The following is a 102,296-nucleotide window of genomic DNA, read 5'->3' as shown; positions in this document are numbered from 1 at the left end:
GCCGCTGGTCGGCGCACTGTCCGACAAGGTCGGGCGACGGCCGATCCTGATCGCCTTCGGCGTGCTGGGCACGCTGTTCACCTACCCGATCCTCACCACCCTGCACACCGTGCAGAGCTGGTGGGGCGCGTTCTTCCTGATCATGGCGGCGCTGATCATCGTCAGCGGCTACACCTCGATCAACGCGGTGGTGAAGGCCGAGCTGTTCCCCACCGAGATTCGCGCCCTGGGCGTCGGTCTGCCCTACGCATTGACGGTGTCGATCTTCGGCGGCACCGCCGAGTACGTGGCGCTGTGGTTCAAGAGCGTGGGCATGGAAAGCGGCTTCTACTGGTACGTCACCGGCTGCATCGCCTGCTCGCTGCTGGTGTACATCACCATGAAGGACACCCGCACCCACTCGCGAATGAACGAAGACTGAGTGTTCGCACACTGCCGGAAACCGGCAGTGTCTTGACCGCTCCCGGGTACTTATAGGGATATGCCCCGTGGAGAGGTTTATCGAACGCACTCAGTACCGAGACGAGGCCACTCTTCGGCGCTGGCCTTAGTTCGGGAAACTGGTTGTTCGCAACAGGGCGGCGCACGATGAACAGTTGATCGACGGATAGTCCTTCATGGCAATCGCATCGACCGATGCAGTGTGAACTTCTCGATACCGCAAGTTGATTCGCAATGCCGGTGATTGCTGTCCGTTGCGAGGGCGTGTCCGCACCTTAGTTGGGTTGTTAGTTGCCCACGATAAAAGTAGCGATGATATCGCTCCATCCTATGTTTAATATCGTGTGTGTTGGCTGTTTTCCAATGGTCATTAACTAAATGACTAGTGCGGCGGGCCATTGACCAACAAGTTTTCGGCCGCGAGGCAGTCGCTTATGGAACCACTGCGTATATAAAAGTCAGTTACCCTCGTCGTCACGGTAATGCCGGGCCGTTATTATTGCGCTCTGTGGTGCCAGCAGGGTGCCGTTGTTTTCCAAAACCGTAGACAACGCTGGTGGCCGAAGACAGCGGATGACCCCACGCGCATTCTGTCGGACACCTGGAGCGCCGTAATAGCCGGTGTAGAGCGATGCGGGCGCTCCAGGGTGCGCGTTGGGCAGAGGCTTCGAATGCGTTTCCCTGCCGGTGTGCTGGATTGTTTCACGGTCGTTCCCTAATGCTGCGAACACCGCTGCCGGGTGTTCGCTGATGATTGATTGAGTCGTGTGGAAGTTGCCTTTGTGTGAACGGAGGCTTGCTCGTTAAAGATCATGCACATCTGTATTCTGGAAGTGTGACGCAGTTCACTTAATTGCGGGCTGGCAGGCGTGGCTTCTGTCGGTAGCGCTCCGCCGACATACAGCTGTAGAGCACTTTTCCTGCAATTGTTCTGTTCGGCGGGGTCGAAAATGACCAGCGGTATAGCACTTTGTCGGATTGTGGATTTTCATTCTATTTTTGAACTGATTGAGTGTTGGCCAGTCTGTACATGGGCAAGGAGTGAGTTGGCATTGCGCCATGCCACGCAGATGGCTGAGCCGAGGGAAGTGCAGTTTAATGTCTACCTCAACAACAATGATAATGCTGAAGGCGATTATTCGATTGGCGTTTGCGCATTGCAACGCCCGTGCTGCTTTAAGGGCCTGCTCACGCGCGTCCGTCGAGGGCAGCCCATCGCATGTAGGCAGAGACTGTGAGAGGCTTTAATGATAAGAACGATCTCTAAGTGCCAGGGGCAGTGCAATTGTTCCAGTGAGGCATTGGAATTAGGCGTTTCCCTGTCCGCGGCATGCCTGCACGTCGACATTCTGCTCCAAGGGGAAACCGGAACCGGCAAGGATACCCTGGCCAAACGCATTCACAAGCATTCCGCGCGTGCTGGCTCGTTTGTCGGCCTCAACTGCGCGGCCATTCCAGAGTCACTGGCAGAAAGCCAATTGTTCGGTACCACCAGTGGCGCTTATACCGGCGCATTGCGTGCGAGGCAGGGTTACATCGAGGCCGCCGATGGCGGCACGCTGTATCTCGACGAAATCGACAGCATGCCGCTGTCCTTGCAGGCAAAACTCTTGCGGGTATTGGAGGAGCGCGGTGTGGGGCGCCTGGGCAGCACGCATTTCATCCCGCTCGATCTCAGGGTCATCGCATCGGCTCAACGGCCCCTGGCAAGCCTGGTCAAACAGGGGCGTTTTCGAAGCGATCTGTTCTTTCGCCTCAACGCGGTGACCGTTCGCCTTCCTCCCCTGCGCGAGCGTCGCGAACAGATTCTGCCGCTGTTCGAAAGCTTCGTTCAGGCGGCAGCCACCAGCCTCAAGCGGGACTCGCAAGCCCTCGATCCCGACACCGCCATGCGCTTGCTCAGCCACCCCTGGCCCGGAAACGTTCGCGAATTGCAGTCCGCGGCGAAGCGTTTCGTGATGGGCATCTCTCCCTTGAACTCGGGCATCGTGACCCTGGGTAACAGCCAGCATAGTACAGCGCTCAGGGTGCAGATGAAGCGGGTCGAAAAGGCGCTGATCACCGATGCATTGCAACGCCATGGGGGGCGTCTGGAGGCGGTTGCCAAGGAACTCAGCGTGCCGAGACGAACCCTGCATCACCGCATGAAAGAGTTGGCATGCACAACCGGTCTTGCGAGCGAGCGATCTGCAGTTCATTGATCAACCGCCGATGGCATTCGATCTGTCGGGGATAAGGTATGGAGTCCGCTCTTGAGCTGATTGTGCTCGAAAATGGAATTTCGAGTTTGGACGTATTGGGGCAGAGCATTTCCGAGTTGGGTATCGACATCTTGCTGCTGGGTGAGACCGGGACCGGCAAAGATACGGTGGCCCGGCACCTGCACAAACTCTCCAGGCCACGTGGGCCTTTCATCGCGGTGAATTGTGCAGCGATTCCCGAGTCGTTGTTCGAGAGCGAACTGTTCGGCGTCTCGGCTGGCGCGTTCACTGGCGCGGAGCGTGATCGTGCCGGGTATTTCGAAGCCGCGCACAGGGGAACGTTGTACCTCGACGAGATCGACAGCATGCCCGTCAGCCTGCAGGTCAAGCTCCTGCGCATACTGGAGAGCCGGCAGGTCGAACGCCTGGGGTCGACGAAAGCCATATCGCTGGACATCGGCATCGTCGCCTCCGCGCAGAAATCCCTGGAAGACTTGATGGAGCGCAACCTGTTCCGGCGCGATCTTTATTTTCGGCTGAACGTGATGAGCCTCTGTCTACCGCCCTTGCGGCAGCGACCCGAGCGCATTGCCGAGGTATTCAGGCACCTGGTCGAAAATGCCGAGGTGGAACTCAACATGCCTGCGCCCGAAATCGATGACCGGGTGGAGGCGCTGCTGCTCAATCACGACTGGCCCGGCAATTATCGCGAGCTGAAGTCGGCTGCCCGCCGCCATGTGCTGGGCATGCCGCTGATCGACGATGACCCCGACGAGTTCTCGGACACCGGCCTCAAGCGTCAGCTGCGGCTGATCGAAAAGAGCCTGATCCAGCAGTCGCTCAAGCGCAATGATCACTGCATCGCAGCGGTTACCAGCGAGCTGGATATTCCTCGCCGCACGCTCTATCAGCGGATGAAGGATCTGGATGTGTGATGGGCTATCGCCCGGAAAAAGTTTGCCCCGCTGGCGGAACCGTTGGAGGCCCGACGCCACCCACTCTGCACAACGATAAGCGTTGTGACCACATACAGAGGATAGAAGCCATGTCTCTTACCGGTATCCAGAACTTCTTCAACAACGGCCTGCAGAATTTCAACGAGATCGGCTCGCGCCAGGATGGCGCGGACGCGCTCCGTAACGCCAGCACCAACAACAAGACGCTCGATGAAACGGTCAAGCAAGGCGAACTGGATGACAAGGCCGGCGCCCAGCGCAAGGCGGTCGTCAGCGAGGCCGCGCGCAAGAACGCCGATGTCGCCGCCGCCGACGGTATCAAGTCGATGGCGCAGGACACCGCCAACAAGAGCATCAGCTCCGCCATTACCGCCGGCAAGGGTATCCAGTACTGAGACCTCTGCCGAGGTGCGTGACTGCCTATTCATCCTAATGGGGGCGTAGAGCCGATATGAACATGATAAGCAACAACCTGGCCCTGGATACCAGTAACCGGGTGGGTTTCTCCGACAAATCCATGGGCCAGAACCAGGCGCAGGGCCTGGACGACGTCATCAAGCAACTGGTGCAACTGCTGATGAAGGCCGGCAGCGGCGATTCCGGCCTCGGGCAGATGGTCAACGACAAGCTCGGCGGCCAGGGTGGCCAGGGCGGCGGTCTGGGTGGACCGGGTGGTGGCCTGGGCGGTGCTGGCGCGCAAGGCGGTGACCTGCAGCAACTGCTGACCAAGCTGCTGGAGCAGCTGATCGGTGAGAAGCTCGGCAAGGATTTCGGCCAGTCGCCAGCTGGCGGCGGCGCGGGTAGTAATGCAGGTGGCGCGCCGGGCATGGGCCAGCAGGGTGGCTCGAACCTGATGGACCAGGTGCTCAGCGGCCTGGCCAAGTCGTCCCTGGATGGCATGCTCAAGCCCGAGGCCAACGGGCAGGGCTCGACGTTCGAACAGAAAGACGCCGGCATGATGATGGATGTCGCCAAGTTCATGGATGCCAACCCCAAGCAGTTTCCACCACCGCATTCCGGTTCATGGGGCAAGGAGCTGATCGAGAACAAGCACCTCGACAAAAGTGAGACCGATGCGTTCAAGTCGGCCATCGACATGATCGGTCAACAGCTCGATGCGCGGGCTTCCGGGCAGGTGCCTGGCGGGGGCATGGGCCCGGGGACGCAGTCGGGGCAGGATTCGCTGGGCGGTGCCGGCGGACTGGGCAGTCCGTCCGGTGCGCCGGCCCAGGCCGGTGGCGACATCCTCAAGCAACTGAGCGAGGCGATTGGCGGCGTGATGGACGAGCTGCAGAACCTCAGCAAGAAACTCGACACGCAGAGCCTTGGTCAAGGCGCGGCGGAAGCGGCCGACTCGATCGTCAATCAGATGTTGCCCGGAGGTGGCAGGCAGCAGCAGGTCTGATCGATACCTTCGCGGGCTCCATACAGGGATGCATGGAGCCGAACCCATGACGGCGTCGCGCTGTGCACGCCGAGCCAGCACTGGAGATTTGCCCAATGAGTATCTCGGGAATCGATGACCTCAAGAATGTCGCCAAGAAAGGTGTGGTCGAGCTCGAACAGGGGTTGGTCAACGAACCTTCCCGAGCGGACATCGAACTGTTCGCCTCGCTGATGCGTGATCGTGGTGCCGACGAACCGACCCGCAGCGGAACCTTCCTGGCCGAGGCGGTAGGCGGGCGCATGGGCTCGTTCGAGCAACTGACCCAGGACGCCAAGCGCGGTATGAAGGAGGTGATCAACGTCAATGATCCCTCGTCGATATCCGACGTGAGCAGAGCGCTGTCTCGCTATTCACTCGAGATGGCGGTGACCACCAAAGCCATCGGCAAGGGTGGTCAGGCCATCGAAAAACTCACTAACATGCAATAGGCCGGCCCGTGAAAAAGCGACTTGCCCTGTGGTTCTGCGTGTTGATGCTGGCCGCTTGCAGCGAGCAGACCGACCTGTTCAGCGGGCTGTCCGAACAGGATGCCAACGACGTGATCGCTTCCCTGGGCGATTACCGGATCGACACCGGCAAGCGCACGGAAAAGAGCGGCATCGTCGTGTCCGTGGACCGCGCCGACACCAACCGCGCCATTCGTATCTTGGAATCCGCCGGCCTGCCGCGGCGCGCACGCACCAGCATCGGTGAGATCTTCAAGAAAGAGGGGGTCATTTCCACGCCGCTGGAGGAGCGGGCGCGTTACATCTATGCCCTGTCCCAGGAACTCGAGTCGACGTTGTCGCAGATCGATGGCGTCATCGTCGCCCGGGTACATGTGGTGCTGCCGGAGCGGATCGCCCCGGGGGAGCCGGTGCAGCCGGCATCGGCAGCGGTGTTCATCAAGCATTCCGAGCGTCTGGAGCCGGACGCGGTGCGCCAGCGTATCCAGATGATGGTGGCCAGCAGTATCCCCGGCATGGCCGACACGGCCAGTGCCGATTCCGCAAAGTTTTCCATCGTCTTCGTACCGGCAGCGGCCTTCGACGACGCCGAGCCCTTGGTCAAGTTCGGCCCCTTCCTGCTCGAGGAGCACCAGCTGGGCTTCTGGCAGCGGGTCCTGTGGATCGCCCCGGGGCTGCTCATCCTGCTGTCGCTGGTGCTCGTTCTGGTCACCCGTGCCGACTGGCGGCAGGCGCTGTTTTCGCGGATTGCGCCGCGGCGTCCGCCCACCACCTTGCCGAGTCGTACCTGATGGACGGGCTGACAGCCGGCTGGATTCGCTGGTGGTACGCGGCTGGCGACCCCGCTTCAGCGGGGTGGAACGTCTGCAGCGGCGGCGAACTCGCGGCCCTGGCCTTCCGCGCGCCCATCAGCCGCCACGCGTGCATCGCCGACAGCCGGGCGGTGCAGCTGGCGCAGCCTCCCGAGCCTCACCAGGGCCTGTTGCGCTGGATAGGCCTGTCCCACGCCGAGCAGTTGTTCACCCTGCATCTGGTCGAGGGCATATGCGCCCCGTCGCGGCCTGGCGGCGCGTTGTCGAGCGCGGATGAGCACTGGTGCCGCAGCCTGGCGAAGGCGTTGCGCCCCGGGCTCTGGCTGCCCGCCGGGACGGTGGATGCGCGGCTTTTGCTGGGCGCCTGGGTCGGGCCGCAGCGCTGGGCGCGGGCGAGGCTGCAGTGGCCGTCCGTGGCGCTCGACGGTCTGCCGCAGGGTCTGCCGGGCAACCGGCTCGACGCGCTGTGGTCGGCGGTGCTCTGGCGTGTGTCCCAGGGAGGTGAGCATGCTGGTCAGGCGTAGGCTGGCGATGCCCGAGCAGGTGCTGCACGAGCCGCTCCTGCGTCGGGAGACCGTCCACGAGCTGCTGCGCGCCGACCAGGTGCTCGATCAGGCCAGGCAACAGGCGGATGAACTGCTGCAGGCCGCGCAGGATCAGTGCCGGCACTATCTGCAGAGCGCCCAGGCGGCTTTCTGGGAGCAGGCGAATCGCCAGTTGCAGGCGTTCGCCGACGACAATGCGGCGCTCCAGCACGAGGTGCTGGCCAGTCTCGATCGCCTGCTGGGCCAGGCCCTGGGCCGGCTGCTCGACGACACGGATCTCACCCAGCGTATCCGCGCCTTGCTGGGCAATCTTTCCGACAGCCCGGCTGCCCATGCCACGGCTACGCTCAGTTGTCATCCGCAGCAGGCACAAGCGGTGCGGGCCTGGCTGGACGACTCGTCGCTCGCCGGCCTCTGGAGCGTACGGGAGAGCCCGCAGGTCGCGTTGCAGGCACTGCGCCTCAGCCACGCCCAGGGGGCGCTGGAGATCGACTGGGACGCCTTGCGCCGCTCGCTCACCGGCCAGTCTGCGGCGGACGCGGCGGCGCATTCACAGCTGCATCCACATCAACAAGGAGATCAGGCATGACCAGTATCAACGCACTGCGCAACGGCTTGGACCGTGTCAACAAGGAGGCCAAGGAGGGGATGATGGATGCTCTGCACCAGGCCATGGACACGGCCTGCGTGGATGACATCAATGCCTACAACGATGCCGCCCGCCGCGCGCAGTTGACCGGCGCCATGGTCGGCGAGGAGCTGCGTGCCCAGCATGGCCTGACCAAAGCCATCATCGATGGCATACAGTGAATTCACCCAGGCATTCGAGGCATGGTGCGGCCAGGGCTGCCAGGCCAGCCTCGAGTGCTGGGTCGATGACGCCCAGTTCCAGATCAGCCTGCTCGGCGGCGGCCTGCGCTGCAGCCTGGAAATCTGCCAGGGCTGGGATCCCGCGCGTATCGGTGCCTTGCTGGGCGAGGCCGGCGCGGGCCTGGCCTGTGGCTGTCAGGGCGCCCTGGCCTTCGATCCCCAGGCCCATGCCCTGATGCTGGTCGAGTGTTTGCCTGCGCCCGCCGAGGCCTCGCAGATCCTGACATGCCTGGAAAACCTGGCCAACCAGCGTGCTGCGATGCTCAGCCTGGCCAGTGCCCACCCGTTCGATTCCACCCCGTCCAACCTGAAGGGCATCGAAGCCCGCTAGCAGGAGTGAGAGATGCACAAGGCCCTGAGATGGCTACCGTGGTTGTTTTTCGTTGTCGCGATGCCTGCACACGCGCTCCCGCCGGAAAGCTGGAAGCGCACGGCCTATGCCTATGACGCCCAGCAGGCGGAGCTGATGACCGCCCTGGGCGATTTCGCCCGGGAGTTCGGGCTGGCGCTCGACATGCCGCCCATGGATGGCGTGATCGACGGACGCATCCGTGCCGACAATCCCCAGGGGTTTCTTGATCGGCTGGGGCGCGAATACCACTTCCAGTGGTTCGTCTTCAACGACACCCTGTACGTCAGCCCGACCCAGGAGCAGACCTCGGCTCGCATCGAGGTGTCCTCGGAGGCGGTCGACGACCTCGAGGCCGCGTTGAGCAAGATCGGCCTGCTCGATCCACGCTTCGGCTGGGGGCTGTTGCCCGACGAGGGCGCGGTGCTGGTACGCGGCCCGGCCAAATACGTGCAGTTCATCCGGGACTACGGCGAAAAGACCGAAGAGCCGGAAGAGGCGGAGAAGCAGGACGTCATCGTCTTCCCGCTCAAGTACGCCAACGTCGCCGATCGCACCATCCGCTACCGGGATCAGGAGCTGCAGGTGGCCGGTGTCGCGCGGATTCTCCAGGAGCTGCTGGACGCCCGTTCGCAGACCGGCACGCGGGGCGTTGTCGATCCGGGGGCGAGCCTGAATGGGCTGCGGGTTGGTGCCGGCAGCCGCGACACGTCCTCTCTGGTCCAGGATGCGCTGACCAATTCGGGGTTCGAAGGCTCCGGCTATGGCGCCGATCTGGATTCCATGGTCGGCCTGGCGCCGATGCCATCCTCGAGTAGCAAGAACCGCGAGCGCAGAGGCAAGATCCGGGTCAGTGCCGACGTGCGCAACAATGCGGTGCTGATCTACGACCTGCCGGCGCGCAAGGCCATGTACCAGGGGCTCATCGCCCAGCTGGACGTTCCGCGCAACGTGATCGAGATCGACGCGGTGATTCTCGACATCGACCGCAACGAGCTGGCCGAGCTGTCCAGCCGCTGGTCGCTCACCTCGGGCGGCGTGAGTGGCGGCGCCAGTCTCCTCGAGCCGGGGGCGCCATCGACCCTGTTCATCCAGGATGCGGGGCGCTTCTCCGCCGACCTGAGAGCGCTGGAAGGCAACGGTGCGGCATCGATCATCGGCAACCCTTCGATCCTGACCCTGGAGAACCAGCCGGCGGTCATCGATTTCAGCCGCACCGAGTACCTCACCGCCCTGGCCGAGCGTGTCGCCAACATCGCGCCGATCACCGCGGGCACCAGCCTGCAGGTCATTCCGCGTTCGCTGAATCACAATGGGCGCTCCCAGGTCCAGCTGATCGTCGACATCGAGGACGGGCAGATCGTCGAGTCGCAGATCAAGGAGGAGCAACCGTCCGTGCGCCGGGGCAACGTCAGCACCCAGGCAGTGATCGCCGAACATGGCTCCCTGGTGATCGGCGGGTTCCACGGTGTCGAGGCCAACGACAGGCTGAGCAAGATCCCGCTGCTGGGCGACATCCCTGTCATCGGCAAGCTGTTGTTCCAGTCCCGCAGCCGTGAGTACACCCAGCGCGAGCGGCTGTTCATCCTCACCCCGCGCTTGATCGGCGACCAGGTCAACCCGGCCCGCTATGTACAGCACGCCAACCCCCATGACCTGGATCGCCAGGTCAAGGCGATCGAGGATCGTCGCGGTGGTGCCGAGCGACCGACCCGCAACGACATCCGCCAGGTGCTGGAACAACTGGTCAGCGGCGCCTTGCCGCCTGGTTTCACGGCCGCCAGGGCCTCGTTCCAGCACGACACCCTGTGCAGCTTCGACCCGGGGCTCTCGATCAATGGCGAGCAGTCCCAATGGTTCGTCCGCAAGGACTGGGGCGTGGCCGTGGTGGCGGTACGCAACGATTCGAACATGCCCCTGCGCATCGATGAAAGTCGCTGTGGCGGTCGCTGGGTGCTGGGTGTCAGCGCCTGGCCACGCGCCTGGCTGCAGCCTGGCGAGGAGAGCGAAGTGTTCATCGCCATGCGCCAGGCCAAGGCCCTGGATCCGTCGCTCGAGCTACGCCCTTCGCTGCTTCGCAAATAAGGAGGAATGATGATCTTTCGTGCATTGGCTGTTGTATCGATATTCGCCCTGCTGGCGGGCTGCGCCAGCCCCAGGGGCTGTTCCGGGCAGGCCTGCAAGCGGCCTGATTCCACCCCCCGCAGCCTGGTGATCTGGTGGCCCGAGGACATGCGCCAGGGGCTCAATGAGCAGGATCGCCAAGGCGATCTCGACCATACCGTCACACCGCTGGAGAACTGAGGATGTTACAGGCCACGGAGAAGCGCACCTTCCTCGAACACGCCGCTGCCGAGCGCAGTGCGGTTTGGCCGCTTGCCAGCGGTGTGGCCTTTGTCAGTCGCAACGAACATCGACGCTGGGGCATCGCCTTGCACGTGGAGGTGGATGCCCTGGCGCCCGACCAGTTGCGGGCGACCCTGACCCGGCGTTTCTGCGAGGCCGACCGCTACGACCAGTACTTTCTGTTCCTCAACCTGCAACGCGAACTGGTGGTCTGGCATGCGGTGCCTGACCAGTACGCGGACCTCCCGTCTCTGGATCGCATCTGCCAGGAGCAACTCAGTCTGGCCGGGCTGGAACACCTTCCAGCCTGAGCGAACGGCGCTCGTCGGTATCGGCGAGGCTTCCGTCCGCCCCTCAGCATTCGACCCGGGCCTCGCCCGTCGCGGGACGTTGTACGGCCCGGCAGGGAGCGCGCTGATGCCAGCCCATGACCGGCGTACAGCGAGCGCGTGCTCAGCCGGTTCGCTCCGCTACGGCATTGCATGGGTGATGCGGCACGGGAGGCTGTCGACGTTTCATGCACGGCCCTATGGGTTGCGCGAAAAATCTCGCCATGCGTTGTTGGAGGACTTGGCAAGGGAAAACGCGGACGGCTAGTCCATTCCCTGCGTCCTCCGCCTAGCGGATCGCCGCCCGGCCTGGCGAGATTTTGCGCAGCAACGCGGCTTGCGCGGTAGCGTTAACAGCCCCTAAAGGTGATCGGTGCGAATGATCTGGTCGTCGACCTCGTCAAGCTGTTTCACCAACTGGTAGATCTGCGCCACCATTTCCAGCGTGGGCCTGGGGATGTGGTGGCCGGTCCGTACCTTGTACAAGGTGCGTGCCAGCCACACGCTCTGCACCACCGGCACCCGGGCGCGCCTGGCCTCGGCGATCAGGGCGAGGGCGTGGTCGTCCTCGCCCTTGCAGTGGATCAGTGGCAGGGGCGTCTGGCCGGGTCGATAGAACAGGGCTACGGCATAGTGGGTGGGGTTGACCACCAGCATGTCGGCGTCCTGCACCGAACGTGGCGCGGCTTCGGGTTCCTGGTTGAGAATCTCGAAGGCGAACTGGCGGCGTTGGCCCTTGACGTGGGGATCGCCCTCGGACTGCTTGTATTCCTTCTTGATGTCGTCGTGGCTCATGCGCAGCTGCCTGGCATGGAAGAACTTCTGCAGCCCGAAGTCGATGGCCGCCATTACCAGCAGCAACCCGAGGGTTATCCGCAGGATGTGTTGGAACACCTGCAGCAGCGACTGCCAGTAGGTGTCGAGATCGGAGTTGGCCAGCAGGATCAGCGTGCGCAGTTCCGGTTCGAGCAGCAGGTAGAGGGTGTAGCCGATGGCCAGGGCCTTGAGCACGCTCATCAGCAGGTTGCTCAGGTTCTGCCCGGAGAACATCTGCTTGAGCTGGGCGAAGGGGTTGAGCTTGTTGAAGTCGACCTGCAGTGCCTTGGGCGCGAACAGGAAACCGAACTGCCCCCAGCCGGCGGCCAGGCGCATCAGCATCGCCAGGCCGACGCTCAGGGCCAGAAAGGGCAGCATCACCGCGATGGCTTCGCTGAGCAGTTGCTCGACGATCCGCTCGAAGGGCTGCTGGGTGGCGTTCACCGACAATTCGATCAACTGCTTGAGTCGCTCCACGCTCTCGTTCGCCAGGCCCAGTGTCACCTCGCTGACCAGCAGCAGGATGAGCAGCTTGCTGATGTCCTGGCTCTGCGCGATCTGGCCTTTCTCGCGGGCATCGCGCAGTTGCTTGGGCGTGGCCTTTTCGGTCTTTTCGCTCATGGCGCGGGCACCTGGACGATAGCGCCGAGCAGGCTGCCGATGACCTTCAGGTATTGCAGCTCGCCGCTGCCCAGCTCCAGCAGGGTGGGCAGGTAGATCAGCAGAAAGGCGATCCCGGCGATGCTCTTGGCGGGCATGGCGAGGATGAATACGTTCAGCTGTTGCGCGTAGAGGCTGATGATCGCCATCACCGCTTCGATCAGCAGCAACACCGCGATGAACGGCGCGGCATACAACAGCATGTGGTGCAGGGTCCGGCTCAACTGGTCGAGCACGACGCTCAGGCCGTCCTGGGTGAGAACCGGCAGCCAGGCCGTGGGGGGCCAGATCAGGTAGCTGTCCCAGATCACCTGGAGAATCAGCGGCAGCCCGCCGATCACCATCAGCAGCATGATCATGGCTTCCTGGAACAGCAAGCCCATGGGCGTGACATCCGGGCCCAGGGCGGGGTTGATCTGGCCGCCGCTGAGCGCGCCGCGCTGGCTGTCGAGCAGGGCGCCCACCGAGGCGAACATCCAGAAGGGCATGTACAGCAGCACGCCGAGCAGGGCGCCCAGGGCCACCTCCTTGAGCAGCAGGCCGACGATCCAGCCCAGGTTCGCCTCCTGGCCGGTGAGCGCGTCACTGATCGACGGCGCGGGCAGCAGGGCCACGGCGATCACCACCGCATAGCGCAGCGGCCCTTTCAGGTACTTGAAGCAGAAGGCCGGCACCAGCAGCATGCAGGGCAGCAGGCGCGCCGCCGCCAGGCCGATGCCCAGCAGCAGTTCGAAAGCGCTCTGCGCGTCCCATGGCATCTAGCGCGGCCCGCCGGTTCTGCCGATCAGGTCGAAGGCCATGTTGATGAACTGGATCAGCTCCAGGCCGATCCAGCGCCCGGTCATGGCCAGGGTGAGGCCCACGGCGGCCAGCTTGAGGCCGAACGGCAGGGTCTGGTCCTGCATCTGCATCAGGGCCTGCAGCAGCGAGGTGACCACCCCCACCAGGACGGCGACGGCCAGCGGCGGGGCGGTCAGGATGACCACCAGGAACATACCCTGCTTGAACAGCGCCAACGCTTCCATGGCGACCTCACATGTAGGAAAGGAACAGGCTGTCGATCAGCTTCGTCCAGCCGTCCACGAGCACGAAGAGCAGCAGCTTGAGGGGCAGCGAGATGGTCATCGGCGAGACCATCTGCATGCCCAGCGCCAGCAGCAGGTTGGAAACGATCAGGTCGATCACGATGAACGGGATGTAGATCAGGAAGCCGATCTTGAAGGCCGCCTGCAGCTCGGACAGCACGAACGCCGGGATCGCCAGCAGCAGGTCCGCCTTGCTGGCGCTCTCGGCCATTTCCCTGGGCCACATGCGGTGGGTGTTTTCCAGCAGGTGGGTCACCACGTCCGGGTCTGTGTTATGGGTCATGAACTGCCGCAGCGGATCGATGATGCCGCCCGCGCTTTCCTGCAGGTTTTGCGTCGTCGACATGTCCAGGGGGGCGTGTTCGAGACGCTTCTGGATTTCATGGGCCACCGGGGCCATGACGAACATCGTGGCTGCCAGGGCGATGCCGTAGATGGCCATGTTCGGCGGTACTTGCTGAACGCCGATGGCGTTGCGCGTGATCATCAGCGTCATGGCGATCTTCAGGAACGCGGTGCACACGATCAGCAGGAACGGCACCAGCGACAGGCCACCCAGGAACAGGGCGAGGAGAACCGGGTTCATCCCGTCGAGAATCATGTCAGCGATGCCATCCGGGTGATCTGCAGGCCGAGGCGGCCCCCGACGTCGACCAGTTCGCCTTCGGCGACCGGTTGTTCGCCGTTGTACAGCCAGGCCTGCCCCGGTGTGACGCCCTGCACCTCCAGCACGGCGCCGCTGTCGAGCCGCTGCAGTTGCTCGAGGCTCAGGCGCAGTGAACCGCAGCGCAGGGTCAGGGCCAGGGGCAGGCGCGACAACGGCTGCAGCGACGGGTGCCGGTCCTCGTCCGCCTCGGCCTGTGGCTGCGCCGGCGGGTCGAGTTCGTCCTCGGGGTCCGGCGCCTGTAGCGATTCGTCGACGCCGGGCTCGCTCGCTGGCGCGTCCTGGGGATGGGCAGGCGCCTCATCGGCATATGGCATCTCGAGGTCCGCAGCAGGGGTATCACTGGTCATGGCTATCGGCTTCCAGGTTGAGGAGGAGGCGCGCCCCGCACGCCTGTGTCTGCGCGATCCAGCGGCGCTCGGCGAGCGTCACCACGCCGTGGCCGTCGCAGTCGAAGCGCGCTTCGCTCGGTATCACCACGTCGCCGGGGCGCAGCGTCGCCAGTTGCTCGCCGCTCAGTTCGCAGAGGCCGACGATCAGGGGCTCATGCAGTTCCAGCGTGGCCGGGAAGGGGCGCCGCCGGGGTTGCCACAGTGGCGCCTGCAGCCAGTCGAGCAGGGTCTCGGCAGAGGTTGCCAACTGGGCATGGACGATCTCCTCGCCCAGCCTCACGCGCAGGGTGCACCGCAGCTGCGCCTCGGCCTGCGGGGCGCTCTCGCGCATCGACAGCGGGCTCAGGGACTCGGCGATGAGCGGGCTCAACTGCTGGCTGAGCGCCTGCCAGTACCAGGCCTGGGGCGCGCCGGCGACACTGACTGGCAATTCGCCCAGCAGGCTCAGCACGGCACCGGCATCGCTGAGGTGCAGCGGGCCGATGGCACTGTCGAACCAGGTGCCCGGCGCAGCCGCCGCCTGCGCCGACAGGGGCACGAGGCACAGCTCGCCCGCCAGGCCGCGGGCGTGGAAGGCTGCGCTGACGCCCGCGCCGAGGGCACGGGTGGCCTGGGCCTGCCGTGCTGTCACCTGGCGCAGCGCCAGCCTGTTCACGGCCGTGCCTCGTCGAGCAGGGCCAGTTGCACCGGGCTGCCCAGGGCGACGGCCAGGGCGGCCTCGCAGGCGCACCGTTGCCCATGCAGGCGTTCGAAGGTCTCGCGACGGGTGAAGCCCAGTTCCACGTCCCAATGGCCCTCACGTTTGCCGGCGCGCACCTGGACCTTGCCCAGGTTCGGCATCAGCAGGGTAGCGGTGAAAGCACCTGGTGGCGCGAGGGGCAGGCGTTGCGCGAGCTCTTCGATCAGTTGCGCACCCACGGCATCGGGCTTGGCCGCCATGGCAGCGCTGCCCCCACCCAGCCCGGAACCCTCGTCCGAAACCGGCCGTGCCGGCTGGATCAGTTGCGCGAATACCGTGCCGTCGGCCATGAGCGTCGAACTGGGCATCTCCAGCCCCTGGATCAGCGAGCGCAGGTCGATTTCGCCACGCCGCAGCAGGCTGGCGTTCTGCACGCCTGCGCCGGCTGGCCGCGGCTGGGCCGCTGCTGGCGCACCCGGCTGCGGCTGTGGGGCGGGCTGGGGGCGACGGGGCGGGGCGGGGGGGCTTTCAGCTTTCATCGTTCAGGGCCTCGGCAAGGCAGGCGAGTTTCTCGACGGCACGTTGTGCCTGGCTGGCGCTCGTGCAGGCGTGCTGCAACTGTGCCTGGCGTTCTTCGATCAGCGCCTGCTGCCGGTGCACGTCATGGCGCAGCATGGCCAACTGGTCGAGCATGCGGCGTTCGCGATCATGCCAGCGGCCGACCTCCTCGAAGCCCATGCTCTGCTGCAGGTGCTCGCTGGCCAGCCGCGCCCGGCGGACCCGTTGCGCGTCGCTCTGCTCGCTCAGCCGGGACTCGGCCTCGAGCAATTGCTCGCAGCTGTGCTGCAAGGCTTGCCGGGCCTGGCGCTGCTGGCGCTCGGCGCGCGCCTGGCGATGCTGGCGCAGCGGCTTGAGCAAGGCGATGGCCTGTTCCAGCGAAGCGCGTTGCGGGTCGATTTCCAGTTCGTCGTCCACGCTCACTCCGGTAACCGGTCGGTCAGCTGGTTCAGCGCCGCCAGGGTCTCGTCCAGGGAGCAGGGGCCACGCAGGTCCTGCTGAAGGAAGTGGTTGATGGCGCCGTTCAGCTCGACGGCGCAATCGGTGACCGGGTCCGCGCCCGGCTGGTATTCGCCCAGGCGCAGCAGCATCTCGACCTGACGGTAGGCGGCCATGAGCCGGCGCAGGCGGTTGTTCGCGCGCTGGTGTTCGGCGCCGGCCACGTTGCTCAGCACCCGGCTGATGCTGGCGGGGACGTCGATGGCCGGATAGTGGCCGCGCTCGGCCAGCTTGCGCGACAGCACGATGTGCCCGTCCAGCAGGGAGCGCACTTCGTCGGCGACCGGATCGTTCATCGAGTCCTGTTCGATCAGCACGGTATACAGCGCGGTGATCGAGCCGCGCTCGCTCATGCCCGCGCGCTCCACCAACTGCGGCAGCAGGGTGTACACCGAGGGCGGCAGGCCGCCGCGCCCCAGCGGCTCGCCGGCGGCGATGCCGATCTCGCGTTGCGCGCGAGCGAAGCGGGTCAGGGAGTCGATCAACAGCAGTACCTTCATGCCGCGGGCCCGGAATGCCTCGGCGATCGCCGTGGCCGTGAAGGCTGCGCGGGCCCGTTCCATGCTGGACCTGTCCGAGGTGGCACAGACCAGTACCGAGCGCTTGCGCAGCGTCTCATCCAGTTCGTGGTCGAGGAACTCACGCAGTTCCCTGCCGCGTTCGCCGATCAGGCCGAAGACGATCACGTCGCAGCCCATGTTGCGCGCCAGCTCGGCCATCAGGGTGGTTTTGCCGCAGCCGGCACCGGCGAACAGCCCGACCCGCTGTCCCTCGCCGAGCAACAGGGCGCTGTCGATGGCCCGGATGCCGGTGGGCAACGCCGTGCTGATGCGTGGCCGCTGCGTCGGTGGCAGGGCGTCGCTGATCACCGCGACGCTCGGGCGGGTATCGTCGGCGCCGGCGAAGGCGCCCCGGGTATCGCCCAGCAGTGGGCGGCCGAAGCCATCCAGCACGCAGCCGAGCAGGTCCTCGTCGACCCCGATGCGGTGGGCGATGCCCAGGGGCCTGATGGTGGCGCCCACCTGGATGCCGTCCGGCGTGCCCAGGGCGCTGAGCAGCGTGCAGTCGCGGGTGAAACCGACGATCTCGGCGAGGATGTGGCTGCCGTCTGCCTTGACCACCTCGCACAGGTCGCCCACCTTGGCGGCCGGTACCTGGCACTCGAGCAGGATCCCGCTGACCGCGGTGACCTTGCCGCTGACGCGTACCGCGCTGAACGCGCCCAGGCGGATGGCCTGGCGGCCTTCCCACTGCTGCAGCGCCGCGAGCGTGCTCACCAGCTCACCTCCAGCTGCTGTTCGCCATCGAACTGGATGCGGCCATTGTCGATCTGCACCAGGCGTACGCCGTCGATCCTGTCGCCGATGTACATGCGCCGACCATCGGCCATCACCAGGTGGCCGTTGCTGCCGCCAATGATCTGGGTGATGGCGAAGGGCAGGCCGCCGTTGCCGCTGAGCACCCGGTCGTCGAGCTTGAAATCGATCCGGTGCTGCGCGTTGAAACGCTGCAGCATGCGTTCGTAGACCCGCATGCTGTCGTTCTTCAGCGTGCCGCTCAGGGCCAGGCCCTGGGGGGTATGCTCCAGGCTGACCGCGGTGAGCATACGCTCGCTGAGCATGGTCTTGAGCAGCCGCGCGGCGCTCTGCGCATCGATGGCCTGCCGAGTATCGGGAACCTTGGCCGGGGCTGCCGTGCTGGCCGGTGCGCTTGCCGCGGGGGCCGGCTCGCTCGGCGCCAGGGTCGCGCTGCTCAGGCTCCAGGCGCTGCCCACCACGCCCAGCAGCACGCCCAGGGTGATGCAGGCAGCGCGCCCGAGCAGCGCGCCGCGTGGGGTGGCGGGGCCGACCAACGGCGTTTGCTCACCTGGCCGGTCATCCGCGCCATCCCCGCTGGTGGTGGCCGGCAGGTTCGGCCAGGGCGCTGCGGCGGGCGCCAGGCACAGCCAGACCGAGCCGAGGGCGAACGGGGCGTTGGGCTGCAGTTCGGCCAGCGAATGCCCTTCGACGTCAACGGGGCGGCCATCCGCCGCCTCCAGACTCCACCGTTCGCCGTCGCGCTGCAACTGGCAGTGCCGGTGCTGCACGCCCGCATCGTGCAGGGCGAGATCCAGGGTGTCGTCGGCGCCTATGGCCCACTGCTCGCCGATCAGCGGCAGTGCCGCGCCCTGATGGAGGCCGTTCAGCACGCGCAGTTCAAACAGGTCGTTAGCGGATTCGTTCATGCGTATTGCTCGCTTTCAAGGGCCGCTCTTTCCTCCAGTTCGAAGCGACCGAGGACCTTGACCTGTGCCGAGCTGCCGATCTCCGCGAAGGACAGCACGGGCACGTGATAGAACTCCTCTTGCAGGAGGATGCGCAGGGGGCTGCGCAGGTCCTGCGGCACCAGCAGCACCGCGCGTTCCCTGGCGCGCTGCGGGAAGGCCATGTGCAGGTGCTGGAGCAGCAACTGGCTGGTCGCGTCGCTCAGCGCGAAGAAGGTTTCGGTCTGGGTCTGGCGCAGGCCATCGCGCAGGATGCCTTCGCTCTCGGGGGTCAGCAGCCAGACCTCCAGGCCTTCGGCGCTGGCGTACTGGTGGTAGATCTGCGATTTCAGGGCGATGCGCACGTAGTTCACCAGCATGGCGATGTCCCGTTCGTGCTGGCCGTGCTCGACCAGGGTTTCGGCGATCACTCGGACCGAACGCAGCGGCACGCACTCGGCGGCCAGCCCCTGCAGTACCGCCGCGAAGCGTGCCAGCGGCAGGACGCGGAGCATTTCCTGGGCGAGTTCGGGTTGCTCGGACTCCAGCCAGCCGAGAATCGCCTTGGTTTCCTGCAGGCCGATGAACTGCGGGGCGCAGGCGTGCAGGGTACGCTCCATGCGTTCGATGATCAGGGTCATGGCGCTGACCTGTTCCAGCTCGGCGTTCTGCAGGACCGGCGAATCGGCGGGCATCCACACCCACTGGCCTTCCTGGCGCTCGACGCTGCCGGGGATCAGCTCGTCGAGCTCGAGTCGGTCGAGGGCCTGGGCATCCACCGCCACATGGCTGTGGCTCAGGGTGGCGCGCATCATCGGTACCTCGTAGACCGAGAAGCGGAATTCGTCCTCGGGGATCTGCTCCGTCTGTTCGATGATGAACGAGGGCAGGGTCAGGCCGTACTGCACGACGAGGCGGTTGCGGCGCTGGCGGATCTCGCTGACGATCGCGGCGATGCGCTCCGGGTCCTGACTGGGATGGAACTGCAGGACGAACTGGCGGCTGGGGTTGAAGGTGCGCAGGTCTTCGTCGCCGTTGAGCTCCGGCGCCACCCATTGCGCCTCCTCGCCTTCGGGTGGCGGCTTGTCCCGGTAGATCTGCAGCACGCCACCGCAGCCACAGACCAGGGCGATGGTGATGAACACCCCGGTGGGCATGCCGGGCAGGGCGGCGAAGCCGAGCATGGCCACCGCCGAGATGATCCACACCTTGGGCTGGCTGGTCAGCTGCTCGGCGATTTCCCGGCCGATGTTCGACTGCGGCGTCGGGTTGCCATCCGGCACCCGGGTGATCACGATGCCGGCGGTCACCGAGATCATCAGGGCGGGAATCTGCGAGATGAGACCGTCGCCGATGGTCAGGATGGTGTAGATGTGCAGGGCGTCGCCCGCGCTCATGTTCATCTGCATCACGCCGATGCTGATGCCGCCGATCATGTTGATGGCGATGATGATCAGCCCGGCGATGGCATCGCCCTTGACGAACTTCATGGCGCCGTCCATGGCACCGAACAGTTGGCTCTCCTTGGCCAGTTCCTCGCGCCGGGAGCGGGCGTCCTGGACGCTGATCAGGTTGGCGCGCAGGTCGCTGTCGATGGACATCTGCTTGCCGGGCATGGCGTCCAGGGTGAAGCGCGCGCCGACTTCGGCGACCCGTTCGGAACCTTTGGTGATGACCATGAAGTTGACCACGGTGATGATCAGGAAGATCACCGTGCCCACCGCCAGGTTGCCGCCGACCACGAACTCGCCGAAGGCTTCGACGATGTGCCCGGCATCCTGGTCCAGGAGGATCAGGCGAGTGGTGGAGATCGACAGGGCCAGGCGGAACATGGTGGTGATCAGCAGCACCGCCGGGAAGGTGGAGAACGCCAGGGGGCGCGGCAGGTTCATCGCCAGCATGATCAGCAGGCAGGAAATGCAGATGTTGATGGCGATCAGTATGTCGATCAGCCAGGTCGGCATGGGGGTGATCATCATGAAGATGATCGCCAGGACCACGAAGGCGCCGACGATTTCCGAACGGCGCATCGCGGCCAGGGCGAGCTGATTGGCGGCGTGGATGAGGTAGGCCATCAGCCGAGTGCCTCCTGCAGGCGCCGCTGTTCTTCGTTGACCAGCGCGGTGGACAGCAGCAGCAGGTTGTCCAGCGCCTTCTGCCGGCTCTTGTTGTCGTTCCAGTTCATGTACTTCAGCTCCTTGAGCAGGGCCAGCAGGCGATTGACCAGGGCCAGCTGATGTTCGAGCTGACGGCCGCCGATCTTCTGCACCAGTTGCAGGGTTTCCTTGGGCTGCATACCGTCGCTGATGAGTTGCTGCAGGGTCTTCACGAAGGCGGAGGTCTTCATCTCGAACCCCGGGTTCTTCGCCAGCATCTCGTTGCGCACGTGGGCGCAGCTGCCATAGAACTGTTTCAGGAAGCTGGTGCGCTCGATGTTTTTCATCGCGTCCTGCTGCTGCCTGGGCCGGGCGGTGGCCACCAGGTGATTGGTTTCCACCAGCAGGTCGCTGAGCTGGGCGTCGAAGTCCTGTTCGCCGTCGCCGTCGCCGTTCTCCCGCTCGCTGACCATCCGGGTCAGCTCCAGCAGGTTCACCTGGCCGTTGCCGGACAGGCTGCGGGCGCTCTCGCGGCGCCGGGGGTCGGCGAGGGTCGAGGAGAACTGCACCCGGGTGCGCAGCGAACGCGCTCGCTGTGCACGCTGCTCATCGAACTGCAGGCGCAGCGCCTGCAGCTTCCTGGCCTCCTCGAACGAGCGCTCCTGCAGCGCCTGGCGCTCGGCGATCCGCAGCAAGGCGAGCGCATGGCCGTTGTCGTGCCGCGAGCTGTCGAAAACCTGCCTGAAACCGCCCTCGGTACGGGCGCTCTGGCGCAGCAGGTCGGCCTTCGACTCGAGGGTCGTGAGCAACTGTTTGTACAGCTTGTACTGCAGCACTTTCTGCGACTGCAGTTGCAGGGCCTTGAAGCGCAGGTTGCGTTTGTGCAGGCTGATGCTGACCTGGCTCAGCTCGGCATTGAAGCTGGAGACCTGCTGCGTCGTGGTGCCAGCCACCTGCGCGCCGCCCTGTTGCAGGGGCGTGCCGGGCGCGCCACGGGTAGCCGCCGATCCCGGTGCGACCGGTGGCAGGCGCGATGGCGCAGTGGAGGACGTCGCACGGTTGATCATGGCGCAGCCTGCAAGAACGAATGCTGATTGAGTGGCGTGGCAGCCGATCCGGTTCCCGAAAAGGCGCTGTGCAGGAATTTGTCCGGGTAGCGGGGCGCAGCGGCAGGATCTTGCTCAAGGTGAGACGGTTGCATAGGTGTTTTTATTTTGTAATCAATGGCTTATTGCGTGATCCTGAGATGGCATGCATGTCGCTATGGCTCCTGTCCCACACAGGAGAAGCCCATGTCAGCAAATCTCGCCATCCGTCCTTGCGTCAGCCGCCCTGCCAACCGGACCGTCAGCGCCATTCGCCAGCTGGATCAGGCCCAGGTGCAGAAGCTTCGTGCCTTCGTGCACAAGCGGGTGATGAACCCCGACGACGCCGACGACATCCTGCAATGCACCTTCTTCGAAGCGTTGCGCAACGAGCACAAGTTCCAGCACGCCAGCAAGCCGGAAACCTGGCTGTGCGGCATCGCCCTGAACCTGATCCGCAATCACTTCCGGCGCTGCTACAACCAGCCTTATCAGGAAAGCCTCGACGACCAGCCGAACATCGCGCACGAGCGGCACGCCGATATCGGCCAGCAGGTAGACGGCAGCCGGCAGCTGCAGCGCACGGTCGAAGCCATACAGGCCCTGCCGGCGGCCATGCGCCAGGTGATCCATGTGAGCCTGGTGATGGACGGCAACTACCAGGAGACGGCGCAAAGCCTGGGCGTGCCGATCGGCACCGTGCGCTCACGGCTGTCCCGGGCCCGTGAGCAATTGCGCCGGGCGGTCGACCCCTTCGCCTGACGGCTCACGGCCGTGCCGCACTCGGCCCGTCGGCTGGTGCGGCTGTGGTCGGCCGCTTGCGCCCGGTTCATCCCGGCAAGCGCGCCCTGCCATCGTCGGGCCGGCACCGGGCGAGAGCAGCGCCACCAAGGCCCGCCCCTGCCGTCAGGCTATCGACACGCGCCGCGACCATCGGCCGCTCAGCCCTGGGCCCAGACCCTGGGCTGTTCGATATTGGGATTGCTCGCCACGCGTTCCTCGTCCCGGTTCCTGTAGCGGTCGATGCCTTCCTTGGCCAGGTCCTTGGCAGCCTCCTTGCCAAAGTCCTTGGCACCATCCTTGAGCCCTTCCTTGAAGCCGTCGCGGGCACCCTGCTTGGCGCTCTCGGTGAGGGCTTGCCGGGTGGTCTGCTTGCCCACCTGGGTGGCTGCCTCCTTGGTCGCTTCCTTGGCCGCCGTGGTCGCCACCGTGCGGCCCACCGCCGTCGCTGCGACGCGTCCGGCAGCCATCGCCGCGCCCGCCACGCCCGCGCCCGGGATGAGCATCATCAGACCGGAGGCGACATAGCTGAAGATATCCAGGAACTTGCTGAAACCGCCGCCCTTCTCTTTCTTCGCGTCAGGCTGGGTTTCCTGGCCGGCGGCCATGTCCTTCTGCGCCGATGCGACCGGGCGCGAGGAGGGCAGGGGCGCGTCGGCCACCTGATTGCTGCCTTTGCTGATGAAGGCATCCAGGTCGCCCTTGCCGATGTTGCGGTCGTTGGCCTTGTTGAAGAAGTTGCCCCCGGCGCCATGCTTGCCGTTGTCAAGCATCGAGAACAGCATCGAATTGGGTTGGGCGAGCAGGTTGGCGGTGTCCCGTACTTCCTGGCTGTTCTCCTTGTTGTTGGCGATCGACTCCAGCTTCTCCGGGGTGATGCCGCCGCCCTTGAAGAAGATGTCCTTGTTGTTCTTGAGCGTCTCCAGGGCGCTGTTCTCCTGCGGCGAGAGCTTGACGTTGAAGGCCGCCAGGTCGCTGAGGCGATCCCGGGATACCGAGCCGGACGGATCGCTCTTGCCGGAGAAGGCCTGCCACTGATCCGGGTTCTGCACGAAGAACTTCGCCGCGGCCGCCAGCTGTGGCGGGCACTTGCCCATCTTCTGGGAGCCGTCGGCGATGTTCTGCAGGGTGTCCAGGCTGATGTTCTTGGGCAGGCTCTCCGAATACAGGTACAGCTCGCGCATGGCGTCGTTGGCGGTCATGACACGGCCAGGCGCGTCCGGTGGGGCATCGGAAGGTACGTAGTTATCGGTGTACTGGCCCGCCTTGGCATCGGCGTAGGCGCGGATGTGCGGATGTTCCTGCAGTTTCTGCACATCCTTCGAACTGGTCTTGCCATCTGCCTTGCCTTCCTTGGCCTGGTCGAAGGCGGCGTAGTAGTCGGGATTGTCCAGCAGCGCGCCCAGGGCCTGCTTGGCGTCACTCGGCGTCTTCGGGTCGTCACGGAGCTTTTCCAGGCCCTCGCGGTCGAGCGGCTTCTTCAGCAGGTTCTCGTTGCGTCCCAGGATCGAGACCACTTCTTCGAAGGGCATCCGCTGCTGCTCCTGCGCGGGGCCCGCCGCTGGCGATTGGCACTGCGCGGCTGGCGGCTTGCCGCCGGCGTCGCTCGACCTGCCCAGAAACGCCAGGATCAGGTCCAGGGCGGGCAGGCCTGGTTGACCCTCGGCATTGTCCCGGCGCTGGGTGCCGGCGTCGGATGCCGCCGACGGGCGCTGGGGTTGCGTCGAGCCGGGGGCCTGCCAGGAGATGCTGAAACCGCCCTGCGGCGTCGGCTTGGCGCCCGCCTGGGGCTGCGGCCTGGGCGACTCGGGCGGCATGCCGAGGTTGGCGGGTTGATTTGGCGGTGAGAAGCTCGAAAGCCGCATGGTGGTTCCCCTTCCTGATGGCGTGGTTTAGGGGTGAGTGGTGGGCAATTGCCAGCGGTTCCCTGCTGCAGGCCGTGGCGTGATCGGCCGGACGCTACGCGGCGTCTTCGACGTGTACTGCGGCCATCGTTTCCTGCTCGTCTGCCACGGTAGCGGCGCGGACCCGGCGTTGCGCCGGGCCCGTCTCGAGGCCCCGGGAAGGTCGATCGCCTGCCTGGGGCGCCGGCATGCTTATCGGGCCATTCGGTCGTCCTGGCTGCCTTCGCTGGCGGTGTGGAAGCTTCCGGCGTCCGAGCCCGTGCCGTCGCTGGAGGCGCGGGCTCGGACGCTGTTGCGGCCACTCAACGAATGCTCTGGACTGCCGGTGACCGGTTGGCTGGAGCCGGGAGCGCGTGCGGTCGGGCTTTCGGCGACCCTGTGCTCCCGGTCGAGCAGACCACTGTTCCAGCCACCCAGGGAGGTCCTGGGGCTGGTGGTTTGCTGCCGGGCGTTGGCGTTGGCCTCCAGGTCGAGCTGCCTGACCACATGCAGCGACGGCTGGTCGGTGGTCACCGCCAGATTGGCGGGATCCCGAATGATGGCTTCGCCCCGGCGCAAGTCACCGTCCTCCAGGGCGCCGCGGGTGCGCAGTTTGTTGATCATGTCGTCGGCCCAGGCGGCTGCCTCCTTGGTGGCTGCCGCCGTGAGTGCCCATCCACCGAAATAGAGCGCCTCGAAGGGCATCGCCGAGAGATCCGCGAGCAGTTTGGCCTCGGGCCCGCCCAGCGAGGTGTTTTCGGTGAGATAACCGTGCATGAAGGCGCGGAAGGTCTCCGTGGCCGCGAGGCCGCCACCCAGGATGGCAATGTCGGAGACCAGGCCGGTCGGTGTGAACATGGACTGGATCTGCTTGCTCAGGTCCTGGGCGATGTCCAGGGGAATGTGCAAGGCACGCGAGCCGATGCTGACCGCCGTGTCCTTCCAGCTATGGGCCTTGAGTTCGTCGTACTCGGTTTCCCAATCGGTTCTGCCCATCATGAACTCCGGGCCGATACGCTGATGGCTCTTGTCGAACGCCTGCTGCAACAGGCTCATCGCGGCACCTGCCAACAGCGAGCCGAAAGACGACGAGGCGCTTTTGACATGGTCAGCGATACGCTTGGCCTGCTCGGGAGCGGTGAACGCATTGGCGATTTTGTCCACGGCATAGCGCTCCGCGGAGACGATACCGCTTTTGGCGGTGAAGCTCTGTACCGTGGCCGCGCTTTCCAGGCCCTTTCTCAGGGGCGTGGGGTCCTTGCTGCGCGCGTGGGCCTTCATGGCGTCGTCGAGGTCCTTGTCCTGGGCGGACATGAACAGGGTGTTCTGCGTGGATCTGGCGAAGGGCGTGATGCCCACGGAGTTGTAGGCAACGTAGAGTGCTGCCGTCAGCACGTTCTGCGCCACCGGGCTGATCGGGTGCCCGCCGGGCATCAACAGGTCGGGGCGTGCCTGCAGGGTGGCGCCGGCCGCCCCGAAGGGGATCGACTTGAGGAAGCCGGTCACGGCCTTGGCCCCGGTATTGAGTTTCTCGCCCTTGGCGAAGGTGTTCTCCACATCCCGGGCGGACTCTCCCTTTTCGTCCAGTCTGGCGGCACGCGTCTGCACCAGGCGGTTGAAGTCCTCCTGCGGCAGCGCACAGCGGGCGAAGATCCTTTCCAGGGCCGCGGCGATTTCTCGTTGGTTGCGCGAGGTCGCGCGTTCCACGGCCGTGCTGGCCTGAGTGCGCAGGTGTTGCAGTTCCAGGCTGGGTCGCGAAGCGTTATGGGCGGGTGAGATGTTCATGAAGTGTCCTCAAGCGAAAGATACGTTTGAGGCAGAAGCGAGAAGTCCGAATCCGGGCTCGCGAAAAGTGCTCGATAGGCCAGGTCGACCGGCTACCGTGGCATGCCTGGCCAGGGGCACAGGGCGTGGTCTTGTTGGTTGGTTTGCGGTGGCCTGCCGTCCCTGGCGGACCGCCTACGGGCCGTCGGCAGAGCCGACGTCAAAAGCGCTTCCCGGCGACTTTCGGTGCTCCACGTGTTGCTGTGCAACGACCCGTCTGCGTCGTCAGCCGAGGCGCTGTCGCTGCACGTCGTGGGTCAAGGCGATGGGTGGTCAGATGGCGGCATTCGGTTCCCGGTCATGCGGGCCGGTTCAGCAGGCGTCTCGAGCTACCGGGCACACGTGGTCGCGGTGTGATAAGGGTATGAGCATTCGTAAATGCATCGGTCTTGTCGAGGAGATGGGGCGTGAGGTTTATAAAAAATCCCTGGCACCAAAGTGCCAGGGATCCGATTTCATTAACGCGAAATTGCCAATTCAGACATTATCCGAGGGGTCGCCCGAGGGCTTTTCGCGCTTTAACGCCGACGCTGCCTTGCCGCCTGCCCATTCAACTGCACCGGAAATGGTGGTATGAGGGATCTGGCCGGCCGCTTGCAAAACGTCATAGGTGTTTTCGACTGCTCGGCCTACTGTGTTGGGGTCGAACCTATGCGGGTTTTCATCGCGATTAGGCTGCATGACCGTTTTCCAGGCGGATTTAAGGCCGCCAAAAGAAGAGGGTTGATAGTTCGGCTCCTCACCTGCTGCCTCAGCCCGAGCTGCCTCAGCTGCTTTTTCTCTCGCCTGGTCAGCTTTGACGATGCTTCCAAGTTGCGCGCCTCCCCAGAACAGGGCGAGAAGCAGAGGCGATCTTCCGCCCGTTGCCAAACCTTCAATGGGGATCTTGAGTGCGGGTTGACTGTTTGCCACGGCATCCCTCGCAGGCCCCATGACTTTGCCCAAGGCCAGTCCCGACGCCAGCGAGCCCGCCTTGTTTTCAATGGTTTGTCGAGGGCCAGGCTTGCGATAGTCCATCTCTTTCGCGCCTTTCTGAAGCCACTCTTTGGTTTGAACCCACCCTGTCTTTTCCTCGCTGGACGATGGGGCTGTAGTGGCCGCTGCTGAATTCTCTTTGGGTTTGGGGGCCGGCGCCATGGTGTAGGCTGGAATAGATCTATTCTGCCCATCCGTGACACTGGCTCGCATTCCCGCCATGCCTCCTTTGGCACCCATGCCGAAGCCCGCGACCATCGAACTCATGGTGGCGCCACCTGGGTGATCGGCGGCTGTGCTGTCGAGGGGCGTTCCGCCTGTTTCGGCCCCTGTGCTATTGAAGAGTGTGCCGCGGCCACCTTGTGCACCAAAGAACATGCCCCAGAACTGCGCCTCTGCCGACGCGACACCGAGTTTGTGGGCGTTCTGTGTTTGCTTGAGTTGCCTGACCATCTCGTCGTTTTCCGCCCGCTTCTGATTTATTTCATCGGGGCTTCGTTCACGCGGGACACCGTTTACGCTGACATATTTATTGGGCGCAGTGGTGACTTCGCCCGGTGTGACGGCCCGTGTGGCGCCTCCGACGATGTCGAGTACTCCGCGCGCCAGGAAATGGGTGCCGAAGTCATGGGCCAAGCCAGTGACCAGCCCTCCTACGATTGGCTGGGCCCCTGGCCATTTGGTTAGCGCCGCCTCGGTGAATGCGTTCGCGGCGCCTAGTGCAAACCCCGACAAAACCATTTGCCGCAGGCCCTGCCCCATAAACGCATGAAGTTGATTGCGCAGACTGCCACTGCTTTCATTCAATGCATTGATGTGCTGAACAAGTTTGTTCAGATCCATCGCTTTATTGAAGTCGGGCAACAGATCAGTCTTCATTTTTTGCAGCTGTTCGGCCGCTGTGGACCATTCTGTTATCTGGGCATCAAGAGCAGCAGTTTGGGTCGCTCCTGCCCCGAACAATTGTGCGTACTCGGCTTTTTTGGCTTGCAGACCCTCGACGACATTAGTGGCGTGACTCAGGGTTCTGTCGAGCGTTTCGGGAATCCTGCTGCCCACCTCGGTGGCATAGAACGAGAAGCTCAGCTGGCTCGCCAGCACATGTTCGCGTTCGGCCTTGGTCAAGTCCTCATTCAACACCTCTTCATAGACAGCGTCGCGCTTTGCAAACAAATCCGCCTGATTCTGTACGGCGGCGCGCATGCTGTTTGTGAGGTGGCTTGGGCCACTGTCCGGATTCTCACTTGATTCTTTTAAGACCCTGTCAATGTCACTGGTGAATTGCGTATGGATCCTGTCCACGTCATCGGCAAGAACGCTGGTAAGCCCCAGTCTCTGAGCCATTTCATTGAAGCCTTCGAATGCTTGATCGGGCTGACCCGTTTCAACCGCATGCTGGGCGCGTGCCTCGATCAGCTCTCCTTCGATAAGCATGCGCTCCTTTGCTTGCTGGCTGTTTGCCGGTCTTCTCGCCGCAGGATCTGCTTCCTGCATTTGCGCGCGCAACGCCTGCGCCCTGCGCATCAGGTTTTCTGGTGCAGCGAACGGCGTGGTGTCCCGTTCAGGCCTCGGGAAGCTACCCGGCATTTGGTTGAGTTCTATGGCCCCCTGATTCTGCCCAGTAACATCTTCAACGCGCGCACGCTGAATGCGCTGAGCTTCTTGAGTTCGAGGGTCAACCAGACCGCGGTGCAGGTTTTCGATGGATGGTCTTGTCGGAAACATTAGAAAGCCCTCGTGGCGCTGAAGGTTCGCGGCAGTTGAGCGGTGCTGGACGGCTGAGGTTTTGGCGCTGCTTTATCAAGGAAAAAGGTTTGTCGCCAAACCAGTGCGTAATCCGCGAGCGTTCCCATTTGATCGAGAATCGACTGGCCTGTAAGGCTCGAGAGCGGTTGTGCCATGCTCAACATCATGTGACCACTGTGCTCATTGCGGCAGAACGTTACGGGTTTTGCGGCGTTCACCAGTTGGAAGTTGGTATCGAGCAAACGAAGCATTGCCTCCTCTCTGGCTTTATCAGGCAGGGCGCCGAGGTCGCAATGGGTGACCACGTGCTCTTGACCCTGGTCGCCGACCGGGTACAGGGAAAAGTCCACGCCCCTCACGTTCAGGTGGGTCAGCTCAGGGGACAGCAGGGCTTCAGGCACGAGAGTCAGCTGCTGGATTTCGTCCAGCAACTGGCGGTACTGATGAGGTACGGCCATGATTATTGTTCTCCATTGACGCGGGGGTGGGGCGCGGCGGGTCGCGTCGCGCCGGTGAGGTTCGCAAGGTGAGTGGTGATTGCCCCGGGCCGGTTCCATGCCGCTGTCATCGCCCTGTGACCTGTTTCCCCACGCGTCGCCGGGAGAGCCAGGCGATGGAACCGGTCGGTGCCGGCCGGCCACCCAGTGGGCTCAGTCAGGGCGCTCGGCCCTCGCCACAGGAGGTATCGATCAGGTGATTCCCCGTCTGGACCCCGCCACCAAGGCAGGCGCAGCCGCTATGTCCGCCCCAGCACAGGAGCGCGCCACGGCACCCGAGCGGTTGACGGTCGCGGCGCATATCTGTGGACGCCACGAAACGACGTTTTCCATTCCCACCCTCGTCGAGCGCATGGCCTTGCTGCCGCAGCAGCACCGCGAGCTGCTCGAGCGGGCACAGCGCGCCTTGGCTGGTGATGCCACGGTTCCCGTGATCAAGGCCGAAACCAACGAGCAGGGTGGGCATCTCGAGTTTGCGCAGATTCTGCATGGCGCGCAGCATGTCGAATTCCGGCGTGATCGGGCAGGCCGTGGAACCGAACTGGCGGTGCTCGATGCGCAGCGAGAGCCGCTGGCCCGTGTCCAGGACCTGGAGCCGGATTCGCCGCCGCAGGCCGCCTTGTCGACACCCCAACGGCAGGCGGCACCCGAAGGCGCACGCCGCACCTCCCTGGTCCAGACCGGCATCGAGCACAGCGTAGCGACGGGGCTGGCTTGCGCCGGGGTAAAGCGAACCTTCTCGTCCGCCGGTCTCGAGGAGGGTGACCCTTCCAGGCGTGAAATCACCCGTATCGACCTCAAACGCGAGGCGATACAGCGTGCGCAGGGGTTGCCGGGCGGTGTGGGTGCGGTGGAGATCAAGCTGGCCGAGAAAACGCTGCAACTGCATGGCGCCAATGGGCGGCCGCTGCCCGGTGCCATCGTCGCCAGCCAGGCCAGGGACGGAAGCTGGGTTCGCAATGGCAATGCCGACGACAGGTTGGACGGCGCGTTCATCTTCGTGAGGCTGCTCGACGGCACCCTCCGCGTGGGCAACGCCGTCAATGGTCAGAATGCGCATTTCCAGCTGGCGGGAAGGGCGCTGCAGGTCATGTATGCAGGGCGCGTCGAGTTCGCCGCAGGCAAGGTCATCCGCTACGACAACCAGTCCGGCACCTACGTGCCCCCCGGTGAACTGTCGCATCAGGCCGGGTTCGCGGGGGGCATTTTCGACGATGAAGCGAGCAAGTCCTCCGCCTAGACGCCAATGCCGAGGCGGCAGCGATTCGCTGCACGGAGGGCGTCTGCGTCGAGTCAGCGGCCTCGCCAGGGTACCAGCGCGCAGCGCTGGTACCCTTCAGAACTGTCGGCGTGGGTGGTCTGCGCCGGCACGGGATATCCGTCATGACGACCGAACACGGCAACGGCCCGAAAGCCCCTGATCAGGGGCCTTCCACCGGCAGCCTGACACTGGCCAGAGCCCTGCTTCCGAGTTCGACGCAGCCGCCTCCGAAGCGAAACCGCGGGCAGATGGGGCCTATGCGAAAAAGCATCGCGCCGACTGGACGCCACCGCCAGGCAACCCTGGCGCAGACCAGGACGCGCTGACTGAACGGGAAGAAGGCCGCGCGAAGACCGACCGATCCTTGATCCTCGGCCATTCGCAAGCCCGCCATTCTTATTTCGCCTAGCGACTCCCTGCGCTGGTCGACGCTGCAGGAGAGGCCCCGGGCCCGCCGGCGGTCTGAACCCACTCACGGCCCAGACTGCAAAACCGTCGGGAAGTCATCGACTGCATCGGCGTGGGCGTCTGCCTGTGTCGACATGCGCCCTGGCAGGTACCGCAGGCTCAGCGGGGCGGGAGCAGGGAGGCTGCCATGGCATCCACGTCCAGGTCATGCAGCAGCGCCGCCATCGCGGCGGTCAGATGCTCTTCATTGCGCTGGTAGTAGGTCCATTTGCCTACCTTGCTGGCCGTCACGAAGCCCATGTCATGAAGCGCTTTGAGACACAGCGAGGTGGCCGGCTGGGAGAGGCCGGCCTTTTCCTGGATCAGGCTCGCGCAAACGCCATAGGTGCTGAAATCATAGAGTTGCGTGAACCCCTCGAATGACGTGTGAGGATCCTTCAGCCAAGTGAGCACCGCCCGCCGGGTGGGGCTCGAGAGGATCTTCAATACATCGTTCAACTCCATCATTTGCGTCCTTCTCGATCCAGTGGTTTCGCCGCGTGCGGCGCGCTTACTTTAGTGGGTGGCGAGGGGATAGTCGATGTAGCCCTTCGCCCCACCGCCGTAAAGCGTCGCCGCCTCCACGGGATTCAGAGGCAGGTCGTTGCGGATACGGTGAACCAGGTCGGGGTTGGCGATGAAAGTGCGGCCGAAGCCGAACAGGTCGCCATAGCCCTTTTCCAGAATGCGTTCGGCCTTTTCTGCCGTGTAGCAACCCGAGTACATGATCGGCCCGGAGAACCTCTCGCGTAGCGCTTGGCGAAAACGCTCAGGCAGATCCGGGCTGTTATCCCAGTCGGCTTCGGCGATCGATAGATAGCCCACTCCAAGGTCGTTCAACAGCGTTGCCGCCTGCACGTAAGTCTCGTGGGGATCGCTTTCGACCAGCCCGAGATAAACGCGATCCTCTTGCGTGGTCTCGAACAGTGGGGCGAATCGGACACCCACACGCTCGCTGCCGAACACCTCAGCCACCGCGACGACCACTTCACGCAGAAAGCGCAGACGGTTGCTCAGGGAGCCGCCATAGGCGTCGGTGCGCTGGTTGGTGTGTTCGGAGATGAACTGATTGATCAGGTAGCCGTTGGCCGCGTGCAGTTCCACGCCGTCGAAGCCCGCGCTTTTCGCGTTCACCGCCGCCTTGCGGTACAGCTCGACCAGCTCCTGCACCTCGTGCGTGGCCAGGGCCCTGGGAAGCGAAGGGGCTACCAGGGCACCTGTCTGGGGGCCCGTTTCGACAAACACCTTGACCGCTGTCGCCAGAACGGCGGAAGGCGCCACCGGGGGCTGCTGATCCGGTTGCAGGCTGGTATGGGAGATGCCTCCCACATGCCAGAGTTGGCAGAAGATCACCCCGCCTTCTTCATGCACCGCTGCGGTGATCTTTTTCCAGCCCTCTACCTGCTCAGGGCTGTAAATGCCGGGCGTCCATGCATAACCCTGGCCCCGTGGCTCGATCTGCGAGCCTTCGGTGACCATGAAGCCGGCTGCAGCGCGCTGGCGATAGTAGGCTGCCATCAGCGCGTTGGGGATATCGCCGGGCTGCGAACTGCGCGAGCGGGTCAGTGGAGGCAGTGCGATACGGTTATTGAGTACCAGGCCGCCAAGACGCAGCGGCTGAAACAAGCTGGGAAAATTCATGTGTGTCCAGTGGGTGGGGGAAATGCAAACACATTAACACATTCGAATGTATTAATGTGTTTGCGTTTCACCGTGCATCGCTGCGATCCATGCGACGTCGATGTGGGCATCGAGATCGCTGGAGCCGCCAGGCCGGCAGGTGCAGCCCCCCAATCACGGCAGTGCGAAGAACGCCTGCCACCGGGAGCGCGGTTCAACCCTCAGCGTGGCCGATCCAGGCCCAGTTGTGCGACGGTCATTTCGCGCATGCGGAATTTCTGTACCTTGCCTGTCACCGTCATGGGGAAGTCCGCGACGAACAGGAAATAGCGCGGTACCTTGAAATGGGCGATGCGCCCCTTGCAGTGATCGCGCAGCTGTTCATCGGTGATCTCGCAGCCTGGATGGAGCTTTATCCAGGCCGCCACCTCTTCGCCGTATTTGTCATCGGGAATGCCGACGACCTGGACGTCAGCCACTGCAGGGTGGGTGAAAAAGAACTCTTCGACCTCCCGCGGGTAAACATTCTCACCTCCACGAATGATCATGTCCTTGTTGCGCCCCACGATGCTCAGGTAGCCCTCATCGTCCATGATTGCCAGGTCACCGGTGTGCATCCAGCGCGCACTGTCCAGAGCCGCAGCGGTGGCCTGCGGATTGTTCCAATAGCCCAGCATCACGCTGTAACCCCGGGTACAGAGCTCGCCTATCTGCCCCCTCGGAACGATGCGGCCGTGTTCATCGACCACCTTGCTCTCCAGGTAGGGCTGAGTGCGGCCCACGCTGCTCACCCGTTTTTCGATATCGTCGTCTGCCGCCGTTTGCGTCGAGACCGGGCTGGTCTCTGTCATCCCGTAGGCAATCTGGACCTCGGCCATATGCAGGTCGGCAATCACCTGCCTCATCACCTCGATCGGGCAGGTGGCACCCGCCATGATGCCGGTACGCAGGCTCGACAGATCGAGGCTCGCCCGCTCCTCAAGACCCAGTTCGGCGATGAACATCGTCGGTACGCCATACAGAACCGTTGCGCGCTCTTCGGCGACGGCCTGCAGGGTGGTCAGGGGGTCGAACGCGGCGGCCGGGTAAATCATCGCACTGCCGTGAGTCAGGCAGCCCAGGTTGCCCATCACCATACCGAAGCAGTGGTAAAGCGGTACCGGAATGACAATACGGTCCTGTTCGTTGAGGCGCAGACTTTCCCCGACCATGTAGCCGTTATTGAGAATATTGTAATGGCTCAAGGTGGCACCCTTGGGGAACCCGGTGGTGCCCGAGGTGTACTGGATATTGATCGGATCATCGAACTGCAGCCCAGCCTGGCGTTCCTGCAGAGCAGCCGGCGAGATCCGATGACCCAAGGAGGGCAGGTGGCTCCATGGCAGCATTCCTGCCGGCGGATTCCCGGCCAGGCTGATGACGCCTCGCAATTCAGGCAGTTTGGCGCTGACCAACTGCCCCGGCGCCCAGCCGCTCAACTCAGGAAGCAGTTCCTCGAGCATGCCGTGGTAATCGCTGGTCTTGAATGCATCCGCGCAGATCAGCCAACTGCAAGCGGATTGGCGCAATACATACTCCAGCTCACTGAGGCGGTAGGCCGGGTTTATGTTCACCAGAATGGCGCCGACCTTGGCGCTGGCGAATTGGCTGATGCTCCACTGAGCACAGTTTGGCGCCCATATGCCCACCCGCTCACCGGCCTGTATACCCAACGCGATCATGGCTCGCGCGCAGAGTTCGACCTGCTCGGCGAGCTGAGCCCAGCTATAGCGAGTGTTCTGGTGACGCACGATCAACGCGTCGCGTCCGGCAAAGCGGGCCACCGTGTCATCGAACGCCGCGCCGATGGTCAGCGCCAATAGAGGCTTGCTTTGCAAGCCGCAGGAATAGCTGGGTGCAGTCATGGACGGATCCTCAATGTTCTGATTGTTCTGAGGTTCGACGCTCATCCGGCTGCTTCAGGAAAATGCCGATGGCGCCTTATCAGCTTTACGCTAACGTAAACGGAATCCTGATGGCAAGAGCGACGTCTCGCGCTCGGACACTTACTCAGCCGCTGCCGGGACCAGCGGCGTTTGCTGCGTAAGGCGCAGGCAACGGCTCTGCCCCAAGCGACCAGCGCACTGACCGTGTGCCACAGGAGGCTCCTCGACGGCAGGCGGGCACTGGATACCTACAGGCCAAGCGTCAGCCCGCGAGCCGGGTATTTCCTCTGTCTTCGGAGCTGCCGCAGATATACCTGTCTCGATGCGCCGTCAGCCATTGCCCCGGGATACCCGGGCGATTTCGTTCGCCTGCGATCAGCCATGCCGCCCGGCCCGGCGAGCGCTCCGGAAGTACTGATGCCGGTTGGCGCGTGCGATCGTACGGTCGGCAGGTGGCTGGCCGGCAATCCGCCAATCCTGTATAAATGTTATGTTATAACAACTTATACAGGGATAGCGTCATGTCTACTGCTGCACACAAGGGTTGGAGGCTTGCCAGCGTGGCATTTTCCATTGGCGTCGTGGCCTGCCCGTCGACGCCGACGGCACAGGCGCAGACGGCAGAGTTCACCGAACTCGGCGCAATCGAGGTGGTGGGCGATGGGGAGAGAGCGGCGCGCACCCCGTCGCTGACCCGCAGCAAGGTCAGCAATGCCCCGCAAAGCCTGCCGGCTGCCGTTTCCACCCTGTCGGCGGAAGACATCCAGACACTCAATGTCGACCGAGATATCTCCAACATCTATCGTCGCGTGCCGGGTGTGGTGGCCAACAACATCGACCAGGGCGATACCGGCAATGGCTTTCGCATGCGCGGTTTCGCCACCAACGGCACCCATGGGGCAGACGTGGCGGTATACGCCGACGGCGTGCCGCAGAATATTCCCTCGAGCCAGGGCGGCGCCGGTCACGGCCCGGTGTTCCTGGAATGGCTGACGCCGCAGATGATCAAGCGGGTCAGTGTGATCAAGGGCCCGGTGTCGGCGCTGTATGGTGACCAGAACCGCGCCGGCTCGGTGAGCATCGAGACGCTCGATGGCGGTGACGTGGCCTCGAGTATCGGCCTGGATATCGCCAGCTTCGATGGGCGCCGCGCCAACCTGGTGCTGAGTGGCGAGCATGAAGGCTTCGAGTCCCTGTTCGTCGCCGACATCTACAAGACCAATGGCTATCGCAAGGCTGCCGAGACCAACCGCGACAACTACTTCTGGAAGCTTTCCAGGGTCATTGGCGATGCCAGGTATTCGGCGCGCTTGAGCCACTACGCGTCGGACTTCAAGAACGATGGCTACCTGAACCTGCCCGCGCTTCGCGCCGGCACCCTCAGCCGCCGCGACACCGACAACCTCTACGGTTTCGGCAACGCCAAGCGCAATACCTATGTGCTCAACCGAGCCCCGGCGGAGGGCGAAGCAGGGCTGTACTACACCGCCTACTTCGAGGACTTCAAGCGCGTGCGCGCCATCGCCAACGGCGCCAACACCCACAACTACGGCAAGGACGATCGCGACATCTACGGCGGCCGCCTGGCCTACAACTTCGTCTACGGAGATTCGGCGTCACTGATGCTCGGCACCGAGGTTCGACGTGACAAGGGTGATGCGTACCGCCAGCAATACCGCAACTTCGAGCCGACGCAGAGTTACTACTATGACTTCGACATGGACCTGCTCACCTACGGCGTGTTCGCCCAGGCCCAGTACAAACCGGTCGACTCGTTGAAGGTGCTGGGCGGCATCCGCTATGACCGCTTCGACTACGACATCGGCAACCGCAAGTTCCGCAACGCCGATACCGGCTATCACAGCTCGGTCACCACGCCGAAACTCGGCCTGGTGTGGACGCCTGTCGAGCAGCTCGAAGTATTCAGCAACGCCGCCCAGGGTTTCCGCTCGCCGGCAGCGGAGTACATCAGCTCCGGTAGCGGCAGCGCGCTGGTGCCGAGCGATACGGGCGGTCGAGTCAACGGCAGTGTCCGCCCGAGCAAGGTGACATCCTATGACATCGGCTTCACCGTACGCCCCGCCGAGCGTTTCTCCAGCACCACCGAGTTCTATTACATCCAGAACGACAGCGAGACACTGCAAGTTTCGCCAGGTGTCTATGAGCAGGTCAGTGACACCACCCGCAAGGGCGTGGAGACCAGCTTCAATTACCAGGCCACGACCACGCTGAGCACCTACGCCAGCTACGGACGGATCCTCGATGCGCTGATCGAAAACCCGCCGCGCGGCACCGGTGACCGGCTGGTGGTGCCCGAGCACACCTACAAGGCCGGTGTGCAGCACCGCGATGCGTTCATGGCGGGGCAACTGACACTCAACGCTGACGTCTACCACCTGGCGGGCATTCCCTACTACGTGGGCACTGAAAAAAAACAGATGCCGCCCTATACCCGCTATGACCTGCGTGCCAGTTATGACTACAGCGACTACCAGTTCAGCCTGTATGGCACCTTCCAGCCGCACCGCTACGGCAGCGAAGTGGCCTACGGCACCACGGCCGGCCTGGTGATCGTGCCGCAGCCGTCCACCACGCTGGGGGCCTCGGTCAGGTACTTTTTCTGAGGCGTTCCCATCCGCCTGTCTTGACAGCGTCAGTGCTCAAAAAACGCGAATGTCCGCTTTTGCGGGCGTTCGCCAGCCAGCTCAGCCAGAACGCTGGTGAGCTGGGCGCCTGCCCTGCGGCAGGACGTTTCGCCCGCAGCGCTGCGATCAAATTGCAAACCCGAACCTGAGTACCAGCGCCACCAAGATGCCCACCACTATCGGGGCTATGTACAGCTGATGCACCTGGCCGAAAATGCTCTGCTTCGGAATGACCGCACGTTCTTCCATCTCCGCTCTGCTTCGCTGGGCGCTCTCTCCCCTCAGGGACTGGCGCAAAACCTCGTGCTCGATTTCTTCATTGATCGTCGCCAGACGGATTTGGCTTTTTCGACCGCTTGAAAGTATCGCCGCCCCGACGAACACCCCGAGGTAAATCGCCGCAAACTTGACGTTCTCCGGGGCGCCGAGGTAGAGCGGGTCAGGAGCGGGGGCGATTTTCCAAAGCCATTTGGGAAACCATGGCTGGTAATACAGGAACGAGATGAGATTCTGGAAGGGCCCCGTGAGGATTCCCGAGAGGGCCGAGCCGCTGTCCAGGCGGAAATAGATCATCTTCATCAGTGACACCATCGTGCCGGCCAGGGCCGCCAGCGAAATCAACAGCCCGATGGTCACTCGGCTCAATGCTTTTTGCCTGGCTTGTCTGTAGTTCATCAAACCTCCCTGATGAGCCTTTCCTGAGGACGTGTCGCGGTGTTGGAACATTACTCGGTGCACAAAGAAAAAGTCCTGACTTTCGTTTGCAGAGCCAGGGGCTTGTTCGGTGGGGCAGGGCGAGGATTGGTGCGTGTCAGGCGGGGTCGGTGGTGTACGGCAGGGTATCGGTTACAGCGCGCACGTTTTGGCCAGGGTCCGTTGAGGTTTCAATGCGAGAACTCTCGCCAGGCCGGGCGGCGATCCGTTAGGCGCAGAACGCAGGGAATGGATTAGCCGTCCGCGTTTTCCCTTGCCAAGTGCTGCAATGACGCATGGCGAGACTTCTCGCGCAACCCGCGTGGCCTCGGCGCGGCCGTGCGTGAAACGTCAACAGACCCTGGCTGATACGAATAAAAATGCCCGCTCCCCTGGGAGGCGGGCATTCTTTCGGGCCGGCGCTTGGATCAGATGCCGTGGCCACGGGCGCGTTCGCGCTCGTTGATTTCCATCTGCTCGCAGGTCAGGAAGCCTTTGCTGTCGACCCGGTCTGCGGAGTTGAAGGCAACGTAGTAGGGCTGCTCCTTGCCATCCCGGTTGAGGACGTAGTTGTTGCAGCTGCCCGGGTGGACCGTGCGGGTGATTTCCGACGAGGGTGGGCCGCCCAGTTCCAGAACCGTCGATTTGCTCATGTCCTTCTCGACCTGTTTGACCAGCGGTTCGTTGCGATAGGTGATGTGGTCGACCGGATTTTCCGGCTTGCCGGCACACCCGGTAAGGACGGCGAGAACGCATGCAGCACCCAGACTTTGCTTGAGCATGGTGTATTTCCCTTGTAATGAACCAGACCATTTTTTCGAGCCCGGGGGGGGTGGATAAGTTCGTCCTAAATCACCGGTGGCTCGGTTTGCTCGTGTCCACAGGCGCATTCATGCACCGTTGCAGCGTGCAGGGCCGCACTAACGCTCGATTGCCGGTCGTTGCAGGCTGCTGTCCACGGCCTCACCCAGAATGGGCGCCGGGGCGCGGCTGGGCAACGCGAACGCACTGGCGCTCAGCAGGCTCAGTGTCAGGACAATGCTCAGGGTTTTCATGCTGCACCTCTTTCTCGGCGTGTGCGGTGTTTCACGGAACCATGCTAAGGGCGAGGTAGTCAGGGATGAAGTCGAGTGTCTCGATAGTGGCCATCGACAATCATGATGTGCTTTCCTCGGCGCTCATCCGATGCCGCGTTGGCCGGGTAGCGTCCCTCCATGGAGACTGAAATGGGTCATCGTGCAGTTCCCCGGTATCCACTGGTGCTGGTCCCTGGCTTTCTGGGCTTCGTCAGCCTGTTCGGTTTCGAATACTGGCACGGCATTGTCACTGCCCTGCGCAATCAGGGGGTCGATGTCTACCCGGCGCGTCTGTCGCCGGTACATGCCACGGAGCTTCGTGGTGAGCAGTTGCTGCTGCAGATCGCCGACGCGCGGCGGCGCAGCGGCGCGGAAAAGGTGCATCTGATCGGCCACAGCCACGGGGCTCTGGTATGTCGGTATGCCGCTGCGCACCGGCCGGAGTGGATCGCCTCGGTGGCCTCCCTGGCGGGGCCGCATCAGGGCTCCGAACTGGCCGACCACATCGAGCGAAAAGCCGCGCCGGGAAGCCTGCGTGGCACGCTGCTGCAACTGGGCGTGCACGTGCTGGCGCGACTGGTGACACTGTTCGACAGCGGTGCCCGCGGCGCGAGCATGCCGATCGACGTCAAGGCCGCCCATCGCTCGTTGACCACCGAGGGCGTGGGTATCTTCAATCACCAGTATCCTCAGGGGCTGCCGCCGCTGCGGGGAGAAAACGGGCCGGAAGAGGTCAACGGCGTGCGCTATTACTCCTGGTCCGGCACCTTGCAGCCGGGAATCACCGATCAGGGGGGCAATCGTCGTGATCTGTCGAACTGGTTCTGTCGACGCTTCGCACGCACCTTCGTGCGCGAGGCAGGGCAGTGCGACGGCATGGTCGGCCGTGTCAGCTCTCACCTGGGCAAGGTCATTCGCGACGATTACCCCCTCGATCATCTGGATATCGTCAATCAGCACTTTGGCCGTGTCGGCGAGGGCGTCAATCCGGTCAGCCTGTATATCGAGCACCTGCGCAGGCTGCACGAGGCCGGGCTGTAACTGTGCCGGCCCATGGCCGGAGAGCCGCCTAGGTTGCGCGAAGCGATACCCAGGGATTTTCCCTGGCGTGACGCTCGGATCGGCCCGGGCTCACTGCCCGGTCTGCGCCGCCTTCAGCGTCTCGTAGGCCGGCGCTGCGTAGATGCCCACTTCCACCGCCAGCTCCAGCACCCGGGGCAGGTCGCTGGTGTACACCAGGACGGCCTGCAGTTCGTCGTCCAGCGGCTCGCTGAAGTCGACCAGCACATAGCCACCGGTTTCCTTGGACAGGCTGCTCAGCTGCACCTGGATACGGTTCAGGGCTTTCAGGGGCTCGACCTTGTGCAGTTGCTTGGCGGTCAGTACGAAGCTCACTTCGGGGCCGAACGATTCGGTGATCTGGTGGAACAGTTGGTCGTAGCGGTCGGCCTGGAACAGCACGGTGTCCGGCAGGTTGCCGATCACCATCCATTCGCCCAGCGGGATGGGAAAGCTGTCGTCGTAGTTGATGTCCGGGTTGGCTGCCAGGAATGCCTGGGGATCGGCGTAGGCCTGGGTGGCTTCGTCAGCGATACGGACAATCTCGTCCTGCGGCAGGCAGCCCGAGCTGATTTTGCCGATAAGTTCTTCGAGCTGGGCGCGCATGGCGGGTTCCTGATCGTGGGTCGTAGGGGCGCAAGGCTGCCCTGTGCCGGCGATCAGTGCAACTGACTTTCCGCCAGTGTGCGTGTCCGCGGGATGCGGGTGGCATCCCAGTGGCGTGCGCTCCACCGCAGCAACTCGTCGGCGCTGGCGTCCGCTAGCTCGCTCGGGGCCTGTTGGCCCAGCGCGCGCAGGGCGCGAATCAGCAGCGCGGTGGCCTGATCTTCGGGCAGCGGCGGCGAACGGTAGGATTTACCGAGCTTATGGCCATCGGGCTGGATGATCAGTGGTACGTGCAGGTAGCGCGGTTGAGAGAGCCCGAGCAGTTCCTGCAGATAGAGCTGCCTGGGGGTCGAGTCGAGCAGATCGGCGCCGCGTACCACGTTGTTGACTCCTTGCCAGGCGTCATCGAGTACCACGGCGAGCTGGTAGGCATACAAGCCATCACGACGGCAGATGACGAAGTCGCCAACCTGCTGGCCCAGGTGCTGGCTGTACTCGCCTTGTACCCGGTCGGCGAAGCGATAGGTCAGCTGTGGCACGCGCAGGCGGATGGCGGCGGCATGGCGAGCGTGGCCGGCATTGCCGCAGTAACCCGGGTAGATGCCGCCGCTGCCTTCCAGCTTCTTGCGTGAGCAGGTACAGGCATAGGCCAGGCCTTGATCAAACAGGCGCTGCACCAGCGCTTCGTACTCGGCATGGCGTTCGCTCTGGCGCAGCAGTTCGCCATCCCAGTGCAGGCCATAGCGTTCGAGGGTCTGCAGGATCGCGGTTTGTGCGCCAGGTGCTTCCCGGGGCGTATCAAGATCCTCCATGCGCAGCAGCCAGCGGCCACCCACGGAGCGGGCGTCGAGGTAGGAGGCGAGGGCGGCGACCAGCGAGCCGAAGTGCAGGTAGCCACTGGGCGTAGGGGCGAAGCGACCGATGTAGGGGGCGTTTTGCATGTGGGAGTGTGATGCGCAGGCAGAAACAGGACGGGGCGCCCTTGGCGCCCCGTCTGATCGACTCAGGAGCCGACCTGTTTTTCCTTGATTTCCGCCAGGGTCTTGCAATCGATGCACAGGGTGGCGGTAGGGCGGGCTTCCAGGCGGCGGATACCGATCTCCACGCCACAGGAATCGCACCAGCCATAGTCTTCGTCTTCGATCAACTGCAGGGTTTCGTCGATCTTCTTGATCAGCTTGCGTTCACGATCACGGGCGCGCAGTTCCAGGCTGAATTCTTCTTCCTGGCTGGCACGGTCGGCTGGGTCCGGGAAGTTGGCCGCTTCGTCCTGCATATGGTGCACGGTACGATCGACTTCCTGCATCAGCTCCAGCTTCCATTTGTTCAGGATGCCGGTGAAGTGGGCGCGCATCGCCTCGCTCATGTACTCCTCGCCCTTGGTTTCCTTGTAGGGTTCGAAGCCACGAATCAATTGGCCGTTTGTTGCTTTTGCTTTGATGGGCATGGGTGACCGCCTCTCACTCTCTCTAATCCACTGCGCAGGGAATGTGTCCGTTGCCGTTTACAATAACGGCCCTGCGACTGCAAGCCGGCGAACTTACCAGATCGACTCAAGCCGCGCCACTCCCGGATGTCGCGGCGATGGGGGTTGATCCGACGGAGGGTTACCGCTGGCTTCGCACGGGCCTCGCGGCCGGTCACCGGCTCTCCATTCATCCGCCAGGCGCAGGCTGCAGTCGCAGTGTAAACATGTGTTTCGGTGGTGTGTCGGCACGGTATGACAGGACCGTCCTGATAGAATTCCACCTCTAACCGCTTTCCCAAGGCATTTATCCATGGCCCAGCCTTATAGCGCACGCAGTCGCGCGATCGAACCCTTCCACGTGATGGCGCTGCTGGCGCGGGCCAATCAGTTGCAGGCCGAGGGTCATGATGTCATCCACCTGGAAATCGGCGAGCCGGATTTCACCACGGCCGCGCCCATCGTCGCCGCCGGTCAGGCTGCACTGGCGGCAGGCCATACCCGCTATACCGCCGCTCGCGGGCTGCCTGCCCTGCGTGAGGCGATCGCTGCCTTCTATGCGCAACGCTACCGGCTGAGCATAGACCCGCAGCGCATCCTCATCACGCCGGGCGGTTCCGGTGCGCTGTTGCTGGCGGCGAGCCTGCTGGCCTCGCCCGCCAACCCCACCGGGACGCTGCTGAGTGCTGCGGAGCTGGCGGCTGTCCCAGGCGCTCAAAGCCCGCGGGGGCCATATGGTGGTGGATGAGATTGGCCTATGGCGTGGACGCCAGCAGCGTCCTGGAGTTGGACGATGAGGCCTTCGTGCTCAACAGTTTCTCCAAGTATTTCGGCATGACCGACTGGCGGCTGGACTGGCTGGTGGCGCCCGAAGAAGCGGTCGCAGACTTGGAGAAACTGGCGCAGAACCTCTATATCAGCGTGCCGAGCATGGCCCAGCATGCCGTCCTGACCTGTTTCCAGCCGCAGACCCTGGCGATTCTCGAAGAGCGCCGTGCCGCTTTTGCCGAGCGCCGTGACTTCCTGCTGCCAGCGCTGCGCGAGCTGGGCTTCGGCATTGCCGTGGAACCTCAGGGCGCCTTTTATCTGTATGCCGATATCGGTGTCTTCGGTGGCGATGCCTATGGCTTCTGTCAGCACTTCCTGGAAACCGAACAGGTGGCTTTCACCCCAGGGCTGGATTTCGGTCGGTATCAGGCAGGACACCACGTGCGTTTCGCCTACACGCAAAGCCTGTCGCGCCTGCAGCAGGCGGTCGAGCGTATTGCCCGCGGCCTGAAGACGTGGAGCGCCAATGCGATTTGATCCGCCGCTCGAAGAAGGCCGCCTGCTGCGTCGCTACAAGCGATTTCTCGCCGACATCGAAACCGCCAGCGGCGAACTGCTGACCATCCACTGCCCGAACACTGGTTCGATGCTCAACTGCATGAGCGAGGGCTGCCGGGTCTGGTTCAGCCGCTCCAGTGACCCCAAGCGCAAGCTACCGGGTACCTGGGAGATCGGTGAAACGCCCCAGGGCCGCCTGGCCTGCATCAACACCGGGCGCGCCAATGGGCTGGTGGAGGAAGCGCTGCGCGCCGGGGTGATCTCCGAGCTGGCAGGTTTTACTGCACTGCGTCGCGAAGTGCCTTATGGCGTGGAGCGTAGCCGGGTGGACTTCTGCCTCGAATACGCCAACGGTGTGGCTTTCGTCGAGGTGAAGAGCGTGACGCTGGGCTTCGCCGACAGCGCCGTGGCGGCCTTCCCGGATGCACGTACCGAGCGCGGCACCAAGCACCTGCGCGAGCTGGCCGCCCTGGCGCGTACTGGCATTCGTGCCGTCCAGCTGTATTGCGTGAACCTGTCGGGTATCGAGGCGGTACGCCCGGCCGAGGAAATCGACCCAGCCTATGCCGCTGCGCTGCGCGAGGCGGTGCCGGCGGGCGTCGAGGTATTGGCCTATGGGGTGGATATATCTCCGCAGGGGGTCGAAGTGTTGCGGCGTATCGAGGTGCGATTGACCTGAGGATTCCTTACGGATGTCGCTGTGCTTGATCCGTCAGTGGACTATCTGCTCTCGGCACAACAGACATTCTCGGTCCACGCTCTGGGCATAGACGCCAGATTACGAATACCCAGCGGTTTTCCTAATCATTCGAGGCAGAAACCTGCTGTTAGGTCGTTGAGTATGGATATTCAGTCTGAAATAAACTCCGTGCATGGTGTCTCTAATATGGGTAAGGACTAACACTATACAGTCAGGCAGGCCAGAAAACCGCTAGAAGCTCAAAGTGAAACTCCTTCGCGATGAATCTAGATGTGGTCTCTTGAGGAGTCGCATGGCATCTAAAAGGCCACTCGGTAATTTGCTAGGAAGTCACGTGTAGTAGGGCTTTATAAGCGATTCGCCATCAATAAGTAGCCACCTTAGTATGCAATATGTTGAGAATGCTCTGGCTGACCTCTATCAGTTGCTATAAAGGCCCATTTCTGGCCGCGCCACATATAAGCGTCGCCTACTTCGGCTATTCGCGATTTCTAAGCGGTGTTTATGGTACGCAGCTTGTCATTGGAGACCTTTATGAGCGCTGCGGAAACACAGTGGTGCTTTTTGACTTAAGCCAGAAAAATCAAAGTGTTACGCGCCACAGGGCGTGCGCGTGATTACAGGTTGGCCATCACTCATCGTTCCAAGCCATCTCAGTGGAAGTTTGTCCTCGATACGCCTAATAACACTTGACTGAATGCCATTGCTGGCAGGGCAGGCCGGCTGTGCCTTGAGAATTCATAAAGCCGGCATTGACAGTACTTGCGCCTTGGCTATGCTGTAAGTCGTCTGTAAGGATGCTTTGAAGGCGATGCCAGTTTTCGAAACCTTAGGGTGCAGCTCAATATCCTAAGTTTCCTGGATCGCATAGAAAGCAGGATCACGCGCAATATGCATGGAGAAGCGATTTGTCGATAGTGATTTTTCATCGTGCCAAGAGTTTCGTATGTGAGTACGATAGCTGGTTGGATGACTGCAAGGAAAATGTATATCTCGTAATCTCTAAGGAGATGAATAGGTACGAGCATTGTAGTGTAGCGAGTGTTCCCAATGCTGAGTTCTACTCCGGTATTATATTCTTGGATCGCTATGATGACACTGCAAGTTTCCATTCGGCCCTGGACGAAGTTGGTAGTCGAGGGGAAATCACTAAGCTAATCGCACACTATGAGTTCGACTTGATACGGGTGGCGGAGGCGCGAGAGTCGCGCGGTATTGCTGGCCAGTCATTGTTAAGCGCATGTGCTTTTAGAGATAAGCTAGAAATGAAGAGGCTAGTCTCAGCGGCTGGCCTAATTGGTTATCGATTTGGTTCAATTTCAGACTGGTCCGATGTCGAGCGTTTTTATTCTGCAGTGGGGGGCAAGCGGCTCATTTTAAAGCCTCGCTCCGGCTCTACATCTCTTGGAGTAATCTGCATCGATGATCCATATCGGCAGCGTGAAGAAATTGAAAAGCTATTGAGAAACCCTCTTGCTCTAAGCCCAGACTATATGGCTGAGGAGTTTATTGAGGGGGAAATGTACCATGTTGATGGTCTTATTCTAAACGGCGAACAACGTCTGCTGTGGCCCTCCCAATACATTACAGGTTCTTTGGAATTTCAAGATGAGTTTGGTCAAACTGTCTCAAGTGCGATGCTAGGGCCAGATGATAAGTTCTGCAAGAGTATCATCACGTTTGTTGGTTCCGTTATTGCCGCTTTACCTGTTCCTACGAATTGCAATATACATTGCGAGGTTTTCGTAACGCCATCGGGTAATATTGAATTGTGCGAGATCGCAAGTCGTACTGGTGGAGTTAGGATCAAACATGGCCTTGCCCGTGCATTTCGGTTTGATATTGCCGAAGCATGGATACGCGCAGAAGCCAGTTTGCCACAGCGTACTGAAGCCATTCCAAGCAGGCCCGAGATTTTCACCGGATGGGCTACGATGGCTGGGCGCGATGGCAAAGTGGCGTGCATCCCAGATAGCTGCGAAATCGAAGGCGTCTGGGCCTATCAACGCAACGTTTCGACCGGGGACGTCGTACAGTCACCGCGATCGGCTGTGGATTACATTGCGAATTGCGACATTGAAGGCCCCGACCACGTAGCGATAGTTAGTCGTATACATAAGGCGCGACGTTGGTTTGCGTCTTATTTTGCAACTATCTAACCATATGGGGTGGGAGGTTCTTATGAGTGCGCTATATGCTTCTCGTTTCGAGAGGTCGGCAGGTCTATACCCTAATAAAACCGCCATAGTGGATGGTGAGAGGGTATACAGGTTTAGAGATGTCTACGGTTTATATCGGTCATTTTTGAGTTCATTCGTAGAGAGCTGTTGGGCCGGAAAAACGATAGCCGTGTATGCGCGAAGTAGTGCATTGAGCGTGGCTGCTGCTCTGGCGGGACTGCGCCTAGGGTGTACGATGGTTTTTATACACCATTCCTATACACCTGAGAACCTGAAGCGCCGATATCTACGCGTCAATGCGGAGTTGCTAGTATCAGATGTCCCTATAGCGGATCAGGATGCACTGCACGGCGTTTGTCAGCTTAATTTACCTGATATATTCACGTTTTATGGTTCGGGTAAGAATGCAGCAGACGCCAAGAAAAACGTCGCCTGTATTTTTTTCACATCTGGTAGTACCGGCGAGCCTAAAGGCGTCTGCGTGAGCGACCGGAATATGAACGCTGCTTACGAATCGGTATGCTCATATATGCAGTATACGCCGAATGACGTTATTCTTCATTACACGGCTATAGGGGTCGATCTCGGTTTTCATAATAGTATCTTTTCTCTATTGTTTGGCGGTACTAATGTAATTGGGGGGGCGTCGCCGGCAGATCCGAAATGCATTCTGCAAGCAATCGCTGATTGGAGAGTTACCGGGCTTCAAGCTCTACCGGGGCAGCTTTGCTGCTTGGCTCAGCCAGTGGATTCCGCTTCTTTCGATTTGAAATCACTAAGATTTGTATCGTCCACTGGGCAGGCATTGCAACCTGCCCATATTCGTAATCTGCGGGAAAAATTACCCGACGTTAAACTTTACTCGATGTATGGAATGACCGAGTGTAAGCGAATATTGTATCTGGCCCCCGAGGAGGTTGATCAGCGACCCACATCGGTCGGTAAGCCTATACCTGGAGTAACCGCGTACCTTGTACGCCGTGATCGTGACCAATTAGTGCAGGTTGCTGATAAGGAAGTCGGTGAGCTGGCAGTGGTAAGTGAACAAGTCATGCAGGGGTATTGGGCGGATGATGCAGCCAATCAGAAGGCTATTTTGCATGATGTGCTGGGTCATCATCGTGTCCTTTTAACCGGAGATTTGTTTCGCAAAGACGATGACGGGTTTTTCTATCATGTATCCCGGCTAGACGACCACTTCCCTCGCAATACATGGATGGTCAATCCCCGAGAGGTTGAGGCTGTTATAGGAAGTTTGCCAGACGTTTTAGAATGTCGTGTTGTTCCCCTTCCAAGCACGGAGGAGGGAAACATACCTATCGCGTACATTGTCCTACGCCATGGGGCCGACCATGCTTCTTTACCACAGTCGGTAATAGCTCATTGCGTTCGCCATCTACATCCACATATGGTTCCGGCAAAGGTTCTGCTTGTGGATACTTTGCCCCGGTCGATTTCCGGTAAGATCCAGGCGCCCGTCGGACACATAGAGACGGAGATCACTCGATGAAGGACTTCCAAAGCGAGTTTCGAACTTCATCAATGTTCAAGTTGGCTGAGCATTTTGACGGACTTGCAACTGGTCGCACTCAGACACCTTCGCGACGTGTATGCTCTAACTTTCGCTCCTCCGAAACTGATCCTTTATGGCGTCAGTCGCATGATTTAATAGTCGAAAGATCGGGGCCTCTTTTCCAGCATTTCCTTGCCAGTCTACCTTGCGTCCTTGAGGAAATGTGTAGAGTAAACGCAGCTCTAGAGCGCTTGCGGCGGTCTGAGGTGATATTGGGCGGGCGCTCTGGCCACAATTTCTTCGCTCTTGATGCATTTGATGGAACTCAAGCACGAGCACTATCGGAAATCAGTGGACACGCTTTTGCTTCTCACACATGCTCACCAAACCCTGGTAATGCACCATATTTTCATGAGCTCAACACGAGTTCAGCAGCGACCTTTGATCAAGCTCCGTTTTTCACAGCAGTGGATACCTTACTGAATACACCGGATCACAATGGGTTCGATGTGATTTATGAAACCGCTGCATTTCAGTTTTACGGCCCTGACCGGAAGAGGCAGATTGAGATAGCTCAAAAAGTCCTGAAGCAGGACGGTATCTTATTATTGCTTGGCAAGACGCTTCGTTCAGAGCCGGAACGCTTTGATAAAGATGAAGCGCGGAAAGATGAGTTGCATAAGGCAAAATATTTTACTCAAGAAGAGATATTGTGGAAGCAGCAGCAGATGCTGCAAAGTATGCACCATGGTCTAGTGCCGATTAACTCGCTAATCCATGAGGCGTTTATTGCACTTAGGAATGTATACGTGATGTGGAATGGAGGTAATTTTTTCGAGCTCGCTGCTTGTCGAGATGCTGGGAGACTCCGCAAATTTGTTGAACTGTTGGGCCCAATAAGGCTTTCTGAGGGTTTCGTGCTAGATCGACGAGTAGGGGAGTGGATTTCTGCATGAAGGGTGGCGTGCAAAGTGAACAGCAGAATGCGATAGCTAGTTTTTACGAAGTGATCGCGGAGCTTAGCCCAAAGTGGCAGGCTCGTTCTCTTCAGGCAGATGAGAATTCGCAACTTCCTTTGGAAACGTTTTTAGAGTTACGGGACGCTAAACTCTTCGGGCTATGCGCACCGAAGAGATTTGGTGGTCACTCGCTGCCTTGGAATGAGTTTGTTCAACTTACAACGACAATTGCAGCCTCATGCCCCGCCACGGCTTGGTTGGTAGGACTTGTGGGAAGCCATGCAGCAATAATCGCGCGTATGAGCGAAGAATGCCAAACTGAAGTTTTTAGGGATGGTACTCAACAGCTTTTCGCAACCGCTTCCTTGCAGCAGCAGTCGACTGTATTCAAGTGTGAGAGCAGTTTTGTTGTGTCTGGAAAGTGGTCTATCTCCTCTGGGATTGACTTCGCGAAATGGGTCGTTTTGTATGTTCGCCATGAAGTGTTTGGAAGTGTGCCTCACCTTGTAGTCCTGCCGACCTCGCAAGTGTCGATCATAGATGACTGGAACGTGTTTGGGCTTCGGGCAACTGGATCGAAGTCAGTCTTAGTGAGTGACGCAGTAATTCCTAGCTACCGCGTCATAAATCAGGACGCTTGCTTCAATCTGAATCCCCCTGGTGCAGTGAGTAATACAGATGCACCGTACTTCGGTCGCTCCTATATTCCGTATCTATCGAGTGTGATCTTGGGGCCATTACTTGGTACGGCAAAAGGGGGGATGGCAGCAGCCCTTGATGTGCTGATTCCTTCTTACGCGCGCATAGGCGATGATAGGGCGGGGGCAAAGCCACTTTTGGAGCTAGCTGTTGCCGAAAGCGCTGTAGAGTTGCGTATAGCAGAGATGCTTGTAGCTAATTGTAGTGCTTTACTGACCTCGTTTGTTTCGGCCGAGGAAGACAGGGCGTTCTTTGAGAATAAATGGAACGCAATACGTCAAGACAAAGCTTATGTTGTAAAACTTTGCAACAAGGCAATGGATCGCCTTGCTGATGAGCTTGGTACACGTGGTGTTTTTAGCACTGGTCGGTTTCAGCTCTTATGGCGTGATCTAAAAGTCATGTCAAAACATATGGATGTTCGGTGGGATCGTATGATGTTACCTGTCGGGCAAGAACTGCTTAAAGCTCAGGGTGTTTGTCCATCATAGAAATGCTTAAGTAGAAATTTGAAATTTTTCATAAATGGAGGCTGCATGTTTGTTCGTCGTTTAGATGATGTTTCAAATTCTGAGTTTTTCGTGGAGTGGGGAGCCGGGACCAGTCATCGCATGGTGCGAGAGTCGGATGGAGTAGGCTTTACTGTTTGCCATACTGTAGTTTTAGCCGGCCGGGAAGCGAGACTACAGTATAGAAACCATCTTGAGGCATGCTATTGCGTTTCAGGTGCAGGCCAGGTCGAGGATATGGGGGGAAAGGTTTACCATATATATCCGGGCGATGTTTATGTTTTGGACAATAATGATGAGCACATTTTGCGTGCCGGAGATGGTGCAGATCTAATTTTGGTTAGTGTTTTCAATCCCCCATTAAAAGGTACCGAAGTGCATAGACTTGATGATGAGAAGGCATCCAGCTATTGATGGGTACGCATCATAATCGGGGCCAAAATCCGAATCACTTAGGCGGTATCGTGCTCCGCGTTGCAGCTGCAGGCTTCATGACGGCTATGTCCGCTTGTGTAAAAGCTGCATCGGAGCAAGTTGAAGTTGGTCAAATTGTATTTTGGCGATCATTTATATCACTGTTGCCTATATTGATATTTCTAATCGCTAAAAACAATTTTCCACGCGGTCTGGTAACGCGCCATCCTAAATCACATCTTTTGCGCGGTATGCTTGGTTTTATTGCTATGGCATGCTCTTTTGTTTCCTTCAAATACCTTTCTTTGGCGAATGCGACGGCTATAAGTTTTTTGGTTCCGCTTGTCAGTCTACCTTTGGCAGCTTATATGCTGCGTGAAACTATGACGTCGCGTATTATATTCTGCGTTTTGTTGGGGTTCTCAGGTGTTTTAGTTCTTCTGGGGCAAGATCTTACAGCGCCGGACTGGAATCAGGACTTTATTTATGGTGTCGGCGGTGGTCTTGGCTTCGTTGCTTCAATGTCCTTTCTAAGGGTTTTTATAAAGTCGATGACTATCACGGAGTCGTCATCTGCTATTGCGTTCTACTTTGGGCTTATTGGAGCTGCGATAGCATTGTTGACGATTCCCTTTGGCTGGACTTCTCCGACACCTAGCACATGGTTGTTCCTACTTGGGGCAGGCATTTTTGGAGGGATTGGGCATATCCTAGCAACAGAGGCTATTGCGCGCGCTCCTGTTTCATTGCTGGGGCCCTATGAGTATACCGCACTCATATGGGCTATGCTTCTTGATGCAATGCTCTTTGGAGTCATACCTCAAACGATAGGTTTTGCTGGTGGTGGTTTAATTGTTGTTGCTGCATTGCTAGCAACAAGATCCGGGCGTATGCGCTGATGGAATTTAGCGATTAACTTAGAGGTCGCATTCAAGGATTCGGAGAGAAATCTCAATTTTTATTTTGATTAGAATGTTCCCTGATTCAAAAAATGGTTGCTCTAAGATCCCTCAAGTTACCCGGGCTTCTGTTGTTTAAAACCCAGTCTGGGGTTCTGGTATTTGAAGCTTAATATGTGGCGGTTATCGGCTCTATTTTGGGTTTCCTTCTCCTATATACTCGATGAGCATGGACATTAGTGAATAGGCTAGGCAGCCATTCACCCCTTTGGGATCGTGCAACTCAATCAACGCTACCAGTCTCTTCCAAAGCAGCACGTGATCTATCTCGGATACGAACAGCTCTTTACGGATTTGTTATCCTTGCATATTCGGCATTGGCGAAATCAATTTACCTCACGGGAAACTTCAGAAATGGATCGCGGCATTGCACCGATTCGGGAGCGTTATATTCAACGCTTCATTAGTGCAGCCCTACAGATCGACCCAGATCCCGTCGCCATCCTCGCGGCTGTCGATTGCCCGTAACGTCTCCCCCTCGCAAGGCCCGGCCACGCATTCGCCGGATTCGATCAGGAACAGCGCACCATGCCGGGCACACTGGATCAGGCTGGCGCTGGGGTCGAGAAACCGGTCGGGCTGCCACTCCAGCGGCACGCCACGGTGTGGGCAGCGGTTGCGGTACACGAACACGTCACCCTCCTTGCGAACGGCGAACAGTTGTGTCCCTGCAATGGAAAAGCCCCGGCTTTGCGCTTCTGGAAGCTCATGCGGGGCGCATAGGCGAATCATCGACGTCTCCAGACCTGAGCGAGGATTATCCCGCATCGGCCTGGCGATGGAAGAGGGGCGCGCGTCCTTGCGCGACAGGAAACTCAGATATCCCAGACCACGTTGATGGAGGCGTTGCGGCCGGGCTGGGACAGGCGGTCGATATTGGCCGGTGCCAGGAAGCCCGCTTCGCCGGTGCTGTCATAGCCGCGCACGTCGTCCCACAGCCAGTATTGCTTGTCGGCGAGGTTGTAGAGACCGGCGTTGACCGTGATGTCGCGGGTCACCTTGTAGTAGCCGCTGAGGTCGAGTACGCCGAAGCCCGGCGTGCGGAACTGGGTGCTGCCGTCGACAGCGTTGTAGCTGTCGTCGTCAACCCGCGTCTTGCGCTTGACCAGCGTCCAGTTCAGCAACGCGCCGTACTCTCCGTCTGCCTGGTCGTAGCCGATGCCGAAGACCCCGGTCAGCGGATTGACGCTGTTGAGTGGGCGACCACTGTCTTCGTTGCGGCCCCGGGCATAGGCGACCGAACCCTGGGTGTAGAGGCCCTTCGGCAGGCCGAGTGCAGCCAGCTCGAGGCGCCCCTTGGCCTCGGCCCCCTTGATGGTGGCCTTGTCGATGTTGCTCGACTGGAACTGCGCGAAAGTCCCGCCATTGCCCAGAGCATCCTCTTCGATGAAGTCGCGGTAGCGGTTATAGAACACCGCCAGGCTGAAGCTGGACTGATCGAAGTCGCCACGCAGGCCGAGTTCCACGCCCTTACTGGTTTCCGGGTCGAGGTCGGCGTTGCCGAGTACCTGATAACCGGCGCTTTCGTTGGTGAAGTTGCCGTAGAGTGCCTTGGCTGTCGGCGTGCGGAAGCCTTCGGCGTATTGGCCGTAGACGCTGTAGCGTTCGTTGAAGTCGTAGGTCACGCCCAGTTTCGGTGAGACCCGGTGCCAGGTCTTTTCGCTCAAGTCCACTTCATCCGCGTTGACTGTCGACAGGTAGGCCGCGGTGCGTTTCGGGTCCAATGTTTCATGGTCGTAGCGAACGCCCGGCAGAAACGTCCAGTTGCCGTAGCGAATCTGGTCCTGAGCGAACAGGCCCCAGCTTTCGACCGTAGGATCGGGAAAGTCGCTGGCTCGCAGGGTGGTATTGCTGCCGGTGCGCAGTCCGGAAACCTCGCTGTGCTTGTAGCTCAGGCCATAGCTCAGCAGATGATCCATGCCGGCCGCCGCAAAGGCTTTGTCGAACTGGTTGTCCAGGCCCCAGGTACGCTCCTGGTAGGTCGTCTTGCGATAGCGGCTGGAGTTGCTGTTGGGCTGGTAGGTGCGCTGATCGGTGCCGGCATTCTGGTAGCTCAGGCGGGCCGACCAGCTGTCGGCCATGGGGGTGTCGAGTGCCAAGCGGTTATCGACGCTGAAGCGTTCGCGTTCCACTACGTCCTTGACGTTACGGCCAAGGTAAGCCGACGTGGGAAAACCGAAAATGGCGGTCGGAGCGCTGCGGATATCGCCGTCGAGCGTGGAGTGGAAATGCTCGTAGCCGAGTTTCAGGCTGTTGTCTTCGCCATAGCGGTAACCGACTTTCGCCAGCACGGTGTAACTGTCGTTGTCTTCCGGGTTGGCCTTGCTGCGAGCGATACCGAGGCCGCCGACGTCGCCTTGCGTTTCGGTCTCATGGCCGCTGCGTTTGCTGTAGTGCAGCAGGGCATCGACGTCGCCCTCGCGGCCCGCCAGCGTGGTGGAAGTCAGCCAGCTGTCGTCGGCCGAGCTGTAGCCCGCTTTCAGGCGAGCGCCATAGGCCTTGCCGTCCTTGATGATGTCCGACGGGTCGAGGGTGAAGTAACTGACGGCACCGCCGATGGCGCTGCTGCCATAAAGGGCGGACGCGGGGCCGCGAAGGATCTCCACACGCTTGATGATGCTCGGGTCGACATAGTTGCGGCGCGTATTGGCATACGGGCCGAAGGCGTAGGCATCGGGGATTTCCACACCGTCGATCTGGGTCAGGATGCGGTTGCCGTCGATACCGCGGATGTTGTAGCCGCTGATACCCGACGAGTGGCCCGTCCCGCCGACGGAGACGCCAGGCTCGTTGCGCACCAGGTCCTTGATGGTGTTGACGTTATGCTTGTCCAGTTGATTCTGCTCGAGAACCGTGACGGTACTGGGGACGCGATCGATACTCTGCTCGGTGCGGGTGGCACTGACCGTGGTCTGGCCGAGCTGCAGCGTCTGTGCAGTGACCAGCGTGGGGCTGAGCAGCAACAGGGCCAGGCATGAGCGAAGGGGGAAGGGCGGGATAGACGACATGGGATTCTCCTCGATCATGTCGGACAGCGGACAGGCAATCGGTCTATTTAATGTGACTGATTCTCGTTTGTAAACGAGACGCTGTGACAATTAAGATGATTTAATATTTGTGCGGTTTCGTTCCTGGAACCAGCCGTTTACCCTTTCCGGCCTGCGGTCTCCCGCACCTGGCCAGCGGGATTTGCAAGGAGTCGACTTGATGAACGATCTACCGGTAGCTGGCGATGCTCTGTACGCCGCCTGGCAAGCTCTGCGTGCCGGGCAGCCGCACCTGCGGGCCCGCGACGCGGCGGCGCAGTTGGGCGTCAGCGAAGCCGAACTGACGGCCAGTCGACTGGGTGTCGATGCGCTACGCCTGCGCCCGGAGTGGGCGACCCTGTTGCCGGCGCTCGGTGAGCTCGGCGAGGTCATGGCGCTGACCCGCAACGCGTCCTGCGTGCACGAACGCAAGGGCGTCTATCGCGACGTGACGGTGACCGGTAATGGTCAGATGGGCCTGGTGGTATCCGCGGATATCGACCTGCGCCTGTTTCTTGGTGGCTGGGCCAGCGTGTTCGCCGTCGAGGAGCAAGGTGCACGTGGGGTGATGCGCAGCCTGCAGGTGTTCGATTACCAGGGCGTGGCGGTGCACAAGGTGTACCTCACCGAGCAGAGCGAGCTGGCCGCATGGGCGCCGCTGGTCGAGCGTTTCCGTGAGGCGCAGCAGAGTGCCGGGCTGGGACTGAAACCTCACCCCGAGCCGGCGGCGCAGCGTGCGGACCAACAGATCGATGTGGATGCCCTGCGCTTCGCCTGGTCGACGCTCAAGGACACTCATCATTTCTTCGCCCTGTTGAAGACCCACGGAGCCACCCGCACCCAGGCACTGCGCCTGGCAGGCCGGGAATGGGCCGAAAGGCTGGCGCCCGAAGCCTTGCCGGGATTGTTCGAGCGTGCGGCGACGGCCGAGGTACCGATCATGGTGTTCGTCGGCAACCGCTACTGCATCCAGATCCACACCGGCCCGGTGCACAACCTGCGCTGGATGGATACCTGGTTCAACGTGCTGGACCCGCAGTTCAACCTGCACCTCAAGGCCAACGACGTGCATGAGCTGTGGCGGGTGCGCAAGCCGAGCAGCGACGGTGTGATCACCAGTTGGGAAGCCTTCGATGCCCAGGGCGAACTGATCCTGCAACTGTTCGGCGCACGCAAGCCAGGCGTGCCCGAGCGCGAGGACTGGCGCCGCCTGGCGGAGCAAACCCCGGCCCTGCAACCCTGAAAGCAGAGGCAGCCGCCCTGTCTGCGGCTACACTGCCAGCCCTGGCCACTGACGTTTTGCAGTGGCTGGGATACGAATCGTGTTTTTCTGGAGCCTGATCCATGACCCGCCCTATCGCCGTATTCGCCCTGTTCGCCAGCCTGCTGTCGCCGCTGGTGGCGAGTGCCGAAAACCTGCCGCAGCGCTGGGTCAGCGCCGGTGGCTCGCTCAGCGAGTGGGTCGTCGAGTTGGGTGGTGAAGGCAAGCTGGTCGGTGTCGACACCACCAGCCTGCACCCGGCCTTCCTGAAGAAATTGCCGAGTGTGGGCTATCAGCGCCAGCTGGCTGCCGAGGGCATCCTCGCACTGCGCCCCGAGGTGCTGCTCGGCACCGATGAGATGGGCCCGCCGCCGGTGCTGGCCCAACTGGCAGCGGCCGGTGTGAAGGTGGAAACCCTGTCGGCTGAAGCCGATCTGCAGGCCCTGCATGGCAATCTGCAACGTATCGGCGCACTGCTGGGCGACGAGGCGCACGCCGAAAGCGTTTTCAGCGCCTACCAGGCGCGCTTGAACGAACAGGCCGACTGGGTCGCCAAGGCGCAGGCCGATAGCCAGGCACCGACCGTTTTGTTGCTGCTCGGCCATGCCGGCAGCAGCCCCATGGCAGGCGGGCAGGACACGGCTGCGGCCTGGGTGATCGAACACGCCGGCGGCAAGAACCTGACCACCCACGATGGCTACAAGGCGCTCTCCACCGAGGCGTTGCTGGCACTGGATCCCGAGGTGGTGATCTTCGCCGATCGCCGCCTGAACGGTGACGAGGCCAAGCAGGCGCTGCTCAAGCAGAACCCGGCACTGGCGTCGACCAAGGCCGGCAAGGAAGGGCGCCTGGTGGCGGTCGACCCGACCTTGCTGGTCGGTGGCCTCGGCCCGCGCATTCCCGCTGGCCTCGCCGAGCTTTCGGCGGCCTTCTACCCTGGCCGTACGCCGCTCAATCCCGCGACTCCATGAGGCCGCTGATCAGCCCTCGCTCGCTGTTTATCGCACTGGGCCTGCTGCTCGCGCTCGCGTTGTGGCTGTCGCTGGCATTGGGGCCCGTCAGCCTGCCGTTGGGTGATACCTTGCGGGCCGCGCTACGCCTGAGCGGGTTGCCATTGGAAGGTAACGGCCTGCAGCAAGCCGAGCTGATTCTCGGCCAGATCCGTATGCCGCGCACGTTACTGGGCCTTGCGGTCGGTGCGGTGCTGGCGCTCTGTGGTGTGGCCATGCAAGGGTTGTTTCGCAACCCGTTGGCCGACCCTGGCTTGATCGGCGTGTCCAGTGGTGCGGCGCTCGGTGCGGCTGTCGCCATCGTCGGTGGTGCGGCGCTGGGCGGCATTCCCGAGTTGTTCGCGCCTTATCTGTTGTCGCTCTGTGCGTTTCTGGGCGGGCTGGTGGTGACCGCGTTGGTCTACCGTCTGGGCCGCCGCAACGGCCAGACCAGCGTGACCACCATGCTGCTCGCCGGGATTGCCCTCAATGCCCTGGCATTCGCCTGCATCGGCCTGTTCACCTACCTGGCCGACGACGCCACCTTGCGCACCTTGACCTTCTGGAACCTCGGCAGCCTCAATGGCGCCAGCTACGCGCGCCTCTGGCCCCTGCTGCTGGTGACCCTCGCCGTGGCGCTGTGGCTGCCGCGCCGCGCCCAGGCGCTGAATGCCTTGCTACTCGGCGAATCGGAGGCCCGCCATCTGGGCGTTGCGGTCGAGCGGCTGAAGCGCGAGCTGGTGTTCTGCACCGCGTTGGGGGTCGGCGCGGCGGTGGCGGCGGCCGGAATGATCGGTTTCATCGGCCTGGTGGTGCCACACCTGGTGCGCCTGCTGGTCGGCCCGGATCATCGCGTTCTGCTGCCCGCTTCGGCGCTGGCCGGTGCCAGTTTGCTGTTGCTGGCCGATCTGTTCGCCCGGCTGATCCTGTCGCCTGCCGAACTGCCCATCGGCATCGTCACCGCATTGATCGGTGCGCCGTTCTTTCTTTATCTGCTGCTGCGGGGGCGTACCTGATGCTCAGTGCACGCAAGCTGTCGATCAAGCGCGGCGACAAACAGGTGCTGACCGATATCGACCTGCAGTTGCAGCCCGGTGAGGTACTGGGTGTGCTCGGCCCGAATGGTGCTGGCAAGAGCACGCTGCTTGGTGCCCTGTGCGGCGAACTGACGGGAGCGACGGGGGAAGTATCGCTAGGCGACCGCCCACTGAGCGCCTGGCAGGGTGTGGAACGGGCACGACGCCTGGCGGTGCTGCCGCAGAGCTCGTCACTGAGCTTCGGCTTTGCGGTCCGTGATGTAGTGATCATGGGGCGCATGCCCCATGACAGCGGGCGTGAACGTGATGCGCAGATCGTCCGCGAGGCATTGCAGGCGGCCGACGCCGAGCACCTGGTCGAGCGCAGCTATCTGCAGTTGTCCGGTGGCGAGCGTCAGCGCGTGCACCTGGCGCGGGTTCTGGCCCAGCTGTGGCCCGGCGGTGCCGAGCAGACGTTGCTGCTCGACGAACCCACCTCCATGCTCGACCCGCTGCATCAGCACACCACGTTGCAGGCCGTGCGCCGTTTTGCCGAGCGGGGCGTCGCGGTGCTGGTGATCCTCCATGACCTGAATCTGGCAGCGCGCTACTGCGACCGCCTGCTGTTACTCAACGACGGGCGAACCCATGCCATCGGCCTGCCCGCCGAGGTGCTGCGCGCCGAGCCGCTGGAGGCCGTGTTCGGCCTCGAGGTGCTGGTGCAACGGCATCCCGAGCGGGGGCATCCGCTGATCGTTGCCCGCTGAAGGACATCCCATGCGCAACTACCTGATGTTGGCCTTTCTGGTGCTCGCCGCCTGTCAAAGCCAACCTGCGCTGGCTCCACTGCCGGTGTGGCAGAGTCCACAGGGACGCGAGCATATCGAACTGGGGCAGATCGTCGATCTGCACCGTGGTGAGCCGCTGACGCCCGAGCAACTGGTGGCGCGGCTGGCCATGGCGCCTCGCGTGCTGGTCGGCGAGCAGCATGACAACCCGGATCATCACGCACTGCAGTTGTGGTTGTTGCGCGCACTGCAAGCGCATCGTGAGCAGGGCAGCCTGTTGCTGGAAATGCTCGCCTCGGGCCAGCAGCACCTGGCCGATGAGGTGGCGCGGCAGATGAAAGAGGGCAAGCGGGTCGATGACCTGCCCAAGGCGCTGGACTGGAGCAATGGCTGGCCCTGGACGCTGTACGGGCCGGTCGTCCGCCACGGGCTGGCGCAGGACTATGGCCTGAGAGCGGCGAATCTCGACCGCGCCGAGGTCATGGCCATCTACCGTGAACAGCCTGTTCTCCCAGGCCATGCCTCGACTGCCACAGCGGTCCGCGAGCAACTGCTGGCGCAGATTCGCGAATCCCACTGCGACAAGCTGCCGGTGAGCCAGTTGCCGGCGATGCTGGCGGTGCAGCAGCAACGCGACCGGCGCATGGCCGAGCGCTTGCTGGCCGCGCCGCCGCCGGCGATGCTGTTCGCAGGCGCCTTCCACGTACGCCGTGATCTCGGCGTGCCGCTGCACCTCAAGGACCTGGGCGCACCCGCTACCGAGCAGGTGCTGATCCTCTCAGAGGTGGGCAAGCCAGTGACGGCGAAACAGGCGGACTACGTGTGGTACACCGCAGCGCTACCGGCCGAGGATCATTGCGCACGATTTCAGTAGCGCAACATCCTCGTCGGGTGAGTTAGGCGCCGCGCTGCGATGGCTTTGCCTGACAAGGCTCTGTCCTGCGTCGCTAACCTGCGCGGCCCGACCCACCCTACGGGTTCGTCAGAACCCTTCCAGCACGATCTTGCCTTTTGCCTTGCCGCTTTCCAGCAGGGCATGGGCGCGGCGCAGGTTGTCGGCGTTGATGGTGCCGTAGTGTTCGCCCAGCGTGGTTTTCAAGGTCCCTGCGTCGACCAGATCGGCAACGCGCTCGAGCAGGCGATGCTGTTCGATCATGTCGGCGGTTTCGAACAGCGAGCGGGTGAACATCAGTTCCCAGTGCAGGGAAATGCTCTTGCGCTTGAGTTTCATCACGTCCAGCGGTTGCAGCGGATCGTCGATCAGTGCCAGACGGCCCTGGGGCGCCAACGCTTCGACCAGTGCATCGTAGTGCTGGTCGGTCTGGGTCAGGCTGGCCACGTGGGTGACCTGAGGAATGCCGATACGCGCCAGCTCCTCGTTCAGAGGTTTGCTGTGATCGATCACATGGTGAGCGCCCAGCTCCTGCACCCAGGCCTGGGTCTCCGGGCGCGAGGCGGTGCCGATCACGGTGAGCCCGGTGAGCTGCCGCGCCAGTTGCACCAGTATCGAACCGACGCCACCCGCCGCGCCGATGATCAGCAGGCTCTGGCCTTGGTCGACACTGCCGCTGGCGACCTGCAAGCGGTCGAACAGCAACTCCCAGGCGGTGATCGCCGTGAGCGGCATGGCGGCGGCTTCGGCGAAGGGCAGGCTGCGTGGTTTACGCCCGACGATACGTTCGTCGACCCGATGCAACTCGCTGTTGGCACCCGCGCGATTGATGGCGCCTGCGTAGGAAACCTCATCGCCGACCCTGAACAGGGTGACGTCGCTGCCGACCGCCTTGACCACGCCGGCGGCATCCCAGCCCAGTACCTTGGCCTGGCCTTGCTCGGGGGCCACGTTACGACGGATCTTGGTGTCCACCGGGTTCACCGAGATGGCCCGTACCTCGACGAGCAGATCCCGCGGGCCGGGTGTCGGCGCATCCAGTTGTACGTCCTGCAAGGCTTGCGGGTCATCGATGGGCAACGAGTGACGATAGGCGACGGCTTTCATGGTGGTGTCCTGAGGGGAAGGAAGTGAGTGGAGCTTGCGCCAATCCATTGCCAGGAAAAACCAGATGAAGGTAGAGTCTCTTTCAATATTTTTTTGAAGATCGATGCCACATGCTGCGTTTTGACGACCTGCAACTGTTGGTGCGCATCGCCGATGAGGGCAGCTTGTCGGCGGCAGCGCGTCTGTTGGCTATCTCGCCGGCGGTCGCCAGCGCCGGCCTCAAGCGTCTGGAGCAGCAATTGCAGGCGCGTCTGTTCGTGCGCTCTACGCGCAGCCTGCGGTTGACGGCCGAGGGCGAAGCCTTTCTGGTTCATGCCCGGCAGGCATTGCAGAGCCTGGAGGCCGGGCGGCAGCGGTTGGCCGGGAGCAAATCCACCATCAGCGGGCCGCTGCAACTCTCGGTGCCGTCGGATTTCGGGCGCAATACCTTGCTGCCGTGGCTCGAGACCTTCATGCAAGCGCATCCGCAGGTGCAGTTGCGGCTGCTGCTCGGCGACCGGGTCGCCGACCTGTTCCGCGAGCCCGTGGACATCGCCCTGCGCTACGGTGAACCGGACGACTCGAGCCTGGTGGCCTTGCCGGTGGCGCCGGGCAATCGCCGGGTGCTGTGCGCCGCGCCGGCCTATCTGCAGCGCCATGGCGAGCTGCGGCAGATCAGCGACCTGCGCGAGCACAACTGCCTGATCTACCTGCTCGGCGGCCGCGCCTACGAGCGTTGGCGGTTTCATGAGGGGGACGCCGAGCACAGCCTGCAGGTCGCCGGCGACCGGCTCAGCGATGACGCCGATGTGGTGCGCCGCTGGGCCGTGGCGGGGGCGGGCGTGGTGTACAAGTCCTGGCTGGACGTGGCAGGCGACGTGCACGCCGGGCGCCTCACGGTCTTGCTGCCGGATCTGCTGGGTGAGCCGACACCCCTCAATCTGCTCTGCACCCACCGCGAGCAACTGAGCAAGCCGGTGCATCTGTTGCGCGATTTCGTCCAGGCGCGCTGCGCCGAACTGCTGGCGCAGGCTCCATGGGGTGCGGCAATCCACCGCAGCACCTGACACGCCACAGGCCCTAAAATCGCCGCCCATGAACCTGTCCCGCTCTGACCGCTCGTTGCTTGCCTGGGTGCTGTATTTCAGCGTCCTGTTCAGCGCGTTCGCCTGTGCCATCGGCCACGGGCAGATGACCGGTCTGCAGCTCAGCGGCATGGACGGCGGTTACTGCGCCCTGGATGCCAGTGGCAGTGCTGGCATGGACATGGGCGGCGTCGATTCCGGCATGCCCATGCCCTCGACGGGCTCCGGTTGCCCGCTGTGCTCCACCTTCGTCGCCCTGGCGCTGGCCGCCTTCTTCGGCTTGCTGGGGCTGTTGCCACGTCAGCGCCCGACCAACCCTCGGCCCACTGCCGAGCCCGGCGGGGCCGTGCGTTATCTCTGGCCATCGGCCAATCCTCGCGCTTCTCCGCTCACCGCCTGACTTCGTTTGGTTGTCTTTGCCTGCCGCGCGCTTTGCGTTGCGGGCAATTCGCTTACGCACAAGATCGGGCTCCCCATGAGAAACGCGACACCCTCGTTCTACAACCTGGCCTGGCGCTGGCATTTCTATGCCGGCCTGTTGGTCATTCCCTTCATGATCATGCTGTCGGTGACCGGCATCATCTACCTGTTCAAGCCCCAGCTCGATCAGTTGATGTACGCCGACCTGCTGCAGGTGCAGGCCAGCGGCCCGTCACTGACAGCGGACGAGATGCTTGGCCGGGTGCAGGCGGTCTACCCCCAGGGCAGCGTCAGCCAATACCTGCCGCCGGTGGATGTCGACCGTAGCGCGCAGTTCGTCGTCGGGGTTGGCGAGCGCACCCGCAACGTCTTCGTCGACCCTTACAGTGGCGCCATCCTCGGCACTCAGGATGCCCACGACAATCTGCAGGCGCTGGCCCGTGCGGTACACGCCGACCTGCTGATCGGTACGCCGGGTGATCGTTTGATCGAACTGGCGGCCGGCTGGGGCGTGGTGCTGGTGGTCTCCGGCCTGTATCTCTGGTGGCCGCGAGGGAGCAACAAGGCCGGTGTGCTGTGGCCGCGGCTGTCGGCCCGTGGTCGGCTGTTCTGGCGCGACCTGCATGCCGTCACCGGCTTCTGGGGCGCCTTGTTGCTGCTGTTCATGCTGCTCACCGGGATGACCTGGACAGGCTTCTGGGGCAAGCAGTTCGCCGGCGCCTGGGACCACTTCCCGGCGGCCATGTGGGACGAGGTACCGACCTCGGACCGGCAGGCCGGTGAGCTCAACCAGAGTCATAAACAGACCGTGCCCTGGGCGCTGGAAAATACCCCGATGCCGGCGTCCGATCCCCATGCGGCGCACAATGGCGGTGCCATGCCGGCCTCCACGGCCAACCCGAGCGTCGGCCTGCAGCAGGTGGTCGATATCGCCAGCGAGCGTGGTGTTCATCCGGGTTACAGCATCACCTTTCCGGCCACCCCCACCGGCGTTTACACCATCGCGCTGTTCGCCGACGACCCACGCCACGACGCCACGCTGCATATCGACCCGTACAGTGCCGCCGTCCTGGCCGATGTACGCTGGCGCGATTACGGCCTGGCGGCCCGCACCGTGGAGAGCGGGGTGATGCTGCACATGGGCAAGCTCTATGGCTTGCCGCATCAGTTGTTCATGTTCGTCGTCTGCCTGCTGATTCTGCTCAGTTCGGTCAGCGGTCTGATCATGTGGTGGCGTCGGCGCCCCAGCGGCAGCCTTGGCGTGCCGCCGTTGCGCCATGACCTGCCGCGCTGGAAGGTCGGCGTGGCGATCATGATCGTGCTCGGGGCGCTGTTTCCCCTGGTCGGCGCCTCGCTGCTGCTGATCTGGGCGCTGGATTTTCTGCTGCTGTCGCGCCTTTCCGCGCGTCGGCTGGCCTGATTTCAAACCGCTACCCGCGGGTACGGTCGTTCATCACATCGTTTCATGGAGAGTTGTCATGTCACTGAAGAAAATCGTTCTAGCCACCGCGCTGCTGGCCACCAGCCTGCTCGCCAGCGCCCACGGGTATGACGCCGGCGAGTTGCATATCGATCATCCCTGGTCGCGGGAAATGCCGCCGGTGGCGCCGACCGCCGCCGCCTATTTCGTGGTGCACAACAAGGGCGCTCAGGATGATCGTCTGCTGGCGGTGGAGACGCCGGTAGCTGGCAAGGCGGAGATTCACGAGCATGCCCACGTGGGCGGCATGATGAAGATGCAGCAGGTTCAGAACGTGGTCATTCCCGCCGGCGGCGAAGTCAAATTCGCGCCCATGGGGTATCACGTGATGCTGTTCGACCTGAAGCAGCAGGCGAAGAGCGGGGAGCGTTTTCCGCTGACCCTGACCTTCGAGAAGGCCGGCCAGGTGCAGGTCGAGGTGGCGGTGCAGAAGGACGAGCCGGCCGCCGAAGGCGGGCATGACCACAAGGGCCATTAATTGGTTGTTGGCGGCTATCCGTAGCCTGCGGTTGAGCGTAGCGATACCCAGGTTGGGATCTTCCCGGGTATCGCTGCGCTCAACGCCGGGCTACCGGCGTTTCACACCAGCCTGGCATCCAGGCTGTTCTGCGCCAGGCGCTTGGCCTGCTCTTCGCTCATGCCCAGGCCCTCGTGCAGGGCGGCGAAGTTTTCGGTGACGTAGCCGCCGAAGTAGGCCGGGTCGTCGGAATTGACCGTGACCTTCACGCCACGCTCGAGCATGTCGAGGATGTTGTGCTGGCCCATGTGCTCGAACACGCAGAGTTTGGTGTTGGACAGCGGGCAGACGGTCAGCGGGATCTGCTCGTCGATGATGCGCTGCATCAGGCGCTCGTCTTCGCTGGCGCGCACGCCGTGGTCGATGCGTTCGATCTTGAGCAGGTCCAGCGCTTCCCAGATGTACTCGGGCGGGCCTTCCTCGCCGGCGTGGGCCACCGCGTGCAAGCCTTCACTGCGGGCCTTGGCGAACACCCGCTCGAACAGCCGCGGCGGGAAACCGTTCTCCGAACTGTCCAGGCCGACGCCGATGAAGGCATCGCGAAACGGCATGGCCTGCTCCAGGGTCTGGAAGGCCTGCTCTTCAGGCAAGTGGCGCAGGAAAGCGAGGATCAGACCATGGCTGATGCCCAGTTGCTTCTCGCCATCGACCAGCGCCTGCTTGATGCCGCGCAGCACCACTTCGAAGGGAATGCCGCGGTCGGTGTGCGTCTGCGGGTCGAAGAACGGCTCGGTGTGCACCACGTTCTGTGCCTTGCACTTGAGCAGGTAGGCCCAGGTCAGGTCGTAGAAATCCTGCTCGGTGCGCAGCACGTCGGCACCGCGGTAGTACAGATCCAGAAATTCCTGCAGGTTGTTGAAGGCGTAAGCCGCGCGTAGCGCCTCGACATCGTTCCAGGGCAGGGCGATGCGGTTGCGCTCGGCCAGGGCGAACAGCAGCTCGGGCTCCAGGGAGCCTTCCAGGTGCAGGTGCAGTTCGGCCTTGGGCAGGGCGTTGAGCCAGTCGTACATGGGGGAAAATCTCATTCATCAAACGTGGCCGCGAAGTTTAACTCCATGGGCCCGTCCTTGCGGTATCGAGACCTCCGAGCGGTACATGGGTTGAATCATTTACAGGATGTTGCAGTCGGAGCAGGATCGCTCTGCTCCTCACTGAAAGGAATCGCTCATGTTGAATGCCATCAAGCAGGAATACTGGCTGCTGCTGGCCGTGCTCGCGGCTCTGATCGCGTTGCCGCTGGAGCACGCCTTGCTCGGCCATGGCCAGGCCATTGCCCTGGCTGGCGCCGTGGCGCTGATCGCCGCCATTGTCTGCGCCTCATTGCGCGTCGCTCACCATGCCGAGCAACTGGCCGAGCGGGTCGGCGACCCCTACGGCACCATGATCCTCACCCTGTCGGCGGTGCTGGTCGAAGTGATCATCCTTGCGATCATGATGAGCAATCAGGCGTCGCCGACCCTGGTGCGCGACACCATCTATTCGGCAGTCATGCTCGATATCAACGGCATCCTTGGCCTGGCCGCGCTGATGGGCGGCATCAAGCACGGCGAGCAGCCCTACAACGACGACTCCGCACGCAGCTACAGCGTGATGATCCTCACCGCCATGGGCATTTCCATGGTGGTGCCCGAGTTCATTCCCGAGTCGGACTGGAAGGCGTACTCGATGTTCACCATCGGCGCCATGCTGGTGCTCTACGCGGTGTTCCTGCGCATGCAGGTAGGCCCGCACAGCTACTTCTTCAGCTACAGCTACCCGGAGAAGAAGCACCGCGGTGGCGATGGGCACGGCGCCGACGAGACCCAGGTCAACGTAGCCTGGTCGATCGGCGTGCTGGTGTTCGGGGTGATCGTCATCGGCGTGCTCGCCGAGGTGATGTCCCTGGCGCTGGATGTCGGCCTGGAGGGTACCGGTGCGCCACCGGTGCTGACCGCCATCGTGGTGGCGGGGATCTCCGCGGCACCGGAAATCCTCACCGCTCTGCGGGCGGCGTTGGCCAACCGCATGCAATCGGTGGTCAACATCGCCCTCGGCGCATCGCTGTCCACGGTGATTCTCACCGTGCCGGTGATGGAGGCCATGGCGTTGTACAGCGGCCAGCCGTTCCAGATGGCCATGAGCCCGGTGCAGACGGTGATGGTGTTCATCACCCTGATCGTTTGTGCGATCAACCTCAACGATGGTGAAACCAACGCCATCGAGGGCATGACTCATTTCGTGCTGTTCGCCACCTTCATCATGCTGGCGATGTTGGGGCTTTAGGGAGGCGCCAGGCTGGCGTCTATGCTGCGGTATTGATCGGCTGTCGCCCATCCTGCGGTCCGCAGTTACTCCCCGTCCTACGACTGCACATCGCAACATGCTGGAACGGGCGGGGACGCTCAACCCATGCCCGCTCCCACTGGATTGGCATCCAATTCATAGGATGGGTGCTAGTCCATCGAGCATCAGCCTGAATCTCAGGCGTCGGGCAGCCCCTTACCAGGCGATCTTCTGGCCCTGATAGTCGACGAAGTGATGACCACCGCGCCCGGCGTGACGCTCGACCTGTTCGATCAGGCCGCGGCAGCTGTCGGCCACTTCGACCATGGCGCCATCGCCGCCCATGTCCGTCTTCACCCAGCCCGGGTGCAGCGACAGCACCGTCGGGCGCGGCTCAGGCAATGCGCAGACGAAGCTGTTGGTCAGCGAGTTGAGGGCTGCCTTGCTGGCCTTGTACAGCGCCAGGTTGTTGCCTTCCGGGTTGGCCACGCTGCCCAGCCCCGAGCTCATGAAGGCCAGCACGCCGGTCTGTGGCCGCAACTGCCCCACCAGCTGCTCGGCCAGGCGAATCGGCGCCACCACGTTGGTCAGGAACAACTGGCCCAGCTCCTGCGCCGTGGCGGCAGCCACCGATTGGTGGCCGGGGCCGAGAACGCCGGCATTGACGAACAGCAGGTCGAACACCTGCCCGCTCAGCCGTTGCACCAGTTGTCGCAACGCTACCGCATCATCGATATCCAGTGACTCGATGTGCACGCCCGGCAGCGCCTGCAGGTCGTTGGCGCGGACGGGGTCGCGTACCGTGGCGGTCACCTGCCAGCCATCGGCGTGCAACTGGCGTACCAGGCCCAGGCCGATGCCGCGCGAGGCACCGATGATCAAGGCGGTCTTGGAGGACATGACGAAGCTCCGGAAAGTGTCAGGGCCCACAGCTTAGCAAGGGCGACCCGGCCTGCGCGTGCCTTTGCAGAGTTGCTCTTCGACGCACCTGCGCGTCGGCTGCCCCGTCTTCAGCGGCCGAGGCGCTGCAGTTCGTCCGACTCGACCACCCGTACGCCTTTATCTTCCTCGAGAGCCAGGCGCCACAACGCGCGCGCCAGGGCTGTGACCTCGATGGCGCGGTGCTTGCCCGGCAACCAGCGCATGAACGGGGCCGCCAGGCGTTCGCCGAGACGGAATTCGTTGCGCGGGCCGAGCAGCAGGGAGGGGCGGGCCAAGGTCAATTGCGGCCAGCCCTGGGCCTTGAGTGCCTCTTCGGTCTCGCCCTTGATGCGCTTGTAGAACACCGACGAGTGCGGATCTGCGCCAATCGCGCTGACCACCAGCAGATGCCGCGCCCCGAGTTCCTGAGCGCGCTTGCCGAAGGCCACCACCATCTGGTGATCGACCGCGCGGAAGGCGTCCTGCGAACCGGCCTGCTTGAGGGTACTGCCCAGGCAGCAGAACGCGGTGTTCACCGGGCCATCCAGAGTGGGCAGCAGATCGAGCAGTTCGCCGAGTGGATTTTCCAGGTGAGGGTGTTCGGCCAGCGGCTTGCGACTCGGCGCCAGCACGCGCTCGACGGTGGGCTCGTTAAGCAGGCGGTCGAGCAGGTGCTCGCCGGTCATGCCCGAAGCGCCTGCCAGAAGGATGTGCTGAGGTGTCAGGTACATGGTCGGTCCTCGACTGCTGTTCGGTGTTGGCTCTGTGCGGACAATGCCCGCCTGCGCTGCACGCACCCTGATTTAGAGGGGCGCCGCGGGTCTATCGTTCAAGGCCGCTGCGTGCTGCTGCCGCCGCAGGCTGTTCCAATGCTGCAGCACCGCAGGCGGAGCCCATATCTGCGGCTCGGACGGTTCGAAGCCATCGGCCTTTTCACGCTCTGCCACGGCCGTACTGGCCAGGTCGAACGCACGTCGCAGGTCGTCCGTATGCTGCAGCGCTTCGGCGAACAGCGCTCGGCCGAAATAGGTGAAATCGGCCTCTTCGGAGCAGCCGAACGACACCCGGTCGGCGCGTGCGGCGGTCATCAGCAGGGTGTTGTCGTCCTTCAGGGCGGGTATGAAGCCCCCGGAGTAGCAGGCGGAAATCACCACCACCTTGTGGCGGTCGGCCAGCGGTCGCAACAGTGTCGCCAGCTCGTCGGCGGGCAGGTCGGCCAGTTGCAGGCGTGGTTGATCGAGGTTCAGCTCGTGGCCGCGCGAGCCATGACTGGTCAGGTAGATGAACACCAGGTCTTCCGGCCCGCTGCGTTCGGCGATGGCCCGTACCGCACGGCGCAGGTTCTCGCGGGTCGCCAGGGGGCGGTCGGCCAGGTGGTCGCGGTGGTTGGCCAGGGTGATGCGACCATAGGCGGAAAATCGCCCGGCAAGCAGGTCGGCGACGTAGTCGGCCTCGCGCAGGAAAACGCTCTGCTTGCCGTCGCCGGCCAGTGTCAGGGCATAGAGTTCTCTGCGCGGGGTGGACGCCGGCAGTGCGGCGATGGCCTGGTCGAGCAGCTCGCCCTGTTTCAGCAGGCCGATCTCCAGCGGGTCCGGCAAGGCCTGGCCGTTCTCGTCACGCACGCGCAGGCCGCGTTGCCAGGTACCCTGCTGGCGGCTGCCGTCAGCGAGGGTCAGGGTGCCTTCGCCGTGGAAGCGACCATTGGCGAAGTGCCCATCGAAACGGCTGCCGTCGGCCTGTTGCAAGTGCCCTTCGCCCTGATAGCGCCATGCCCTGAAATGCCCCTGATAACGGCTGCCGTCACTGCCGCTGTACTGGCCCTTGCCGTCGAGTGCGCCGGCGACGAAGGTGCCGCTCCAGACATCGCCGGCAGCGCTCTGATAGCGGCCCTTGCCGTGAAACAGGCTGTCGCGCAATTCGCCGTCGTAGCTGTCGCCGTCACTGCCCTGGTAGTTACCGTCGCCCTTCAGCTGGCCGCCCACGAACAGGCCGGAGAGCTGGTTGCCGAGTTCGTCCTGGCGCACGCCCTGGCCATTGGGCTGCCCCTTCACGAACTGTCCCTGAAAACGGCTGCCGTCCTCCTGCTCCAGGCTGCCCAGGCCGTGGAAACGACCGTCGAGGAACTGCCCGCGATAGGTCTGTCCGGTTTCCTCGAGGGTACCCTCGCCACTGAAGCGGCCCTTGGCGAAGCCGCCGGCGTAGCGACTGCCGTCGGCCCGAGTCAGCGTGCCCTGGCCTGCGAAGGCGCCTGCGGCGAATTCGCCCACATAGCGCTCGCCATTGGCGCCGTGCCACTCGCCGGGCCCCTGGCGCAAACCGTCGAGGAAGTGACCCACGAACCAGCTGCCGTCGGGATAATCCAGGCGGCCCTTGCCCTGCAGCAGCCCGTCGATCACCTGGCCCTGATAGTGCGAGCCGTCCGGCAGAATGGCGTCGGGCGGTAGCAGGGGCGTGCTCTGGCTGCAGGCGGCGAGTGAAAGAAGCAGAACCAGGGGCGCGAGGCGAAGCATGCGGGGACGTCCGGGTCGATGAGCGATGCGGCCAGTATGCCGTAAAGCATCCGCCCACGCCCAGGCACCCGGAGCGTGCCGGCGGCCCCTGTTAAGCCGCTGCAGTTACCGGCCTATAATGATCGACTTTTCAAGGTGGCGCTTCCTCGCTCGGGATGCCTGCCCAGTGTCTGAGGGGAGTTTCCATGCTGCTTCGTGGCCTGTTCTGGCTGGTGCTGTGCCAACTGTTCGGTACGGCGATCAATGCGTTGTTCCTGCCGATGCTGCCAGGGCCGATTCTCGGCATGCTGCTGTTGCTGGTGTTTCTGCTCTGCCGTGGTCAGGTCGACGAGCCGATCCAGCAGGCTGCCAGCAGCCTGCTCAAGTACCTGCCGCTGCTGCTGGTACCGCCCGCTGTCGGCGTGATGGCCTATGCGCAGGCCATTGTCGAGGACTTCTGGGCAGTGATCGGTGCGCTGGTGTTGTCGTTGATCCTGTCCCTGCTGTTCGCCGGCTGGATGATGCAGAAACTGATCGAGCGCCAGGCGCGCCGCCGGGAGGAGGGATGATGCTTCACTGGCATGCTGCCTGGCTGGCCGTCACCCATCATCCGCTGTTCGCTGCCGGCATCACCCTGGGCGCCTATCAACTGGCTGTCGCTGCCTATGAGAAGACCCGCTGGGTATTCCTGCAGCCAGTACTGGTGTCGACCATACTGGTCATCGCCATTCTGCTGCTCTGCGGGCTGACCTTCACGGAGTACAAGGGTGGTGCCGAGGCGCTGACCATTTTCCTCGGTCCGGCCACCGTGGCGCTGGCCGTGCCGCTGTACCTCAATCTGCGGCGGATCCGGCAGGTGTTCTGGCCCACCGTGCTCACGCTGCTGGTCGCCGGGGTGGTCGCCACCGTGCTGGGTGTCGCCCTGGCCTGGATGCTGGGCGCCGAACACAGCATGCTGATGAGCATGGCGCCCAAGTCGGTGACCTCGCCAATCGCCATGCTGGTGGCCAGCCAGATCGGCGGGCTGGCGGCCCTGGCGGCGGTGTTCGTGATGATCACCGGCGTGTTGGGTGCGATCATCGGGCCATCGCTGCTGCGCTGGTGCGGTGTTCGTCACCACGCCGCACTGGGCATGGCCCTGGGCATGACCGCCCACGCGGTCGGCACCTCGCGGGCCATGCAGGAGAGCGAGGAGTGCGGTGCCTTCGCGGCCCTGGCCATGAGCCTGATGGGCGTGTTCACGGCCATCCTGCTGCCATTGGCCATCGTCTTCCTGAATTGAGAGCCCCCATGACCCTACCTCTATTCCCGTTGCACACCGTCCTGTTTCCCGGCTGCATGCTGGATTTGCAGATATTCGAAGCGCGTTACCTGGACATGGTCAGCCGCTGCATGAAGCAGGGCGAGGGGTTTGGCGTGGTGTGCATCGTCGAGGGTGCCCAAGTGGGCGAAGCCGCCGAACGCATTGCCCAGATGGGCTGCGAGGCGCTGATCCGTGATTTTCAGCAACGTCCCAATGGCCTGCTGGGCATCCGTGTGCAGGGTGGCCGACGGTTCCGCGTCAGCCAGGCGCAAGTGCTGCCCGACAAGCTGACGGTGGCTCAGGTCGAGTGGCTCGAAGAGGAACCGGAGCGGCCACTGGATGAGGAGCATGCCGACCTGCTGGCGTTGCTCGGTGCCCTGGCCGAACACCCGATGGTCGCCAGCCTGAGCATGGGCGGTACTGCCGGCAGCCAGGCGGAACTGGCCGACAAGCTCGGCTATCTGCTGCCGTTCGGTGCCGAACAGAAGGTCGCCTTGCTGGCCCAGCCAGATGCCGCACAGCGCCTGGATATGCTCCAGGACCTGGTCGAGCAGCTACAGGGCGACGGCTCCGTTCAATAACGGTAGATCTCCACCCCTGCCGACATCCGCCACAGCGCCATGCTGGTGAGCAGCAGCGCACAGCTCGGCACGATCATCCACCAGACCCTCGCGGGCAATGGAGGCAGCGAGGCGAAGCGCTGCATCAGCGTCAGGCTCAATGCGCACAGGCTGCTGGCCAGCAAGGCGCCGGCGATGATATCGCTCGGCCAGTGGACGCCCAGATAGACCCGCGACAAGGCGATGCTGAGTGCCGGCAGGCAGGCGAGCAGTATCCAGGTCAGGCGCAGGCGAGCGGGTTGCCCGCGGCCGGCGAGTACTGCGGTGGCGAGGAAGAAGGCGAAGGCCGCCGAGCTGTGCCCGCTGGGAAAGCTGTAGGTGTGCAGGGGTTCGAGCAGCACGTCGGGTCGTGCCCGCTCGAACAGCCCCTTGAGTGCGCCGTTGGCCAGGGCGGTGCTGAGCATGGCGCCACCTGCGAACAGCAGTGCCTGCCACTTGCGGGCGACCAGCAACAACACGCAGAGCAGGGCTGCGACCGCCAACTGAACGTCGAAATCGCCGAAGTGAGTGATCGCTACCGCTACGTAGTCGAAGCGCGGGTTGCGTTCTTCCTGGATCAAGGTCATCAGGCCCTGATCCAGTTGGATCAGATGGGGCCAGCCGATGAACAGGGCAATCAGCAGAATGCTGCCCAGGCCCGCGGCGATCAGACTCGCCTGGCGCTGTTCGCGCAGGCTGCTCTGGATGGTCAGTACCAGCAATAGCGCCAGGCCTGCGGCGACCACCGCGGCCTGAGGCCAGAAGCCCTCGGGCAGAGGCAGGCGCAGGGCGGCACCGGCGGCCCATCCCGGAACCAGGTAGGCGACCGCCCAGCCCGCAGCGGCGAGCATGCTGACGGCAGCGAAACGGCCGACCGGCATGCTCAGCATGCCGGCGACCATGGGCAGCATCGGCCGCAGTGGGCCGATGTAGCGACCGAGCAGCAGGCTGGCGACGCCATAGCGCTCGAAGTAGGTTTGCGCGCCATCGAGCCATTGCGGATGGCTTCGCAAGCCCGGCAGGCGGCGGATGTCCTGGTGGAAGTAGCGGCCCAGTGCGTAGGAAATGGCATCGCCAAGCAGGCCGCCGAGATACGCCAGTATCAGGGTCTCCCACAGGCTCAGGGCACCGTTGCCGGCCATCACGCCAACGGCGAACAGCAGCACGGTACCGGGAACGATGATGCCGGCGATGGCCAGGCACTCGACGCAAGCGATGAGGAAGATCGCCAGGCCCAGCCACTGCGGGTTGGCCGCGAGCCAGGTCGTCAGACTATCGAGCCATTGGCCCATGGGGTGGACACCTTATCAATGAGAAATCGCAGCCTTCGACCCATCCACCCGAAATGCGGTTCCTTCGCGGTGTGCGTCATGGCCGATGGGGCTGGTGCGGGGGATAGTAGCAACAAGCCCCGTCACCGAGGCAGTCAAAAAAACCGCGAGCGAGAACCGTTTCGATGCGCCGCTTGCAGCTGGAAACAACCATCTGCCAGGCGCCGCTGTGCGCGGGGCGGCATGACCGCTATAATCAGCAACTTTTTCCAACTGCCAGACCTGAGTTGCCATGACCGAGTCCGTGCTTGACTACATGACCCGTCTGGGTCGCGCCGCCCGCCAGGCATCGCGCGTGCTCGCGCGGGCCAGCACCGCGCAGAAGAACCACGCCCTGCAGGCCGCTGCCGACGCGCTCGACGCCTCCCGCGTCGAGCTGGTCGCCGCCAATCAACTGGATCTGGCCGCTGGCCGTGGCAACGGTCTGGAGCCGGCCATGCTCGACCGCCTGGCGCTGACCCCCAAGGTCATCGACAGCATGATCGAAGGCCTGCGTCAGGTTGCCACGCTGCCCGATCCCATCGGCGAGATTCAGGGCATGCGTTACCTGCCGTCCGGCATCCAGGTCGGCAAGATGCGCGTGCCGCTCGGCGTGATCGGCATCATCTACGAGTCGCGGCCCAACGTGACCATCGATGCGGCCAGCCTGTGCCTGAAGTCCGGCAACGCCACCATCCTGCGAGGCGGCTCCGAGGCCATCCATTCCAACCAGGCCATCGCCCGCTGCATCCAGGCCGGCCTGGCAGCGGCCGGCTTGCCCGCCAGCGCGGTGCAGGTCGTGGAAACCACCGACCGGGCCGCCGTTGGCGCGCTGATCACCTTGCCCGAGTTCGTCGACGTGATCGTGCCGCGTGGCGGCAAGGGCCTGATCGAGCGTGTCAGCCGCGAAGCCAAGGTGCCGGTGATCAAGCACCTGGATGGTGTCTGCCACGTGTATGTGGATAGCGCCGCTGACCTCGATAAGGCCATCCGTATTTGCGACAACTCCAAGACCCAGCGCTATTCGCCGTGCAACACCATGGAAACCCTGCTGGTGCATGCCGATATCGCCGCGCGACTGCTACCTGCGCTGGCTGCCATCTACCGTGACAAGGGCGTCGAGCTGCGTGGTGACGCGCAGACCCGCTCGCTGCTGGGCGGCGATGTGCTGGAGGCCAGCGAAGACGACTGGTACGCCGAGTACAATGCGCCGATCCTGGCGATCCGTGTGGTCGATGCGCTGGACGCTGCCATCGAACACATCAATACCTACGGTTCGCAGCACACCGACGCGATCGTCACCGAAAATTTCAGCGACGCCAGGCGTTTCCTCACCGAAGTGGATTCCAGCTCGGTGATGGTCAACGCCTCGACGCGTTTCGCCGATGGTTTCGAGTACGGCCTGGGCGCGGAGATCGGCATTTCCACCGACAAGCTGCACGCCCGTGGCCCGGTCGGTCTGTTGGGGCTGACCAGCGAGAAATACGTGGTATTCGGCGACGGTCACGTGCGCACCTGATGGCAAGCCGCAAACGCATCGGGCTGTTGGGCGGTACTTTCGATCCGGTGCATATCGGTCATCTGCGCGGCGCGCTGGAGGTGGCCGAGTTCATGGCGTTGGACGAGCTGCGGCTGATCCCCAGTGCGCGGCCGCCGCACCGTGAAACCCCGCAGGTCGGCGCGCAGGACCGCCTGGCGATGGTCGAGCAGGCCGTGGCGGGGCTGGTGCCGCTGCGGGTGGATGATCGTGAGCTGAGGCGCGACAAACCGTCCTACAGCATCGACACCCTGGAGTCGCTGCGTGCCGAACTGGCGGTGGATGATCAGCTGTTTCTGATCCTGGGTTGGGATGCCTTCTGCGGTTTGCCAACCTGGCACCGCTGGGACGAGCTGCTGTGCCACTGCCACATCTTGGTGTTGCAGCGCCCGGATGCCGACAGCGAGGCGAGCGAGCCGCTGCGTGACCTGCTGGCGGCGCGCAACATCGCCGACCCGCTGGCGCTCGAAGGGCCGGCGGGACAGATTTCTTTCATCTGGCAGACGCCGCTGGCGGTGTCTGCCACGCAGATCCGCTCGTTGCTGGCGAGCGGTCGGTCGGTGCGCTTTCTGGTGCCCGATGCGGTACTGGCTTATATCAACGCCCATGGACTGTACCGTGGGCAAATCGAACACGAGCAAACGAGTGAGTTATGACGAAGCAAACCATGCACAGTGAAGACCTGGTCAAAGTGGCCATCGCAGCACTGGAAGAGATCAAGGCGCAGGACATCATCACCATCGATGTGCGCGAGAAGACCAGCATCACCGATTACATGGTGATCGCCAGCGGCACCTCCAGCCGCCACGTCAAGTCGCTGGTCGACAACGTGCTGGAAAAGACCAAGGAGCAGGGCGTGCGGCCGATCGGCAGCGAAGGCCTGGACAGCGGCGAATGGGCACTGCTCGACCTGGGCGATATCGTCGTCCACGTGATGCTGCCGACCGCTCGCCAGTTCTACGACCTGGAGCGTCTGTGGCAGGGCGCCGAGCAGAGCCGGGCGCAGCAAGGTATCGAGCGCGAGTGAGGTAGGGCTGTCGTGCGCATCAAATTGATCGCCGTCGGTTCGCGCATGCCGCGCTGGGTCGAAGACGGCTGGCAGGAGTATGCCAAGCGCATGCCGTCCGAGCTGTCCCTGGAACTGCTGGAAATTCCCCTCACCACCCGTGGCAAGAATGCCGACGTGGCGCGGATGATCCGCCAGGAGGGCGAAGCCATGCTGGCCAAGGTGCAGCCGGGGGAACGCATCGTCACCCTGGAAGTCGAAGGGCGACCCTGGAGTACCGAGCAACTGGCGGTCGAGCTGGACAAGTGGCGTCTCGATTCACGCACCGTCAACCTCATGGTCGGCGGCCCGGAGGGGCTGGCGCCGGAGGTCCAGGCGCGCAGCGAGCAGCGTTGGTCGCTGTCGCCCCTGACCTTGCCGCACCCGCTGGTACGGATACTGGTCGGCGAACAGATCTATCGTGCCTGGACAGTGTTGTCCGGTCACCCTTATCACAAGTAGTCAACAGCCCCGATGCCCCAGCCGATTCGCCTCAAAGACCACGAGAAGGACGCACGCCTCATTCGTAAGCGTGCGCTGGTCGGTGGCGTGGCTTTTCTGGCCTTGACCCTGTTGCTGGTCGCTCGCATGTATTACCTGCAGGTGATCCAGTACGAGTACCACTCCACGCTGGCGGAAAACAACCGCATCCACGTGCAACCGATTCCGCCCAATCGCGGGCTGATCTACGACCGCAACGGGGTGATCATCGCCGATAACCGGCCCAGCTTCAGCCTGAGCCTGACCCGTGAGCGAGCGGGCGACTGGGAGCAGGTGCTGGACGTCATCGTCGAGGTTCTGCAGCTCACCGCCGATGATCGCGAACTGTTCGAACGACGGGTACGCCAGGGCCGTCGGCCTTTCGAACCGGTGCCCGTGCTGTTCGAACTCAGCGAGGAACAGATCGCCCGGCTGGCGGTGAACCAGTTCCGCCTGCCCGGCGTCGAGGTGGTGGCGCAACTGGTGCGTCACTACCCGCAGCGTGAGCACTTCGCCCACTCGGTCGGTTACGTGGGGCGCATCAACGAACGCGAGCTCAAGGAGCTCGACCCGGTCGAGTACAGCGGTACTCACCATATCGGCAAGACCGGTATCGAGCGCTTCTATGAAGATCAGTTGCACGGCAAGGTCGGCTACGAGGAGGTCGAGACCAACGCCCGCGGCCGTGTACTGCGTGTGCTCAACCGCACCGACCCCTTGCCTGGCAAGGATGTGATCCTGACCCTCGACGTGCACCTGCAGGAAGTGGCGGAAAAGGCGCTTGGTGGCCGGCGCGGCTCGGTGGTGGCGATCCAGCCAGCCACCGGTGAAGTGCTGGCCATGGTCAGCCAGCCGAGCTTCGACCCCAACCCTTTCGTCACCGGGATCAGCTTCAAGGCTTATGCAGAGCTGCGCGACTCCATCGACCGACCGCTCTACAACCGCGTGTTACGCGGGCTGTACCCGCCGGGTTCGACCATCAAGCCGATGGTGGCGGTGGCTGGCCTGGATGCCGGGGTGGTCACCCCGACGTCGCGGGTCTTCGACCCGGGCTTCTACCAGTTGGCCAACAACAGCCACAAATATCGCAACTGGAACCGTACCGGCGACGGCTGGGTGGATCTGAACATGGCGATCATGCGGTCCAACGACACCTACTTCTACGACCTGGCCCACAAGATGGGCATCGATCGACTGCATGACTACATGAGCCGTTTCGGCATCGGTCAGCGAGTGTCCCTGGATATGTTCGAGGAAACCGCCGGCCTGATGCCGTCACGGGAGTGGAAGCGGGCGCGTTATCGCCAGCCCTGGTACCCGGGCGAGACGCTGATCCTCGGGATCGGCCAAGGCTACATGCAGGCCACGCCCCTGCAACTGGCCCAGGCCACCGCACTGGTGGCGACCAAGGGCAAGTGGATCCGTCCACACCTGGCCAAGACCATCGACGGCCAGTTGCCTCACGACGAAGACCCGATCCCGGATATCGTGCTGCGCGATCCCAGAGCCTGGGATTACGCGCGTCTCGGCATGGAGGCGGTGATGCACGGGGCCCGGGGTACGGCGCGTAAGGTCGGCGATGCGGCCGCCTACCGGATTGCCGGCAAGAGCGGTACGGCCCAGGTGGTGGCGATCAAGCAGGGCGAGAAGTACGACCGCAGCAAGGTGCAGGAGCGTCATCGCGATCACGCCCTGTTCGTCGGCTTCGCCCCGGCCGACAACCCGCAGATCGTCGTCGCGGTGATGGTCGAGAATGGCGAGTCGGGCTCTGGCGTCGGCGCGCCGGTGGTCAAGCAGGTGATGGACGCCTGGCTGCTCGACGAGAACGGCCAGCTCAAGGCTGAATACGCCACGCCAGGTGCTGCGGCACCGTCCAACGCAGAGGTGAAGCACCCATGAGCCTGACCGCGAGCTTCGATCGCACGCTTTCCACTGACGATGTTCTGCGCCGTCGCTCCAGCCTGCTGCAACGCCTGCACATCGACGGCATTCTCTTGCTGCTGTTGTTGCTGCTCGCCACCGGCAGCCTGTTCGTCCTTTATTCGGCCAGCGGCAAGAACCTGGATCTGCTGATGAAGCAGGCCAGCTCCTTCGGCATCGGGCTGGTGGCGATGGTGGTCATCGCCCAGTTCGAACCGCGTTTCATGGCTCGCTGGGTGCCGCTGGGTTACTTGTGTGGCGTCGGCCTGCTGGTGGTGGTGGACGTCATGGGTCACAACGCCATGGGGGCCACGCGGTGGATCAACATCCCTGGGGTGATCCGCTTCCAGCCGTCCGAATTCATGAAGATCCTGATGCCGGCGACCATGGCCTGGTACCTGGCCAAGCGCACGCTGCCGCCGAGCTTCAAGCATGTCGCGGTAAGCCTCGGGCTGGTCGTCACACCGTTCGTGCTGATCCTGTTGCAGCCGGATCTCGGCACCTCGCTGCTGATTCTCGCCTCCGGTGCCTTCGTACTGTTTATTGCCGGACTGCAGTGGCGCTGGATCGCCGGTGCCGTCGCGGCGATCGCGCCGATTGCCGTGGCCATGTGGTTCTTCGTCATGCACGACTACCAGAAGCGCCGCGTGCTGACCTTCATCAACCCGGAAAGCGATCCGCTGGGAGCAGGCTGGAACATCATCCAGTCGAAGGCGGCGATCGGCTCCGGAGGCGTGTTCGGCAAGGGCTGGCTGCTGGGCACCCAGTCGCACCTGGACTTTTTGCCGGAAAGCCATACGGACTTTATCATTGCCGTTCTCGCCGAAGAATTCGGCCTGATTGGTGTCTGTCTGTTGCTGCTCTTGTACATTCTGTTGATTGCACGCGGTCTGGTGATTACCGTGCAAGCGCAGACGCTGTTCGGTAAGCTGCTCGCCGGTGGTCTGACCATGACCTTCTTCGTCTATGTGTTCATCAATATCGGCATGGTCAGTGGTTTGTTGCCGGTGGTGGGTGTGCCGCTGCCGTTCATCAGTTATGGCGGCACGTCATTGATTACGTTGTTGTCGGGTTTCGGAATTCTGATGTCCATCCACACGCACCGTAAGTGGATTGCTCAGGCTTGATTGGGGTTATGAATTCAATGCAGATTTTGCGTGGCTGGGCCGCACGACATGCACAATGGCTGGCGGTTGCCGGTCTGCTTGGGGCTCCACAGGCGATGGCTGCCAACGAATACGCGAATTCGCCGCAAGTCGGCGAGTTCATCGGTGAAATGACCCGTGATTATGGTTTCGCCAGCGAGCAACTGAGCACGCTGTTCACCGCCGTGGAACGCAAGCAGGCCATCCTCGACGCCATCTCGCGCCCAGCCGAGCGGGTCAAGCCCTGGAAGGAGTATCGGCCGATCTTCATCACCGATGCCCGTATCAGCAAGGGCGTGGCGTTCTGGAACGAACATGCCGAAGCCCTGGCGCGGGCGGAAAAGGAATACGGTGTGCCCGCCGAGATCATCGTCGCCATCATCGGTGTGGAAACCTCGTACGGTGGCAATACGGGCAATTATCGGGTGATCGATGCGCTGTCCACCCTGGCGTTCGATTACCCGCCCCGCGCGCCCTTCTTCCGCAAGGAGCTGCGCGAATTCCTCATGTTGACCCGTGAGGAACAGGTCGATCCTGCCAGCCTGAAAGGCTCCTATGCTGGCGCCATGGGCCTTCCTCAATTCATGCCGAGCAGTTTCCGCGCCTATGCGGTGGACTTCGATGGCGACGGCCATATCAACATCTGGAGCAATCCGACCGACGCCATCGGCAGCGTGGCCAGCTATTTCAAGCGCCACAACTGGCAACCGGGGCAGCCGGTGGCCAGTCTTGCCACTGTCGAGGGCGAGCAGGCCGAGCAGGGCCTGAGCGCCGGCCTCGATCCGGAAAAGAACGTAGGCGAGCTGCGCGCGCTGGGCTGGTCGAGCAATGATGTACTGGCCGACGACCTGCCGGTCACCGCGTTTCGCCTCGACGGTGCGCAGGGCGCCGAATACTGGATCGGCCAGCCGAACTTCTACGTCATTACCCGCTACAACCGCAGCGTGATGTATGCCATGGCGGTCAGTCAGTTGTCCGAGTTGCTGGTTCAGGCCCGAGGTGCCAATCAATGACGGGGTTGCCGTTCAAACTGGCCGTATGCGGCATCATCGCGCTGACCTTGGCGAGCTGCTCGTCCAGCCGTGCGCCGACAGCTTCGGCGCCGGCGCAGTCTTCAGCCGGGTCGGCTTCCGGGCCGAGCGACTTCAACCGCCCGCACAGGGACGGCGCGCCCTGGTGGGACGTCGATGTCTCGAAGATCCAGGACGCCATCCCCATGCCGCACTACGGCCCGGTGAAAGCCAGCCCATATGTGGTCTTCGGCAAGCAGTACTACCCGCTCTCCGATGCCCGCCGCTACAAGGCCACCGGCCCGGCCTCCTGGTACGGGACCAAGTTCCATGGCCAGGCCACCGCCAACGGTGAGGCCTACGACCTGTATGGCATGACCGCCGCGCACAAGACCCTGCCGCTGCCCAGCTACGTGCGGGTGACCAACCTGGAAAACGGCAAGACGGTGATCCTGCGGGTCAACGATCGCGGCCCGTTCTACTCCGACCGCATCATCGACCTGTCTTTCGCGGCGGCCAAGAAGCTAGGCTACGCCGAGAAGGGCACCGCCCAGGTTCGCGTCGAGGGTATCGACCCCACCGAGTGGTGGGCCCAGCAGGGCCGTCCGGTGCCCATGGTGATGGCGCAGCCGCAGATGGCCAAGGTCCAGCCCGCCCAGGCCGCCCAATTGCAGATAGCCAGCGCCCCGGTGGAGCAGTATTCGCCGCCCACTCAGCAGCACGCCGCCGCCACCCTGCCGGTGCAGATCGACTCAAAAAAAAACGCTTCAGCCGCAGCCTCTGGCCTGTATCTCCAAGTGGGAGCCTTCGCCAATCCCGACGCTGCGGAACTTCTCAAGGCCAAGCTGAGCGAGTCAGTGAGTGCGCCGGTATTCATCAACTCGGTGGTGCGCAACCAGCAGATACTGCACCGCGTGCGGCTGGGCCCGATCAACAGCCAGGGCGAGGCTGACCGGGTGCGTGACAGCATTCGCGTCGCCAACCTCGGGCAAGCGACCCTGGTCAAGGCGGACTGAAGGGCGCAGCCCATCGATGCTGGCAACTAATCGGCCAGCCGCCTGACTAAGCAGTGAATCGCCGCCAGCGCGCGGCGATGGCAGTTAATAGCCGCCCGCAAGGGCCTGTTCGACCATCAGCGATCTAGAGAGACGGATGAAAATCACCAGTTTCGCGCAACGCATCTTCCTGTCACTTATGCTGCTCGGCACCTCGGGTGCCTGGGCCAACCAGGCGCCGCTGCCGGCTCCGCCGCAGCTGGCAGCCAAGTCCTATGTGCTGATGGATGGTGCCAGTGGCAACATCCTGGTCGAGAACAATGGCGACGAGCGCTTGCCGCCTGCCAGCCTGACCAAGCTGATGACTGCCTACATCGCCACCCTCGAGATCCGCAACGGCAAGATCGCCGAGCAGGACATGGTCACCATCAGCGAGCATGCCTGGCGCACCGGTGGTGCCGCATCGGGCGGGTCCACCATGTTCCTGCCGGTGAACAGCCAGGCCACGGTCGGTGACCTGCTGCACGGCGTGATCATTCAGTCCGGCAACGACGCCAGCATCGCCATCGCCGAGCACATCGCCGGCAGTGAAGATGCGTTCGCCGACATGATGAACGCGACCGCCGAGCGCCTGGGCATGAAGAACAGCCACTTCATGAACGCCACCGGCCTGCCGAATCCAGAGCACTATTCCAGTGCCCACGACATGGCGATTCTGGCCCGTGCGATCATCAACGAGGATGCCGAGCACTATGCCATCTACTCGCAGAAGGAGTTCCTCTGGAACAACATCAAGCAGCCCAACCGCAACCTGCTGCTGTGGCGCGACCGTACCGTCGACGGCCTGAAGACCGGCCATACCCAGGAAGCCGGCTTTTGCCTGGTCGCCTCTGCGGTGCGTGATGGTGCACGGATGATCACCTCGGTGTTCGGTACCGACAGCGAGAGCGCCCGGGCCGCTGAAACCCAGAAGCTGCTGACCTATGGTTTCCGCTTCTTCGAAACCCGCACCTTCTACCAGAAGGGCGCCGAATTGGCCCAGGCACAGGTCTGGAAAGGCCAGACTTCCCAGGTCAAGGCCGGGCTGGCCCAGGATCTGACCCTGACCCTGCCGAAAGGCCAGCTGGAGAAGTTGCAGGCCAGCATGACCCTCAACCCGCAGATCACCGCTCCCATCGCTCAGGGCGATGTGATCGGCAAGGTCGAGGTGAAGATGGGCGATCAGGTGGTGCACAGTGCCGATCTGGTGGCCCTGGAAGCCGTCGAGGAGGGTGGTTTCTTCCGCCAGCTGTGGGATAGCATTCGCTTGTTCTTCTACGGATTGTTCAACTGAGAACCAGCCCATGACTTGCTGAGCGTCGGCCCTGAACGAGCTGGGTCGCCAGCCCGCTCGGAAGGCCACTTGCAGCCAATGCCCTTCAGGGCTGCTCCGAAGGAGCGAGCGAAGCGAGTAATGCGAGTGCATGAAAGCAACTCCGTTTCCTCGCTTGTTTTTGGGGAGCGCCCCGGCCCTGCACAGGGCTCCAGTTCGCAATATCATGAACAGGTTCTAATCTGGCTTTAAAATCACGGACGCCCTCGACCTGAGGGCGTCTTGCACTGGACAGGCGAAAAGCCCGCAGTAACTGCCATGACCGATACCGACGTACAACCTCCAAAAATCGAATTTCCCTGCAAGAACTACCCGATCAAGGTGATCGGCGAGGCCGGCGACGGTTTTGCTGACATGGTGATCGAAGTGATCCAGCGCCATGCACCGGACCTGGATGCCGGCACACTGGTCCGTCGCGATAGCAGCAAGGGCCGCTTCGTTTCCGTGCAGGTGCTGATTACCGCCACTGGCGTCGAGCAGCTCGAAGCGATCCACGTTGACCTGCGTGCCACCGGTCGCGTGCAAATGGTGCTGTAGTGGCCGCAGCCGACCTTGTCGTGCGGCATCTGGGGCTGGTGGATTACTTGCCGACCCTGGAGGCTATGCGCACGCTGACCGCCGAGCGCGACGAGGCCACACCCGACGAGATCTGGCTGTTGCAGCATCCGCAGGTGTTCACTCAGGGCCAGGCCGGCAAGCCCGAACACCTGCTGGCGCCCGGTGACATTCCGGTGGTTCAGGTGGAGCGCGGTGGCCAGGTGACTTACCACGGGCCAGGCCAACTGGTGGCTTACCTGATGCTGGATCTGCGTCGTCTGGATCTGGGCGTGCGGGAGTTGGTCAGTGCCATGGAGCAGACGCTGGTCGACGTTCTGGCGAGCTATGGCGTCGAGGCGGCGCCAAAGGCAGATGCGCCAGGCGTGTACGTCAATGGCGACAAGATCGCTTCGCTGGGGCTGCGTGTGCGCCGTGGCTGCTCATTCCACGGCCTGGCGCTCAACGTAGACATGGACATGCTGCCTTTCCAGCGTATCAACCCGTGCGGTTATGCCGGTTTGAAGATGACCCAGCTCAGGGATCGGGTGGCAACGCCACCGGTACTCGGCGAGGTCGCCCAGCGCCTCGAAAAGGCGCTTCGTCAGCGCCTGGGGTATGGGGAATAACAGGCCTGCCCCATCGTCGCAGAGATTTGCGGGGTATCGCCAGACTCGTCTGTGTAACCCGGGTTACCGACTGACATTGGTCGGGGTCGCTCTGGCGGCCATCCGCTGCAGTGCCCCAACTGACGCCCGCGTAGACCGGGGCGCCTGGCGGGAAGGCATAAGCCTTTGCATCAATTCACGTTGAGTGCGGGAATCAGGCTGCTGTCGATCTGCTGGCCAGGTACCGGCACGGGCGCTGCCAGGCCCAGATTGTTCTTCTCGAATACCTTGTCCGCCCGATAGCTGGAGCGTACCAGCGGACCGGCCGCCACTTCCATGAAACCCATGCGCAGGCCGATCTCGCGGAAGCGGTTGAACTCATCCGGGCTGACCCAGCGCTTGACCGGCAGGTGATTGCGTGTCGGCTGCAGGTACTGGCCAAGGGTGAGGATATCCACGCCCACGGCACGCATATCTTCCATCGCCTCGAACACTTCATCGTCGGTCTCGCCCAGGCCGAGCATCAGGCTGGTCTTGGTGAGCACGTCCGGACGATGGCGCTTGGCGTGGGCCAGCACATCGAGCGTCTTCCGGTAGCCGGCGCGAGGGTCGCGTACTTCGCGGGTCAGGCGATTGACTGTCTCGACGTTCTGGGCGAACACCTCGAGGCCGGAGTCCACCACGCGCTCGATGGACGGCAGGTCGCCGTCGAAGTCGGGCGTCAGCGCTTCCACCACCACGTGTGGCGTATTGGCCTTGATCGCCTGTACGCAGGCGGCGTAGTGCGCGGCGCCGCCGTCTGGCAGGTCATCGCGATCCACCGAGGTCAGCACGATGTAACGCAGCGCCATCAGCTCCACCGACTTGGCGGTGTTCTGCGGCTCTTCCTTGTCCAGCCAGCCGTTGGGGTTGCCGGTGTCCACCGCGCAGAAGCGGCAGGCGCGGGTGCACACCGAACCCATCAGCATGATCGTCGCCGTACCGTTGGACCAGCACTCGCCCATGTTCGGGCAGTGGGACTCCTGGCAGACGGTGCTCAGGCGGTGCTCGCCGACGTTACGCTTGACCGCTTCGAAACGGCTGCCGCCCGGCGCCTTGACGCGCAACCAGCTCGGCTTGGGCTCATAGACCTTGGCTTCAGTCGAGGCACGGCGTTTCTGGCCGTCCTTGATCGCGGTAATACCCTGCGCGGTACGGAATTTGTCGCCGCTGGCAACGGGTTTGGGCGAGGCGGTATCGGGCATCGAAAATCTCGGCTCCGGTAGGGGCTGCTGTGGCGGATCGGCAGCTTCTGGCTGCCGCAAAGTGTATCACACACCGCCGCGGCAAGCGCCTGACCGTCCACCCCCGTTGCCGCGTGCAGGGCCGTCGGTCAGGCCGTTGGCAGCTTGGCGATCACCTTGATCTCGAACTGGAAGCCGTACAGCCAGGTCACGCCCACGCAGGTGATGTTCGGATGCGGTGCCTCGCCCCAGTATTCTGCAACGACCTCCCAGATGGTCTCGAAGCGTTCTTCAGGGTTGACGATGAATACCGTCACGTCGACCACGTCATCGAAGGTGCAGCCTGCGGCGGCGAGAACCGCGTTGAGGTTGTCGAACGCCAGGCGAACCTGAGCTTTCAGATCCGCCTCGGGGGAGCCGTCGGGGTGGCTGCCGACCTGGCCGGATACGAATAGTAAACCATTGGAGCGTACGGCCGGTGAATAGCGGTTGCGTTCATAGAGGGCCTGGCGGCCTGCGGGGAAAACCACGTCGCGAGTAGTCATGTCGGTTCCTGTGGGCATTGGCCCCGTTGCAGTGATGGGCTCACTCTAGGAGTGCCGACCTGCTGGATAAACCGGCCTGTTCGATCAACACTGTTTGGGAAATCCAAACAATCACTGGCTGACAACATGGATCGATTCGATGCGATGAGGGCCTTCTCCCGTGTTGTGGAGGCTGGCAGCTTCACCAAGGCGGCGGACACGCTGCACATGAGCAAGGCCAGCGTCACGCAGCTTGTGCAGCAGCTCGAGGCGCGGCTGCGGGTACGGCTGCTGAACCGCACCACGCGCAGGGTCAACGTCACTGCCGACGGCGCCGCCTATTACGAGCGGGTGGTGCGTCTGCTGGCCGATATGGACGACGCCGAAACCAGCCTCTCGAACGCCACCAGCATGCCCCGTGGGCGGCTGCGGGTGGACGTGCCCAGCCCGTTCGCGCGGATGATCCTGGTGCCGGCGTTGCCAGCCTTCCATGCACGCTACCCGGATATCCAGCTCGATCTCGGGGTGAGCGACCGTCTCGTCGATCTGCTGGGTGAGAACGTCGACTGCGTGATCCGTGGCGGCGAGATCACCGATCAGTCACTGATGGCGCGCCGTGTCGGCGACCTGCAATCGGGTGTCTATGCGGCTCCCAGTTACCTGCAGCGCTGCGGCACTCCCGTGCACCCGCAGGAACTTGCCGATAGTCACCATCGCATCGTCGGTTTCAAGCGGGCGCGGGGCGGCAAGCTGTTTTCCTACCTCATGCACCGCGATGGCGAAAGCCTGGACGTGGAGGGGCGCTACGTGCTGGCGCTCGACGATGGCAATGCCTACCTGGCAGCCGGGTTGGCAGGGCTGGGCGTGCTTTGGTTGCCGAACTACATGTCGCGCGAGCACCTGCAGCGCGGCGAGCTGGTCGCGGTTTTCGAGGGCTGGCGGTTCGAGCCGATGCCGATGTACCTCGCCTACCCGCCGAACCGCCACGTCAGTGCCAAGCTGCGGGTGTTCATCGACTGGGTCATCGAGTTGATGGCGCTGCACGCACCGGTCATCGACCGAAGTGGGCCGGCTACAGGCGCCGATCCTTTGCGGTAAACTGCGCGCCCCGCTTTGCCGATGGCTTCGTTGCATGTCCCGACCGTCCCGCCCGGCGTCACGCCCCTATCGTGTGCCCAAGGCGCCGCCCGCCGAGCCGCGCCTGATCCTGCTGAACAAGCCGTTCGACGTGCTCACCCAGTTCAATGACGACCAGGGCCGCGCCACGCTCAAGGATTTCGTCGCCGTGCCAGGGGTGTATCCGGCAGGGCGACTGGATCGCGACAGCGAAGGGTTGCTGCTGCTCACCAACGATGGCCAGTTGCAGGCGCGGATCGCCGACCCCCGCCACAAGCTGGCCAAGACCTATTGGGTGCAGGTCGAAGGGGAGCCCCGTGCAGAACAGTTGCAGCAATTGCAACAGGGTGTGCAGCTCAATGACGGGCCGACCCTGCCAGCTGAGGCGCGTCTGCTCGATGAGCCTGCGCTATGGCCACGCAACCCTCCGGTGCGCTTTCGTAAAAGCGTGCCGACTGCCTGGCTGGAGCTGGTGATCCGTGAGGGGCGCAACCGTCAGGTGCGGCGCATGACCGCCGCCGTAGGGCTGCCAACCCTGCGCCTGGTGCGCGTGCGTATCGGTCCTTGGGCACTGGACGGCTTGCAGCCGGGTGAATGGTGCGAGGCGCTGCTCGACTGAGCGTCGCTCAGTCGCTGCTGCCTTCCAGCCTTTCCTGGGCCGTGTGCGCAAGTCGCTCGTTGAGCAGGTGGGCCTGGCCGCGCTCGGCCTGCACGCAGGTGGTGATCAGATCCCGAATCAGCTTGCGGCGGGTTTCCGAGAGTTCCAGAAAGGCATTGATGATCTCTCGCTCCTGATTGAGCAGGAGCTCGTGTCGCTGTTTCTGGTTGTCGATCCGCGTGGAGACCTCTTCGCCGAATCGCAGGGTATGGGGGTCGATGTTCAGCCATTCGGCCAATACCAGCAGCTTGTCTTCCGTGGGCAGGGTTTCGCCCTTCAGCCAGCGGCGCACTCCGTGCAAGGTCACTGGCCTGCCCCAGTAGCGCAAATTGAATTCACGCTCCAGCACTGCAGGTTTCGGAGCATAGCCAGCGTTGCCAAGCGCTGTGCGCAGGCGAGCGGCGAATTTTTGGCGAGTCTTTTCCATGCCCGAAACACTACGGAGGATAGGGTGGGCGTGGCGTAACAAGTCGTGAGGCTTCAGTTAACTTGGTTACGTGACTTTTGGTTACGCTGCATGCTTTCATGGTGCCATGACGGGAGATCAAAGTCGTGCTCCTCTCATGGTCATTGACAACCGGCGTCATGGGCCTCCAGTGCCACTGGAATCGGGCGGTGCATACGCTGTGCCGGGCGCCATGATCGGCCTGTCGTTCATTTATCGTCGTCATGATGGTTCTGGCTGCTCGATGTTCATCTGACCGGGAGCGCGGCAAAGCGTCACGACTTTTTGAACATGCCAGCGGGGTTGAGTACCAGGCCTCGCCCAGCCTCCCGGTGACTGCATGGATATCCGAGGGGCTCGGTTCTGGCGTGGCCGGTGTACGCCTCGCGGAACGCAGAGCCCAAGCAATGGAGGGAGGTGGCGTGAGCGCAGGAAATGATTGCCGGGACAAGGCCGCCAGCGGGCACGTCGAAGGCTCGCGCTTCGATGTAGACGCCGTGCTGGCGGTCATCTTCGAGCTGACGGCCGACTGCATTCTGCTTAGCGACGCCCAGGGCAGGCTTCGAGCCCTGAGCCAGGGCGCGTGTGAGGCCTTCGGTTATGGGCGCGGGGAAATGCTCGGTGAACCGGTCCAGTGCTTGCTGAGCCAAGTGCCTGGGCTTCCCTGGAGCGAAACCGGCGAGGATTCGGGCGATCGTGAATGGTGCTGCGCGGGCATACGCCGCGACGGCAGTCACCTGCCATTGCGCCTGCGCAGCAGAGTGCTGGTGGCGGGCAAGCAGCGGCGCTGCCTGTTCATCTGTGATGAGCCCGGCGAGTGCCGTCGCCTCAGCGAGCAGAGCCGTTTGCCGGGGCTGCGAGAGCGATTGGCCGCTCATCCCGATTCGCGATACGCCACCCAGCTCGTCGACGACGAGCCCAGGACACGCCGGCAGGGTCGGCCACTCGCCAGGGAAGTCGCCAACCTGGACGAGAGGGCCGCGAGCGAGCAGGCCGAGCACACTCGGCAGTTGGTCACCAGGTTGAGTCAGGCTGTCACTCGTCGCGAGCTGGAGTTGCATTACCAGCCGCAGTTCGCTCTGCACAGCCTGGAGGTATCGGGCATGGAGGCGTTGCTGCGCTGGCGTGATGGCGCGCGAGGGCTGGTCGCCCCCGGGCAATTCATTGGCCTGGCCATCGAGCATGAGCTGATGCCGGAGATCGGTCGCTGGGTCATTCGCAAGGCCTGTGAGGACGCCAGGTACCTGGCTGAATGTGGGCTGCTGGATGTAGGGGTGGCGGTGAATGTCTGTGCCTCGTTGTTCGGGGAAGCGGACTTCTTCGATTTCGTGCATGGCACGCTGGCGCAGACCGGGCTGACGGCGGATCGCCTCGAACTCGAGATCACCGAGGATGAGGCGATGAAGAGCCCGCAGTGCATCCAGGCCCATGCCCGCCACCTGCGCGAAGCGGGGGTTCGCCTGGCCATGGATGATTTCGGTGTGGGTTATTCATCCCTGGGCCGTTTGAGAAGCCTGCACTTCAGCAAATTGAAAATCGACCGCTCGTTCGTGCTCAGGTTGCCGTGCAGTCGGCATGACGAGGCGATCATTCGTGCCGTCCTCAGCCTCGCCGATGACCTGGGCATGCAGGTGATCGCCGAGGGGGTGGAAAATCAACGCCAGCTCGACTGTCTGCGTGCGCTGGGCTGTAGCCATGGCCAGGGCTTCTGGTTTGCGCGACCCATGCCGCTGGCCAGGCTGATCGAGTGGCTGCAGCAACGACGCGACGGTAACGAAACGATCAATACTGCGCCTTGATCACCGCGATGCCTTGGCGCAACACACCCAGCCAGGCATGGCGCGTTTGCGGGGCGTAGTGAGGATCGTGGCGGGCGATGGTCGCCAGCAGTGAGTCCACCCACAGATCGTAGAGTTCTGGGCGGATATCCATGGCGGCACGTGCGTGGGTGCAGCCCAGGGCGCGCAGTTTGCTGTCCGGCATGCCGCGGGCATGCATGACGAGGTTGAGGATGCCCTGGCGCAGCAACAGCTTTTGCGCAGGCATGTCGGTATGCGCGAACTTCTCGCGAATCGCTGGCGAGCTGTCGAGGAAATGTCGATAGAAATCGTCGAAGAAGGCCGGGCTGGCACAGCAGCGTCCGTAACTCTGCATGACGCAATCGGTGGCGTTCATGTGTTTCTCCAATAGGGCGAGGCGATGGCAACAGGGGGGCAGCGCGGCAGGCCGTTGCCGGGCGACTGCATGGCCAATGGCAGGCATGTGCGCGTCAGGACTCGCACAAGCAGTTGTCAGCAAGGCACAAAAAGCGTGTGGATACTACACGCTGGCATGCTCCGATGCGTAGCTCCCTATTGGTCGTATGGTCTTTAGCTGCGCAAGTGCTGGAGTGGTAGCTGCGTGCTGGAGAGGATCTGCTGCAGCACGAAGCTCGAGCGCACGCTGGAAACGCCATCGATGCGGGTCAGGGTGCCGAGCAGCAGCTTCTGGTAGTGATCCATGTCGGGCACCACCACCTTGAGCTGGTAGTCGGCGTCCATGCCGGTGACCAGGCAGCACTCCAGCACTTCGGGGCACTTGCGAATCTCTTCCTGGAAATGCTCGAAGCGCTCGGGCGTGTGGCGATCCATGCCGATCAGCACGTAGGCGGTCAGGCTCAGGCCAAGTTTCTTGCGATCGAGCAGGGCGACCTGCTGCACGATATAGCCGTCATCCTCCAGTTGCTTGACCCGTCGCGAACAGGGCGAAGGAGACAGGCCGATGCGCTCGGCCAGATCCTGGTTGGACAGGGTCGCGTCGCGTTGCAATTCGGCGAGAATGTTCAGGTCGTAACGGTCGAGTTTGTTCATGTTTAGGCTTATTTATGGTTTGCTTGCGCTATATGTTGATTGATTGGCGTAAAATTGCGCAAGTGCTAATTATCGGAGCAATGTTTGCAATTTATGGTCGCGCCGGCGGGCGTAAGCTTTATCTCAGTTTCAAGGCCCGGACGACAGGTCCACCCGGCTCGCCCAATCAGGAGAGCTGGCGCCGCCGACCCCACCGGGTCGTCACGGCACCCGGGTCCGCACTGCCCAACCAGGCGGGCGAGGAAGGCGGCGACAGAATTGCCAGCACAGGACAGCTACGAAAGGGGAGGCCGAGAGGTCTCCCCTTTCTTCTTTGCGTGTCTCAATGACCGCCGCAGCACTTCTCCCAGTGCTTCTTCTTCGATGTCTGGCCGATGCCCGGGTTGAAGGCGTTGGTCGGATCCAGCTCGCGGTAGAAATCCGCCAGCGCCGGCTTGGCGATATACAGGTGACCAACGTTGTGTTCGGCCGGGTACTCGGCGCGGCGCTCATCGAGTAGCGTCCACATGGCGTGCTCCATGGCGATCGGATCGACGCCCTTCTTGACGATGTAATCCTGATGGAACACGTGGCAGAAGAAATGCCCGTAGTAGAGCTTGTGGATGATCTGCTCTTGCATCGCCGCCGGCAGCGTCTCGACCCAGTCACGGTCATTGCGACGCAGGGCGATATCCAGGGCGAGGATGTCTTCGACGCTGCTGCGGTGCGCCTCACGGTAGCGAATCGCCGCGCCGGCGATGGCGAAGCGGTGCAGGAATGCCTTGCGGCCCTCGTCGGCGTCGCATTCGAAAAAGGCGCCGCTGCTGCGTTGCCCGAAGTATTCGCTCAGAAAGACGCGGGTCTGCTCCAGGCTGTCGTTGGCCACCCGGACGAGCAGGTGATGCTCATAGCGGTCGCGGTATTGGCGCATGCGCAGTGGCAGGTGGCTGGGCAGCAGATTCATCAACAGCTGAATCGCTCGGTCACTGATGCCTCGTAGGCCGAAGCGCTCGAAGAAGCCATCGACACGGCTCTTCAGTGCGAAGGCCGCAGGGACCCTGGCGGTGCCGAACCTGTCGATCAGCAAAAAGGTATCCTTGCCGTACTTTTCGCCGATATCGAAGGCAGTGCGGTGAATGTATTCACCGGCAATCGGCAGGCTAGGTAGCTGGCTGAGCAGGTGGCGGCGCACCTCGGTGAGATCGTGCGGGTCGCTGCTGCCGATATAGAAGACGGTGCTCGGCTCCTTGGGGAAGGTATCCAGGCGCACGGCGAACAGGCACAGCTTGCCGGCCGAGCCGGAGGCCTCGAACAGCCGCGACGGATCGGCGTTGAAGCGCGCCGGGGTATCGGCATCCACGTCCCGCACGTGTTCGCCGTAGCGCCCGTCCGAAGCCTTGCCAGTGCCCTCGTTACTGATCTGAAGCGGGCTGTAGTCGCCGCGCTGCAGGCGGCTGAGGATTTCCTCGGGGCTGTCGCCCAGGTCGATGCCCAGGTGGTTGACCAGTTCCAGGGTGCCGTCTTCCTTCACTTGCGCATACAGCGCCAGTTCGGTGTAGGCCGGGCCGCGGCGAACCAGCGAGCCGCCTGAGTTGTTGCACACGCCGCCGAGTACCGAGGCGCCGATGCACGAAGAACCGATCACAGAATGAGGCTCGCGGCCGAACGGTGCCAACGCCTGTTCCAGACGATCCAGTGTGGCGCCGGGCAGGCACACCACCTGCTCGCCATCGTTGATCAGTTGCACGCCGGTGATGCGCAGGGTGCTGATCAACACGATTTCGCGGTCGTAATCATTGCCATCTGGAGTCGAACCGCCGGTCAGGCCGGTGTTGGCCGCCTGCATGATGACGATGCGGTCGGCTGCGACTGCTGTTTGCAGTACCTGCCATTGCTCCAGCAATGTGCCGGGGCGTACGACGGCCAGTACGTTGCCGGCGCCGGTGCGGTGGCCCTTGCGAAAGCGGCGGGTGCTCTGTTCGTCGGTGAGCACATGGTCTTTGCCCACGGCTTCGCGCAGGGTCGCCAGCAGGGTGTCGCGGCTGATCGAAGCCATGGCTCAGCGCTCCCTAACCAGCGACTCGGCACTGATCTGCGCAATGGATCTGGCACCGGTCAGCACCATGGCTACGCGCATTTCCTTGTCGATCAGGCTCAGCAGGTTGCTTACCCCGGCGCCGCCGGCGGCAGCCAGTGCGTAGACGAAGGCCCGGCCGAGCATCACGGTATCGGCACCCAGGGCGATCATGCGCACCACGTCCAGGCCGCTGCGGATGCCCGAGTCGGCGAGGATCTTCAGGTCGCCCTTCACCGCGTCAGCGATGGCCGGCAAGGCGCGGGCACTGGACAGTACGCCGTCGAGCTGGCGCCCGCCGTGGTTGGAGACGACGATGCCGTCGGCGCCGAAACGTACCGCGTCGCGGGCATCTTCGGCATCTAGAATGCCCTTGATCACCATCGGGCCGTCCCAGAACTCGCGGATCCATTCCAGATCCTTCCAGGAAATCGACGGGTCGAAGTTGGCGCCCAGCCAGCCGATATAGTCGGCCAGGCCGGTGGGATGGCCACGATAGGTGGAAATATTGCCCAAGTCATGGGGCTTGCCCAGCAGGCCGACGTCCAGGGCCCAGGCCGGGTGAGTGAAGGCTTGCAGCATGCGGCGCATGGCGGCGTTGGGACCGCTCATGCCTGAATGGGCGTCGCGGTAGCGGGCGCCCGGCGTTGGCATGTCGACGGTGAACACCAGGGTGGTGACGCCGGCCGCCTTGGCGCGTTCCAGGGCGTTCTTCATGAAGCCGCGGTCTTTCAATACGTACAGCTGGAACCACATCGGGCGGCTGATCGCCGGTGCCACTTCCTCGATCGGACAGACCGACACGGTAGAGAGCGTGAAAGGAATGCCCTTGTCGGCCGCGGCCTTGGCTGCCTGCACTTCGCCACGGCGGGCGTACATGCCGGTAAGCCCGACGGGTGCCAGTGCCACTGGCATCGACAAGGTCTCGCCGAACAGCGTGGTCTCGAGGCTCAGCTCGGACATGTTCTTCAGTACACGCTGACGCAGGGCGATGCTGGCGAGGTCCTCGACATTGCGTTTGAGCGTGTACTCGGCATAGGCACCGCCGTCGATGTAGTGGAACAGGAATGGCGGCAGGCGGCGCCGCGCGGCGGCGCGGTAATCGGTGGAGGCAGAAATGATCATGGCTTGATTCCGTGTCTGGGCTGACGCGTCAACCGGGTGTCAGCGACAAAACCCTGGCCTTGCCGAGGGCTTTGCATGTGTTGCGGCGGTGTTCGATGGATCTATCTTCTCGCCTGGATTTCAGAGGGCAGCGCTCCATGCGCCGCCCTGCCAACGGCTCAATGCACCAGCATGCCGGTGAGCCAATAGGCCTGCACCAGCGTGATCAGGCCGACGAAGGTGGCGAAGATCAGGCTGTGCTTGAGGGTGAAGCGGAACAGGTCGGACTCCTTGCCAACCATCCCGGTCGCGGCGCAAGCCACGGCGATGGATTGCGGCGAGATCATCTTGCCGGTCACGCCACCGCTGGTATTGGCGGCCACCAGCAGGGTGTCGCTGACCCCGATCTGGTGCGCGGTGGTGGCTTGCAGCGAGCCGAACAGGGCGTTGGAAGAGGTGTCCGAGCCGGTCAGGAAAACCCCGAGCCAGCCGAGGAAGGGAGAGAAGAACGGGAAGGCCGCACCGGTGCCGGCGAGTACCAGCGCCATGGTGGTCGACATGCCCGAATAGTTGGTGACGAAGGCGAACGCCAGCACCATGCCGATGGACAGGATCGGCCAGCGCAATTCGTAGAAGGTCTCCTTCAGCGTGGTAAGACCAATTTTGAAATTGATCTTCAATACCAGCATCGATAGAACTGCCGACAGGAAGATCGCTGTGCCGGTGGCCGAGATCGGGTCGAGTTTGAACACGGCCGCGATGGGCGTCGGGCTGGCGACGATCGGCGCGACCTTGACCACCAGTTGGTCTAGGTACGGAATCGGCAACATGAACACCAGGTTTTCCAGTGCGCCGCCTGGCGCGAACAGGGCCTTGAAGGGTTTCAGCGTCCACACCGTGACCATGGCGGTGAGAATCAGGAACGGCGACCAGGCCTTGAGGATCTCACCCAGGCTATAGGGCGACGGCGTGGTGCTGCGTACACCGCCGAACCCGCCGGCCACGGCCGCGCCACCGGAAACGCCGGTGATCTGGCTGTCGGCGGCGCGCTTGGGCTGCCAGACCTTGAGGAACAGAGTCAGGCATACCAGGCTGACCAGGGCCGAGGTGATGTCCGGCAACTCCGGGCCGATGTAGTTGGAGGTGTAGTACTGGGTGATGGCGAAGCTCACGCCGGCGACCAGGGCAGCCGGCCAGGTTTCCTTGATGCCTTTCCAGCCGTCCATCATCGCCACCAGCCAGAACGGCACGATGATCGACAGCAGCGGCAACTGGCGGCCGGTCATGGCGCCGATCTTGAAAGCGTCGATGCCGGTGACCTGGCCGGCGACGATGATGGGAATGCCCAGTGCGCCGAAAGCCACCGGTGCGGTGTTGGCGATCAGGCACAGGCCGGCGGCGTAGAGTGGGTTGAAGCCAAGGCCGACCAGCAGGGCAGCGGTAATGGCCACTGGTGCGCCGAAACCGGCAGCACCCTCCAGGAATGCGCCGAACGAAAACCCGATCAGCAGCACCTGCAGGCGCTGGTCGTTGGTGATCGACAATACCGAGCTGCGGATGACTTCGAACTGGCCACTCTTGACCGTCAGTTTGTACAGGAACACGGCTGCGACGATGATCCAGGCGATGGGCCAGAGGCCATAGGCGAAGCCGTAAGCGGCGGCGGCCAGGGCCTTGTCTACCGGCATGCCGAATGCGGCGATGGCGATGATCACCGAGAGCGCCAGGGTGATGCTGCCCGCTACGTGGCCTTTCAGGCGGAACACGGCAAGGGCGAGGAAAAAGAAGATGATCGGAACGACGGCCGCCAGTGCGGACAGGCCAAGGCTGCCGAGCGGCGTGTACAACTGTTGCCATGTTTGCATGGTGAAGGCTCGCTGATTGTTGTTGGTAGTGCCGGGTCGCAAGCTGCCAGTGGGGGTGTCGGGGACGGCAGGTGGCGCTGCGACCAGATCGTTATTATTGGTAAGACCAATTTACAAATTAGCAGAGTCAGGATAATTTCTTTTCTGCGGGTGCGTCAATTTGTGTCATTGCTACTTTGGTCGCAGGTGCGTAGTCAGGCGTTGCGCTTGTGGTAGCACGGGGCTCTGGTTAGGCTGCACGGGGTTTCTGGCGGACGACCGATCTGGCGCCGTCTTCGCGGTGCAGTGGAGCATTGAAAAGCATGAATTTTGGCCCGGTGCGGCAGAGGCGACTGTCCGACGACATCGTTGCGCGCCTCGAAGCGATGATCCTCGAAGGCACCCTGAAAGCCGGTGAACGTCTTCCGGCCGAGCGCGTGCTCGCCGAACAGTTCGGTGTTTCCCGGCCGTCGCTGCGTGAAGCCATCCAGAAGCTCGCCACCAAGGGCCTGCTGAGCAGTCGGCAGGGTGGTGGCACCTACGTCTGCGAGAATCTCGGTTCGACGTTCAGCGATCCGCTGCTGCATCTGCTGGAAAGCAATTCCGACGCCCAGCGCGACCTGCTGGAGTTCCGCCATACCCTGGAAGGCTCCTGTGCCTATTACGCCGCGCTGCGCGCCACCGATGTGGATCGCCAGCGCCTGGGCGAAGCCTTCCAGCGACTGCAGGATTGCTATGCGCGCGCTGGCGAAGTGACGCGTGCCGAGGAAGGTGTAGCCGACGCCAGCTTCCACCTGGCGATCGCCGAGGCTAGCCACAATGCCGTGCTGCTGCACACCATCCGCGGACTGTTCGACCTCCTCAAGCGTAACGTGGTGACCAACATCGGCGGCATGTATGCCATACGTGGTGAAACCCGCGGCATGCTCAACGCGCAGCACCGGGCGCTTTACGAGGCGATCGTCGAAGGGCGGGCGGAAGATGCGCGGGCCTTGTCGAACCAGCATATCGACTACGTTCAGGAAGTCCTGGCCGACGTGCTGCAGCAAGAGGTCCGCGAATTGCGCGCGCAGCGGCGCCAGGGGCTCTAACCAGGCCTGGGCATTGTCCTGGGGCGGCGCTCCGCTCAACCCGTGTTACGGGGCTGTGGTTCCACAAAACGCGTAGGGTAATGGCGCGAAACGCCAGTCGACAGGTTGCCAGATAACCCACCGAGCGATATCCGGCCAGTCCCATGGGGCGTCGAGGTGCGTAATAAGTCGGCTGGTTGACGGATGAGGGGGCGGCTGACCCACCCGGCAGGCAATGCAGGTGGATCGATACAACAGCTCTGCCGGGAGCTGCCGTTACTCGTCCTTGCCTTTGCTGCGCATGGCCCGTTGCACTTCGCGGTCGGCGTCGCGCTCTTTCTCGGTGTGGCGCTTGTCGAAATCCTTCTTGCCCTTGGCCAGGGCGATTTCGCACTTTACCAGATGCTGCTTCCAGTACAGCGACAGGGCCACGCAGGTGTAGCCTTTCTGCTGTACGGAACCGAACAGCTTTTCCAGTTCGCGTTTGTTCAGCAGCAGCTTGCGCGTACGCGTTGGATCGGCGATGACATGGGTGCTGGCGGTTTTCAGTGGCGTGATGTGGCAACCCATCAGCCAGGCTTCGTCGTCCTTGAGCAGCACATAGCTGTCGACCAGTTGCGCCTTGCCGGCACGCAGACTTTTCACTTCCCAGCCGGCCAGCGCCAGGCCGGCCTCGAAGCGGGACTCGACGAAGTAGTCGTGCATCGCCTTCTTGTTCTGCGCGATGCTGCCTTGCGGGTGTTTCGTTTGTTTAGCCATAGGCCGCGCATTATATGGAGTATGGCGTCGGCGCGCCATTCATCCTCATGATAAAAGCAGGGGGTCTTTGAAAGCGGTGGCCCAATCCGAAAGGTTCCGATGTGGTCGGGCGGCTGCATCAGCGGGGCGATGGCCGTGGTGCGCTTGAGCCCTTGCGGTGAATCCTCGACAATGTGTCCACTTCTCGTCTTGCGGTCGATGCTCGTTGGTATGCCGTATCGCCCTGCGACATCGCGGTCATGCGAAGTCGCCAACCGTGGAAACCCTATTGTTATGAGCACTCATATCCAACGCTCGGCCTTGCTGCCTTATCCGGCGCAGGCCCTGTATGACCTGGTCAACGATGTTGCGCGCTACCCGGAGTTTTTGCCTTGGTGCGCGTCCAGCGAGGTGCTCGAGGCCAGTGACACGCACATGCGCGCCAGTCTGGAGGTGGCCAAGGCCGGGATGAGTCAGCGATTTACCACCCGCAACGTGCTGGTGCCGGGTCAGTCCATCGAATTGAATCTGGAAAGCGGTCCTTTCGAGAATCTGCATGGGCAATGGGCATTCAAGGCACTGGGTGATAAAGCCTGCAAGATCAGTCTCGACCTGACGTTCGATTACGCCGGGCCGATCATGCGCGCGACCCTTGGCCCCTTGTTCAATCAGGCAGCCAACACCATGGTCGATGCATTCTGTCAACGCGCCAAGGAACTTCATGGCCAGTGAGTGGGTGTCGGTGGAGGTGGTCTTCGCTGCGCCCGACAGGCAATTCCTTTTAAGTCTGCGGCTGCCTGCCGGCAGCACGGTACGCCAGGCCGCGCTGCAATCGGGATTGCAGGAGCACGTTCCCGGTATCGATCTGGCCGGCGCCCCCCTGGGAATATTCGGCAGGACGGTGGCATCGCCCGAGACCCGCCTGCTGGAAGAGGGCGATCGCGTCGAAATCTACCGGCCGCTGCTCGCAGATCCCAAGGAGGTGCGCAAGCGTCGAGCGGCCCAGGCTGCCGAGCGGGCAAAGCTGGCGGGAGAAAGCGACAGGCATTGAAGCGGGAAAATGGGCGGGGCAGGCGAGGCGCTGCGACCTGCTCGAACACGACGAAAAAGCCCCGGCACTGGCCGGGGCTTTTTTGTGCGGGAGCACTTACTGGGGAGAAGTTTCCAGTGGCTCCGGCGTCGGTACCGGTACGCTTTCGACGTTATCCACATCGCGCTGGATCTGCTCGAGCAGCGAGCCAGGCGCTGCCGGTTCATCCTGTTGCTGGGTCGGTGCCGTCTGTGGCGCGCCGTCGCGGCCGAGGATGGCATCATCACGGCTGACGCCCGGCATGAAGTCGCCGGAAAGACCGACCAGTTGATCGTCGCCGTTGAATACGACGCTTACACGCTCTTGCTGACGTTGGCTGCCGCCTGCCTGCATGCTGTACAGGTAATCCCAGCGGTTGGCATGGAAGGTGTCGGTCAACAGAGGGTTGCCCATGATAAACCGTACTTGGCGTCGGGTCATTCCCGGCCTCAACTGGTCTATCATGTCCTGCGTGACGACATTGCCCTGTTGGATGTCGATTTTATAAACCCCGGGGAATGAGCAACCGGCGAGTGCGATGAGCCCCATGAAGGTGAGGCTGGTCAGCAGGAGTTTGGTTTTTTGCATCGGTGGGCGTCTTCCACTATCTTGGCTGGGCAACGTAAACCCCGATCATACCCGCAATAAGGGAAGCTGCGAAGCGCTTCCGCGAGAAAGCAGACCATGGTTGAAAATAGCGAACTCCGCAAAGCTGGCCTGAAAGTGACCCTGCCACGGGTCAAAATCCTGCAGATGCTCGACTCTGCCGAGCAGCGCCACATGAGCGCAGAGGATGTTTACAAGTCTCTGATGGATGCCGGTGAAGACGTCGGTCTGGCTACCGTCTACCGGGTTCTGACCCAGTTCGAGGCGGCTGGCCTGGTGGTGCGCCACAACTTCGACGGCGGCCATGCCGTGTTCGAATTGGCTGATGGCGGTCACCACGATCACATGGTGTGCGTGGATACCGGTGACGTGATCGAGTTTTTCGATGCCGAAATCGAAAAGCGCCAGAAGGAAATCGTTCGTGAGCACGGTTTTGAACTGGTCGATCACAACCTGGTGCTCTATGTACGCACCACGGGTGTTAAAAAGTAACTAGCAGCCCGCATGAAAAAGGCGACTCCGGGTCGCCTTTTTCATGCCTTTAATAACCTGTTGTGAATGCTAGCTCTGCGCGTTGCTGACCAGCTTGCGGGCGTGGGCCAGCGACTCCTCGGTGAGGTCGATGCCGCCGAGCATGCGGGCAATTTCCTCGACGCGGTGCGCATCACTCAGTTTGCTGACAGCCGTGCGGGTCGCGTTATTACCGCGCACCTTGTGTACGAACAGGTGCTGGTGGCCCTGGGCGGCGACCTGGGGCAAGTGGGTGACGGTGAGTACCTGGCCGCGGTTGCCCAGGCGGCGCAGCAATTGGCCGACGACTTCGGCGGTAGGTCCGCCGATGCCCACGTCCACTTCGTCGAACACCAGCGTCGGTACCCGTGAAGTCTGCGCGGTGATCACCTGGATCGCCAGGCTGATGCGCGACAGCTCGCCGCCGGAGGCCACCTTGGCCAGTGCCTTGATCGGTTGGCCCGGGTTGGCGCTGACCAGGAACTCCACCTGCTCGAGGCCACTGACGGTCGGCTCGCTGCTGGTGTTTTCCTGCAGTTGAATGCTGAAGCGCCCGCCGGGCATGCCCAGTGTCTGCATTTCCTTTTCCACCGCCTTGCTCAGCTTGCCTGCCGCTTTCTGCCGGCGGGCGCTCAGCTCGGCGGCCTTCTGCTGATAATGCCGGCCATAGGAGGCCAGTTCTTCGCTGAGGCGTTCGCTGGCCTGGTCATCGGCATTCAGGCCTTCCAGCTCATCGAACAACTGCTGCTGCATGGCGGGCAGCTCGCCGGGCTGGATGCGGTGCTTGCGTGCCAGGGTGTAGATGGTGTCCAGGCGCTCTTCCAGTTGTTGCTGGCGCTGAGGGTCGGCCTCGAAGTGATCGAGAAAACGGTTCAGTTCGCCCACCGCCTCTTCGACCTGGATCTGTGCGCTGGCCAGCAGGTTGGCGGCTTCGTTGAGCGGCCCCGGTTGGCCTTGCACGCCACCGAGTCGGCTCAGGCTACTGGTCAGGGCGGACAACACGTTGCCGGCATCGCTCTCGCTGCATTGCTCGATGACCTGGCGGCAGGCGGCGAGCAGGCCCTCGGCATTGGTCAGGGCCTTGTGGTCCTGTTCGAGTTGCTCCAGCTCGTTGTCGCCGAGGCCGAGGTTCTCCAGTTCTTCCAGCTGGTAGCTGAGCAGTTGATGGCGCGCACGCTGCTCATCGCCCAGGGAGGCGAGGCGTTCCAGTTCGCTGCGGGTCTGCTTCCAGCGTTGCGCGGCCAGATGCACCTGGCGGGCCAGCTCTTGGGCGTTGGCATATTCGTCGAGCAGGCGGCGATGGGTGTCGGTCTTGAGCAGCGACTGATGCTCATGCTGGCTGTGGATGTCGATCAGCAGCTCGCCCAACGCCTTGAGGTCGCCAAGTGGACAGGGCGTGCCGTTGATATAGCCACGCGAGCGGCCCTCGGCGGTGATCACGCGACGCAGAATGCAGGGGCCGTCAGTGTCCAGATCACGCTCGGCGAGCCAGCTGTGGGCTTCGGGAATGTCGCCCAGGTCGAAGCTGGCGAGGATGTCGGCCTTGTCGGCGCCGGGTCGCACTACGCCGCTGTCCGCGCGATCGCCCAGAGTAAGGCCGAGGGCGTCGAGCATGATCGATTTGCCAGCGCCGGTTTCGCCGCTGATGACGCTCATGCCGCGATCCAGTTCAAGATCGAGATGTTCGACGATGGCGTAATTGTGTACGGACAGGTGCACCAGCATGGCGAGGCCTCCCAGGGTTTGTCTGGTTATTTATACAGTGTTTTGTCTGCGGGTGGCAATCCTGCGCCTTCCGTCGCGCTGGATGCCGGTGCGCCCCTTGAAACCCCATGAATCGTCCTTATATAGGCGGCAGACGCGCGAGTTGAGGCTCGTCGAATCATTCAGAGGAGAAATGCATGGCTGACGAACAGAACCTGGATCCGCAGACTTCCGAGGCTGAAGCGAATGACGCCGCGCTGGGTGAAGACCTGGCTGTTCGCGTTCAGGCGCTTGAAGAGCAACTGGCGGCTGCGCAGGATCAGTCGCTGCGCATGGCTGCCGATCTGCAGAACGTGCGCCGCCGCGCTGAGCAGGATGTCGAGAAGGCGCACAAGTTCGCTCTCGAGAAATTCGCCAACGACCTGTTGCCGGTGGTCGACAGCCTGGAGCGCGGTCTCGAGCTGTCCAGTGCCGACGACGAGTCGATCAAGGCGGTGCGCGAGGGAATGGAGCTGACGCTCAAGTTGCTGCTCGACACCCTCAAGCGCCACCAGCTGGAAGCCATCGACCCGCATGGTGCGCCATTCAATCCGGAGCACCATCAGGCCATGGCCCTGCAGGAGAGCACCCATGTCGAGCCGAACAGCGTGCTCAAGGTGTTCCAGAAGGGCTACATGCTCAACGGTCGCCTGCTGCGCCCGGCCATGGTCGTGGTCAGCAAGGCACCGGCCGAGACGCCGCCGTCCATCGACGAGCAGGCTTGAAATCGGCGGGCGAGCCCCCATCTATTAAGTCAAGCGTATTAGTGCTACCGCAGCGGTCACGACAACGCTGCGGATATATCAAAGTTTCGGGAGAGTGAAATGGGCAAAATCATCGGTATCGACCTGGGGACCACCAACTCCTGTGTCTCCATTCTTGAAAACGGCAACGTCAAGGTCATCGAAAACGCCGAAGGCGCGCGTACCACGCCGTCGATCATCGCTTACGCCAACGATGGCGAGATCCTGGTCGGCCAGTCCGCCAAGCGTCAGGCCGTGACCAACCCGCACAACACCCTGTACGCGGTGAAGCGCCTGATCGGCCGCCGCTTCGACGAAGAAGTCGTGCAGAAAGACATCCAGATGGTCCCGTACAAGATCGCCAAGGCGGACAACGGCGATGCCTGGGTCGAAGTCAACGGCCAGAAGATGGCGCCGCCGCAGATCTCGGCTGAAATTCTCAAGAAGATGAAGAAGACCGCTGAAGACTACCTCGGCGAAGCGGTCACCGAAGCGGTCATCACCGTGCCGGCCTACTTCAACGACAGCCAGCGCCAGGCCACCAAGGACGCGGGTCGCATCGCCGGTCTGGACGTCAAGCGCATCATCAACGAGCCGACCGCGGCGGCGCTGGCCTATGGCATGGACAAGGCC

At 62.7% G+C, this 102,296-nt stretch carries 102 protein-coding genes and 2 pseudogenes (1 of these 104 cut by a window edge); 59 read left to right on the top strand and 45 right to left on the bottom strand.

Features of this window, described 5'->3' with window-relative positions; genetic code table 11:
* The 14 genes from BLR94_RS09315 to BLR94_RS09250 form a co-directional block, all read left to right on the top strand.
* Positions 1 to 421, top strand: a 421-nt coding sequence (locus BLR94_RS09315) for an MFS transporter (protein WP_139207429.1), incomplete at its 5' end; no start/stop codon positions are given.
* A gap of 1,267 nt (positions 422 to 1,688) precedes the next feature.
* Positions 1,689 to 2,642: a sigma 54-interacting transcriptional regulator gene (locus BLR94_RS09310; RefSeq protein WP_084304468.1), complete on the top strand. Its 954-nt coding sequence runs from the start codon at positions 1,689 to 1,691 to the stop codon at positions 2,640 to 2,642.
* A 38-nt stretch (positions 2,643 to 2,680) separates the two neighbouring features.
* On the top strand, positions 2,681 to 3,577 hold the full coding sequence (locus tag BLR94_RS09305) for a sigma 54-interacting transcriptional regulator (protein WP_084304467.1): 897 nt from the start codon (positions 2,681 to 2,683) through the stop codon (positions 3,575 to 3,577).
* Between the two features lie 110 nt (positions 3,578 to 3,687).
* A complete protein-coding gene (locus tag BLR94_RS09300; protein ID WP_084304466.1) occupies positions 3,688 to 3,993 on the top strand; it encodes a type III secretion system major pilin HrpA in 306 nt (101 codons plus the stop codon).
* Between the two features lie 56 nt (positions 3,994 to 4,049).
* Entirely contained in the window at positions 4,050 to 5,003 is a 954-nt protein-coding gene (locus BLR94_RS09295; protein ID WP_084304465.1) for a hypothetical protein, read from the top strand.
* A gap of 95 nt (positions 5,004 to 5,098) precedes the next feature.
* Positions 5,099 to 5,473, top strand: coding sequence for a type III secretion system inner rod subunit SctI (gene sctI, locus BLR94_RS09290; RefSeq protein WP_084304464.1), 375 nt, complete (start codon positions 5,099 to 5,101; stop codon positions 5,471 to 5,473).
* Between the two features lie 8 nt (positions 5,474 to 5,481).
* Complete coding sequence (sctJ, locus tag BLR94_RS09285; RefSeq protein WP_084304463.1) at positions 5,482 to 6,282, top strand: type III secretion system inner membrane ring lipoprotein SctJ; 801 nt, start codon at positions 5,482 to 5,484, stop codon at positions 6,280 to 6,282.
* Positions 6,282 to 6,827, top strand: a complete 546-nt coding sequence (locus BLR94_RS27505; protein ID WP_167359733.1) for a type III secretion protein — start codon at positions 6,282 to 6,284, stop codon at positions 6,825 to 6,827. The genes sctJ and BLR94_RS27505 overlap by 1 nt, the downstream gene beginning before the upstream one ends.
* Positions 6,811 to 7,437 carry a type III secretion system stator protein SctL gene (gene sctL, locus BLR94_RS09275; RefSeq protein WP_167359732.1) on the top strand — a complete coding sequence of 209 codons (627 nt, stop codon included), beginning with the start codon at positions 6,811 to 6,813 and terminating at the stop codon, positions 7,435 to 7,437. Before BLR94_RS27505 ends, sctL begins: the two co-directional genes overlap by 17 nt.
* Complete coding sequence (locus BLR94_RS09270) at positions 7,434 to 7,658, top strand: type III secretion protein (RefSeq protein WP_084304460.1); 225 nt, start codon at positions 7,434 to 7,436, stop codon at positions 7,656 to 7,658. The genes sctL and BLR94_RS09270 overlap by 4 nt, the downstream gene beginning before the upstream one ends.
* The gene (locus BLR94_RS09265; RefSeq protein WP_084304459.1) at positions 7,645 to 8,049 is read left to right on the top strand and encodes a hypothetical protein; all 405 of its coding nucleotides are present in this window, start codon (positions 7,645 to 7,647) and stop codon (positions 8,047 to 8,049) included. The genes BLR94_RS09270 and BLR94_RS09265 overlap by 14 nt, the downstream gene beginning before the upstream one ends.
* A 12-nt stretch (positions 8,050 to 8,061) precedes the next feature.
* Entirely contained in the window at positions 8,062 to 10,152 is a 2,091-nt protein-coding gene (gene sctC / locus BLR94_RS09260; RefSeq protein ID WP_084304458.1) for a type III secretion system outer membrane ring subunit SctC, read from the top strand.
* Positions 10,153 to 10,158: 6 nt separating this feature from the next.
* Complete coding sequence (hrpT, locus tag BLR94_RS09255; RefSeq protein ID WP_090423681.1) at positions 10,159 to 10,371, top strand: HrpT family type III secretion system protein; 213 nt, start codon at positions 10,159 to 10,161, stop codon at positions 10,369 to 10,371.
* Between the two features lie 2 nt (positions 10,372 to 10,373).
* The gene (locus BLR94_RS09250) at positions 10,374 to 10,724 is read left to right on the top strand and encodes a type III secretion protein HrpV (RefSeq protein ID WP_084304456.1); all 351 of its coding nucleotides are present in this window, start codon (positions 10,374 to 10,376) and stop codon (positions 10,722 to 10,724) included.
* Positions 10,725 to 11,102: 378 nt separating this feature from the next.
* Here the strand turns inward: BLR94_RS09250 and sctU are convergent, their stop codons facing one another.
* The 12 genes from sctU to BLR94_RS09190 form a co-directional block, all read right to left on the bottom strand.
* Positions 11,103 to 12,179, bottom strand: a complete 1,077-nt coding sequence (sctU, locus tag BLR94_RS09245) for a type III secretion system export apparatus subunit SctU (protein ID WP_084304455.1) — start codon at positions 12,177 to 12,179, stop codon at positions 11,103 to 11,105.
* On the bottom strand, positions 12,176 to 12,976 hold the full coding sequence (gene sctT / locus BLR94_RS09240; RefSeq protein WP_084304454.1) for a type III secretion system export apparatus subunit SctT: 801 nt from the start codon (positions 12,974 to 12,976) through the stop codon (positions 12,176 to 12,178). The genes sctU and sctT overlap by 4 nt, the downstream gene beginning before the upstream one ends.
* Positions 12,977 to 13,243: a type III secretion system export apparatus subunit SctS gene (gene sctS, locus BLR94_RS09235; protein ID WP_084304453.1), complete on the bottom strand. Its 267-nt coding sequence runs from the start codon at positions 13,241 to 13,243 to the stop codon at positions 12,977 to 12,979.
* A 7-nt stretch (positions 13,244 to 13,250) separates the two neighbouring features.
* Positions 13,251 to 13,904 (bottom strand): type III secretion system export apparatus subunit SctR, encoded by a 654-nt coding sequence (sctR, locus tag BLR94_RS09230; RefSeq protein WP_084304452.1) that lies wholly within the window; start codon positions 13,902 to 13,904, stop codon positions 13,251 to 13,253.
* Complete coding sequence (locus BLR94_RS09225; protein WP_244158121.1) at positions 13,901 to 14,317, bottom strand: FliM/FliN family flagellar motor switch protein; 417 nt, start codon at positions 14,315 to 14,317, stop codon at positions 13,901 to 13,903. The genes sctR and BLR94_RS09225 overlap by 4 nt, the downstream gene beginning before the upstream one ends.
* Complete coding sequence (locus BLR94_RS09220) at positions 14,307 to 15,014, bottom strand: hypothetical protein (protein ID WP_084304451.1); 708 nt, start codon at positions 15,012 to 15,014, stop codon at positions 14,307 to 14,309. The genes BLR94_RS09225 and BLR94_RS09220 overlap by 11 nt, the downstream gene beginning before the upstream one ends.
* Positions 15,011 to 15,472, bottom strand: coding sequence for a type III secretion system HrpP C-terminal domain-containing protein (locus BLR94_RS09215; protein ID WP_244158120.1), 462 nt, complete (start codon positions 15,470 to 15,472; stop codon positions 15,011 to 15,013). The genes BLR94_RS09220 and BLR94_RS09215 overlap by 4 nt, the downstream gene beginning before the upstream one ends.
* Before the next feature lie 94 nt (positions 15,473 to 15,566).
* On the bottom strand, positions 15,567 to 16,013 hold the full coding sequence (locus BLR94_RS09210; RefSeq protein WP_084304450.1) for a type III secretion protein: 447 nt from the start codon (positions 16,011 to 16,013) through the stop codon (positions 15,567 to 15,569).
* Between the two features lie 2 nt (positions 16,014 to 16,015).
* Positions 16,016 to 17,371 carry a FliI/YscN family ATPase gene (locus BLR94_RS09205; RefSeq protein WP_084304449.1) on the bottom strand — a complete coding sequence of 452 codons (1,356 nt, stop codon included), beginning with the start codon at positions 17,369 to 17,371 and terminating at the stop codon, positions 16,016 to 16,018.
* Positions 17,368 to 18,318, bottom strand: coding sequence for an FHA domain-containing protein (locus BLR94_RS09200; RefSeq protein ID WP_244158119.1), 951 nt, complete (start codon positions 18,316 to 18,318; stop codon positions 17,368 to 17,370). The genes BLR94_RS09205 and BLR94_RS09200 overlap by 4 nt, the downstream gene beginning before the upstream one ends.
* Entirely contained in the window at positions 18,315 to 20,411 is a 2,097-nt protein-coding gene (gene sctV / locus BLR94_RS09195; protein WP_084304448.1) for a type III secretion system export apparatus subunit SctV, read from the bottom strand. Before sctV ends, BLR94_RS09200 begins: the two co-directional genes overlap by 4 nt.
* Positions 20,411 to 21,499, bottom strand: coding sequence for a TyeA family type III secretion system gatekeeper subunit (locus BLR94_RS09190; RefSeq protein ID WP_084304447.1), 1,089 nt, complete (start codon positions 21,497 to 21,499; stop codon positions 20,411 to 20,413). Before BLR94_RS09190 ends, sctV begins: the two co-directional genes overlap by 1 nt.
* A 225-nt stretch (positions 21,500 to 21,724) precedes the next feature.
* On the opposite strand from BLR94_RS09190, the gene BLR94_RS09185 reads away from it, so the two are divergent.
* A complete protein-coding gene (locus BLR94_RS09185) occupies positions 21,725 to 22,279 on the top strand; it encodes an RNA polymerase sigma factor (protein ID WP_084304446.1) in 555 nt (184 codons plus the stop codon).
* Between the two features lie 179 nt (positions 22,280 to 22,458).
* Here the strand turns inward: BLR94_RS09185 and BLR94_RS09180 are convergent, their stop codons facing one another.
* The 4 genes from BLR94_RS09180 to BLR94_RS09165 all read right to left on the bottom strand — a co-directional run bounded on the left by BLR94_RS09180 (position 22,459) and on the right by BLR94_RS09165 (position 29,183).
* Entirely contained in the window at positions 22,459 to 24,162 is a 1,704-nt protein-coding gene (locus tag BLR94_RS09180) for an HrpF/NolX family T3SS translocon protein (RefSeq protein ID WP_084304445.1), read from the bottom strand.
* A gap of 231 nt (positions 24,163 to 24,393) precedes the next feature.
* A complete protein-coding gene (locus tag BLR94_RS09175) occupies positions 24,394 to 25,965 on the bottom strand; it encodes a hypothetical protein (protein ID WP_084304444.1) in 1,572 nt (523 codons plus the stop codon).
* Positions 25,966 to 26,481: 516 nt separating this feature from the next.
* Positions 26,482 to 28,704, bottom strand: a complete 2,223-nt coding sequence (locus BLR94_RS09170; protein WP_084304443.1) for a hypothetical protein — start codon at positions 28,702 to 28,704, stop codon at positions 26,482 to 26,484.
* Entirely contained in the window at positions 28,704 to 29,183 is a 480-nt protein-coding gene (locus BLR94_RS09165) for a CesT family type III secretion system chaperone (protein ID WP_167359731.1), read from the bottom strand. The genes BLR94_RS09170 and BLR94_RS09165 overlap by 1 nt, the downstream gene beginning before the upstream one ends.
* Before the next feature lie 280 nt (positions 29,184 to 29,463).
* Between BLR94_RS09165 and BLR94_RS09160 the strand changes: the two genes are divergently transcribed.
* The gene (locus BLR94_RS09160; RefSeq protein ID WP_139207428.1) at positions 29,464 to 30,462 is read left to right on the top strand and encodes a hypothetical protein; all 999 of its coding nucleotides are present in this window, start codon (positions 29,464 to 29,466) and stop codon (positions 30,460 to 30,462) included.
* A 588-nt stretch (positions 30,463 to 31,050) separates the two neighbouring features.
* On the opposite strand, the gene BLR94_RS09155 is transcribed toward BLR94_RS09160, so the two are convergent.
* The 3 genes from BLR94_RS09155 to BLR94_RS09145 form a co-directional block, all read right to left on the bottom strand.
* Positions 31,051 to 31,395 carry an ArsR/SmtB family transcription factor gene (locus BLR94_RS09155; protein ID WP_084304481.1) on the bottom strand — a complete coding sequence of 115 codons (345 nt, stop codon included), beginning with the start codon at positions 31,393 to 31,395 and terminating at the stop codon, positions 31,051 to 31,053.
* Between the two features lie 51 nt (positions 31,396 to 31,446).
* A complete protein-coding gene (locus BLR94_RS09150) occupies positions 31,447 to 32,571 on the bottom strand; it encodes an alkene reductase (protein WP_084304440.1) in 1,125 nt (374 codons plus the stop codon).
* A gap of 200 nt (positions 32,572 to 32,771) precedes the next feature.
* Positions 32,772 to 34,454 carry an AMP-binding protein gene (locus BLR94_RS09145; protein WP_084304480.1) on the bottom strand — a complete coding sequence of 561 codons (1,683 nt, stop codon included), beginning with the start codon at positions 34,452 to 34,454 and terminating at the stop codon, positions 32,772 to 32,774.
* A 542-nt stretch (positions 34,455 to 34,996) separates the two neighbouring features.
* Here BLR94_RS09145 and BLR94_RS09140 point away from each other — a divergent pair.
* Positions 34,997 to 37,099: a TonB-dependent receptor gene (locus BLR94_RS09140; RefSeq protein ID WP_084304439.1), complete on the top strand. Its 2,103-nt coding sequence runs from the start codon at positions 34,997 to 34,999 to the stop codon at positions 37,097 to 37,099.
* A gap of 147 nt (positions 37,100 to 37,246) precedes the next feature.
* On the opposite strand, the gene BLR94_RS09135 is transcribed toward BLR94_RS09140, so the two are convergent.
* The 3 genes from BLR94_RS09135 to BLR94_RS28165 form a co-directional block, all read right to left on the bottom strand.
* Positions 37,247 to 37,795, bottom strand: coding sequence for a YniB family protein (locus BLR94_RS09135; RefSeq protein ID WP_167359730.1), 549 nt, complete (start codon positions 37,793 to 37,795; stop codon positions 37,247 to 37,249).
* 446 nt (positions 37,796 to 38,241) lie between these two features.
* Positions 38,242 to 38,595: an osmotically-inducible lipoprotein OsmE gene (gene osmE / locus BLR94_RS09130; RefSeq protein WP_084304437.1), complete on the bottom strand. Its 354-nt coding sequence runs from the start codon at positions 38,593 to 38,595 to the stop codon at positions 38,242 to 38,244.
* A 138-nt stretch (positions 38,596 to 38,733) separates the two neighbouring features.
* Positions 38,734 to 38,868: a hypothetical protein gene (locus BLR94_RS28165; protein ID WP_279615849.1), complete on the bottom strand. Its 135-nt coding sequence runs from the start codon at positions 38,866 to 38,868 to the stop codon at positions 38,734 to 38,736.
* A 171-nt stretch (positions 38,869 to 39,039) separates the two neighbouring features.
* On the opposite strand from BLR94_RS28165, the gene BLR94_RS09125 reads away from it, so the two are divergent.
* Positions 39,040 to 39,930: a lipase family alpha/beta hydrolase gene (locus BLR94_RS09125; protein WP_084304436.1), complete on the top strand. Its 891-nt coding sequence runs from the start codon at positions 39,040 to 39,042 to the stop codon at positions 39,928 to 39,930.
* Between the two features lie 90 nt (positions 39,931 to 40,020).
* Here BLR94_RS09125 and BLR94_RS09120 read toward each other — a convergent pair whose 3' ends face one another.
* From BLR94_RS09120 to dksA, 3 genes are all read right to left on the bottom strand, one after another.
* A complete protein-coding gene (locus tag BLR94_RS09120) occupies positions 40,021 to 40,554 on the bottom strand; it encodes a hypothetical protein (protein WP_084304435.1) in 534 nt (177 codons plus the stop codon).
* A gap of 53 nt (positions 40,555 to 40,607) precedes the next feature.
* Positions 40,608 to 41,495, bottom strand: a complete 888-nt coding sequence (gene gluQRS, locus BLR94_RS09115; RefSeq protein WP_084304434.1) for a tRNA glutamyl-Q(34) synthetase GluQRS — start codon at positions 41,493 to 41,495, stop codon at positions 40,608 to 40,610.
* A gap of 62 nt (positions 41,496 to 41,557) precedes the next feature.
* On the bottom strand, positions 41,558 to 42,001 hold the full coding sequence (gene dksA, locus BLR94_RS09110; RefSeq protein ID WP_042554833.1) for an RNA polymerase-binding protein DksA: 444 nt from the start codon (positions 41,999 to 42,001) through the stop codon (positions 41,558 to 41,560).
* A 331-nt stretch (positions 42,002 to 42,332) separates the two neighbouring features.
* Between dksA and BLR94_RS09105 the strand changes: the two are divergent.
* From BLR94_RS09105 to BLR94_RS09070, 8 genes and pseudogenes are all read left to right on the top strand, one after another.
* Positions 42,333 to 43,324: pseudogene (locus tag BLR94_RS09105) on the top strand (aminotransferase class I/II-fold pyridoxal phosphate-dependent enzyme).
* Positions 43,314 to 44,024, top strand: coding sequence for a DNA/RNA nuclease SfsA (gene sfsA, locus BLR94_RS09100; protein ID WP_084304433.1), 711 nt, complete (start codon positions 43,314 to 43,316; stop codon positions 44,022 to 44,024). Before BLR94_RS09105 ends, sfsA begins: the two are co-directional and overlap by 11 nt.
* A gap of 938 nt (positions 44,025 to 44,962) precedes the next feature.
* Positions 44,963 to 46,204 (top strand): ATP-grasp domain-containing protein, encoded by a 1,242-nt coding sequence (locus BLR94_RS09095; RefSeq protein WP_244158124.1) that lies wholly within the window; start codon positions 44,963 to 44,965, stop codon positions 46,202 to 46,204.
* Between the two features lie 22 nt (positions 46,205 to 46,226).
* Positions 46,227 to 47,735: a class I adenylate-forming enzyme family protein gene (locus tag BLR94_RS09090; protein WP_167359729.1), complete on the top strand. Its 1,509-nt coding sequence runs from the start codon at positions 46,227 to 46,229 to the stop codon at positions 47,733 to 47,735.
* Positions 47,732 to 48,694: a class I SAM-dependent methyltransferase gene (locus tag BLR94_RS27110; protein WP_139207426.1), complete on the top strand. Its 963-nt coding sequence runs from the start codon at positions 47,732 to 47,734 to the stop codon at positions 48,692 to 48,694. The genes BLR94_RS09090 and BLR94_RS27110 overlap by 4 nt, the downstream gene beginning before the upstream one ends.
* Positions 48,691 to 49,887 carry an acyl-CoA dehydrogenase family protein gene (locus BLR94_RS09080; protein WP_084304429.1) on the top strand — a complete coding sequence of 399 codons (1,197 nt, stop codon included), beginning with the start codon at positions 48,691 to 48,693 and terminating at the stop codon, positions 49,885 to 49,887. The genes BLR94_RS27110 and BLR94_RS09080 overlap by 4 nt, the downstream gene beginning before the upstream one ends.
* A 45-nt stretch (positions 49,888 to 49,932) precedes the next feature.
* On the top strand, positions 49,933 to 50,319 hold the full coding sequence (locus BLR94_RS09075) for an ectoine synthase (RefSeq protein WP_084304428.1): 387 nt from the start codon (positions 49,933 to 49,935) through the stop codon (positions 50,317 to 50,319).
* Complete coding sequence (locus BLR94_RS09070) at positions 50,319 to 51,218, top strand: DMT family transporter (RefSeq protein WP_084304427.1); 900 nt, start codon at positions 50,319 to 50,321, stop codon at positions 51,216 to 51,218. Before BLR94_RS09075 ends, BLR94_RS09070 begins: the two co-directional genes overlap by 1 nt.
* Positions 51,219 to 51,692: 474 nt before the next feature.
* Here BLR94_RS09070 and BLR94_RS09065 read toward each other — a convergent pair whose 3' ends face one another.
* On the bottom strand, positions 51,693 to 52,010 hold the full coding sequence (locus tag BLR94_RS09065; protein WP_084304426.1) for a Rieske (2Fe-2S) protein: 318 nt from the start codon (positions 52,008 to 52,010) through the stop codon (positions 51,693 to 51,695).
* An 83-nt stretch (positions 52,011 to 52,093) separates the two neighbouring features.
* Complete coding sequence (locus tag BLR94_RS09060; protein WP_084304425.1) at positions 52,094 to 54,286, bottom strand: TonB-dependent hemoglobin/transferrin/lactoferrin family receptor; 2,193 nt, start codon at positions 54,284 to 54,286, stop codon at positions 52,094 to 52,096.
* Positions 54,287 to 54,485: 199 nt separating this feature from the next.
* Between BLR94_RS09060 and BLR94_RS09055 the strand changes: the two genes are divergently transcribed.
* The 5 genes from BLR94_RS09055 to BLR94_RS09035 all read left to right on the top strand — a co-directional run bounded on the left by BLR94_RS09055 (position 54,486) and on the right by BLR94_RS09035 (position 59,232).
* Positions 54,486 to 55,547, top strand: coding sequence for a hemin-degrading factor (locus BLR94_RS09055; protein ID WP_084304424.1), 1,062 nt, complete (start codon positions 54,486 to 54,488; stop codon positions 55,545 to 55,547).
* A 101-nt stretch (positions 55,548 to 55,648) separates the two neighbouring features.
* On the top strand, positions 55,649 to 56,536 hold the full coding sequence (locus BLR94_RS09050; protein WP_084304423.1) for a heme/hemin ABC transporter substrate-binding protein: 888 nt from the start codon (positions 55,649 to 55,651) through the stop codon (positions 56,534 to 56,536).
* Positions 56,533 to 57,570, top strand: coding sequence for a FecCD family ABC transporter permease (locus BLR94_RS09045; protein WP_084304422.1), 1,038 nt, complete (start codon positions 56,533 to 56,535; stop codon positions 57,568 to 57,570). Before BLR94_RS09050 ends, BLR94_RS09045 begins: the two co-directional genes overlap by 4 nt.
* Positions 57,570 to 58,337, top strand: coding sequence for a heme ABC transporter ATP-binding protein (locus tag BLR94_RS09040; RefSeq protein ID WP_084304421.1), 768 nt, complete (start codon positions 57,570 to 57,572; stop codon positions 58,335 to 58,337). Before BLR94_RS09045 ends, BLR94_RS09040 begins: the two co-directional genes overlap by 1 nt.
* A gap of 10 nt (positions 58,338 to 58,347) precedes the next feature.
* Positions 58,348 to 59,232, top strand: coding sequence for a ChaN family lipoprotein (locus BLR94_RS09035; RefSeq protein WP_084304420.1), 885 nt, complete (start codon positions 58,348 to 58,350; stop codon positions 59,230 to 59,232).
* 108 nt (positions 59,233 to 59,340) lie between these two features.
* On the opposite strand, the gene BLR94_RS09030 is transcribed toward BLR94_RS09035, so the two are convergent.
* Positions 59,341 to 60,357 (bottom strand): zinc-binding alcohol dehydrogenase family protein, encoded by a 1,017-nt coding sequence (locus BLR94_RS09030; RefSeq protein WP_084304419.1) that lies wholly within the window; start codon positions 60,355 to 60,357, stop codon positions 59,341 to 59,343.
* Between the two features lie 110 nt (positions 60,358 to 60,467).
* Here BLR94_RS09030 and BLR94_RS09025 point away from each other — a divergent pair, with 110 nt between their 5' ends.
* From BLR94_RS09025 to BLR94_RS09010, 4 genes are all read left to right on the top strand, one after another.
* Positions 60,468 to 61,403, top strand: coding sequence for a LysR family transcriptional regulator (locus tag BLR94_RS09025; RefSeq protein ID WP_084304418.1), 936 nt, complete (start codon positions 60,468 to 60,470; stop codon positions 61,401 to 61,403).
* A 28-nt stretch (positions 61,404 to 61,431) separates the two neighbouring features.
* A complete protein-coding gene (locus BLR94_RS09020) occupies positions 61,432 to 61,821 on the top strand; it encodes a DUF2946 domain-containing protein (RefSeq protein WP_042554845.1) in 390 nt (129 codons plus the stop codon).
* A gap of 75 nt (positions 61,822 to 61,896) precedes the next feature.
* The gene (locus BLR94_RS09015) at positions 61,897 to 63,261 is read left to right on the top strand and encodes a PepSY-associated TM helix domain-containing protein (RefSeq protein WP_084304417.1); all 1,365 of its coding nucleotides are present in this window, start codon (positions 61,897 to 61,899) and stop codon (positions 63,259 to 63,261) included.
* Positions 63,262 to 63,319: 58 nt separating this feature from the next.
* Complete coding sequence (locus BLR94_RS09010; RefSeq protein WP_084304416.1) at positions 63,320 to 63,799, top strand: copper chaperone PCu(A)C; 480 nt, start codon at positions 63,320 to 63,322, stop codon at positions 63,797 to 63,799.
* A gap of 101 nt (positions 63,800 to 63,900) precedes the next feature.
* Here BLR94_RS09010 and BLR94_RS09005 read toward each other — a convergent pair whose 3' ends face one another.
* A complete protein-coding gene (locus BLR94_RS09005; protein WP_084304415.1) occupies positions 63,901 to 64,848 on the bottom strand; it encodes an adenosine deaminase in 948 nt (315 codons plus the stop codon).
* A 157-nt stretch (positions 64,849 to 65,005) separates the two neighbouring features.
* On the opposite strand from BLR94_RS09005, the gene BLR94_RS09000 reads away from it, so the two are divergent.
* Positions 65,006 to 66,100 carry a calcium:cation antiporter gene (locus tag BLR94_RS09000; protein ID WP_084304414.1) on the top strand — a complete coding sequence of 365 codons (1,095 nt, stop codon included), beginning with the start codon at positions 65,006 to 65,008 and terminating at the stop codon, positions 66,098 to 66,100.
* 216 nt (positions 66,101 to 66,316) lie between these two features.
* Here the strand turns inward: BLR94_RS09000 and BLR94_RS08995 are convergent, their stop codons facing one another.
* From BLR94_RS08995 to BLR94_RS08985, 3 genes are all read right to left on the bottom strand, one after another.
* A complete protein-coding gene (locus tag BLR94_RS08995; RefSeq protein WP_084304413.1) occupies positions 66,317 to 67,000 on the bottom strand; it encodes an SDR family oxidoreductase in 684 nt (227 codons plus the stop codon).
* Positions 67,001 to 67,110: 110 nt separating this feature from the next.
* Positions 67,111 to 67,752 carry a Rossmann-fold NAD(P)-binding domain-containing protein gene (locus tag BLR94_RS08990; RefSeq protein ID WP_084304412.1) on the bottom strand — a complete coding sequence of 214 codons (642 nt, stop codon included), beginning with the start codon at positions 67,750 to 67,752 and terminating at the stop codon, positions 67,111 to 67,113.
* Positions 67,753 to 67,824: 72 nt separating this feature from the next.
* Positions 67,825 to 69,531 carry a C13 family peptidase gene (locus BLR94_RS08985; RefSeq protein ID WP_084304411.1) on the bottom strand — a complete coding sequence of 569 codons (1,707 nt, stop codon included), beginning with the start codon at positions 69,529 to 69,531 and terminating at the stop codon, positions 67,825 to 67,827.
* A 185-nt stretch (positions 69,532 to 69,716) separates the two neighbouring features.
* Between BLR94_RS08985 and BLR94_RS08980 the strand changes: the two genes are divergently transcribed.
* From BLR94_RS08980 to BLR94_RS08970, 3 genes are read left to right on the top strand one after another with little or no spacing between them, the layout of a single operon-like run.
* Complete coding sequence (locus tag BLR94_RS08980) at positions 69,717 to 70,079, top strand: CidA/LrgA family protein (RefSeq protein WP_084304410.1); 363 nt, start codon at positions 69,717 to 69,719, stop codon at positions 70,077 to 70,079.
* Positions 70,079 to 70,792, top strand: a complete 714-nt coding sequence (locus BLR94_RS08975) for an LrgB family protein (RefSeq protein WP_090423678.1) — start codon at positions 70,079 to 70,081, stop codon at positions 70,790 to 70,792. The genes BLR94_RS08980 and BLR94_RS08975 overlap by 1 nt, the downstream gene beginning before the upstream one ends.
* Before the next feature lie 8 nt (positions 70,793 to 70,800).
* Positions 70,801 to 71,394: an LON peptidase substrate-binding domain-containing protein gene (locus BLR94_RS08970; protein WP_084304408.1), complete on the top strand. Its 594-nt coding sequence runs from the start codon at positions 70,801 to 70,803 to the stop codon at positions 71,392 to 71,394.
* On the opposite strand, the gene BLR94_RS08965 is transcribed toward BLR94_RS08970, so the two are convergent.
* Complete coding sequence (locus BLR94_RS08965; protein WP_084304407.1) at positions 71,388 to 72,704, bottom strand: bifunctional DedA family/phosphatase PAP2 family protein; 1,317 nt, start codon at positions 72,702 to 72,704, stop codon at positions 71,388 to 71,390. The two genes, BLR94_RS08970 and BLR94_RS08965, sit on opposite strands and share 7 nt — an antisense overlap.
* 15 nt (positions 72,705 to 72,719) lie before the next feature.
* The gene (locus tag BLR94_RS27105; protein WP_139207425.1) at positions 72,720 to 72,977 is read right to left on the bottom strand and encodes a hypothetical protein; all 258 of its coding nucleotides are present in this window, start codon (positions 72,975 to 72,977) and stop codon (positions 72,720 to 72,722) included.
* Here BLR94_RS27105 and BLR94_RS08960 point away from each other — a divergent pair.
* From BLR94_RS08960 to lipB, 11 genes are all read left to right on the top strand, one after another.
* Positions 72,976 to 74,241, top strand: coding sequence for a glutamate-5-semialdehyde dehydrogenase (locus BLR94_RS08960; protein ID WP_084304406.1), 1,266 nt, complete (start codon positions 72,976 to 72,978; stop codon positions 74,239 to 74,241). The two genes, BLR94_RS27105 and BLR94_RS08960, sit on opposite strands and share 2 nt — an antisense overlap.
* Positions 74,241 to 74,915 carry a nicotinate-nucleotide adenylyltransferase gene (gene nadD, locus BLR94_RS08955; protein ID WP_084304405.1) on the top strand — a complete coding sequence of 225 codons (675 nt, stop codon included), beginning with the start codon at positions 74,241 to 74,243 and terminating at the stop codon, positions 74,913 to 74,915. Before BLR94_RS08960 ends, nadD begins: the two co-directional genes overlap by 1 nt.
* 11 nt (positions 74,916 to 74,926) lie before the next feature.
* Positions 74,927 to 75,286: a ribosome silencing factor gene (gene rsfS, locus BLR94_RS08950; RefSeq protein ID WP_084304479.1), complete on the top strand. Its 360-nt coding sequence runs from the start codon at positions 74,927 to 74,929 to the stop codon at positions 75,284 to 75,286.
* Positions 75,287 to 75,298: 12 nt separating this feature from the next.
* Positions 75,299 to 75,766, top strand: coding sequence for a 23S rRNA (pseudouridine(1915)-N(3))-methyltransferase RlmH (gene rlmH, locus BLR94_RS08945; RefSeq protein WP_084304404.1), 468 nt, complete (start codon positions 75,299 to 75,301; stop codon positions 75,764 to 75,766).
* Positions 75,767 to 75,778: 12 nt separating this feature from the next.
* Positions 75,779 to 77,683 (top strand): penicillin-binding protein 2, encoded by a 1,905-nt coding sequence (gene mrdA, locus BLR94_RS08940; RefSeq protein ID WP_084304403.1) that lies wholly within the window; start codon positions 75,779 to 75,781, stop codon positions 77,681 to 77,683.
* Positions 77,684 to 77,685: 2 nt separating this feature from the next.
* Positions 77,686 to 78,831 carry a rod shape-determining protein RodA gene (gene rodA, locus BLR94_RS08935; protein WP_084304478.1) on the top strand — a complete coding sequence of 382 codons (1,146 nt, stop codon included), beginning with the start codon at positions 77,686 to 77,688 and terminating at the stop codon, positions 78,829 to 78,831.
* Between the two features lie 17 nt (positions 78,832 to 78,848).
* Complete coding sequence (gene mltB, locus BLR94_RS08930; protein WP_084304402.1) at positions 78,849 to 79,862, top strand: lytic murein transglycosylase B; 1,014 nt, start codon at positions 78,849 to 78,851, stop codon at positions 79,860 to 79,862.
* A complete protein-coding gene (locus tag BLR94_RS08925; protein WP_084304401.1) occupies positions 79,859 to 80,875 on the top strand; it encodes a septal ring lytic transglycosylase RlpA family protein in 1,017 nt (338 codons plus the stop codon). The genes mltB and BLR94_RS08925 overlap by 4 nt, the downstream gene beginning before the upstream one ends.
* 136 nt (positions 80,876 to 81,011) lie before the next feature.
* Positions 81,012 to 82,187 (top strand): D-alanyl-D-alanine carboxypeptidase family protein, encoded by a 1,176-nt coding sequence (locus tag BLR94_RS08920; protein ID WP_084304400.1) that lies wholly within the window; start codon positions 81,012 to 81,014, stop codon positions 82,185 to 82,187.
* Positions 82,188 to 82,484: 297 nt separating this feature from the next.
* On the top strand, positions 82,485 to 82,763 hold the full coding sequence (locus tag BLR94_RS08915; protein WP_084304399.1) for a DUF493 domain-containing protein: 279 nt from the start codon (positions 82,485 to 82,487) through the stop codon (positions 82,761 to 82,763).
* Positions 82,763 to 83,389, top strand: a complete 627-nt coding sequence (gene lipB, locus BLR94_RS08910) for a lipoyl(octanoyl) transferase LipB (RefSeq protein WP_084304398.1) — start codon at positions 82,763 to 82,765, stop codon at positions 83,387 to 83,389. Before BLR94_RS08915 ends, lipB begins: the two co-directional genes overlap by 1 nt.
* Positions 83,390 to 83,559: 170 nt before the next feature.
* Here lipB and lipA read toward each other — a convergent pair whose 3' ends face one another.
* Both lipA and BLR94_RS08900 read right to left on the bottom strand, forming a co-directional pair.
* Entirely contained in the window at positions 83,560 to 84,612 is a 1,053-nt protein-coding gene (gene lipA, locus BLR94_RS08905; protein WP_084304397.1) for a lipoyl synthase, read from the bottom strand.
* Between the two features lie 128 nt (positions 84,613 to 84,740).
* Entirely contained in the window at positions 84,741 to 85,136 is a 396-nt protein-coding gene (locus BLR94_RS08900) for a RidA family protein (RefSeq protein ID WP_084304396.1), read from the bottom strand.
* A 126-nt stretch (positions 85,137 to 85,262) separates the two neighbouring features.
* Here BLR94_RS08900 and BLR94_RS08895 point away from each other — a divergent pair, with 126 nt between their 5' ends.
* Together BLR94_RS08895 and BLR94_RS08890 are read left to right on the top strand one after the other, a co-directional pair.
* Positions 85,263 to 86,213 (top strand): LysR family transcriptional regulator, encoded by a 951-nt coding sequence (locus BLR94_RS08895; protein ID WP_084304395.1) that lies wholly within the window; start codon positions 85,263 to 85,265, stop codon positions 86,211 to 86,213.
* A 34-nt stretch (positions 86,214 to 86,247) separates the two neighbouring features.
* A complete protein-coding gene (locus BLR94_RS08890; RefSeq protein WP_084304394.1) occupies positions 86,248 to 86,850 on the top strand; it encodes a pseudouridine synthase in 603 nt (200 codons plus the stop codon).
* A 7-nt stretch (positions 86,851 to 86,857) separates the two neighbouring features.
* On the opposite strand, the gene BLR94_RS08885 is transcribed toward BLR94_RS08890, so the two are convergent.
* On the bottom strand, positions 86,858 to 87,316 hold the full coding sequence (locus tag BLR94_RS08885) for a hypothetical protein (RefSeq protein ID WP_084304393.1): 459 nt from the start codon (positions 87,314 to 87,316) through the stop codon (positions 86,858 to 86,860).
* A 440-nt stretch (positions 87,317 to 87,756) separates the two neighbouring features.
* On the opposite strand from BLR94_RS08885, the gene BLR94_RS08880 reads away from it, so the two are divergent.
* Complete coding sequence (locus BLR94_RS08880; protein ID WP_167359726.1) at positions 87,757 to 89,133, top strand: sensor domain-containing protein; 1,377 nt, start codon at positions 87,757 to 87,759, stop codon at positions 89,131 to 89,133.
* On the opposite strand, the gene BLR94_RS08875 is transcribed toward BLR94_RS08880, so the two are convergent.
* The 5 genes from BLR94_RS08875 to BLR94_RS08855 form a co-directional block, all read right to left on the bottom strand.
* Positions 89,117 to 89,509, bottom strand: coding sequence for a globin (locus tag BLR94_RS08875; protein ID WP_084304391.1), 393 nt, complete (start codon positions 89,507 to 89,509; stop codon positions 89,117 to 89,119). The two genes, BLR94_RS08880 and BLR94_RS08875, sit on opposite strands and share 17 nt — an antisense overlap.
* Before the next feature lie 194 nt (positions 89,510 to 89,703).
* Positions 89,704 to 90,183 carry an Lrp/AsnC family transcriptional regulator gene (locus tag BLR94_RS08870; RefSeq protein ID WP_042554872.1) on the bottom strand — a complete coding sequence of 160 codons (480 nt, stop codon included), beginning with the start codon at positions 90,181 to 90,183 and terminating at the stop codon, positions 89,704 to 89,706.
* Positions 90,184 to 90,505: 322 nt separating this feature from the next.
* Entirely contained in the window at positions 90,506 to 92,218 is a 1,713-nt protein-coding gene (dld, locus tag BLR94_RS08865) for a D-lactate dehydrogenase (RefSeq protein ID WP_084304390.1), read from the bottom strand.
* A gap of 3 nt (positions 92,219 to 92,221) precedes the next feature.
* Positions 92,222 to 93,361, bottom strand: coding sequence for an FMN-dependent L-lactate dehydrogenase LldD (gene lldD / locus BLR94_RS08860; protein ID WP_084304389.1), 1,140 nt, complete (start codon positions 93,359 to 93,361; stop codon positions 92,222 to 92,224).
* A gap of 158 nt (positions 93,362 to 93,519) precedes the next feature.
* A complete protein-coding gene (locus BLR94_RS08855) occupies positions 93,520 to 95,205 on the bottom strand; it encodes a lactate permease LctP family transporter (RefSeq protein ID WP_084304388.1) in 1,686 nt (561 codons plus the stop codon).
* 302 nt (positions 95,206 to 95,507) lie between these two features.
* On the opposite strand from BLR94_RS08855, the gene BLR94_RS08850 reads away from it, so the two are divergent.
* Positions 95,508 to 96,275: a GntR family transcriptional regulator gene (locus BLR94_RS08850; RefSeq protein ID WP_084304387.1), complete on the top strand. Its 768-nt coding sequence runs from the start codon at positions 95,508 to 95,510 to the stop codon at positions 96,273 to 96,275.
* Between the two features lie 255 nt (positions 96,276 to 96,530).
* On the opposite strand, the gene smpB is transcribed toward BLR94_RS08850, so the two are convergent.
* Positions 96,531 to 97,013 (bottom strand): SsrA-binding protein SmpB, encoded by a 483-nt coding sequence (gene smpB, locus BLR94_RS08845; RefSeq protein ID WP_042554876.1) that lies wholly within the window; start codon positions 97,011 to 97,013, stop codon positions 96,531 to 96,533.
* 273 nt (positions 97,014 to 97,286) lie between these two features.
* On the opposite strand from smpB, the gene BLR94_RS08840 reads away from it, so the two are divergent.
* Positions 97,287 to 97,724 carry a type II toxin-antitoxin system RatA family toxin gene (locus BLR94_RS08840; RefSeq protein WP_084304386.1) on the top strand — a complete coding sequence of 146 codons (438 nt, stop codon included), beginning with the start codon at positions 97,287 to 97,289 and terminating at the stop codon, positions 97,722 to 97,724.
* Positions 97,714 to 98,043: an RnfH family protein gene (locus tag BLR94_RS08835; RefSeq protein ID WP_084304385.1), complete on the top strand. Its 330-nt coding sequence runs from the start codon at positions 97,714 to 97,716 to the stop codon at positions 98,041 to 98,043. Before BLR94_RS08840 ends, BLR94_RS08835 begins: the two co-directional genes overlap by 11 nt.
* 96 nt (positions 98,044 to 98,139) lie before the next feature.
* On the opposite strand, the gene BLR94_RS08830 is transcribed toward BLR94_RS08835, so the two are convergent.
* Positions 98,140 to 98,649, bottom strand: coding sequence for an outer membrane protein assembly factor BamE (locus BLR94_RS08830; protein ID WP_084304384.1), 510 nt, complete (start codon positions 98,647 to 98,649; stop codon positions 98,140 to 98,142).
* Positions 98,650 to 98,745: 96 nt separating this feature from the next.
* Here BLR94_RS08830 and fur point away from each other — a divergent pair, with 96 nt between their 5' ends.
* On the top strand, positions 98,746 to 99,159 hold the full coding sequence (gene fur, locus BLR94_RS08825) for a ferric iron uptake transcriptional regulator (RefSeq protein ID WP_042554880.1): 414 nt from the start codon (positions 98,746 to 98,748) through the stop codon (positions 99,157 to 99,159).
* A 69-nt stretch (positions 99,160 to 99,228) separates the two neighbouring features.
* On the opposite strand, the gene recN is transcribed toward fur, so the two are convergent.
* Entirely contained in the window at positions 99,229 to 100,902 is a 1,674-nt protein-coding gene (recN, locus tag BLR94_RS08820; protein ID WP_084304383.1) for a DNA repair protein RecN, read from the bottom strand.
* A 173-nt stretch (positions 100,903 to 101,075) separates the two neighbouring features.
* On the opposite strand from recN, the pseudogene grpE reads away from it, so the two are divergent.
* Together grpE and dnaK are read left to right on the top strand one after the other, a co-directional pair.
* A pseudogene (gene grpE, locus BLR94_RS08815) lies at positions 101,076 to 101,645 on the top strand (nucleotide exchange factor GrpE); the annotation flags it as partial.
* 99 nt (positions 101,646 to 101,744) lie between these two features.
* On the top strand, positions 101,745 to 102,296 hold the beginning of the coding sequence (dnaK, locus tag BLR94_RS08810; RefSeq protein WP_084304381.1) for a molecular chaperone DnaK. Its footprint extends 1,371 nt past the window's final position; 552 of the gene's 1,923 nt are visible here — the first part of the coding sequence; it begins with the start codon at positions 101,745 to 101,747; the stop codon falls past the right edge of the window.

Source organism: Phytopseudomonas flavescens (assembly GCF_900100535.1).
GTDB lineage: Bacteria > Pseudomonadota > Gammaproteobacteria > Pseudomonadales > Pseudomonadaceae > Aquipseudomonas > Aquipseudomonas flavescens.
Note: the sequence above shows the minus strand (reverse complement) of the source record. Positions and strands in the feature narration are given on the sequence as shown.

Excerpts from the sequence above, each read along its gene's own strand:
- BLR94_RS09310 (WP_084304468.1), top strand. The coding sequence starts at position 1,689 with ATGATAAGAACGATCTCTAAGTGCCAGGGGCAGTGCAATTGTTCCAGT.
- BLR94_RS09305 (WP_084304467.1), top strand. The coding sequence starts at position 2,681 with ATGGAGTCCGCTCTTGAGCTGATTGTGCTCGAAAATGGAATTTCGAGT.
- BLR94_RS09300 (WP_084304466.1), top strand. The coding sequence starts at position 3,688 with ATGTCTCTTACCGGTATCCAGAACTTCTTCAACAACGGCCTGCAGAAT.
- BLR94_RS09295 (WP_084304465.1), top strand. The coding sequence starts at position 4,050 with ATGAACATGATAAGCAACAACCTGGCCCTGGATACCAGTAACCGGGTG.
- sctI (WP_084304464.1), top strand. The coding sequence starts at position 5,099 with ATGAGTATCTCGGGAATCGATGACCTCAAGAATGTCGCCAAGAAAGGT.
- BLR94_RS27505 (WP_167359733.1), top strand. The coding sequence starts at position 6,282 with ATGGACGGGCTGACAGCCGGCTGGATTCGCTGGTGGTACGCGGCTGGC.
- sctL (WP_167359732.1), top strand. The coding sequence starts at position 6,811 with ATGCTGGTCAGGCGTAGGCTGGCGATGCCCGAGCAGGTGCTGCACGAG.
- BLR94_RS09270 (WP_084304460.1), top strand. The coding sequence starts at position 7,434 with ATGACCAGTATCAACGCACTGCGCAACGGCTTGGACCGTGTCAACAAG.
- BLR94_RS09265 (WP_084304459.1), top strand. The coding sequence starts at position 7,645 with ATGGCATACAGTGAATTCACCCAGGCATTCGAGGCATGGTGCGGCCAG.
- sctC (WP_084304458.1), top strand. The coding sequence starts at position 8,062 with ATGCACAAGGCCCTGAGATGGCTACCGTGGTTGTTTTTCGTTGTCGCG.
- hrpT (WP_090423681.1), top strand. The coding sequence starts at position 10,159 with ATGATGATCTTTCGTGCATTGGCTGTTGTATCGATATTCGCCCTGCTG.
- BLR94_RS09250 (WP_084304456.1), top strand. The coding sequence starts at position 10,374 with ATGTTACAGGCCACGGAGAAGCGCACCTTCCTCGAACACGCCGCTGCC.
- sctU (WP_084304455.1), bottom strand. The coding sequence starts at position 12,179 with ATGAGCGAAAAGACCGAAAAGGCCACGCCCAAGCAACTGCGCGATGCC.
- sctT (WP_084304454.1), bottom strand. The coding sequence starts at position 12,976 with ATGCCATGGGACGCGCAGAGCGCTTTCGAACTGCTGCTGGGCATCGGC.
- sctS (WP_084304453.1), bottom strand. The coding sequence starts at position 13,243 with ATGGAAGCGTTGGCGCTGTTCAAGCAGGGTATGTTCCTGGTGGTCATC.
- sctR (WP_084304452.1), bottom strand. The coding sequence starts at position 13,904 with ATGATTCTCGACGGGATGAACCCGGTTCTCCTCGCCCTGTTCCTGGGT.
- BLR94_RS09225 (WP_244158121.1), bottom strand. The coding sequence starts at position 14,317 with ATGACCAGTGATACCCCTGCTGCGGACCTCGAGATGCCATATGCCGAT.
- BLR94_RS09200 (WP_244158119.1), bottom strand. The coding sequence starts at position 18,318 with ATGAACGAATCCGCTAACGACCTGTTTGAACTGCGCGTGCTGAACGGC.
- sctV (WP_084304448.1), bottom strand. The coding sequence starts at position 20,411 with ATGGCCTACCTCATCCACGCCGCCAATCAGCTCGCCCTGGCCGCGATG.
- BLR94_RS09190 (WP_084304447.1), bottom strand. The coding sequence starts at position 21,499 with ATGATCAACCGTGCGACGTCCTCCACTGCGCCATCGCGCCTGCCACCG.
- BLR94_RS09185 (WP_084304446.1), top strand. The coding sequence starts at position 21,725 with ATGTCAGCAAATCTCGCCATCCGTCCTTGCGTCAGCCGCCCTGCCAAC.
- BLR94_RS09180 (WP_084304445.1), bottom strand. The coding sequence starts at position 24,162 with ATGCGGCTTTCGAGCTTCTCACCGCCAAATCAACCCGCCAACCTCGGC.
- BLR94_RS09175 (WP_084304444.1), bottom strand. The coding sequence starts at position 25,965 with ATGAACATCTCACCCGCCCATAACGCTTCGCGACCCAGCCTGGAACTG.
- BLR94_RS09170 (WP_084304443.1), bottom strand. The coding sequence starts at position 28,704 with ATGTTTCCGACAAGACCATCCATCGAAAACCTGCACCGCGGTCTGGTT.
- BLR94_RS09165 (WP_167359731.1), bottom strand. The coding sequence starts at position 29,183 with ATGGCCGTACCTCATCAGTACCGCCAGTTGCTGGACGAAATCCAGCAG.
- BLR94_RS09160 (WP_139207428.1), top strand. The coding sequence starts at position 29,464 with ATGTCCGCCCCAGCACAGGAGCGCGCCACGGCACCCGAGCGGTTGACG.
- BLR94_RS09155 (WP_084304481.1), bottom strand. The coding sequence starts at position 31,395 with ATGGAGTTGAACGATGTATTGAAGATCCTCTCGAGCCCCACCCGGCGG.
- BLR94_RS09150 (WP_084304440.1), bottom strand. The coding sequence starts at position 32,571 with ATGAATTTTCCCAGCTTGTTTCAGCCGCTGCGTCTTGGCGGCCTGGTA.
- BLR94_RS09145 (WP_084304480.1), bottom strand. The coding sequence starts at position 34,454 with ATGACTGCACCCAGCTATTCCTGCGGCTTGCAAAGCAAGCCTCTATTG.
- BLR94_RS09140 (WP_084304439.1), top strand. The coding sequence starts at position 34,997 with ATGTCTACTGCTGCACACAAGGGTTGGAGGCTTGCCAGCGTGGCATTT.
- BLR94_RS09135 (WP_167359730.1), bottom strand. The coding sequence starts at position 37,795 with ATGAACTACAGACAAGCCAGGCAAAAAGCATTGAGCCGAGTGACCATC.
- osmE (WP_084304437.1), bottom strand. The coding sequence starts at position 38,595 with ATGCTCAAGCAAAGTCTGGGTGCTGCATGCGTTCTCGCCGTCCTTACC.
- BLR94_RS28165 (WP_279615849.1), bottom strand. The coding sequence starts at position 38,868 with ATGAAAACCCTGAGCATTGTCCTGACACTGAGCCTGCTGAGCGCCAGT.
- BLR94_RS09125 (WP_084304436.1), top strand. The coding sequence starts at position 39,040 with ATGGGTCATCGTGCAGTTCCCCGGTATCCACTGGTGCTGGTCCCTGGC.
- BLR94_RS09120 (WP_084304435.1), bottom strand. The coding sequence starts at position 40,554 with ATGCGCGCCCAGCTCGAAGAACTTATCGGCAAAATCAGCTCGGGCTGC.
- gluQRS (WP_084304434.1), bottom strand. The coding sequence starts at position 41,495 with ATGCAAAACGCCCCCTACATCGGTCGCTTCGCCCCTACGCCCAGTGGC.
- dksA (WP_042554833.1), bottom strand. The coding sequence starts at position 42,001 with ATGCCCATCAAAGCAAAAGCAACAAACGGCCAATTGATTCGTGGCTTC.
- sfsA (WP_084304433.1), top strand. The coding sequence starts at position 43,314 with ATGCGATTTGATCCGCCGCTCGAAGAAGGCCGCCTGCTGCGTCGCTAC.
- BLR94_RS09090 (WP_167359729.1), top strand. The coding sequence starts at position 46,227 with ATGAGTGCGCTATATGCTTCTCGTTTCGAGAGGTCGGCAGGTCTATAC.
- BLR94_RS27110 (WP_139207426.1), top strand. The coding sequence starts at position 47,732 with ATGAAGGACTTCCAAAGCGAGTTTCGAACTTCATCAATGTTCAAGTTG.
- BLR94_RS09080 (WP_084304429.1), top strand. The coding sequence starts at position 48,691 with ATGAAGGGTGGCGTGCAAAGTGAACAGCAGAATGCGATAGCTAGTTTT.
- BLR94_RS09075 (WP_084304428.1), top strand. The coding sequence starts at position 49,933 with ATGTTTGTTCGTCGTTTAGATGATGTTTCAAATTCTGAGTTTTTCGTG.
- BLR94_RS09070 (WP_084304427.1), top strand. The coding sequence starts at position 50,319 with ATGGGTACGCATCATAATCGGGGCCAAAATCCGAATCACTTAGGCGGT.
- BLR94_RS09065 (WP_084304426.1), bottom strand. The coding sequence starts at position 52,010 with ATGATTCGCCTATGCGCCCCGCATGAGCTTCCAGAAGCGCAAAGCCGG.
- BLR94_RS09060 (WP_084304425.1), bottom strand. The coding sequence starts at position 54,286 with ATGTCGTCTATCCCGCCCTTCCCCCTTCGCTCATGCCTGGCCCTGTTG.
- BLR94_RS09055 (WP_084304424.1), top strand. The coding sequence starts at position 54,486 with ATGAACGATCTACCGGTAGCTGGCGATGCTCTGTACGCCGCCTGGCAA.
- BLR94_RS09050 (WP_084304423.1), top strand. The coding sequence starts at position 55,649 with ATGACCCGCCCTATCGCCGTATTCGCCCTGTTCGCCAGCCTGCTGTCG.
- BLR94_RS09045 (WP_084304422.1), top strand. The coding sequence starts at position 56,533 with ATGAGGCCGCTGATCAGCCCTCGCTCGCTGTTTATCGCACTGGGCCTG.
- BLR94_RS09040 (WP_084304421.1), top strand. The coding sequence starts at position 57,570 with ATGCTCAGTGCACGCAAGCTGTCGATCAAGCGCGGCGACAAACAGGTG.
- BLR94_RS09035 (WP_084304420.1), top strand. The coding sequence starts at position 58,348 with ATGCGCAACTACCTGATGTTGGCCTTTCTGGTGCTCGCCGCCTGTCAA.
- BLR94_RS09030 (WP_084304419.1), bottom strand. The coding sequence starts at position 60,357 with ATGAAAGCCGTCGCCTATCGTCACTCGTTGCCCATCGATGACCCGCAA.
- BLR94_RS09025 (WP_084304418.1), top strand. The coding sequence starts at position 60,468 with ATGCTGCGTTTTGACGACCTGCAACTGTTGGTGCGCATCGCCGATGAG.
- BLR94_RS09020 (WP_042554845.1), top strand. The coding sequence starts at position 61,432 with ATGAACCTGTCCCGCTCTGACCGCTCGTTGCTTGCCTGGGTGCTGTAT.
- BLR94_RS09015 (WP_084304417.1), top strand. The coding sequence starts at position 61,897 with ATGAGAAACGCGACACCCTCGTTCTACAACCTGGCCTGGCGCTGGCAT.
- BLR94_RS09010 (WP_084304416.1), top strand. The coding sequence starts at position 63,320 with ATGTCACTGAAGAAAATCGTTCTAGCCACCGCGCTGCTGGCCACCAGC.
- BLR94_RS09005 (WP_084304415.1), bottom strand. The coding sequence starts at position 64,848 with ATGTACGACTGGCTCAACGCCCTGCCCAAGGCCGAACTGCACCTGCAC.
- BLR94_RS09000 (WP_084304414.1), top strand. The coding sequence starts at position 65,006 with ATGTTGAATGCCATCAAGCAGGAATACTGGCTGCTGCTGGCCGTGCTC.
- BLR94_RS08995 (WP_084304413.1), bottom strand. The coding sequence starts at position 67,000 with ATGTCCTCCAAGACCGCCTTGATCATCGGTGCCTCGCGCGGCATCGGC.
- BLR94_RS08990 (WP_084304412.1), bottom strand. The coding sequence starts at position 67,752 with ATGTACCTGACACCTCAGCACATCCTTCTGGCAGGCGCTTCGGGCATG.
- BLR94_RS08985 (WP_084304411.1), bottom strand. The coding sequence starts at position 69,531 with ATGCTTCGCCTCGCGCCCCTGGTTCTGCTTCTTTCACTCGCCGCCTGC.
- BLR94_RS08980 (WP_084304410.1), top strand. The coding sequence starts at position 69,717 with ATGCTGCTTCGTGGCCTGTTCTGGCTGGTGCTGTGCCAACTGTTCGGT.
- BLR94_RS08975 (WP_090423678.1), top strand. The coding sequence starts at position 70,079 with ATGCTTCACTGGCATGCTGCCTGGCTGGCCGTCACCCATCATCCGCTG.
- BLR94_RS08970 (WP_084304408.1), top strand. The coding sequence starts at position 70,801 with ATGACCCTACCTCTATTCCCGTTGCACACCGTCCTGTTTCCCGGCTGC.
- BLR94_RS08965 (WP_084304407.1), bottom strand. The coding sequence starts at position 72,704 with ATGGGCCAATGGCTCGATAGTCTGACGACCTGGCTCGCGGCCAACCCG.
- BLR94_RS08960 (WP_084304406.1), top strand. The coding sequence starts at position 72,976 with ATGACCGAGTCCGTGCTTGACTACATGACCCGTCTGGGTCGCGCCGCC.
- BLR94_RS27105 (WP_139207425.1), bottom strand. The coding sequence starts at position 72,977 with ATGGCAACTCAGGTCTGGCAGTTGGAAAAAGTTGCTGATTATAGCGGT.
- nadD (WP_084304405.1), top strand. The coding sequence starts at position 74,241 with ATGGCAAGCCGCAAACGCATCGGGCTGTTGGGCGGTACTTTCGATCCG.
- rsfS (WP_084304479.1), top strand. The coding sequence starts at position 74,927 with ATGCACAGTGAAGACCTGGTCAAAGTGGCCATCGCAGCACTGGAAGAG.
- mrdA (WP_084304403.1), top strand. The coding sequence starts at position 75,779 with ATGCCCCAGCCGATTCGCCTCAAAGACCACGAGAAGGACGCACGCCTC.
- mltB (WP_084304402.1), top strand. The coding sequence starts at position 78,849 with ATGCAGATTTTGCGTGGCTGGGCCGCACGACATGCACAATGGCTGGCG.
- BLR94_RS08925 (WP_084304401.1), top strand. The coding sequence starts at position 79,859 with ATGACGGGGTTGCCGTTCAAACTGGCCGTATGCGGCATCATCGCGCTG.
- BLR94_RS08920 (WP_084304400.1), top strand. The coding sequence starts at position 81,012 with ATGAAAATCACCAGTTTCGCGCAACGCATCTTCCTGTCACTTATGCTG.
- BLR94_RS08915 (WP_084304399.1), top strand. The coding sequence starts at position 82,485 with ATGACCGATACCGACGTACAACCTCCAAAAATCGAATTTCCCTGCAAG.
- lipA (WP_084304397.1), bottom strand. The coding sequence starts at position 84,612 with ATGCCCGATACCGCCTCGCCCAAACCCGTTGCCAGCGGCGACAAATTC.
- BLR94_RS08900 (WP_084304396.1), bottom strand. The coding sequence starts at position 85,136 with ATGACTACTCGCGACGTGGTTTTCCCCGCAGGCCGCCAGGCCCTCTAT.
- BLR94_RS08895 (WP_084304395.1), top strand. The coding sequence starts at position 85,263 with ATGGATCGATTCGATGCGATGAGGGCCTTCTCCCGTGTTGTGGAGGCT.
- BLR94_RS08890 (WP_084304394.1), top strand. The coding sequence starts at position 86,248 with ATGTCCCGACCGTCCCGCCCGGCGTCACGCCCCTATCGTGTGCCCAAG.
- BLR94_RS08885 (WP_084304393.1), bottom strand. The coding sequence starts at position 87,316 with ATGGAAAAGACTCGCCAAAAATTCGCCGCTCGCCTGCGCACAGCGCTT.
- BLR94_RS08875 (WP_084304391.1), bottom strand. The coding sequence starts at position 89,509 with ATGAACGCCACCGATTGCGTCATGCAGAGTTACGGACGCTGCTGTGCC.
- BLR94_RS08870 (WP_042554872.1), bottom strand. The coding sequence starts at position 90,183 with ATGAACAAACTCGACCGTTACGACCTGAACATTCTCGCCGAATTGCAA.
- dld (WP_084304390.1), bottom strand. The coding sequence starts at position 92,218 with ATGGCTTCGATCAGCCGCGACACCCTGCTGGCGACCCTGCGCGAAGCC.
- lldD (WP_084304389.1), bottom strand. The coding sequence starts at position 93,361 with ATGATCATTTCTGCCTCCACCGATTACCGCGCCGCCGCGCGGCGCCGC.
- BLR94_RS08855 (WP_084304388.1), bottom strand. The coding sequence starts at position 95,205 with ATGCAAACATGGCAACAGTTGTACACGCCGCTCGGCAGCCTTGGCCTG.
- BLR94_RS08850 (WP_084304387.1), top strand. The coding sequence starts at position 95,508 with ATGAATTTTGGCCCGGTGCGGCAGAGGCGACTGTCCGACGACATCGTT.
- smpB (WP_042554876.1), bottom strand. The coding sequence starts at position 97,013 with ATGGCTAAACAAACGAAACACCCGCAAGGCAGCATCGCGCAGAACAAG.
- BLR94_RS08840 (WP_084304386.1), top strand. The coding sequence starts at position 97,287 with ATGAGCACTCATATCCAACGCTCGGCCTTGCTGCCTTATCCGGCGCAG.
- BLR94_RS08835 (WP_084304385.1), top strand. The coding sequence starts at position 97,714 with ATGGCCAGTGAGTGGGTGTCGGTGGAGGTGGTCTTCGCTGCGCCCGAC.
- BLR94_RS08830 (WP_084304384.1), bottom strand. The coding sequence starts at position 98,649 with ATGCAAAAAACCAAACTCCTGCTGACCAGCCTCACCTTCATGGGGCTC.
- fur (WP_042554880.1), top strand. The coding sequence starts at position 98,746 with ATGGTTGAAAATAGCGAACTCCGCAAAGCTGGCCTGAAAGTGACCCTG.
- recN (WP_084304383.1), bottom strand. The coding sequence starts at position 100,902 with ATGCTGGTGCACCTGTCCGTACACAATTACGCCATCGTCGAACATCTC.